The sequence below is a fragment of the Shimia sp. genome (genome assembly GCF_965227725.1).
Lineage (GTDB): Bacteria > Pseudomonadota > Alphaproteobacteria > Rhodobacterales > Rhodobacteraceae > Shimia.
This window is the reverse complement of sequence record NZ_CBDDGH010000006.1, coordinates 535,001-648,512: the sequence shown is the minus strand read 5'-3', so window position 1 is coordinate 648,512 and position 113,512 is coordinate 535,001. Positions and strand designations below refer to the sequence as shown.

The following is a 113,512-nucleotide window of genomic DNA, read 5'->3' as shown; positions in this document are numbered from 1 at the left end:
AAAAATGTTTCGAGCGGCACCTCAGTGGGGCAGGAGGCCCTAAAGCGACTTAGCCTGCTCCCGCAGCGCAAATTTTTGGATTTTGCCGGTCGAGGTCTTCGGCAATTCGCCAAACACAACTTTCTTTGGCGTCTTAAAGCCCGCCAGATGCTCACGGGCAAAGGCGATCACCTCCGCTTCTTCCGCATCCGCGCCTTCCAACAGTTCGACAAAGGCACAGGGCACCTCTCCCCATTTCTCGTCAGGCTTGGCCACCACAGCCGCCAGGCTGACCGAAGGATGATGCATCAGCGTCGCTTCCACTTCGACAGAGCTGATGTTTTCACCGCCGGAGATGATGATGTCCTTGGCGCGATCCGTGATCTGGATGTAGCTGTCCGGGTGCTGCACCGCGATATCGCCAGAGTGGAAATAGCCACCGGCAAAGGCTTCTCGGGTCGCCTCTGGGTTCTTCAGATAGCCCTTCATAACCGCGTTGCCACGGATCATGATCTCGCCATCCGAGACGCTATCCATCTCAATTTGTTCCAGTTTTTCGTTGGTGACAGTCACCTCTTCGATGAAAGGCATCGTCACACCCTGCCGTGCTTTGATCGCAGCGCGCTCTGCTGTGTCCAAACCGTCCCAACGGGTGTCGTCCCACAGGCATTCGGTGACAGGGCCATAAACTTCGGTCAGCCCATAGATCTGGGTCACGTTGAACCCCATGGGCTCAAACTTGGCCAAGATGGCCGGGGCAGGTGGCGCGCCTGCGGTGAAGACTTCGACCACATGATCAAAGCTGCGGCGCTCTTCCTCCGGGGCGTTCACCATCATATTGAGGACAATCGGCGCGCCTCCCATATGGGTCACGCCCTCATCGGCGATGGCATCAAAGATCGGCTTTGCGGCCACGTCGCGACAGCAGATCAGCGTGCCTCCCATCATGGGCATCAGCCATGTGTGGCACCAGCCGTTGCAATGAAACAGCGGCACCACCATCAGATACACAGGGTAGAGCGTCATCTGCCAGCTCAGAACCTGCCCCATCGCATTCAGATAAGCGCCGCGATGGTGGTACACCACGCCCTTCGGCTGCCCTGTGGTGCCGGAGGTGTAGTTCAGCGCGATGCTCTCCCACTCATCCTGCGGCATGATCCAGTCAAACGCCGGATCTCCGGACGCCAGCAGCGCCTCATAGGTCATGTATTTGCCGCTCGCCGGGAAGCCTGCGGCGTCATCTGGCACCTCGACAATCGTTGGGCCATCGCCGCCCATCTCTGCAATGGCGGCCTCTGCAAGCGCCACAAAAGCGCTGTCCACGAGCACAACCTTCGCTTCGCCGTGCCCAAAGATATAGGCCACCGTATGCACATCGAGCCGGATGTTGATGGCATTGAGCACTGCACCGCAGGCAGGCACACCAAAATGCGCCTCAGCGGCTGCGCGAACGTTGGGCAACAGCGTGGCGACTACATCGCCTGAGGCCACACCCAGTTTGGCAAGGCCGGAGGCCAGCCGCGTGCAGCTTTCGTGGTAGTCTTTGTAGGTCAGACGGGTGTCGCCACTCACCATCGCAATGCGGTTGGGAAACACCGTCGCCGCGCGTCTCAGTCCTGAAAGCGGTGTGAGCGGCACAAAATTTGCAGCGCATTTTTCCAAGCCAGTTTCATCGGCCATCCAACCCATCGACGCATCCTCCCTGTCGTCCACCGTTTCAGCGGTGTGTTTTTTGGTCTCCGAATAGAAACCCGTTAACCGCATCTCGATCAAGAAACTTTGGCGTCCGGGCGGCACTGAGTGTGATTCAGCGGAGCGTCAAATTCCGCTTTTGACGCGGCAGATTTGCGGCGCGGCACCATTTCGCCGCCATCGTTCGGACGTGATTTATAATAAGTTTGGAATGAATGATATTTAAGCAACTGAGATTGTTCACTCTTTTTCAACACTGACACAAAACAATCGCATTTGGGGCGCATTGCTTCCTCAGTGGGGGCGTGCAGTGGATTTATGGAAAGCGTTGGGGACTTTACGGTGCCGATGGAACATCCGGTGGGATCAATTCGTGATAAGGCGATCAAGGCCTTGGCTGCGCGCAAACAGGCTGCGGGGATACGGCCCGTTCTGATCACGGCAGGCTGTGGGTTTGTGCAGGGCACGCGGGTGGCCACACCCGGCGGGTGGGCAACGGTCGAAAGCCTGAGCGTGGGTGACGAGGTGCTCACCTTTGACGCCGGATTTCAGCGTATTATGGCGATGTCATCTGATCTGATCCTGTCGCCTGAGCAGCTGACGCCCAACAAGCTGCGGCCTTTGCTGGTGCCCAAGGGCACTTTGGACAACCGTCAGGACATGATCGTGCAGCCGCATCAGGGCGTCTTGATTGAAAGCCCAACTGTGCGCGACAAATGGGGTGATCCTTTTGCGGTTATCCCCGGCGCTGCGCTGGAGATTTTTGAGGGCGTTTCCCGGCTTGAGCCCGCTGATGAGTTGCGAGCCTATCTGCCCGCTTTTGCCGAAGATCAGATGGTGTTTGTCAACGGCGGTGCCCTGTTGTTTTCCCAATCTATCTGGGGTGTGCGGGCGGGTGTGCAGCCCCGCTTTGGCCGCGCGGCCAATTACAACCTGATGCCGGTCTTTGAGGCCAAGGCGCTTTTGCAAAGCGGGTCGGTTCAGGCCGTCTATGGCAACCCGGAAGAGCTGCGCCGCGCCGCGTAATTGCGCCGCACGGCACTTTCTAAATACCGTCTTTCACAACAAAAAAGCGCCCGCCAAAAGGCGAGCGCTTCTTGTCATTTGTCTGCGATGATTACGCAGCCGCTTTTGCTTCCGGGCCAAAGCGACCGTAGAAGGTTTCACCCTTCTCTGCCATTTCACGCAGCAGTGGCGGGCAGGAGAAGCGCTCGCCATACTTCGCGGTCAGCTGATCACAGCGCTCTGCCGCCCAGGCTGCGCCCACGATGTCGAGCCAGCTGAACGGGCCACCGGACCAAGGCATGAAGCCCCAGCCAAGGATCGCGCCCACGTCACCTTCACGGATGTCTTCCAGAACACCCGCTTCCAGAGAGCGCACAGCTTCCAGAACCTGAGGGAACAGCAGGCGGTGCTGCACGTCGATCAGCTCTGGCTGTTCTTCCAGAAGAGGGAACTTCTCGTTGAAGCCTTCCCAGTAATCCAGACGCTTGCCTTTTTCGTCATAGTCAAAGAAGCCAGCCTTCGCCTTACGGCCCAGACGGCCTTCTTCCACCATCCAGAAGGTCACATCGTCAGCGACAGACTTCGGATAGGCATCGCCCATCGCAGCCATGGTGGCCTTGGCGATTTTTGCACCCAGATCCAAAGAGGTTTCATCCACCAGCTGGATCGGACCAACCGGGAAGCCAAGCAGCTGTGCCGCGTGGTCCAGAAGTGGACGGGACACACCTTCGCCAGCCATCATCGTGCCTTCGTTGATGTAAGGGATGATGCAGCGGTTGGCATAGAAGAAGCGCTCGTCGTTCACAACGATCGGGGTCTTCTTGATCTGACGCACATAGTCGAGCGCCTTGGCAACGGCACGTGGGCCGGTTTCTTTGCCTTTGATGATCTCAACCAGCGCCATCCGCTCCACAGGAGAGAAGAAGTGGATGCCGATGAACTGATCTTTGCGCACGGATGCCTCGGCCAGACCGGTGATCGGCAAGGTGGAGGTGTTGGAGGCAAAGATCGCGTCCTCAGGGATGATCGCCTCGACCTTTTTGGTCATCTCGGCTTTTACGCCCACGTCTTCAAAGACCGCTTCGATGATCAGATCCACGTCAGAGAGGGTGTTGAGATCGGTGGTCGCAGTGATCTGCCCCAGCACGGCCTCTTTCTTCTCTGCGGTGATCTTGCCGCGCTTGATGCCCTTGTCGAGGAACGTCTCAGAGTAGGATTTGCCGCGGTCCGCCGCCTCTTGCGAGGTGTCGATCAGCACCACTTCGATGCCGGCCTGCGCCGACACCAGCGCGATGCCCGCACCCATCATGCCTGCACCCAGAACGCCGACTTTCTTGACGGTCTGATCTGCAACGTCAGGACGGTTGGCGCCCTTTTCCAGCGCTTCCTTGTTGATGAACAGGGATTGGATCATCGCAGAGGAAGACGGGTTCATCAGCACGTTTACAAACCAGCGCGCTTCGATCTTCAGGGCGGTGTCAAATGGCACCTGTGCGCCTTCATAGATCGCAGACAGCATGGCTTTGGCGGCCGGGTACACGCCCCAGGTGTTGCCGTTGACCATGGCAGATGCGCCCGCAAAGGTCATGAAGCCTGCTGGGTGATAAGGCTCGCCACTCGGCATTTTGTAGCCTTTGGTGTCCCAAGGCTTCACGATGTCCGCGTCGGTTGCGTTCAGCACCCATTCGGTTGCCGCGGCCACTGGATCGTCCACCACTTCGTGGATGATGCCCGCTGCTTTGGCTTTCTTGGGGTCGACCAGCTTGCCTTGCAGCAAGAAGGGGGAAGCCGCCATTGCGCCCATCATACGGATAAAGCGGGTGGTGCCGCCCATGCCCGGGAAAATGCCAACCATGATTTCCGGCAGACCAATTTTGGCCTTCGGGTTGTCAGCCGCAAAAATGCGGTGTGTGGCCAGCGGGATTTCCAGACCAATGCCAAGCGCGGTGCCGGGCAGGGCGGTTGCAATTGGCTTGCCGCCTTTGTTGGTCTTCGGATCCATACCCGCGCGCTCGATTTTGCGCAGGTATTTGTGGCCGGTCATGGTGAAGTCAAACAGCGCCTGCGCTGGCTCATCGCCGGCGTCCGCACGGATGGTGCCCAGCACGTTCAGGTCCATGCCACCCGCAAAGGTGCTCTTGCCAGAGGTGATCACGGCGCCTTTGATGTCGTCGTTGGACAGCACTTCATCAATCAGCGCGTCCAGCTCACCAAAGGAGTCACGGCGCAGGACGTTCATGGATTTGTCAGCCACGTCCCAGGTGATGATGGCGACACCGTTGTCGCCGACGTTCATTGTGAAATCAGTCATGTCTCTTATCCTGTTGTCGGCGGATTACACGCGTTCGATGATGGTGGCTGCACCCATGCCGGAGGCGATGCAGAGCGTGGCGAGGCCAACTTCTTTGTCCTGACGCTCCAGTTCGTCGAGCAGCGTGCCGATGATGATCGCGCCGGTCGCACCCAGCGGGTGACCCATCGCGATGGAACCGCCGTTTACGTTCACCAGCTCTGGATCCACGTCGAAGGCCTGCTGGAAGCGCAGCACAACGGATGCGAAGGCTTCGTTGACTTCAAACAGGTCGAAGTCGCTGATTTGCATGCCGGAATCCTTCAGGATTTTCTGGGTGGCAGGCACCGGGCCGGTCAGCATGATGGTTGGGTCCAGACCGATTTTTGCGGTCTGTTTGATCACAGCGCGCGGCTTGATGCCGTATTTCTCGCCGAATTCTTTGTTGCCCACCAGAACACCAGCAGCCCCGTCCACGATGCCGGAGCTGTTGCCCGCGTGGTGGATGTGGTTGATCTTGTTCAGGTGCGGGTACTTCATGATCGCGAGCTTATCAAAGCCCGGCATCACTTCGCCTTGCTCTTTGAAGGCTGGCTTCAGGCCGCCGAGGGACTGCATGTCGGTGCCCGGACGCATGTATTCGTCGCGGTCAAGAATGGTCAGCCCGTTGATGTCTTTGACGGCCACGATGGATTTGTCAAAACGGCCTTCATCCCAGGCCTGCGCGGCGCGGCGCTGAGATTCCATCGCCAGCTGGTCCGCCTGCTCACGGGTGAAGCCGTATTCGGTAGCGATGATGTCCGCAGAGATGCCCTGAGGTACAAAGTAGGTGTTCATCGCCACGGATGGATCCACGGCAATCGCAGCACCGTCAGAGCCCATTGGCACGCGGCCCATCATCTCCACACCACCAGCGATATAGGCTTCGCCTGCGCCGCCTTTGATCTGGTTGGCGGCGAGGTTCACAGCTTCCATGCCGGATGCGCAGAAGCGGTTGATCGCCAGACCGGGGATGATCTCATCCAGTTCAGACGCCAGAACCGCGGTACGGGCCAGACAGCCGCCCTGTTCCTTCACCTGGGTCACGTTGCCCCAGATCACATCCTCGACCGCGTGGCCTTCGAGGTTGTTGCGGGATTTCAGGTTGTTGAGCACGGTGGTTGAGAGGGCAACGGAAGTCACCTCATGCAGGCTGCCGTCTTTGCGGCCCTTGCCGCGCGGGGTGCGCACGGCGTCATAGATATAGGCTTCGGTCATTTTGGTCTCCTATGTCAGGCGAAATCAGGCTCGGTCGCTTGGGCGGCCGGGCATCAGGTCGTAGGGATGTTTCCATCCCGGTGTTTCAGAAATATTGGTCAGCCAACGGTCCATATTGGGCCAGTCGGCGCGATCAAACCCGAAGTTCTCCGGGTAAAACAGATAGCCGCAGCAGGTCATGTCGGCATTGGTCAGGCTGTCGCCGACGATCCAGTCGCGTCCCTCAAGATGTGTGTTGAGCACATCATAGGCGCCGGTCAGGCGGCTTTGATTGAAGGCGATCACTTCTTTGGGCTGCTTGTCCGCCGGGATCAGGTGCATCAGGAAACGGGTCACTCCGGCCACAGCGCTGAGCTTGTGGTTGTCCCAGAACTGCCAGCGCAGGATCTCGCGGCGTTCCGTAGCGTTCTGGCCGCCATGTTTGCCTGATTTTTCAGAGATATAGTCCTGTATAACCGCAGATTGCGTGAGCGTGGTGTCTCCATCCACCAGCACAGGCGCTTCGCCCATCTCGTTCACATTGGCGCGGAAGTCCTCGCCGCGTGTTTCTCCTGCGAAGAAGTCGACTTTCACCGGCTCCCAGGCAAGGCCCGATAGCTCTAGCGCCAGCGCGGCCTTGTAGGAATGCCCGGATTCCCCGAAGCAATAGAGTTTGATCGTCATGCCGTCCTCCCCTTGGCATATCGTGAATTGGGGGTTTCACACCCCCAAACCCCCGTGGAGTATTTTGGGCAGAATGAAGGGGAGCGCTTAAGCTGCCTGCGGGGTGGACCCACTACTTCATTCTGCCAAAAATACTCTCGCCGAAGGCCTCCTTCGGCTTGGCTTGATGACGATGCTTGCAGAAGATGCGCTACAGTTGCTCCCATCACCGTTTTCTCGCATCCAAAGTTGCATTGAACTGGCGCAAGCGATGCGCCAGCTGATCGGTGTCTGTGACCGCGTCGAAATTTTCAAACAGAAAGGACAGTGCCTCGCCTTCATCCAATCCCGCTTCTGCCGCAAAGCTCTTGAGCTTGCGGTAGCCATCCTCGGTCATGGCGACCGGGAAGCGGCGGGTCAGGCGAAAACGTTTGGGCATCTGTTCTCCTTGGAGACGCCAGTTACTGAAGCAGCGGGCGGGGAAGACCCCGCCCAACCAGTGCATCAGAAGTTTTCGGCCGCCAGCGCCATGACGGTGTCACCGCCGGACTGGATGCGGGCCAGATGCATACCGGTCGCAGGCAGACGACGTGCCATGTAGTAGCGGCCGGTGGCAAGCTTGGTTTCATAAAACGCTGCGTCGCCTTCGCCCGCAGCCAGCGCCGCATTGGCCGCTTTTGCCATCTGCGCCCACATCAGGCCGAGGCAAACATGACCAAAAAGATGCATGAAGTCATTGGAGCCGGAGAGCGCATCGTTGGGGTTCTTCATGCCCGTTTGCATGAAGTACATGCCAGCGGCCTGAAGATCCTTAGAAGCGGCTTTCAGCGGCTCGATGAAGTCTTTCAGTGCTTCGTCTTCGCCATTTTCCTTGCAGAAGTTTTTGACGATTTCAAAGAAGGCCATCACGTGCTTGCCGCCATCAACAGCCAGTTTGCGGCCCACAAGATCCAGCGCCTGAACACCGTTTGCGCCTTCATAGATCATGGCGATACGGGCATCACGGGTGAACTGGCTCATGCCCCATTCTTCGATGTAGCCGTGACCACCGTAGACCTGCTGTGCCTTGACGGTCATGTCGTAGCCTTCATCGGTCAGGAAGCCTTTGATGACAGGGGTCAGCAGGGAAATCAGGCCATCTGCGTCCTTGTCATTGCTGCGGTGTGCCTGGTCGATCATGGTGGCGCCCCAAAGGATGAACGCGCGCGCGCCTTCCACGAAGGATTTCTGATCCATCAGGGAGCGGCGGATGTCTGGGTGCACGATCAGCGGATCGGCTGGGCCATCCGGGTTTTTCGCGCCGGTCACATCACGGCCCTGCAGACGGTCTTTGGCATAGATCAGAGCGTTCTGATACGCGGCTTCCGCCTGTGCCAGACCCTGCATGCCCACGCCAAGACGCGCTTCGTTCATCATAGTGAACATGGCACGCATGCCTTTGTTCAGGTCCCCAATCAGGTAACCTTCGGCTTCGTCATAGTTCAGCACACAGGTGGAGTTGCCGTGGATGCCCATCTTCTCTTCGATGCTGCCCACGGACACGCCATTGCGCGCGCCGATGTTGCCTTCGTCGTCCACAAGGAACTTTGGCACGATGAAGAGCGACACACCTTTGATGCCTTCAGGGCCACCAGGCACTTTGGCCAGCACGAGGTGCACGATGTTGTCGGCCATGTCGTGATCGCCAGCAGAGATAAAGATCTTCTGACCGGAGATTTTGTAGGTACCGTTGTCCTGTGGTTCCGCCTTGGTGCGCATCAGGCCCAGATCGGTGCCGCAATGTGGCTCGGTCAGGTTCATGGTGCCGGTCCACTCACAGGAGACCATCTTGGGCAGCCATTTGTTCTTCTGCTCATCGGTGCCGTGGGCAAGGATCGCCGCCGCGGCGCCGTGGGTCAGGCCCTGATACATGGTGAAGGCTTGGTTGGAAGCCGAGAACATCTCGCCAACCGCGGTGCCCAGAACATATGGCATGTTCTGCCCACCGTATTCTTCTGGCATATCAAGGCCGGTCCAACCGCCTTCTTTGACCTGCTCAAACGCATCCTTGAAGCCGGTCGGCGTGTAGACAACGCCGTTTTCCAGACGGCAGCCTTCATGGTCGCCCACAACGTTCAGTGGCGCCAGCACTTCGCCGGTCAGTTTGCCTGCTTCTTCCAGTACAGCGCTGGTGAAGTCAGCTTCCAGCTCGTTGTAGCCGGGGATGTCGGAACCGGAGACATTTAAAACGTTGTGAAGAACAAACTGAAGGTCTTTCACGGGTGCGGTATATGTTGGCATTGGGCTCTTCCCTTTGGGTGATCCGATACGGAGGTCTTGGCGGCGCGCTTACTGCGCAGCGTCTTTATGTGTGTCGAGGTCAGCGAGAAATCTCTCGCCCCATTTCAATTGCTCACGCAAATCGTCGATGGCTTCGGTGAGCTCATCACGCTGTTCTTCCATGTCCTGCAGGCGCTGCTGAGCCACTTCATACGTGCGCTGCAGTTGGGTCGCTTGCTGGTCTCCCATGTCATAGAGATCCAGAAGTTGGCGGATCTCCTCGAGGGAAAAACCAAAGCGTTTGCCCCGCAGGATCAGCTTCAGGCGTGCGCGGTCACGTTTGGTGAACAGACGTTTCTGGCCTTCTCGAATTGGGAACAACAGTTCCTTGGCTTCGTAAAAGCGCAGAGTGCGAGGCGTCACGTCAAAGGCGTCACACATCTCGCGGATGGTCATCGTTTCTTCGCTCATAATTGCGTCCTTTCTTGAAGGAAGTTGAGGAACAAAATGGGCTTCGGGAATGGCGATACTATACCACTTGACGTTAACGTAAGTAAGACGTCACGTCATAAATTAAAGTGACGTTAGATCATTTCAGATTTCACGATTTGGTGCGCGCGCGTGGCATCCGATCCGCTCGATTTTGCTCAGGGCGCCGGGTTTTGCGTTGATATTGTGAGCAATTCACATGATCGGCCACACAGGCGATTGAACGCACGTGCCCAAAAATAAAAGGGCCGCGCGAGTTGCGCAGCCCAAATCATCATGCAGCATGGAGGGGCTAGGCGTCGCGCCTTAACCGTTATCTTTCACAAGAAAAGCGGCGGTCTCATCGCGCAGTTCTTTGAGTTCACGCATCGCCTCTTCCAACGCAAGGCGCTGTTCTTCCAGCTCTGCATACTGGCGGTCCGCCATGTCCACAAAAGCCTGCATCTGCGCCGATGTGCCCTCATGTTCGTAGATCAGAAGCCACTGGCGGATGTCTTCCAATTTGATTCCAAATCGACGGCCACGCATGATCAAAGTCATCCGGGCGACCTCTTTGGGGCCGAAGAAGCGGCTGCGACCGGAGCGCTCAGGATGCAGTAGTTCAATATACTCGTAATATCGAAGCGTGCGCGGGGTCACATCGAACTTGGTGCACATTTCTTTGAAAGATAGGCGAGTATCAGTCATTGGCGTGGTCTCCTTGCGACCGCAAACTTAGTTTGCATCTGCAGCGAGAGCAACCGCCCCCTTGCGGCTGATTGAATTTGGCGCTCATAAATAGTCCGATGATTGCGGGAGGCGGAGCATGAACTCACAAAAGGCAAAGATGGCGGAGCATTTCATAAATGCGATTCCCCATTGTAAAGCGCTCAATATGAAGCTCACGGACATCGGAGATGGCAAAGCGTCCATGGAGTTGCCCTATGATTCCAAAATCGTAGGCGATCCTGAAACGGGCGTTTTGCATGGCGGCGCCGTTTCTGCGCTGATGGACACCTGCTGCGGTGCAGCGGCGATGTGTCACCCGTCTTCGCCCTCCGGCACAGCCACCATTGATCTGCGCATCGACTACATGCGCGCCGCAACTCCAGGGCAAACAATCCGCACCACGGCGGAGTGCTACCGCATAACGCGCTCGGTCGCCTTTGTGCGCGCGACCGCGACGGATGACGATACAGACCGCCCGGTGGCCACGGCCACTGGTGCCTTTACAGTGGAGCGTAAATGATGGCACGCACACGACCGGAACCGGTTCAGGTGGTAAAGCAACGCCGTGATGCAGCGCTGAGTGCGCTGGTGCATGGCGTGCCCTATATCAATTTTCTCGGCATCGAATTTGAGCGCCGCGGCGATGAGCTCACCGCGATTTTGCCGTTTGACGACAAGCTGATCGGCAATCCGCTACTGCCGGCGATCCATGGTGGCGTCACAGCGGGGTTTCTTGAAACCACAGCCGTGATTGGGCTGGCGTGGTCGGGCCTCTGGGATGACATCGAAAGCGGGCGGATCACCATGGAAGGCCTCACGGAGGGCCATCTGCCGCGCATGCCAAAAACCATTGATTTCACGGTGGATTATCTTCGTTCTGGTTTGCCACGTGATGCCTATGCGCGGGCGCGGGTGAACAGGTCAGGTCGGCGCTATGCCTCCGTGCATGTCGAAGCCTGGCAGGATCAGCGCGACGTGCTCTTTGCGCAGGCCACGGGGCACTTTCTGATGCCTCAGCGGGATGACTGACAGCGCGCCGTCTGCGGGTGGGGTGGGTGAAATCACCCATCGCCGCATTCTGCACACGGCGCTGCCGATTGTTCTGTCCAATGCCACCGTGCCGATCCTTGGAGCGGTCGACACCGGGGTCGTAGGACAGTTGGGGGAGGCTGCGCCCATCGGTGCGGTCGGGATCGGCGCGATCATTCTGGCGGGTCTCTACTGGATCTTTGGGTTTCTGCGGATGGGCACAACAGGCCTGACCGCCAAGGCGATCGGGGCCGGGCGGCAGGGCGAGGTGGCTGCGATGCTCACCCGCGCCGTGATGATCGGTCTTGCGGGTGGCCTGTTGGTGATTGCTGGGCAGGTCTGGCTGTTCCGCGCCGCGTTCTGGCTTTCTCCGGCTTCGCCGGAGGTTGAGGGGCTTGCCCAGCAATACCTGCAAATCCGCGTCTGGTCGGCGCCGGCCGCGATCGCAATCTACGGGCTGACCGGATGGCTGATCGCGCATGAGCGGACCAAGGCTGTTCTGGCGATCCAGCTCTGGATGAACGGGCTTAATATACTGCTCGATCTGTGGTTCGTGCTGGGGCTTGGCTGGGGTGTTGGCGGCGTGGCCACCGCCACGGTGATCGCCGAGGTCACGGGCGCCATGCTGGCGGTGTGGTTGTGTCGGGATGTGTTCCTCAATCCGGCCTGGAAAGAACGCGCACGCATCTTTGACGCCGCCGCTTTGCGTGAAATGGCCACGGTCAACCGGGACATCCTGCTGCGTTCTTTGCTGCTGCAGGGCATTTTCATGTCCTTTCTCTTTCTAGGGGCGGACTTCGGCGATGTGACCTTGGCGGCCAATCAGGTGCTTTTGCAGTTTCTGGAGATCACGGCCTACGCGCTGGACGGGTTCGCCTTTTCCGTGGAGGCGCTGGTCGGACAGGCCTTCGGGGCAAAAGACCGGCACACCCTGCGCAGAGCCTCTGTGATGTCGAGTCTTTGGGGCGTGGTCTGCGTGATCCTTCTGTCGCTCATGTTTGCGCTCACCGGCGGATGGATCATTGATGTGATGACGACCTCGCCAGAAGTGCGCGCTGAGGCGCGTATCTATCTCCCTTGGATGGCATTGGCACCCACACTTGGGGTGGCGGCTTGGATGCTCGATGGGATCTTCATCGGCGCTACGCAAACCCGTGAAATGCGCAATATGATGTTCATCTCGGCATTGGTGTATCTCGGTGCGGTGCTGGTGCTTTTGCCGGGTTTTGCAAACCATGGGCTGTGGCTTGCGCTGTTGATCAGCTTTGTGGCGCGGGGCGTCACCTTGGGGCTGCGCTATCCCGCGCTTGAGGCCAAAGCGGTCTGAAGTCTCTGATTTCATTGTAACAAAACCGCGACGCGCGTTCGGTTGTTCGGACGCGCCTTGCCGCGTTTTGCATGTGTTTTCGAAACCCCCTTGATCCGCTCGGCGAGTCGACGTAATTATATGAACAAGTGTTCAATAATGGGAGGAGGGGCTCATGTTCACGCACACAATGAATTTTGATCTGGGCGAGGACATCAACGCATTGCGCGAGATGGTGCACCGCTTCGCGCAAGAGCGCATCAAGCCTATGGCTGCCGAGATTGATCAGAAGAACGAATTCCCAAATGAGCTTTGGAAAGAGTTTGGCGAGCTTGGTCTGCTGGGCGTCACCGTGCCGGAGGCCTACGGCGGTGCAGAGATGTCCTATCTGGCCCATGTGATCGTGGTGGAGGAGCTGGCCCGCGCAAGCGCATCGGTGTCGCTGTCCTACGGCGCGCATTCCAACCTCTGCGTCAACCAGATCAAGCTTAACGGCACGGAAGAGCAGAAGCAGAAATATCTGCCGCGCCTGATTTCCGGCGAACATATTGGGGCGCTGGCGATGTCTGAGCCCTCCGCCGGTTCTGATGTGGTGTCCATGAAGCTACGCGCTGAGAAGCGCAATGACCGCTACATCCTGAACGGCAACAAATATTGGATCACCAACGGGCCGGATGCCGACACGCTTGTGGTCTATGCCAAAACCGATCCGGACGCCGGGCCGCGCGGCATCACCGCCTTTCTCATCGAGAAAGAGATGAAGGGGTTCTCCACCAGCCCGCATTTTGACAAGCTTGGCATGCGTGGTTCCAACACCGCTGAGCTGATTTTTGAAGACTGCGAAGTGCCGTTTGAAAATGTGCTGGGCGAAGAGGGCAAAGGCGTTGCGGTCCTGATGTCTGGATTGGATTATGAACGTGTGGTGCTTGCGGGCATCGGCACGGGCATCATGGCGGCCTGTCTGGATGAGGTCATGCCCTACATGGTGGAGCGCAAGCAATTTGGCACCTCTATCGGGAACTTCCAGCTGATGCAGGGCAAGATCGCGGATATGTACACCGCGATGAACTCGGCGCGCGCCTATGTCTATGAGTGCGCGAAAGCCTGTGATCAGGGGCGCATCACCCGTCAGGATGCAGCGGCGTGCTGCCTTTATGCCTCAGAGGTTGCCATGACACAGGCGCATCAGGCTGTGCAGGCCTTTGGCGGCGCAGGGTATCTGTCTGACAATCCGGTGGGGCGCATTTTCCGCGATGCCAAGCTGATGGAAATCGGCGCAGGCACCAGCGAAATCCGCCGTATGCTGATCGGCCGCGAACTCATGACTGCAATGAGCTGATGGTCAGGCGCGCTGCACATCGGGGTCCGCGCAACGCAAAAGGGCGAACAACCGTTCGCCCTTCGCCAAGCTCTATGCGTCGCTCTGCATGGCGGAGCGCGCAGGGTTTAGAAGCGGTGCACGTAGCTTGCGGAGACCACAATCGGGTCGATTTCCGCTTTGCCGATAGCAGTGCCGTTAAGCGTGACATCGGAATCGATGTCGATCCAGCGCACATTGAAACGCACAGCGCCGCGATCAGAAACCGCATAGTCGACACCTGCGTTCAGCGCGAGGCCCCAGCTGTCATCCAGCTCGAGAGTGCCAAGCGCGGACTCTTCTTCAAAGAAGGTCGTGTAGTTGATACCCACGCCGAAGAACGGAGTGAATTTGCTGTTGGTCGGAATGTGGTAATTCACGGACAGGGTGGGTGGCAGCTGCTTAACTTTACCCGCGGTTGCGCCGCTCGCAAGCGTAACGGTGTGAGAGAAAGGCGTCGCCGCCAGCAGCTCAATACCGATATTGTCACGGATGAAGTACTCAGCGGTGAAGACAGGGCGTGTGTTGCTGTCGATGCTGGAGTCAGAAGTCTCGCCGGCCAGCAGGCCGTTGCCGGATTTCGGGTTCACATTGCCAACACCAACGCCCACGGTCCAATCACCTTGGGATTGTGCAAAAGCAGGCGCAGAAAATGCGGCCAGAGCGGCTGTCAGAGCCAGCGTGGAAGTCATACGTTTCATGGAGGATCTCATTTCATAGTCGTTATGAGGGGTTATGTGCGCAATGTGACCGACTCGCCGCACCGCCGCACTGATCTAAATCAAATCCGCGTGAACAGTTGGCGCGGTCTACCTAAGCGACGCCAAAACTGGGGGTCATATGAAGCTGCAATCTAAAGTTATCACGGGATCTGAGGATTTTGCCGCCAACCGCGCGGCCCATCTGGACATGCTCCAGACCGTGCAGTCAGCCGCAGAAAAGGCGCGGATGGGCGGCGGGGAGAAATCCCGTGCCCGTCACGAAAGCCGTGGCAAGTTGCTCCCGCGTCGCCGCGTGGCGGGGCTGCTTGATCCGGGATCGCCCTTTCTGGAAATCGGCGCGACGGCTGCACATGGCATGTATGACGATGCCGCGCCCAGTGCCGGTGTTGTTGCCGGGATCGGACGGGTCCATGGCCAGGAAGTCATGGTGGTCTGCAACGATGCCACGGTGAAGGGCGGCACATACTTCCCGATGTCGGTGAAAAAACACCTGCGCGCTCAGGAAATCGCCGAGCAGAACCATTTGCCCTGCGTCTACCTAGTGGACAGCGGCGGCGCCAACCTGCCTCAGCAGGATGAGGTTTTTCCGGATCGGGATCACTTTGGCCGCATCTTCTTCAATCAGGCCAATATGAGCGCGAAGGGCATTCCCCAGATCGCCGTGGTCATGGGCTCCTGCACCGCAGGCGGAGCCTATGTGCCTGCGATGTCTGATGTGACCATCATCGTGAAAGAGCAGGGGACAATCTTTCTCGCAGGGCCGCCTCTGGTGAAGGCCGCGACCGGCGAAGTGGTCAGCGCCGAAGACCTTGGCGGCGGTGACGTTCACACGCGCCTTTCCGGTGTTGCCGACTATCTGGCAGAGGATGATGCCCACGCGCTGGCGCTGGCGCGTGAGTCCCTGAAACATCTCAATCGCACCAAACCTCAGACCGTGGATTGGGCCAGCCCCGAAGAGCCCGCCTATGACCCGGAGGAGATACTCGGCGTGGTCCCCGGCGGTTTGCGCACGCCTTATGACATTCGCGAGGTGATTGCCCGCGTGGTGGATGGCAGCCGCTTTGATGAGTTCAAGAAACGCTTCGGCGAAACGCTGGTCTGCGGCTTTGCCCATGTCAAAGGCTGCCCTGTGGGCATCATCGCCAACAATGGCGTGCTCTATTCCGAAAGCGCCGCCAAAGGCGCGCATTTTGTAGAGCTCTGCTCCCAACGCCATATTCCCCTGGTCTTCTTGCAAAACATCACGGGCTTTATGGTGGGGCAGAAATACGAAGCCGAAGGCATCGCCCGCCACGGGGCCAAGATGGTGACCGCCGTTGCCACCACCAAAGTGCCAAAAATCACCATGTTGGTGGGCGGCTCCTTTGGCGCTGGCAACTATGGCATGGCGGGCCGGGCCTATTCACCGCGCTTCCTCTGGACGTGGCCCAACTCCCGGATTTCGGTGATGGGAGGTGAGCAGGCCGCAGGTGTGCTGGCGACGGTTAAACGCGACGCAATCGAGCGTCAGGGCGGGGCATGGTCTGCTGAGGAAGAGGCGGCATTCAAGCAGCCTACGCTTGATATGTTCGAAGAGCAAAGCCACCCGCTCTATGCCTCTGCGCGCCTGTGGGACGACGGCATCGTTGATCCGCGCAAGACCCGCGATGTGCTGCATCTGAGCCTGTCCGCCGCGCTGAATGCCCCGATTGAAGACACAAGGTTTGGTGTCTTCCGGATGTGATTGATCCGCAGGGGGCAACCCCTGCGCCCCCGGAAAGTTTCGGGCAAAACGAAGAACAAGGTCGGGAGGCCGAGATGTTTGAAAAAATCCTGATTGCCAACCGTGGTGAAATTGCCTGCCGCGTGATGGAAACAGCCCGCGCCATGGGGGTAAAAACCGTCGCGGTCTATTCGGATGCGGATGCGGGTGCCAAACATGTCGCGCTGGCCGATCAGGCGGTGCACATCGGTGGGGCCGCACCGGCAGAAAGCTATCTGAAAGGGGATGTGATCATCGCCGCCGCACTGGAAACCGGCGCTCAGGGCATTCATCCGGGCTACGGGTTCCTCTCTGAAAATCCCGAGTTCGTGGAGGCTGTCGAGGCGGCGGGTCTGACCTTCATCGGCCCCTCTGCTGAGGCCATCTGCGCCATGGGGCTCAAAGATGCCGCCAAGGCGCTGATGGAGAAGGCCGATGTGCCTGTGGTGCCGGGCTATCACGGCGCAAATCAGGATCCTGCGTTTTTGGCCGAACAGGCAGATGCCATTGGCTATCCGGTTCTGATTAAGGCGGTCGCAGGTGGCGGCGGCAAAGGCATGCGGCTTGTGGAGAAACCTGCCGAATTTGCCGATGCGCTGGCCAGCGCACAGGGCGAAGCCACCACAGCCTTTGGCAACCCCGATGTGCTGATTGAGAAATTTGTCACCAGCCCGCGCCACATCGAAGTGCAGGTTTTTGGCGATGGGACGTCAGCGGTGCATCTGTTTGAGCGGGATTGCTCTTTGCAGCGTCGGCACCAGAAGGTGATCGAAGAAGCGCCCGCACCCGGTATGACCGAAGAGATGCGCGCGGCCATGGGTAAAGCAGCGGTGCGCGCGGCCGAAGCGATTGGCTACAAAGGCGCAGGCACCATCGAGTTCATTGTTGATGGCAGCAATGGTCTGCGGCCCGATGGCTTCTGGTTCATGGAAATGAACACCCGCCTTCAGGTCGAACATCCCGTGACCGAAGCGATCACCGGTGTGGATCTTGTGGAATGGCAATTGCGCGTGGCCTCAGGGGAGCCGCTTCCCAAGTCTCAGGACGCATTGACCATTACCGGGCATTCCTTTGAGGCGCGCATCTATGCAGAAGATGTGCCCAAAGGCTTCTTGCCCGCCACAGGGACGCTTAGCCATCTGGAATTCCCCGCGCAGGCGCGTATCGACAGTGGTGTGCGGGCCGGCGACACGATCAGCCCCTGGTATGATCCGATGATTGCGAAGCTTGTCGTGCACGGCCCGACCCGCGACGTGGCACTGAAACAGCTTGAGCGCGCCCTGCGCTGGACCGATGTCGGCGGCACTGTGACCAATGTGAGCTTTTTGGCTCTGCTGGCGGCGCAGCCTGATTTTGTGGCGGGAGATGTGGACACAGGCCTGATTGATCGCAACATCGACACGCTCGCGCAGCAACCTGTCGCCTGTACCAAGTCCCGCGCCATCGCAGGGCTGACAGCCATGGGCCTGCGCCCGTTGGATGGGGCGGCCCCGGCAAACACCTTGGTGCTGTGGTCCCCGCTCACCCATGTGGTCACGCTCACGCATAATGAGGAGCGTTTTGATGTGGCGGTGCAGGTGAATGACACCGGCGCCTATACTGTGCAGATCGGCGACGTCAGCCACGAGGTTACCTATAAGACCGGCGCTTGGTGGGTCGACGACACCAAAACCCTCGCCCGCACAGCCCGCACCGGCAATGAGCTGACGGTGTTCTGGGGCAATGGCTATCGTTTCACGGTTGTTGACCCGCTGGAGCGTGAAGACGAAGCCGCAGCGGGCGGCAATCTCATCGCGGCACCGATGCCGGGCCTTGTGAAGGCGATTTTTGCCGAGGCAGGACAAACCGTGGCACAGGGTGACCGGCTGGCGATTTTGGAAGCCATGAAAATGGAGCACTCCCTGCTCGCGCCACGCGATGGCATTGTCGCCGACGTGCTTGTGACAGAAGGCGCGCAGGTGGAAGACGGCTCCGCCTTGATCCTGTTGAAAGAAGAGGAGACCGAAGAATGAGCATCAGGCTGCACCACGTTCCGTTCTCCCGGTCCTTCCGTGTCCTCTGGATGTTGGAAGAGCTGGGCCTTGAGGCCGAGATCATCGCCCACAGCATTCGCAAAGGCACCATGCGCGCGCCGGAGGTGAGGGCGATCAGCCCCGCCGCCCGCGCTCCTGCCATAGAGATCGACGGGTTCACCATGATCGAAAGCGGCGCGATCCTTGAGTATCTCGCCGAAACCCACCCTGAGGCGGGTCTTGGCGTGGCCGTCGGCGCTCCCGAACGGGCCAAATACCTCCAGCTCATGCATTTTGCCGAAACCCAGGCGGGTCTGATTGAGCATCTCAACATGCAGCATGTGTTCCTGCGTGACCCGGCGCTGATCTCCCCGACGGTCATCAAGCTCAATACCAAACGTCTGCAGGTCACCATGGCGGCGCTGGAAGGCATGTTGGGCGATCAGGAGTTCCTCCTGCCCACCGGCTTTGGGGCGGCAGATATCATGATGGGCTTCAATCTCTATTCTGCGCCTTATTACGTGGCCCTCTCGGAGTATCGAAAACTTGAGGCCTACCGCGCGCGGCTTGAGGCACGCCTCGCCTATCAGGCGGCCCGGGCCAAAGATGGCGCGCAGGAGTTTTACACACAGGATTTCTACCCCATTCCGGAAGGGGCCTGATCCATGGCGGAATATGTCGAGGTTTTTGAGGTCGGCCCGCGCGACGGTCTGCAAAATGAAAAACGGCAGATCCCCACGGTGGAGAAGATCGCGCTGGTGGACTGCCTGAGCAACGCGGGTTTCAAGCGCATCGAAGTGGCGAGTTTTGTCAGCCCCAAATGGGTGCCGCAGATGGCGGATTCCGCTGCGGTGCTCGGGGGCATCATCCGCAAAGCCGGTGTGCGCTATGCGGCCCTGACCCCCAACATGCGCGGCTTTGAAGGCGCCGTTGCGGCGCGCGCGGATGAGATTGCGATCTTTGGCTCGGCCTCGGAAGGGTTTTCCAAGGCCAACATCAACGCAACCATTGCCGAAAGCCTTGAGCGTTTTGCCCCGGTTGTCGCGGCAGCCAAGGAGGCGCGCATCCCAGTGCGCGGCTACGTCAGCTGCGTCACCGATTGCCCCTATGACGGCCCGACCCCACCGGCAAAGGTGGCGGAAGTGGCCAAACATCTCAACGATGTGGGGTGCTATGAAATCAGCCTTGGCGACACCATTGGGCAGGCCACGCCGGAAAGCATCACAGCCATGTTGCAGGCGGTGCTTGAGGAGGTGCCTGCCGCAAAACTGGCGGGTCACTATCATGACACCGCAGGCCGCGCGCTTCTGAATATCGAGGCGTCGCTTGCGCTTGGTCTGCGTGTGTTTGATGCGGCCGTGGGTGGTTTGGGCGGATGCCCCTACGCACCCGGAGCAGCCGGCAATGTGGCAACCGAGGCAGTCGCAGCGCGGCTTGAAACCCTTGGCTATGAAACCGGCCTTGATCTGGCTGTGGTGTCACAGGCGGCAGAGATGGCGCGCGCCATGCGCATGCCTACTGAATAAGGACTGATCTGAATGCGCTTTGAAACGCTCTTGATTGATGTGGATGCACGCGGGGTCGCTACGCTGACGCTCAACCGCCCGGAAAAACACAATGCCATGTCCGGCACCATGATCACCGAACTCAAACAGGCTGCCGAAGCGCTTGGCGCTGATCCTGCGGTGCGCGTGGTTGTGCTGACCGGGGCGGGCAAATCGTTCTGTGCGGGCGGGGATCTCGGGTGGATGCAGGCGCAGATGGCAGCTGATGCAAAGACCCGCTTTGTCGAGGCCCGCAAACTGGCGGAGGCCCTTCAGGCGCTCAACACCCTGCCAAAACCCTTGATTGGCCGCCTGCAGGGCAACGCCTTTGGCGGGGGTGTTGGCATGGCCAGCGTCTGTGATGTGGCGATTGGCGCTGACAGCTTGACCATGGGGCTGACCGAAACCAGGCTGGGTCTGATCCCGGCAACCATCGGGCCTTATGTGCTGTCGCGCATGGGGGAGGCGATGGCCCGCCGTGTGTTTATGTCGGCGCGCCTTTTCAAGGCACCGGAAGCGGTTGCGCTCGGGCTTCTGGCCAAAGCGGTTCCTACCGATGATCTGGACGCCGCCGTCGAGGCGGAAATTGTCCCGTATCTGTCCTGCGCACCTGAAGCTGTGGCACGCGCAAAGGCGCTGGCGCGCAAACTTGGACCAACGATTGATGACGCGGTGATCGACCACACAATTTCTGAGCTCGTGGCCTGCTGGGAAGGGGCTGAGGCGCAGGAAGGCATCAAAGCGTTTTTCGCCAAAGAAAAACCGGCTTGGGTGCGCTAGGCTGGCATGGGGTGCAGCTCTCGCTGCACGCTGTCTGGTTCTGGGAGACGCAAGCCGATGCGCTGGATCTTACTTTTCGTGCGCACCAATCTGCGCCTGCTCTTTGTGGTGAGCCTTTTGGCCAATCTTGCGCTTGGCGTACTCAACTTTGTGGTTCAGCCGATTTGGCGCGCCGCAGCTGTCACCAGCGCGCTGGCGCTGGCCGAGGTGAAATCTGAGGCCGAAGAAAGGCGCGCTGTCGCCAAGGCCCGATCCAAAGAGAAAGCCAAGGCGCGTCTTCGGCGGGTGGCCGTCGCGGTTCCGGTTGTCGGCTTGGCTGCGGCAACCGCTTTTGAGTATGCGGCATATCAGCGCTGGCAAGCCGAAAACCCGAGCCAAACCTTTGATGATTATGCCGCTACAGTTCTTGCCAGCAGTCAGGAAGTGGCGGGCGAGGTGGCCGGGGAGCTCACCGAAGTCTTTCCGGAATGGGCGACGCCAGATGTAAACGCGCTGATGCAGGCCATGGAGGCCGGGCTGCAAAATCTGCGCCATTTTGCCGAAGCCACCCCCACAGAGGCGCCGGAATAAACGCGTAAGATCAGAGGGTAAAGCGTGCCAGAGCGTCTTGCACCTCGGTCTGAGGCAGTGAACTTGCCGAAGCTGACGAAAACCCTTCGGTATTAACCAATTTTGGAATCAACCCTTTCGGCCACGGTCATTCACGAAGATTCGCGAGGCCACGCTGCAGGCTCTATTCTTTCACAGATGCAGTTTTTTGCCTTAAGCAATTCTTTTTTAATAGGAAACGTGAAATCAACTGACCGTGGGCAGGCCATGCAAATTGTTGACCCAGACATGACGCGGCGGTAAACCCACGGAGAGTATTTAAAGCCATCTGACTGCACCAACTCGGCGTGCATGAAAGGAGCTACCATTGGAAGAGATGCTCAGGGAATATTTCCCCATTCTCGTCTTTATGGCCGTAGCGATCGGCCTCGGTCTTGTTTTCATTCTTGCCGCCGTTGTTTTGGCCGTTCGCAGCCCCGACCCCGAAAAAGTCAGCGCCTATGAATGTGGCTTTAACGCCTTTGATGACGCCCGCATGAAATTCGATGTGCGCTTCTATCTGGTTTCGATCCTTTTCATCATCTTCGATCTGGAAATCGCCTTCCTCTTCCCCTGGGCCGTCGCCTTCAAGGATGTGTCGATGATCGGTTTCTGGTCCATGATGGTGTTCCTGGCCGTATTGACCATTGGGTTCGCCTATGAATGGAAAAAAGGAGCGCTGGAATGGGAGTGATGACCGGTTCGAATACCGCTGGAGTTGACCGCGAGGTGGTCACTCAAGCCATCAACACAGAGCTTCAGGACAAGGGCTTTCTGCTCACCAACGCCGAAGATCTGATCAACTGGGGTCGCACAGGGTCCTTGCACTGGATGACCTTTGGTCTGGCCTGCTGCGCGGTTGAGATGATGCACACCTCCATGCCGCGTTACGATGCAGAGCGCTTTGGCATCGCGCCGCGTGCCTCCCCGCGCCAGTCTGATGTGATGATTGTTGCTGGCACGCTGACCAACAAAATGGCTCCCGCGCTGCGCAAGGTTTATGACCAGATGCCAGAGCCGCGCTATGTGATCTCCATGGGATCCTGCGCAAACGGCGGCGGCTACTACCACTACAGCTACTCTGTTGTGCGCGGCTGTGACCGCATCGTCCCTGTCGACATCTACGTTCCCGGTTGTCCGCCCACCGCAGAAGCGCTGCTCTATGGTCTGCTACAGCTGCAACGCAAAATCCGCCGCACGGGGACCATTGAACGATGAGCGAAGCCCTGAATGAACTTGGCGCCCACATCGAGCTGAAGCGCCCCGATTGTGTCCTGAGCTGGCACGTCGCCTTTGACGAGCTCACCATCGACGTGACACCCACCAACATTGTGGAGTTTGTCGATTTCCTGCGCTCTGACGCCACATGCCGTTTCTCCACACTCGTGGATATCACCGCTGTGGACTATCCCGAGCGCTCCCGCCGCTTTGACGTGGTCTATCACTTCCTGAGCATGTTCCAGAACCAGCGCGTGCGCCTGCGCGTGGCGGCACGTGAAGATGAGACCGTACCGTCGATCACTTCCGTGCATCCCTCGGCCAACTGGTTTGAGCGCGAAGTCTTTGACATGTTCGGCATCATCTTCTCCGAGCACCCGGACCTGCGCCGCCTGCTGACGGATTATGGCTTCCGCGGCCATCCGCTGCGCAAGGATTTCCCGACCACCGGCTACACCGAAGTGCGCTATGACGAAGTGCAAAAGCGCGTGGTCTATGAGCCGGTACAGCTCACACAGGATTACCGCCAATTTGATTTCATGTCGCCATGGGAAGGGGCCAACTACATCCTGCCCGGCGATGAGAAGGAGGGCACCTCATGATGGACGGCTCCAAATTTGATGACGGCAGCGTGGATGCGCTGAGCGGCGAACAGAAGATCCGCAACTTCAACATCAACTTCGGCCCGCAACACCCGGCGGCCCACGGCGTGCTGCGTCTGGTGCTGGAGCTTGACGGCGAAATCGTAGAGCGCTGCGACCCCCACGTGGGTCTGTTACACCGCGGCACCGAAAAGCTGATGGAGAGCCGCACCTACCTGCAAAACCTGCCCTATCTCGACCGCCTCGACTATGTGGCGCCGATGAACCAGGAGCACGCATGGTGTCTGGCGATTGAAAAGCTGACCGCCACCGAAGTGCCGCGTCGCGCCCAGCTCATTCGTGTGCTGTTCTGTGAAATCGGGCGTGTGCTGAACCACTTGATGAACATCACCACACAGGCGATGGATGTGGGCGCGCTGACCCCGCCGCTCTGGGGTTTTGAAGAGCGTGAAAAGCTCATGGTGTTTTATGAGCGTGCCTGCGGTGCGCGTCTGCACGCCAACTACTTCCGCCCCGGCGGTGTGCATCAGGATCTGCCCGACAAGCTGGTGGATGACATCGAGGAATGGGCCATCGAGTTCCCGCAGGTGATCGCGGATATTGACGAGCTGCTGACCGAAAACCGCATTTTCAAACAGCGCAACGTCGACATTGGCGTCGTGACAGAGCAGGACGTGCTTGATTACGGCATGTCCGGTGTGATGGCGCGCTCTGTGGGCATGGCATGGGATCTGCGTCGCGCGCAGCCTTATGAGTGCTACAACGAGTTTGAATTCCAGATCCCGGTTGGCAAAAACGGGGACTGCTATGACCGCTACTTGATGCGCATGGAAGAGATGCGCCAATCGGTCAGCATCATGCGTCAGGCGATTGTGAAACTGCGCGAAGCCACCGGCGATGTGCTGTCGCGCGGCAAACTGACCCCGCCCAAACGCGGTGACATGAAAACCTCGATGGAAAGCCTGATCCACCACTTCAAGCTTTACACCGAAGGCTTCCACGTGCCTGCCGGTGAAGTCTACGCCGCTGTCGAAGCGCCCAAAGGCGAATTTGGCGTCTACATGGTGGCGGATGGCACCAATAAACCCTACCGCGCCAAACTGCGCGCGCCGGGCTATCTGCATCTGCAAGCGATGGATCACATCGCCACCGGCCACCAACTCGCCGATGTCGCCGCCATCATTGGCACCATGGACATCGTGTTCGGGGAGATTGATCGCTAATGCTCCGTCGTTTGTATCACGAACAACCCGAAAGCTTCGCTTTCACCGCTGCCAACCAGACCTGGGCCGAGGCGCAGATCACCAAATATCCGGACGGCCGTCAGGCCTCTGCGGTGATCCCTCTGTTGTGGCGTGCGCAGGAGCAGGAAGGCTGGCTGACCAAACCGGCTATTGAGGCCGTCGCCGATATGCTTGGCATGGCCTATATGCGCGTGCTTGAGGTTGCGTCCTTCTACTTCATGTTCCAGCTTCAGCCGGTGGGCTCTGTCGCCCATATCCAGATTTGCGGCACCACTTCCTGCATGATCTGCGGCGCCGAAGACCTGATCGCGGTTTGCAAAGAGAAGATCGCCGCCAAGCCGCATGAGCTGTCAGCAGACGGCAAGTTTTCCTGGGAAGAGGTCGAATGCCTCGGGGCCTGCACCAACGCGCCTATGGCGCAGATTGGCAAAGACTACTTTGAGGATCTGACCGCCGAAGGCTTTGCCCAGATGCTGGATGACATGGCCGCTGGCAATGTTCCGACCCCGGGTCCGCAAAACGGGCGCTATGCCGCAGAGCCGCTCTCCGGCCTGACCAGCCTGAAGGATTATGACAGCGGCCAGACGCAGTATAACGCCTCTGTGCAGCTTGCCACCGATATTGGCGATTCCATCAAACGCATCGACGGCACCGAAGTGCCCATTCTGACCCCATGGGTGGGCAAAGACGGTGTGGTTGCCGGACGCGCAGCCGAAGGCCAACCGCCCAAACCGGCACCGACGCCCAAGCCCGCCGCCAAACAGGCCGAAGAGGCCAAGAAAGCGGATCAGAAGGCAGAGAAAAAAGCGTCCAAGCCCAAGGCCAAAGCCAAGAAACCGGCTAAGGCGGATGCCGCCGATGATCTCAAACAGCTCAAGGGCGTTGGCCCCGCGCTGGAGAAAAAGCTGCATGATGCGGGCGTGACAACCTTTGCCCAGATCGCGGGCTGGTCCGCTGACGACATCGCCGAGATGGATGACAAACTGTCGTTCAAAGGCCGCATCGACCGCGACGGCTGGGTCGAGCAAGCAAAGCTGCTTGCTGAGGGTGGTGAAACAGAATTCTCCAAAAAGGTCGCCAAAGGCGACGTATACGAGGATTAAGTCATGGCGGCCCAAACCCAGACCCCTTCGGCAAAAGCCGGGCGCAAAGCCGCGCTCGTGATTGCTGGTACAGGTGTGTACTGGATTGTGGCCATTCTGATCGGCAATTCGCTTGAGCTGTCCCAGCGGACACGCGGCCTGCTCGATCTGATTGCTCTGGCGGGGTTTGTCTTCGCCATTGTGATGATCTTCAATATCTGGCGCGCGCGTCAGACAGACGAAAGGTAACGGGATGCTCAAAGATCAGGACCGTATCTTTACGAACCTCTATGGCATGCATGATCGCACGCTCAAAGGCGCGCAGGCGCGTGGCCATTGGGATGGCACCGCCAAGCTGATCCAGCAGGGGCGTGATGCGATCATTGACACCATGAAGGCCTCCGGTTTGCGCGGGCGCGGCGGCGCGGGCTTCCCGACCGGTCTGAAATGGTCCTTTATGCCCAAGGAAAGCGACGGGCGTCCGGCCTATCTGGTGATCAACGCCGATGAATCCGAGCCCGGCACCTGCAAAGACCGCGAAATCATGCGCCACGATCCGCACACGCTGATCGAAGGCGCGCTGATCGCCTCTTTCGCGATGAACGCCCACACCTGCTACATCTATCTGCGCGGCGAATATATTCGCGAGCGCGAGGCCCTGCAGGCCGCGATTGACGAAGCTTATGATGCGGGCCTGCTTGGCAAAAACGCGGCTGGTTCCGGCTGGGATTTTGACGTCTTCCTGCACCATGGCGCTGGTGCCTATATCTGCGGCGAAGAGACCGCGCTGATCGAAAGCCTTGAGGGCAAAAAAGGCATGCCACGCATGAAGCCGCCGTTCCCGGCGGGCGCGGGGCTTTATGGCTGCCCGACCACGGTGAACAACGTGGAATCCATCGCCGTGGTGCCCACCATCCTGCGCCGCGGCGCTGAGTGGTTTGCCGGTTTTGGCCGCCCCAACAACGCGGGCACCAAGCTTTTTGCGATCTCCGGTCACGTGAACAACCCCTGTGTCGTCGAAGAGGCCATGTCGATCTCCTTTGAGGAGCTGGTCGAAAAGCACTGCGGCGGCATTCGCGGCGGGTGGGACAATCTCTTGGCGGTGATCCCGGGCGGCTCTTCCGTGCCTTGTGTGCGCGGTGAAAACATGCGCGACGCAATCATGGATTTTGACTACCTGCGCAACGATCTGGGCTCCGGTCTCGGCACCGCCGCCGTGATCGTGATGGACAAGCAGACCGACATCATCAAAGCGATCTGGCGCCTGTCCAAATTTTACAAACACGAAAGCTGCGGTCAATGCACACCGTGCCGCGAAGGCACCGGCTGGATGATGCGCGTCATGGACCGTCTGGTGCAGGGCAAAGCGGATGTCGAAGAGATCGACATGCTGTGGGATGTGACCAAACAGGTTGAGGGCCACACCATCTGCGCCCTTGGCGACGCGGCTGCATGGCCGATCCAGGGCCTCATCCGCAACTTCCGTGGCGAAATCGAAGACCGCATCAAAGCCAATAAAACCGGCCGCATGGGCGCATTGGCGGCGGAGTAAACGAACAATGGACTTAACTATGAAGACCTCTCTGAAATCACCACGTGCCAAGGTTCTGATGATCCTTGTGGCGGCCACCGCCCTATCTGGCTGTGGCGAGGCGTTTCGGGACAGTTTCCGCAGCAAACGCGACCGCGTGACCTTTGACGGGCACAGCTACAAAGCCAAAGCCAACAAAGTGTCGCGGGATACGCGCGATCATTTCTCTGTCACCGTTGCGCGCGCCAATCAAAGTCTGCTCGGCGCGCGTCAGGCGGGGGAATATGAGGCGTTCAAATACTGCATTGCAGAATACGGAACGACAAACGTGGATTGGCTGGTTGGCCCGGAGGATGACACCATCATTCCGGTGGACGACAAAATCACGCTGGAAGGGTTCTGTCGCCCTTGATCGGATATCAGACATACGCGGGTTGTTATTGCCTAACAGACCCCTCCGCCGCTCTGTGCAGCTTGGCAAAGGATCGCTTTGCCTGTGCAAAAGGAGTGTGCGCATGAAACGTCTGATGTCTGCTGTTGTCTTGGGAAGTCTCGTTCTCGCGGGAGGGGCCTCGGCCAAACCATCGCTGCGGGACGTGAAAGAGATCTACGAGCCGCTTTACTGGGCGCTGGTTGCTTTTGAGATCGCTGATGTCTGTGACAGCCTTGATGGGCGCAAGCTCAAAGGGGCGACCGACGGCTGGGCGCTTGTGCGCAAAGCGCGCCAGCTGGGCTACACCAACGAGGAAATCCAGTCTTTTCTGGACTCTGACGACGAGAAGGCGCGCATGCGTGCCCGTGGCGAAGCCTATTTCAAACACAAGGGCGCCAGCTACGACAATCCGGAAACTTTCTGTGCGTTGGGGCGCGCCGAAATCGAACGAAACAGCCAGATCGGCGTGTATTTGAGGGCGAAGTAAGCCATGTCTGACCTCCGCAAGATCATCATCGACGACACCGAAGTCGAGGTAGAGAGCGCGATGACCCTGATCCAGGCCTGCGAAGTGGCCGGGATTGAAATACCGCGTTTCTGCTACCACGAGCGCCTGTCGATTGCGGGCAACTGTCGGATGTGCCTTGTGGAGGTTGTTGGCGGCCCCCCCAAACCTGCGGCCTCCTGCGCCATGCAGGTGCGCGACCTGCGCCCGGGGCCGGAAGGCCAGCCACCTGTGGTCAAAACCAACTCGCCCATGGTCAAAAAGGCGCGTGAGGGGGTGATGGAGTTCATGCTCATCAACCACCCGCTGGATTGCCCGATCTGCGATCAGGGGGGCGAATGCGACCTTCAGGATCAGGCCATGGCCTACGGCATCAGTGAAAACCGCTTCCGCGAGCCCAAACGCGCGGTGGACGATCTGAACCTCGGCCCGCTTGTGGCCACCACCATGACACGCTGTATTTCCTGCACGCGCTGTGTGCGTTTCACCACCGAGGTCGCGGGCATCACCCAGATGGGTCAGACCGGGCGTGGTGAGGATGCGGAAATCACCAGCTATCTGAACGAAACACTGGACAGCAACCTGCAGGGCAACATCATCGATCTCTGCCCGGTCGGCGCGCTGACCTCCAAGCCCTACAGCTTCACAGCCCGCCCGTGGGAGTTGACCAAGACAGAAACCATCGACGTGATGGACGCGCTTGGCTCCAACATCCGCGTTGACACAAAGGGACGCGAAGTGATGCGCATTCTGCCGCGCAACCATGATGGCGTGAACGAAGAGTGGATTTCCGACAAGACCCGCTTTGTCTGGGACGGCCTGCGCCGCCAGCGTCTCGATCAGCCTTACGTGCGCGTGGATGGCAAGCTGAAGCCCGCCACATGGGGGGAGGCCCTGTCCGCCGCTGCTGCCGCGATGAAGGGCAAAAAGGTGGCTGGTCTCATCGGGGATCTGGTGCCGGTTGAGGCGGCCTTTGCGCTGAAGCAATTGGTGCAGAGTCTGGATGGCAACGTGGAATGCCGCACCGACAACGCGCGCCTGCCCATTGGCAATCGCGGCGCTTATGTGGGCACAGCCACCATCGAAGACATTGAGGATGCCAAGTTCATCCAGCTGATCGGAACCAACCCGCGCGAAGAAGCGCCGGTATTGAATGCCCGCATCCGCAAAGCTTGGCTTAAGGGCGCGCAGGTGGGCTTGATCGGTCCGGCTGTGGATCTGACTTATGAGTATGCCCATATGGGATCTGGTCGCGCCGCACTGGCTGATTTCGCCCAGCATGATTTTGACAAGGTGAAAGACGCGCCGTCGATTGTGATCGTCGGTCAAGGCGCGCTGCGCGAAGCCGATGGTCTCGCTGTGCTGGCCGCCGCGCTTGAGGCCGCAGAGAAATCCAACAGCAAACTGCTGGTCCTGCACAACGCCGCTGCGCGCGTCGGTGCCATGGATGTGGGCGCGGTCACCGAAGGCGGCATGGACGCGGCCATTGATGGCGCGGAGGTGATTTACAATCTGGGCGCAGATGAGGTCGAAATCGACGCTGGTGCCTTTGTGATCTATCAGGGCAGCCACGGGGATCGCGGCGCGCACCGCGCCGATGTGATCCTGCCTGCCGCCGCATACACCGAAGAAAACGGCCTCTTTGTAAACACCGAAGGGCGCCCGCAGCTCGCCATGCGCGCGGGTTTTGCGCCCGGTCAGGCCAAGGAAAACTGGGCCATCCTGCGTGCGCTGAGCGCTGAGGTGGAGGCGACTTTGCCCTATGACTCGCTGGCGCAATTGCGTCAGGCGTTGATCAAGGAAGTTCCGCATCTGGGCAAAATTGATCAGGTGGCAGAGAATGAGGTGGCCGCGATTGACGCGGGGCCCCTTGGCAAGGCGACCTTCCTGCCAGCGGTGAAAGACTTCTATCTGACAAACCCAATTGCCCGCGCCAGCGCGCTGATGGCGGAGCTTTCCGCCACCGCCAAGGCGCGCGGCTCAGAACAGATCGCGGCGGAATAAGCACAGCATGACACGCCTTTCTCTCCATATCACGCTTGCAGCGGCCTGTGTCACAGGGCTTGCGGCCTGTGACCCGCAGTCGGGCACGGATGTGAGCCGTGGGGAGACCGCTTTTGTCCCCGACTATCAGGGGGTGGACACGCGGCTGCTGGAAGGGGATCTGGTGAATTTCCACGTTGCCATGACCGGCGCGCGGGATGCGGATGACGTGCATGATTATGCCGAATGCGCCGCCGCGCAATATACGCTGATCCGTGGCTTTGGCTTTGCCCGTCACGTGCGCACAACAACAGACAATCAGGGCGGACTTTGGAAGGGGGATGCGGTTTACACCATCTCCCCGGCGCTGCCCCGTGGTCTCAAAACGATCGACGCCGAAGTCATCGTCGCGAACTGCGAAGAAAACGGAATACCTACGGTGTGAGGACCCATGACTGATTTCTTTACCACCACATACCTCGGCATCTTCCTCCTGACACTTGGGCAGGTGCTTCTGGTTGTTGTGCCGCTTTTGGTCGCCTTGGCGTTCCTGCTCTATGCGGACCGGAAAATCTGGGCCGCTGTCCAGCTGCGCCGGGGCCCCAACGTGGTGGGCACCTTCGGTCTGCTGCAAAGTTTCGCGGATTTCATCAAATATGCGGTGAAAGAGATCGTCTATCCGGCGGGCGCAGACAAGGCGGTCTTCCTGCTTGCGCCTATGGTCAGCCTTGTGATGGCGCTGATCGCCTGGGCGGTGATCCCTTTCAACGACGGTTGGGTGGTCTCTGACCTCAACGTTGCCATTCTTTACGTCATGGCGATCAGTTCGCTAGAGGTCTACGGCGTCATCATGGGCGGCTGGGCCTCCAACTCCAAATACCCGTTTCTCGGCTCGCTGCGCTCTGCGGCGCAGATGATCTCTTATGAGGTGTCGCTTGGCTTGATCATCATTGGCGTGATCATCACCACCGGCTCCATGAACTTCGGCGACATCGTGAACGCGCAAGACGGCAAATACGGTGCGCTCAGCTGGTATTGGCTGCCGCATTTCCCGATGCTCTTCCTCTTCCTGATCTCGGCCATGGCGGAAACCAACCGCCCGCCGTTTGACCTGCCCGAAGCGGAATCCGAGCTGGTTGCAGGCTATCAGGTGGAATACAGCTCCACGCCGTTCCTGCTGTTCATGATCGGCGAATATGTGGCCATCGTTCTGATGTGCGCCCTCGTGTCTCTGCTGTTTCTCGGCGGCTGGCTCTCCCCGGTGAACTTCCTGCCCGATGGCATCTTCTGGATGTTTGCCAAGATCTGCTTTGTCTTCTTCATCTTCTCGATGGTGAAGGCCATCACCCCGCGCTACCGCTACGACCAGCTGATGCGCATTGGCTGGAAAGTCTTCCTGCCGATGTCTCTGGCTTGGGTTGTTCTGGTGGCGTTCCTTGCAAAATTCGAACTCTTCGGCGGCGCTTACGCCCGCTGGGTGATTGGAGGCTGATATGACGGCAATCGACTACAAACGCGCCGCCGGCTACTTCCTGCTCAAGGATTTCATTGGTGGCTTCAAACTTGGCATGAAGTATTTCTTCAAACCCAAGGCCACCGTGAACTATCCGCACGAGAAAGGCCCGTTGTCTCCTCGTTTCCGTGGCGAGCACGCCCTGCGGCGCTATCCAAACGGCGAAGAGCGCTGCATTGCCTGCAAACTCTGCGAAGCGATCTGCCCGGCACAGGCCATCACCATTGATGCGGAACCACGTGACGACGGTTCCCGCCGCACCACCCGCTATGACATCGACATGACCAAATGCATCTACTGCGGCTTCTGTCAGGAAGCCTGCCCGGTGGATGCCATTGTCGAAGGGCCAAACTTCGAATTTGCCACCGAGACCCGCGAAGAGCTGTTTTATGACAAGGAGAAACTCCTTGAGAACGGTGCCCGCTGGGAAGCGGAAATTGCCCGCAACCTCGAAATTGATGCCCCCTATCGCTGAGTGAGGATCACAGGACCATGAGCGACAGCAAAAACCCGTATCAGGCGATGTTCGCCCAGTATCAGGAGATGGCGAAAGCCTTCAATCCGGCGCTGGAGAGCTTCACGCCCAAAGGGTTTGAGGCGCTCTGGCCCACCATGCCCAAGGACGTGATGGAAATGTTCTTTGGCAACACCATCAATCAGGGCGGGCTGGATGCCAAAACCCGCCTTCTGCTGACGCTGGGGGCGCTCACCATGCTGGGCGCACAGGCGGACGCGCAAATGCGCCTGACGGTCCGCCATCTGGTGGAAGCAGAGGCCACAAAACAAGAAATCGTGGAGACCATCGGCCAGATGTCGATGTTCGCCGGTATTCCCGCCACCACCCGCGCGATGGAAATCGTGCAGGAGGTTCTGGCGGAAAAAGAGGGAAATGACACATGACCATGGCGGCATTAGCTTTCTGGCTGTTTGCGATTTGCGTGATCGCTGGCGGTTTTTTCACCGTCATCAGCCGCAACCCCGTGCATTCGGTGCTTTGGTTGATCCTCGCGTTTCTGAGCTCTGCGGGACTGTTTGTCCTGCTGGGGGCAGAATTTGTCGCGATGCTCCTGATCATCGTCTACGTCGGCGCGGTCGCGGTGCTCTTCCTCTTTGTGGTGATGATGCTGGATGTGGATTTTGCAGAGCTGAAGGCGGGCATGGCCCAATATATGCCGCTGGCGCTGCTCATCGGTGTGATCCTTCTGATGCAGCTTGGCATGGCTTTCGGGGTTTGGCAGTTCGCTGATGAAGCGCAGGCATTGCGCGGTGCGGTTACTCCCACCGATGCGCATAACACCGAGGCACTGGGTCTGATCCTTTATGATCAGTACTTCCTGCTGTTCCAGCTGGCAGGTCTGATCCTGCTTGTGGCCATGATCGGGGCGATTGTGCTGACCCTGCGCCACCGCAAAGACATCAAGCGCCAGAACGTGCTGGAGCAGATGTGGCGGGATCCAGCAGATGCGATGGAATTGAAAGACGTAAAACCGGGGCAGGGGCTTTAAGCCGCGCCAGAAGAGAAAAAGAACCGAGGGACCAAATATGATTGGTTTGGAACATTACCTAGGCGTCGCCGCGACGCTGTTTGTTATCGGCATTTTCGGCCTCTTCCTGAACCGGAAGAACATCATCATCCTTTTGATGTCGATCGAGCTCATCTTGCTGTCAGTCAACATCAACCTGGTCGCTTTCTCGGCCTTTCTGGGGGATCTTGTCGGGCAGGTCTTTGCGCTCTTTGTGATGACCGTCGCCGCAGCTGAGGCCGCCATCGGCTTGGCCATCCTCGTCTCCTTCTTCCGCAACCGTGGCACCATCGCGGTCGAAGACGTCAACGTGATGAAAGGCTAAGCGTTCATGGAAAAGATCATCCTCTTTGCGCCACTGATCGGCAGCCTGATCGCAGGCTTCGGCTGGCGCATGATTGGCGAGAAGGCCGCGCAATATCTCACCACAGGCCTGCTCTTTCTGGCCTGCCTGCTCAGCTGGATTGTCTTCCTCGGGCTAGATGCGGAACACGTCAAACAGATCCACATTCTGGATTTCATTCAATCGGGTCATCTGGACACCGCATGGGCGATCCGCGTTGACCGCCTGACAGCGATCATGCTGATCGTGGTCACCACGGTCTCCGCCCTCGTGCACCTCTATTCCATGGGCTACATGGCGCATGACGAAAACTGGGGGCAGGGCGAGCACTACAAGGCGCGTTTCTTCGCCTATCTGTCTTTCTTCACCTTTACCATGCTCATGCTGGTGACCGCCGACAACCTCCTGCAGATGTTCTTTGGCTGGGAAGGCGTGGGCGTCGCCTCTTATCTGCTCATCGGCTTTTACTACAAAAAACCGTCCGCAAACGCGGCGGCGATCAAAGCCTTTGTGGTCAACCGCGTCGGCGATTTTGGCTTCCTTCTGGGCATCTTCGCGATCTTCTTCCTGACCGAGAGCATCAAGTTTGACGACATCTTCGCCGCGGCACCCGTCCTGGCGGAAACACAGCTTGAGTTCCTGTGGCGCGAGTGGAACGCGGCCAATTTGGTGGCCTTCCTGCTGTTCATCGGCGCGATGGGCAAATCGGCGCAGCTGTTCCTGCACACCTGGCTGCCGGACGCGATGGAAGGCCCGACCCCGGTGTCCGCTCTGATCCACGCCGCCACCATGGTGACCGCCGGTGTGTTCCTGGTGTCGCGCATGTCGCCGCTGATCGAATATGCGGATGAAACCAAAGCCTTCATCGTGTTCCTTGGCGCAGCCACAGCCTTTGTCGCTGCAACCATTGGTCTCGTGCAAAACGACATCAAACGCGTGATTGCCTACTCCACCATGTCCCAGCTGGGCTACATGTTTGTGGCAGCAGGTGTTGGCGTTTACTCCGCAGCCATGTTCCACCTCTTCACCCACGCCTTCTTTAAGGCGATGCTCTTCTTGGGGGCGGGGTCTGTGATCCACGCGATGCACCACGAGCAGGACATGCGCAACTACGGCGGTCTGCGCAAAAAGATCCCTTATACTTACTGGGCCATGATGATTGGCACGCTTGCGATCACCGGCGTCGGCATCCCGCTGACCCACATCGGTTTTGCTGGCTTCCTGTCCAAAGATGCGATCATCGAAAGCGCTTGGGCAGGCACAGCTGGCGGCTTTGCCTTCTGGGCGCTGGTTGTCGCCGCGATGTTCACCAGCTTCTACAGCTGGCGTCTGATCTTCCTCACCTTCTATGGCGAGCCGCGCGGCAACAAGCACACCCATGATCACGCACATGAAAGCCCGATGGTCATGCTGATCCCGCTTGGCGTTCTGTCGCTCGGCGCGATCTTTGCGGGGATGATCTGGTTCGGCTCCTTCTTTGGCGATCATAACACGGTCAACAAATTCTATGGCGTGCCCGCGCATCATGCAGAGCACAGCGAAGGCCATGGGGACGAAGCCGCACACGGCGACGATCACGCAGAAGCCAAAGCCGATGACCATGCGCATGATGACGGTCACGCTGAGAAACATGGCGATGAAGATCACGCGGCGGTGGCGGCGGCGCATCATGGCGAAGCTCCACAAGGCGCGATTTTCACCCATCCAAGCAACCATGTGATGGACGAAGCGCACCATGCGCCCAAATGGGTCAAGGTCAGCCCGTTCATCGCGATGGTGATCGGCTTTGTGATGGCCATGTGGTTCTACATCTGGGATCCATCCATGCCCGCCAAAACCGCAGCAAGCCAGCGTCCGCTCTATCTGTTCCTGCTCAACAAATGGTACTTTGACGAGCTTTACGATGTGATCTTTGTGCGCCCGGCCCGGGCGGTCGGAGCGTTCCTTTGGAAACGCGGCGATGGCGATGTGATTGACGGCGGCATCAACGGTGTGGCCATGGGCATCGTACCTTGGGTGACCAAAATGGCGGGCCGCGCCCAGTCCGGCTACATCTTCACCTACGCTCTGGCCATGGTGATTGGCATCGTGGCTCTGATCACATGGATGACGCTCAGCGGAGGAGCACACTAATGAACGACAGCTTGCTCTCCCTGGTCACGTTCCTGCCGACCTTTGCCGCGCTGATCCTCGTGGTCTTCCTGCGGGGCGAAGACGAAATGGCACAGCGCAATGCCAAACGTGTGGCGCTGTTTGCCACAACGGTCACTTTCTTTATCTCGCTCTTCATTCTGGCTGGGTTTGATCCAAGCAACCCGGGGTTCCAGTTCGTGGAACAGCGCGAATGGATCATGGGCATGACCTACAAGATGGGTGTGGATGGCATCTCCGTGCTCTTTGTCATGCTCACCACCTTCATCATGCCGCTGGTGATCTGGGCGTCCTGGGATGTTCAAACCCGCGTCAAAGAATACATGATTGCCTTCCTGCTTCTGGAAACGCTGATGCTCGGCGTGTTCATGGCGCTGGATCTGGTGCTGTTCTACCTGTTCTTTGAGGCTGGCCTCATCCCGATGTTCCTGATCATCGGGATCTGGGGTGGCAAAAACCGCATCTATGCCTCTTTCAAGTTCTTCCTCTACACCTTCCTCGGCTCGGTGCTGATGCTGGTGGCGATGGTCGGCATGTTTGTTCAGGCAGGCACCACCGACATCCCGACGCTGATGACCCATGAGTTTGCCTCTGAAACCATGAATGTTCTAGGCTTCACCGTGATTGGTGGTGTGCAGACGCTGATGTTCCTGGCCTTCTTTGCCTCTTTCGCGGTGAAGATGCCGATGTGGCCGGTGCACACTTGGTTGCCCGATGCCCACGTGCAGGCGCCCACGGCGGGCTCTGTGGTGCTGGCTTCGATCCTGTTGAAGATGGGTGGCTACGGCTTCCTGCGGTTCAGCCTGCCGATGTTCCCCATCGGCTCTGAGGTCATGACCCCGCTGATCCTCTGGATGTCGGCAATCGCGATTGTCTACACCTCGCTGGTCGCACTGGTGCAGGAAGACATGAAAAAGCTGATCGCCTATTCCTCGGTGGCGCACATGGGCTATGTGACCATGGGCATCTTTGCCGCCAACCAACAGGGCATCGACGGCGCGATCTTCCAGATGCTGAGCCACGGCTTTATCTCCGGCGCGCTCTTCCTCTGTGTCGGGGTGATCTATGACCGCATGCACACCCGCGAGATCGACGCCTACGGCGGTCTGGTGAACCGTATGCCAGCCTATGCGCTGATCTTCATGTTCTTCACCATGGCCAATGTCGGCCTGCCGGGCACCTCCGGCTTTGTCGGGGAATTCCTGACGCTGATGGGTGTGTTCCAGGTCAACACCTGGGTGGCGCTGGTGGCGACAGCCGGTGTGATCTTCTCGGCGGCCTATGCGCTGTGGCTCTACCGCCGCGTGGTCTTTGGCGATCTGATCAAAGAGAGCCTCAAGTCGATCACCGACATGACCCGCCGCGAAAAGATGATCTTTGCACCGCTGGTGGCGATGACCCTCATTCTCGGCGTCTACCCATCGCTGATCACGGACATCATCGGCCCCTCCGTCGAAAATCTGATTTCCAACTATGACACCGCTCTGGCCCATGGCGCTGCCGCCAGCCAGATGGCATCGCACTAAGGAGCGCTTGAGACATGATTCAGGCTGATCTGAATATCATCCTGCCGGAAATCTTCCTGGCGATTTATGCCATGCTCGCGTTGGTGGCGGTGGTCTACACCGGCAAAGACAAGATGGCGGGCATGCTCACCTGGATCACCGCCGGTGTGTTTGTGCTTCTGGCCATGTGGATTGGGGCGTCCGGCGCAGGTGACAATGTCGCCTTCAACGGCATGTTCCATGACGACGCCTTCTCCCGCTTTGCCAAAATTGCCATGCTGCTTTCGGGCGCTGCGGTTCTGGTGATGGGGCAGGATTATATGGCGCGGCGCGGCATGCTGCGCTTTGAATATCCGGTCCTCGTGTCGCTTGCGATGGTGGGGATGATGACCATGGTCTCCGCCGGAGACCTGATCGCGCTCTACATGGGGCTGGAGCTGCAGTCTCTGGCGCTCTACGTGGTGGCGTCCTTCCGTCGTGACAGCGTCAAATCCACCGAGGCGGGCATGAAGTACTTCCTGCTGGGCGCTCTGTCTTCGGGCCTGCTGCTCTATGGCTCCTCCCTTGTCTACGGCTTTGCAGGCACGACGCAGTTCAGCGGCATCATCGACGTGGCTGGCCATGGCGACACCCCGCTTGGTCTGCTCTTTGGCCTGACCTTTGTGGTGGCGGGCCTCGCGTTCAAAGTGTCCGCCGTGCCGTTTCACATGTGGACACCGGACGTCTATGAGGGCGCGCCAACACCGATCACCGCCTTCTTCGCCACCGCACCAAAGCTTGCGGCGATGGGTCTCTTTGCTCGCGTGCTGTTTGATGCCTTTGGCGGCGTGGTTGCGGATTGGCAGCAGATCATCGCGCTTCTGTCGGTGCTGTCGATGTTCCTTGGCGCAGTCGCCGCGATTGGCCAGCGCAACATCAAACGCCTGATGGCCTATTCCTCGATTGCCCACATGGGCTATGCGCTGATGGGGCTTGCCTCCGGCACCGCTTTGGGGATCGAAGCGATGCTGGTCTATATGGCGATCTACGTCACCATGAACATCGGCACCTTTGCCTTTATTCTGTCGATGGAGAAAGACGGCCAGCCGGTGGTCGATATTTCTGCGCTCAACATGTATTCCAAGCGCGCGCCGGGTCGGGCGCTGGCGATGCTGTTCCTGCTGTTCTCGCTGGCGGGCGTGCCGCCTTTCCTCGGCTTCTTCGGCAAACTCTATGTGCTGCGCGCCGCTTTTGATGCGGGTCTTGCATGGCTGGCGGTTGCCGGTGTGATCGCTTCGGTGATCGGGGCGTTCTACTATCTGCGGATTGTCTACTTCATGTACTTCGGCGAAGAGCGTGACGCACTCGACGCGCCACGGTCTCCGGTGCAGCACCTCATGCTGGTGCTGAGCGCGGCCGTGATGCTGCTGGGTGTGGTGAACTTCTTTGGCGTGGATACGGCTGCGCAGGCCGCCGCCGTCGCCCTGCTGCAATAACCCGCTTGCCTTTTTGCATCCGGACGTTGATTGTGACGCGCCCCATGGGGCGCGTCGCCCTTTTTGAAAACGCGCTACGTGAGGGCGCTTTTCGACCTGTAAGAAGATAAAAACACATGAGCAATTGGCCCGAGGGGTATGGCCGCCGCGTTCTGGCGGAAGTCGACAGCACCAACGCAGAAGCCGCGCGCATTGCACCGCAACTGGCCGCGCCTGAGTGGATCCTGGGCCTGCGCCAGACCAAAGGCCGTGGCCGCCGTGGCCGTGCTTGGGTCGATCCGGTTGGCAACTTTGCTGCCACCTTGGTGATGCGCCCGGCGGAAAGCCCCGATCAGGTCGCTCTGCGGTCTTTCGTGGCGGCGCTGGCGCTCTATGATGCCTTTGTCGCGGTGACGGGTCGCAGTGACGGGCTGGCACTCAAATGGCCCAACGACGTGTTGCTGAACGGCGGCAAAGTGGCGGGCATCCTGCTGGAGAGCGCAGGCTTTGCGGGGGGCGCGGTCAGCCACATTGCCATCGGCATCGGCGTGAACCTTGCCCACGCACCCGACACCGGCGCTGTCGAAGCACAGGCCACGCGCCCGGTCTCGCTGCTCTCTGAAACCGGCGCGTCCGTCGATCCGGAAAGCTTCCTTGAAGCGCTGGCCACAGCCTATGCCCGCTGGGAGGCGCAGTTTGCCACCTACGGGTTTGAACCGATCCGCACCGCCTGGCTCACGCGCGCGGCGCGCATTGGCGAAGTCATGACGGCACGTACCACCCGTGAGGAGACCACCGGGACCTTTGAAATGGTGGACAGCGCTGGAAATCTGGTGTTGAAGACCGCGAAGGGCCGCATTGCCATAGCTGCGGCAGATATCTTTTTCTGATCCACGCAACAGGGGGATCTGCGCCATGCTTCTTGCCATCGACTGCGGCAACACCAACACTGTGTTCTCGATCTGGGACGGGGAGAAATTCCTGTGCACCCTGCGCACGTCGACCCATCATGCGCGCACGGCAGACGCTTATTTCACCTGGTACTCAACCCTGATCAACCACTACGGCATCGACGCAGACATCACCGATGTGATCATCTCCTCCACCGTGCCGCGTGTGGTTTGGAACCTGCGTGTGTTTGCCGACCGGTTCTTCAACTGCCGCCCTCTGGTGGTGGGCAAGCCTGAGTGCAAACTGCCGCATCAACCGCGTGTGGATCAGGGCACCCAGCCGGGGCCAGACCGTTTGGCCAATGCGGTGGGCGCCTATGACCGCCACGGCGGTAATGTGGTGGTGGTGGATTTTGGCACCGCCACGAACTTTGACGTGGTCGCCGAAGATGGCGCCTATGTGGGCGGCGTGATTGCCCCCGGCGTGAACCTCAGCCTTGAGGCGCTGCACTCCGGTGCCGCCGCATTGCCGCATGTGGACGTCAGTCAGCCGGAAAAGGTGATCGGCACCAATACGGTTGGCTGTATTCAATCAGGTGTGTTCTGGGGATACACTGGCCTGATCGAAGGCATTATCTCCCGGATCAAAGCGGAATATGGCGCACCGATGAAAGTGGTGGGCACGGGCGGCCTTGCGCCGCTCTTTGAGCAGGGCGACCACCTGTTTGACACCATCGAAGATGATTTGACGATGCACGGGCTGACCGTCATCCACGACTTTAACAAGGAGCAGGGCGCATGAGCGACCGCTTGATCTATCTGCCGCTTGGCGGTTCTGGCGAAATTGGCATGAACGCCTATGTCTATGGCTACGGGCCAGCAGACAATGAGCGTCTTATCCTGGTGGACATTGGCGTTGCGTTTTCCGACATGGAAACCAGCCCCGGTGTGGACCTGATCTTTGCCGACATTCGCTGGCTTGAAGAAAACAAACACCGGCTGGAGGCGATCTTCATCACCCACGGCCATGAAGACCACATCGGCGCGGTCGGGCATTACTGGGAACGCCTCGGCGTGCCGGTCTACGCCCGTACATTCACCGCCAATCTGGCCCGTCACAAGATGGCGGATCGCGGCCAGCCCGAAGAGGTGGTGCGCACGGTCTCTGCCTGGCCCGAAGTGACCGAAGCCGGCCCGTTCAAGGTTGGGTTCCTGCCGGTCAGCCACTCCATCCCGGAAAGCGCCGCTTTGGTGATCGACAGCCCCGCAGGCCGCGTGATCCACTCCGGTGACTTCAAGCTTGATGAAACCCCGCTGGTGGGTGAGCCTTTTGACCCGGCTTTGTGGGCAGAGGTTGCCAAAGACGGCGTCAAAGCGCTGATCTGTGACAGCACCAATGTGTTTTCTCCCCATGCAGGCCGTTCGGAGGCCTCTGTCGGGCCGGAGATCGAAGCACTGGTTGCCAAAGCGCCCAATATGGTGGTCGCCACCACCTTCGCCTCCAACGTGGCCCGCGTGAAAACGCTGGCTGAGGCGGGCGAGCGGGCAGGGCGTTCCATCTGTCTGATGGGCCGTGCTATGCGCCGTATGATCGAAGCCGCGATCCAGACCGGTGTGCTTGACAGCTTCCCCAAGGTGGTCAGCCCCGAAGATGCCGCGAGCATCCCGCGTGAAAACCTGATGCTGCTCGTCACCGGCTCTCAAGGCGAGCGTCGCGCCGCCAGCGCACAGCTGGCCCGTGGCAAATACAATGGCATCAAACTGAAAGAAGGCGATCTCTTCCTCTTCAGCTCCAAGACCATTCCGGGCAACGAAAAAGGTGTGATCCGCATCATCAACCAATTCTCCGAAATGGGTGTGGATGTGGTGGATGACAGCTCCGGCAAGTACCACGTGTCCGGCCACGCCAACCGCCCGGACCTCAAACGCCTGCATGACATCGTGAACCCAACCATGGTGATCCCAAATCACGGCGAACACCGTCACCTGCGCGAACACGCCAAGCTTGCCAACGAAGGCGGCCGCGCTTCTATCGTGGCGGTGAATGGCACCATGCTGGAAATCTCCGGCGACCAGCCCTCAATTGCGGGCTACGTCGAAACCGGGCGCACCTATCTCGATGGCACCGCGCAGATCGGCGCGCTGGACGGCATCGTGCGCGATCGTATCCGCATGGCGCTCAACGGCCATGTGCTTGTGACCGTGCTGCTGGACGAGGATGATGAGCCGCTTGGCGATGCGTGGTGCGAGGTCATGGGCCTGTCAGAAATGGGCCGCTCGCAAGCGCCGCTGGTTGATGTGCTGGAAGAGGACATCACACAGTTTCTGGGCCGCGCCAAAGAGAAAACTCTGGCGGATGATGACAAGCTTGAAGGTGAAATTCGCCGGATCGTGCGCAATTCTGCCCGTGATGAGATCGGCAAAAAGCCCGAAGTTACTGTAGTGGTCAGCCGCCTGAGCTGATCCTACTGAGCTGACCTTACTGGGCTGACCCTCGCGTCAGATCTCAAAACACAGCAATAAAAAAGGGCCCCTCGGGGCCCTTTGTCGTTTCGCGCAGGCTGTGTTTAGCTCGCCGCGTTTTCTGCGTCGCGCCGCTCTTCAAAGCTCAGCGCAATAAAGCTTGGCAGATGGTCGCCCATGCCCACCACGCGGTTGTCATCGCGCCGGTCATGACGGCCACGGCCGCGCCCGCGGTTTGAACGGCCACGTGGCTCTTCCTGCGCAGGCAGTTCCAGCGCCTCTACCACGTTTGGCTTCTCTTCGGCCTTCTTGGACGTCTCTTCCTTCGGCTTGCGCGCTTTGCGCGGTTCCGGCTTAACCGGATTTTCCACGCGCGGGATCTCTTTCTGGATCAGCGCTTCCACCGCTTCAAAGGCTTTTTCGTCCCGCGGATTGCAGATCGTAAATGCCTTGCCTTCACGACCGGCGCGACCTGTCCGGCCAATGCGGTGCACATAGTCTTCGGCGTGACCCGGCACATCAAAGTTGAACACATGGCTCACACTTGGCACATCCAGTCCGCGCGCCGCCACATCAGAGGCCACCAGAATACGCAGCTCGCCATTCCGGAAAGATTCCAGCGTCTTGGTACGTTGCGATTGGTCCAGATCGCCATGGATCGGCGCGGCATCATAGCCGTATTTCTTCAGCGATTTTGCACAGATATCCACATCCGTCTTGCGGTTGCAGAAGATGATCGCATTGCTGCAGGCTTCACCTTCACCGTCGATCAGCGCGCGCAGAACCTTGCGTTTCTCGCTGCCTTCACGATCACGGCGGGAGGCTTTGAACATGACAACGCCCTGCTCAATGGTCTCGCTTGCGGTCGCCTGACGGGCCACTTCCACCCGCTCCGGGTTGGAGAGGAATGTGTTGGTGATCCGCTCAATTTCCGGCGCCATGGTGGCGGAGAAAAACAGGGTCTGGCGGGTGAAGGGTGTGAGGCCAAAAATCCGTTCGATGTCAGGGATAAAGCCCATGTCCAGCATCCGGTCAGCTTCATCCACGACCATGACCTTCACGTCAGACAGGATCAGCTTGCCGCGCTCGAAATGGTCCAGCAGACGACCCGGTGTGGCGATCAGAACATCGACGCCTTTGTCGATGATCGCTTCCTGCTCCTTAAAACTCACCCCGCCAATCAGCAGCGCTTTGGTCAGCTTCAGATATTTGGAATAGGTGTCAAAGTTCTCCGCCACCTGCGCGGCCAGTTCCCGTGTCGGGCAGAGCACAAGGCTGCGCGGCATGCGCGCCCGCGCACGTCCCCGCGCCAGCAGCGATAGCATCGGCAGGGTGAAGCTTGCCGTCTTACCGGTGCCGGTTTGCGCGATGCCAAGAACGTCCCGGCCTTCGAGCGCGGATGGAATCGCCCCCGCTTGAATTGGGGTCGGCGTTTCGTAGCCCGCTTCGCTGATTGCTTTCAGCACCTTAGGGTTCAGGTTCAGGTCAGAAAATTTTGTCATTTGTATCCGTGGTTTACGGACACGACTTGGCCCGTAGCGGCTTTGGGATCAGGCCCGGCTGGCCCCGCAACACATGGCGATATCGATCCTCGGCGCCTTCTATCGCACAGAAGGCTTTAGGTCAATGAAACCAGCGAGTTCCCACCGGTTTGACGTAAAGTGAGAAACATTTGCCTCAAAAATCGGGGAAGTGTTTCCGGCGTTTCGCATCCAGATCCAGCACATGTTCCTGCAAGACCCCACGCTCCCGCAGGCGCTGCGTCAGCTCAGGCGTGGCCAGACAGGCCTCTTCATAAAACCGCTGCAGCCCATCCGGCTCCTCGGAAAGATGGGCAAAAAGCTTATGCAGATTGAGGCCGCCCTCATCTTCCGGAACAGCCGCGCCCAGCTCGTCACGGTAAGACCCCTTTTTGTGGCGATAGGTGAAACTTTTCTGCCAATGATCCCACCCTGTGGTGTGCAGGTGCAGAAGCCTGGTATCGGTCAGCTCCATCTGCCCCGGGTTGCGCACCCCATTTTGCATCACATTGTGGATTTTCACCTTCATATCGCTCTGCTTGGTGCGCATGAAGATTTTGCCAGCCACATGGCTGACAAACCCGCCTTTCAGATAGGGCGCAAAGGTCGGGTAGATTTCCGCCACCAGCCGGCTGCGATCATCTTTGTTGGCGATGAAGCTTTTGAACAGACGTGGTTCCGCGCCTTCCTCCATAGGTGCCAGCGCCTCAGCTGGGCGCACGCGCGCGGTCAGGCAGCTCTCCGGCAGGGCGGCAAGCTGATCCGTGATAGCACGCTCCGGCCACAAAAACTCATCCACATCAATATGCAGCAGCCAATCCAGATCTCGCGCGCGACTATAGGCATGGCGCGCGTTATAGGACTGGCGGTTCTGGTGCATCGGCGGGCGCTTGCCCCGCGCCTTGATCCAGTAGTTCTCGCCGGTGCTCACGGGTGTGATCTTCCGATGCGCCTTCAGCAGCGCCTTGGCCTCTGGGTTTGGGGCGTCGAGATAGATCCAAAGATGGCTCGCCCCCAGCTCCAGATGGTGCGCGGCAAAATTCAGGATGTCTTCGGCAGAGGCTTTGATGGTTGCAACCACACCCCAGGTTGGCTTTTGCGTTGTCATTTCCGTGCCTGTTGCCGCTCTCGTTTTGCCCGCATCTGCGACAGGCGCCGAAACACGCCGCCCGGTTCCGCAATCAGCTCGCCCAGCAAATGCTCAGCCAGCGGCGCAATCACCGGATCGGTCTTGGCCATTTCCCAGATCGGGGCGATCAGGTTGATATCCAACCCGCCATGGACCAGCGAAAACGGCTCCATATCCAGCGGGAGCCGGGTTTTGACCCGTTTGCCAAAGCCATGCTCTTTTTCAGGGGGCAGGCCGCTGAAACTGCGCTCAAACTCATAGAGCTTCATCATGCCAAAGAGCATCTTTAGGGCCTGGCCAACTTCCCGCTGCGCTGGCGTGTCTCCGTGGTCGGCAAAGGTCTGCACCGCGCTCACCTGCCAGCGCAGATTTAGCGCGCCAATCAGGTGCGCATGTTCTTCTGCCCAGATCCGCCGAAACAGCGCGGCGGTTTGCGGCGGCTGCGCGCGTTTGCGCAGGTTGGAAATCAGCTGTGCATTCAGAAAGGCCAGCGCGCTCTGGCCGACAAACTCTTCCGCAATCTGCCGACGTTTGCGCGCCCAGCTTGTTTTGGGATCATCCGGCTGTTTTTGCGTTGCGCTCTCGGGCACAATTTCAGCCTTCAGCGCGGACAGATCCACATCCAGCGGCGGGAGGTCTTCGGGGCCAAAATCAAAGGGGTCGCGCCGCCCCTCATAACGCGCGAGCATATAGGCAAAGCCGCCCGGATAGGTGAGGGTGTCGTCGGTCATGGCGCGATGTTTGCACGGGGGCATCCCCCGTGCAATCTCAGACTGTATCAGACCATCATTTCCTTGGTGGCCGTCAGCGTCACATCCGGATAGTCGCGCGCCACGCGGTCGATATCCCATTGCAAACGCGTCAGAAACACCACGTCGCCATCATGGTCATAGCTGATGTGCTGCTTGTTCATGTCGGCAAATTTCTCAACCGCCTGACGCTCGCCATTGACCCAACGGGCCGAGGTGAACTGGCTCTGTTCAAAGCGCACCGGCAGGCCGTATTCCATCTCGATCCGGCTGGCGAGCACTTCGAACTGAAGCTGGCCAACCACACCGACGATGAAGCCGGACCCGATCATCGGTTTGAACACTTTGGCCGCGCCTTCCTCGGCGAATTGCATCAGCGCCTTTTCAAGGTGCTTTGCCTTCATCGGATCGCCTGCGCGAATGCCCTGCAGCAGTTCCGGCGCAAAGCTTGGAATGCCGGAAACGCGCAGCGCCTCGCCTTCGGTCAGCGTGTCGCCGATCCGCAGTTGCCCGTGGTTGGGAATCCCGATGATATCGCCTGCCCAGGCCTCGTCTGCGAGCTCGCGGTCAGAGGCGAGGAAGAGCACTGGATTGGAAATCGCCATCGGCTTTTTGGTGCGCACATGGGTCAGCTTCATGCCGCGCTTAAAGTGCCCGGAGGCCATACGCACAAAGGCCACACGGTCGCGGTGTTTGGGGTCCATATTGGCCTGAACCTTGAACACAAAGCCCGCGACCTTCTTTTCCTCAGGCGCAATCTCACGCGGCTGCGCGGTCTGCACCTGTGGCTCCGGCCCGTAAGAACCAATGCCATCCATCAGCTCTTTGACCCCAAAAGAGTTGATTGCAGAGCCGAACCAGATCGGGGTCATATGCCCTTCCAGCACCGCCTGCGGATCCAGCTGCGGCAGCAGCTCCTTGGCCATTTCGACCTCTTCCTGCAGCTTCTCCAGCAGATGCGCAGGCACGTGGTCGGCCAGTTTCGGATCGTCCAGCCCGTCAATCTGAATGGTCTCGGCGATCACATTCCGGTCCGCGCGGTCCATCAGCTCCAGACGGTCGTTGAGCATGTCATAACAGCCCAGGAACTCGCGCCCCATGCCAATCGGCCAGCTCGCCGGTGTCACGTCGATCGCGAGGTTTTCCTGAATCTCGTCAATGATATCAAAGGTATCGCGGCTCTCGCGGTCCATCTTGTTACAGAAGGTCAGAATCGGCAGGTCGCGCAGACGGCACACCTCAAAGAGCTTCTGTGTCTGGCTTTCCACACCTTTGGCGCCGTCAATCACCATCACCGCCGCATCCACCGCCGTCAGCGTGCGATAGGTGTCTTCAGAGAAGTCGCTGTGGCCCGGTGTGTCCACCAGATTGAAGCGGAAGTTGCCAAAATCAAAGGACATAGCAGAGGCCGACACGGAAATACCGCGATCCTTTTCCATCTGCATGAAGTCCGAGCGTGTCCGCCGTGCCTCACCTTTGGCACGCACCTGACCCGCCATCTGGATCGCACCACCGTAGAGCAGGAATTTTTCCGTCAGCGTGGTTTTCCCGGCGTCCGGGTGCGAAATGATCGCAAACGTACGCCGGCGCGCAATCTCGGGCGGCAATTCGGGGCGGTTTGTGCTCGTGTCCAACATGGTCGCGCGTATAGGCGCGCGCGCTCATTTTCGCAAGGAAAAGCAGAGGGCAGGGCTGCGCGCAGCCCCGGCCGCGTTACTTGGAAGACGCCCGTTTCAACAGCTCCACCGTGTCCGGACGGTTCAGCAGGCTTTCATGCACTTCCAGATGCCCCACCGGCCCGCCGCGGGTGCTGTTGTTGGCCGCTTTGCGTTGCAGTCGCTCGGTGACCTCTTTGGGCACAGCCGGCCGCGTGCGCGTGTCCATCTGCATGGTTTCGGCCGAAATCCCTTCGGCAAAGATGATCTGATGGGTGTCAAACATCAGCTGGTAGTAATCCACAAAGCCACCTTCGGCGGCATAAACAGTCTCACCGTTCACCAGATGGCGGGCTTTGATCAGCAACTCGCTGCGCCCCACACCGATGTGGTCATGGCGCTGATAGACAAACAAGCGATGGTCCGGGCTCACCCGCAAATCGCCTGCATTGTTGAGCGTGCCTTTGGTGATCACAATCGGGGCAAATTCGCCGCTGGCGCGCTGCACCGAATGGCCGATCCAGCGCAATTCCTGCGGACCGTCATCGCGGGTCAAAACGCGGTCGCCCACTTTCAGGTCCTCGACCTTGCGCTGCTCTCCGGTGGCCATGGTGATATGTGTGCCGCTGGTAAAGCTGACACAGGCCAGCTGCGCGAGCCGTGTCGAGGCCGCGTCGCGGTCGATCCCGACCAGCGCGTAATCGGTTTTGGGTGTCAGAGGCGCAAGCGCTGCGCCATAAATCTGGACCACGCCGCCTGCGTCATCCACTTCAACCAGCACCAGCACTTCGATGGTGTCGCCGCTGGGGGGCATGAATGTGGCCACACAATCCAGAAACACCCGCGCGTCCTGGGTGCCAAGTCCGCGGTCGCTGGCCACAAAATGCTGCCCGTCCGCATCGGTGCGCAACGACAGGCTTTTCACCTGTGCATCCATCGACAGCGCATAGATGTCATCCAGAACAAGCTCTTGGGCAAAAGACAAAGAATCCCCGAGGTTCGCGCCATCTGTGACGTGAAACGCTTCTGCGAGATACACAGGCAGCCGCTGGGACGGCATCGCGGTGTCCTGAACCTGTGAATACATGGTCTACCTTCTCGTTACTTCTCTTATGGGCAGCGCCGGTCCCTAAAATTATCGTTCAATTGTGGCAGCAGAAAGCCGAGCCTTCGGCATATTGCTGGCATCCTTAGAGAATTAGGTATTTCTTAGCCACATTACAAAGGGGAGAATCGCATGGAATTGGGAATCAAAGGTAAACGCGCGCTCGTCTGTGCGTCCTCAAAGGGTCTGGGGCTGGGATGCGCCCGCGCTTTGGCCGCCGAAGGTGTGGATCTGATCATGAACGCACGGGGTGCCGAGGCGCTGGAAGCCTCTGCCGCAGCGATTCGCGAGGAGTTTGGCGTCAAGGTCGAGGCCATCGCCTGTGACGTGACCACGCCGGAGGGGCAGGCCAAGCTCATTGAGGCCGCGCAGGGCGTCGATATTCTGGTCAACAACGCAGGCGGCCCGCCTCCCGGCATGTGGACCGATTGGGACCGCGACGATTTTATCTCCGCGCTGGATGCCAATATGCTCGCGCCCATCGCGCTGATCAAAGCGCTGGTGCCGGGCATGATGGAGCGTGGCTGGGGCCGTGTGGTCAACATCACTTCGGTGTCTGTGAAATCCCCGATTCCGGTGCTGGGTCTGTCCAACGCCGCGCGCGCGGGCCTCACCGGCTATGTGGCGGGCACCGCCCGTCAGGTCGCAGGCACAGGCGTGACCATCAACAACCTGCTGCCCGGCATCCACGCCACCGACCGCGCTGTGGCGCTGGACACTGCCGTGACCCAGCAACAGGGCATCAGCATGGAAGAGGCGCAGGCACAACGCGCCGCCACCATCCCCGCAGGCCGCTATGGCACCGCAGATGAGTTTGGCGCCACCTGCGCCTTCCTCTGCTCCCATCATGCGGGCTTTATCGTGGGTCAAAACGTGCTGCTGGACGGCGGCGCCTTTGCCTCCGCGATGTAAACAGGGGCAATAGATTTGGCGCGGGGTAGTGGTGTGTCTCAGGGGTTTTCACTGAAAGATCATCTGTTTAACGCAGAAAGCATGGCGGATCTGGCGGCAGAATATGCCGCCGGCATCCCCGGTTTTGATGCGAAGGGCTTTCAGGCAGAAACCGTTGCCGGCTTTCCAGAACGTGAGCTCATGGAGCGCATGGACTGGATTGCCGACTGCATCGAAAAACGCCTCGCGCCGGACTTTCCCACCATGGCGGATCAGCTGGAGGCCGCCATGCCCCCCGCGCTTGATCCATCGCTGACCGATGATGATTTCGGGCGCTTCATCCATGCGGTACCGGGCATCCTCGCGGTCCGCCACGGATTGGAAGAGCATCGCGACCGCAGCTTTGATCTGCTGCACGCCGCAACACAGCGGTTCTCCATGGAGTTCTACATCCGCCCTTTCCTGAACCGCTGGACAGAGGAGACCTTCGCCCGTCTCGCGGACTGGGCGCAGGACACAAACTATCACGTGCGCCGTCTGGTCAGCGAAGGCACCCGCCCCAAACTGCCATGGGCCAAAAAGATCGACATTGACCCGCTTGCTCCCCTGCCGCTGCTGGCGCAGCTACACAGCGATCCAACCCGCTATGTGACGCGCTCCGTGGCCAACCACCTCAACGACATTTCCAAGATCGACACAGGGGTGGTGGTGCAGCACCTCGCCGCTTGGCAGGCCGAAGGCACGCAGGCCGCCAAAGAGCTGGATTGGATGACCCGGCACGCCCTGCGCACCGCTGTGAAAGCGGGCCATCCCGATGCGCTTTCGCATCTGGGGTTTGCCGCAGACGCGCCCGTCACCGTGCAAAACCTGAGCGTCGGCGCTGACAGCATTGTGATCGGTGAGGCGCTCAATGTCGCCGTCACGCTCAGCACAGATGCCCAAAGCCCCGTGCCGGTAATTGTCGACTACGTGCTGACGTTCCACCGCCCGGAAGGCAAAACCGGCCAGAAGGTCTTCAAGCTCAAGCAGGGAAAAGTGCCCGCTGGCGGCCATTTGGAACTGGCCAAGAAACACCCGCTCAAAGCCAACGCCTCCACATTCAAGCTGCATCCTGGCCCGCATAAGCTTGCGGTGCAGGTCAACGGCAGGCAGCTTGCCGAAGTGGCATTTGATTTGGTGGACGCAGGGTAATTCCTTTACAGGCTTTCACGTTTTTGTGGGGCGACTGGTGCGAACAGTTGCTGCCTGCTAGGCGGAAAGTCTGACGAACTGGGGAAATTCCATGCAGGCCACCGCCATTATCACGATCTTCGCAGCCATCATTGTGCTCAGCCTTTTTGTCGCGCCGCGCCGCGCGTCGGTCGAAGGCTTCTTTGGTGGCCAATCTGTTTCCGGCAACGCGCCACAGCTCTGGACGCTGGTGTTCTCGCAAGTCACCACTTGGATCTTTGCCCGCTCGCTGATGAACGCTGCGATCCTTGGGTTTTACTACGGCATCGCAGGCACGCTTGCCTATGCGGCCTACTACGGCTCTTTCCTCACCGGCGGCTACATCGTCAACCGCATGCGCACACAAGGGGCGCGCTCGGTGCAGGACTGGCTGACCGATCGCTTCGGCGCGGCAGGCACCACCGCTTATAACGTCGTCATCGCCCTGCGTTTGCTGTCAGAGGTATTTGCAAACCTGCTTGTTGTTGGCCTGATCTTCTCAGCAGCCTTCCCCGAGGTTGCGAGCGCCAGCACCACCGCCATTCTCGTGGTCGGCATTCTGGCTCTGGCTTATTCCGCTTGGGGCGGTCTTTCAGCAGCACTGCGCACTGACGTGGTGCAGATGAGCCTCTTCCTCGTGGTCTTTGGTGCGGCCTTTGTGGCGCTGATCCTGCGCCCCGGCTTTGACCTCGGCGCTGTTCTGACCGCGCCCGGTGTCTCCGGCCCGCACAATGGTTGGGTGCTCCTGGTGGTCGCCGCGCTGCAGGTCTTCTCCTATCCGGTGCATGATCCGGTGATGATGGACCGCGGCTTCCTTGCCGATCGCGACACCACCCGCAAAAGCTTCCTGCACGCCTTCTGGATTTCCACCCTCTGCATCATCGCCTTTGGCTTCTTTGGTATTCAGGCCGCGCTTGAGGGGGCCGCTTACGAAGGCCAGCTGCTCGGCACATGGTCCACAATGCTGCCAACCTGGGTGTTCACGCTGCTTCTGGTGTCTCTGCTGGTGTCAGCGCTTTCCACTCTGGATTCTGCCCTCAGCTCCGCGTCCCGCCTTGTGGTCGAGGAACTGCGGATTGCGCCGCGCACCCTCATGGGCGGTCGTATCGCAATGCTGTTCTTTGCGGTTGCAGGCGGTGCGTTGACCCTTTGGGGCAATCAGACCCTGTTTGATGCGGTGGCAGTATCAGGCACGGCCTCGATGTTCCTCACGCCAGTGCTGGTTGTCGGCTTGCTGAGCAACCGCACGGTGCCGCTCTGGTCCTATCTCGTCAGCTTTGCCGCCGCCATGATCGGCGCCATGGCCTATATGTTCCGCAGCTCAGAGCTGTTTGCAGGCCTGCTTTATGACGGCCACAAATACGAACAGCTCCTGCAAATCTGTCTGATCGTCTTGGTGATCGGTTTTGCCGCTGTGATCCTTGGCAGCCGCAGGGTTGATGCGCGGGTAGGGGGCTGATACATCTGCGCGAAACCCGATGGAAACTCTCGGGGATCGCAAGAGGCCACAGGTGCAGTCGCAGATCGAAACTCCCACACCCCGTCTTGAAATCCGCAACCTACGCCGCCGTTTTGGCAGCCGTCAGGTGGTGGACGACGTCTCCCTGTCCCTGCATTCGGGGCAGGTGACCTGCCTGCTCGGCCCATCCGGCTGCGGCAAATCCACCACCCTGCGCATGATCGCAGGGGTGGACATGCAGGACAGCGGCGAGATCTATGTGGACGGCAATCTGATCTGTGACACGGTCTTCCGCGTCCCGCCGGAGCGCCGCCAGATCGGCCTGATGTTTCAGGACTTTGCCCTCTTTCCGCATCTCTCGGTGGCTGACAACGTCGCCTTTGGCCTGAAAGGCAGCCGCGACGCCAAACGCGCGCGCGTCGAGGAGCTTCTGGCCAAGGTCAATCTCGGCTGGGCGATCGACAAATTCCCGCACATGCTGTCGGGCGGCGAACAACAGCGCATCGCCTTGGCCCGCGCACTCGCCCCGCGTCCGCGCATCATGCTGATGGATGAGCCCTTCTCCGGCCTCGATAACCGACTGCGCGACGGCATCCGCGATGAAACCCTCGCTGTCTTGAAAGAAGAAGACACCGCTGTCCTTCTGGTCACCCATGAGCCGGAAGAAGCCATGCGCATGGCCGATGAAATTGCCCTCATGCGCAATGGCAAAATTGTACAGCAAGGCGCTCCCTACAACATCTACAACGCCCCCGTAGACAAGCAGGCCGTCGCTTTTTTCAGCGACATCAATGTGATCCGCTCCACCAGCAACGGCGCGCTGACGGACACGCCTTTCGGTCAGTTCCTGACCCCCGGTCTGGAAGATGGCGCACCGGTTGAGATCGTGATCCGCCCGCAGCACTTGAAACTGGATTTTGACCGCGCCGGCCGTGGCCCGCTGCCCACGCCCTCAGACGGCGTTGCGGCGCGCGGTGTTGTCACCCGTGCGCGCTTCATGGGCAACGAAAGCCTTGTTGAGTTCAAAATGGATCACGATGCCTCAGATCTGAAAGTCACCGTGCCCAATGTCTTCCTGCCCAAAGAAGGCACGGCGCTCTGGCTCACCATCCGCCGCGACCGCTGCTTCGTGTTCCCGGCGGACTCCTGAACGGCGCGGCCCACTTCATTCTGCCAAAAATACTCCGGGCCAAATACGCTGGGGATGAATTGGCGCAGCCAAGAAGGGGCTGGCCCCTTGTCTAACCCTGCGCCTCAAAGTCCCGCAAACTCTTCCCCGGCTCCTCCACAAACAGGCCGGGCAGGGGCGTGATCTCCGTGATCTGATCCACGCGCAGCTCCGCAAACCCATTGCCGGTTTCATCCCAAACCGCCAGCACCCAAACCCGCCCCCAATAGCTCAGCTTCAAAGGCCGCACATCCTGCGCGCTTTCAGAGGTGCGCACACACAGCTTCTGTTTGCCCCGGATCGCGGTGCGCAACGGCTCCAGATGGCGCAACGCCCGCGCACTCACATCAAAGGGATAGCTCGCAAAACCAAAGCCCTGCGTCACCCCGCCCACCTCTTCTGGCAACATGGCGTCGATCTTGGCGCTCAGGCTTTCCGCCGCCTCCCGCAGCTCCCCCTCCATGCCGGTGCCCACCACCGCAAGCCCGATATGCAGCGCCTCAAGCTCCGCCTCTGTCAGGTTCAGAGGCGGCAGGGTCAGCGCCGCCTGCGCCCGGTATCCTGTGCCACGCGCGCCCTCGATCGCCACGCCACTCCCCATCAGCGTTTTCATATCGCGATAGACCGTGCGCAAAGAGACCCCAAGCGCCGCTGCCAAATCCTCCGCCCGATGCAGCTGCCCATCGCGCAGCATCTCCATCAACGACATCAGCCGGTCAGCACGATTTTCCGAGGTTCCCATGGGATGATTCTCTCAATTTCTGCCTTCAAACAGACAACTGACAGAATAGTGACAAATAGAGCAGGGAAAACCCGCGATTTGACGGGATTTACAGCCGCGCTCGCCTTTTCCGGGGGCGGCTCAAGGGGTAGGTAAAAGGCAGATCACTACATTCGGGGCCAACGCCCCACCAAGAAGGAGAGACATCATGGGTATTGGAAACATCGGTCTGCCCGGCATTCTGCTGATCGCGGTTGTGGTTCTGGTGCTGTTTGGTCGCGGCAAGATCAGCGGTCTGATGGGCGAAGTTGGCAAAGGCATCACCTCGTTCAAGAAAGGCATCAACGAAGGCCAGCAGGAGCTGGAAGAAGACGCCGCAGATGCCGCCAAAGACGTGACCCCATCTGACGACAAAGACAAAGTCTGATCTGAGGCCAATCCAATATGTTTGATTTGGGTTTGCCGGAGCTCCTGGTCATTGGCGTTGTCGCGTTGATCGTGGTCGGGCCCAAGGATCTGCCGGTTCTGTTCCGCTCTGTGGGCCGCTTTGTCGGCAAGGCCAAGGGCATGGCGCGCGAGTTTTCCTCCGCCATGAACCAGGCCGCTGATCAGGCGGGCGTCAAAGACGTCACCGACACCATCAAAGGCGCCACTGACGGGCTCAACAAAGTGTCCAATCCGCTCAAAGCGGCCAGCGATGCCTTTGCGGACAGCGCCAATGAGGTGAAACGCTCCATGAGCTACGAGCCCGGAGCCGAAACCACACGCCTGTCCAAAGAGCGCGCGGAGGCTGCGGAGAAGATCCGTCAGAAATCGGCGGAGATGGCGCAGGCGCGTCTAGACAAGGAAGCTGCCGAGAAGGCCGCCGCTGAGTCCTCTGACGCAGGCGCGTCAGACAGCGGGACCGCGCCCAAAAAGGATGATGCATGAGCAACACTGACGAGATTGACGACAGCTCCGCCCCGCTGATCGAGCATCTGGCGGAGCTGCGCACGCGGCTGATCCGCTCCGTGCTCGCCTTCATCGCGGCGATCAGCTTCTTCTTTGTGCCGATTGGCGGGCAGTTCATTGCCGAACACGTGCTGCATTTCCTTGTGGCACCCATTGTCGACGTGCTGCGGGATCTGGGCGATCCGTCCCCCACGCTGCAGTTCACCTCGCCGCAGGAATATCTGTTCACCCTGTTCCGTATCTCCATGGTCGGCGGCTTTGCTCTGGCCTTTCCAGTGATCGGCTACCAGCTCTGGCGCTTTGTGGCCCCTGGCCTCTACAAAAGCGAACGCGGCGCGTTTCTGCCCTTCATGATCGCCTCGCCTTTCATGTTCCTTCTGGGGGCAACCTTTGCCCAATTGGTCGTGACCCCGCTGGCGATGCAGTTCTTTCTGGGCTTTGCCGATGTGGCGTCCGTCTTTGCCAACCTGATGGCGCCTGCGGTCGAGGATGTGCCCGGCACCGTGGCCGCGGCAGCCCCGCAGGCAGATGAAGGCGTGCAGATCACCTTCTTTGGCAAGGTCAATGAAAGCCTTGATATCACGCTGAAATTCATCATGGCCTTTGGTCTGTGTTTTCAGCTCCCGGTGCTGCTCACCCTGATGGGCAAGGCTGGTCTGGTCAGTGCCGATGGCCTCGCCTCCGTGCGCAAATACGCCATGGTTGGCATCCTTGTGCTGGCCGCACTGGTCACGCCTCCGGATGTGGTGACACAGCTGATCCTCTTCACAGTTGTCTATGGCCTCTATGAGATTTCGATCTTCCTTGTGCGCCGTGTGGACAAACAGCGCATCGCCAAGCTCAAAGAAGAAGGCGTCTATTTTGAGGATGACGAAGAGGCCGAAGACCTCGCCGATATCGACACCAAATAGAGCTCACAATGACCTTTTAGAAACGCGCCCCAATCGGGCGCGTTTTTCCTTTGTGTCATCCCCTTGTTGTTGCGCACATAAAATGGTCTGTAACGACAGCAACACCGGAGGCCCGCCATGGATGACACCACTTTGACCCGCATCGCCGAAGCGCTTGAGCGCCTGTCCCCCGCGCCGCTGGCCGCGCCGGATTTCGCTGCTGCGGATGGGTTTGTCTGGCATGTGGATCCCGACCGGCTGGAACCGGTTCCGGAGATCAACCGCGTGTCGCTCGATCTGCTCGTCGGCATTGACCGCTCCCGCGACACGCTTCTGGAAAACACCCGCCAGTTTGCGCGCGGATTGCCCGCCAATAACGCGCTCTTGTGGGGCGCGCGTGGCATGGGCAAATCCTCCATTGTCAAAGCCGTGCATGCGCAGGTGCTCTCAGAAGGCCACGCGCTCAAAATCGTCGAGCTGCAACGCGAAGACCTGCCCTCTGTTGCGCGGCTTCTGAACCTGCTGCGCGCCAGCTCCGAGCGCTTTCTTCTGTTCTGTGACGACCTCAGCTTCAGCCATGATGACCAGCATTATAAATCGCTCAAAGCGGTGCTGGATGGCGGCATCGAAGGGCGTCCGGACAATGTGGTCTTCTACGCCACCTCCAACCGCCGCCACCTGATGCCGCGCGACATGATCGAAAACGAACGCTCCAGCGCCATCAACCCGTCTGAAGCGGTGGAGGAGAAAGTCTCGCTCTCAGACCGCTTTGGCCTCTGGCTCGGTTTCCACCCCTGTTCGCAGGATGACTACCTCGCGATGATTGATGGCTACTGCGCGGCACATGGCGTGTCCGTTGACCCAGAGCGCCTGCGCGCGGAGGCCATCGAATGGCAAGCCACCCGCGGCGCCCGCTCCGGTCGCGTCGCCTGGCAGTTCTTCCTCGATCTCGCAGGCCGCGAAGGCGTCAAAGTGTAACGCACACGGCGGCCTGTGCCGCCAGCGCTTCTCATTCGCCAAATATCCCGGGTGAAGTCACAACTCCGTTGTGACGAGGGCAGCGCCCTCCCTGCGCGCACCTGTGTAGTGCGTGCCTCGGCGGCACAGGCTAAAAACAGCCCCGCCACCAAGCTCAGTCTCTCGGCGGCTTATTTCAGGTAAGGCGCCGGGTCCACGCTGTCAAAACCATCACGCACCTCAAAATGCACAAAGGCATTTTCTTCGGGCAACTGCGCCATGGGCTGTCCGCGTTTCACATTGGTGCCTTTGGACACTTTCACATCGGCAACGTTGTAATAGACCGTCATCAGGTTGTTGGGGTGGCGCACCACCAGAATGGTCACATCATCCGCATCCGTGGTGATCGCGGCCACTTTGCCGTCTGCGGCCGCCAAGACCGGCGCACCGGCATCCCCCGCGATGTCGATCCCGTTGTTCTTGCCCTTGGCATAGGGGCGGATGATCTTGCCGGACACAGGATAGCCCATCGCGGCCTGCGACGCGCTCTGTTGCGCGCCCAGATCCGGGCTTTCAGGTTTTGGCGCAGCGGCCACTTTGGCAGCGGTTGCATCATCTGGCAGCGGCTTGGACGCGCTTGGCGGTGTCGGTGTGGGGGAGCCTTCCCCCGGCTTGGTGGTTGCCACAGTCGACACCGCAGCCGGAGCTGGTGCAGCGGCACTTGGATCGGCTGGCGGGATCAGCAGGATCTGGTTCTCACGGATGGTGAAGTCGCTGCCCAACCCGTTCCATTCCGCCAGCGAGCGCACGGACACATTGTAAAGACGTGCGATGGTGAAGGCGGTCTCTCCGCGTTTCACCTTATGGCGCACCGGCTCAAGCCCGGTCTGCGCGTTTTCCGATGGGGTCGTGACCGGGGCGGCTGCGGGGGCAAGCGAGCTGGTCTGAACCTCGGTGGTGTTGGCGCTTTCAATCGCCCCGCCAGCCAGCGCGGCAATATCCACGCCGCCCGGAGGCACGATCACGCCGGTGCCCCCTGTGGCGGGTGACGGTTCGGCCACACGATAGGGCAGCACAATCACCTCATCCTGACGTAGCTTCACGTCCGGCGCGATGCCATTGGTGCGGCTGAGTTCTTCGACAGGAATGCCCACACGGGCAGAGACATCCTGCAAGGTGTCGTCCCGCTGGGCCACGGCCACCTGATAATTCGGATAGGAGATCACACCGCGGTTGTCGGGGTTGGGGCGCTTGGAGGTGGCGGTCAGCGCCGCATCCGAGGTGTCCAGCGCACTGCCCGCCGCATCGCCCCGCAGATCATAGTCAAACCCGCCCTCACAGGCGGCCAACACGCTCAGGGCAAGTCCTGCGCTGATAAAGCGGATGCGCTTTGCTTGCGAAAAAACCATCTCGATATCCTCACGTGCGGTCCCTTGCGAAGGGGTCTGATGCCATGACCGCTTTGGTTCTGTTTACTACATTGCTGCCCAGATGGGCGACGCCGCCCCCTTTGCCAAGGGGAAAGCCCTGAAAAATCAATCGTTTTCCCGGGCGACACCTTCCAGCAAAGGCACAAAGCGCACCGCCCGCAGCTCGTCATAGTCAAAGCCGTCTTCAGTGCGCCGCACCCGGATCAAACTCTGAACCGCGTCCGACTGCCCGACAGGCACCACCATGATACCGCCGATCTTGAGCTGCGCCAAGAGGGGGCCCGGCGGGTCCTCTGCTGCAGCGGTGACAATGATGCGATCAAAGGGCGCCTGATCGGGCAGGCCAAAGCTGCCGTCCCCGATCAGGGAGGTGATGTTCACGATGCCCATGGCGTCAAACACGCCGCGCGCCTCATGCACCAGCCGCTTGTGCCGGTCCACGGTGTAAACCCGCCGTGCCAGCTGCGCCAGAATGGCCGCCTGATAGCCCGAGCCGGTGCCCACTTCGAGCACCTTGTCGCGTGATGTGACCTCCAGCGCCTGCGTCATCAGACCGACAACAGAAGGCTGTGAAATGGTCTGCCCGCAGGCAATCGGCAGCGGCGTGTCCTCATAGGCGCGCTCCGCAAACAGTCCGCGCACAAAGGGGCCACGGTCCACGGCCTCCATCGCGCCGAGCACCGCCGGGTCCGTCACCCCGCGCGAGCGCAGCGCAAAGAGGAACTGCATTTTGCGTTCTGCAAGCGCGTCCGGATCCATTATTCGATGTCTTTCAATGCCTTCAGGGCGTCATGCGCGGTCAGATCAGCGCGCATCGGCGTGACAGAGATATAACCGTCCAGATTGATGGCGGCGTCGGTGTTCTCTGCGGTTTTGACCTGCTGATTGCCGCCCTTCGCCCAGAGGAAGCGACGCCCGGAGGGCGAAGTGTGCGGCTCCACAGAGAAACAGGTGTCCTGCCGCAGCCCCTGCGCGACTACGCGCACGCCTTTCACATCCGCTGCCAGCACGGGCGGGAAGTTGATGTTGTAAAACAGGCCATAGGCAGAGCCGTTTGGCACCTCGGTGGCAAGGATCTTGCGCAGCACATCTGCGCCATGCTGGCCAGCGGCCTCAAACGGATCCTCTGCCGTGTAGTTCTGCGGGCCCAAGAATTGGGAGAGCGCAAAGGAGGGGATACCCTGCAGCGCGCCTTCAATGGCCGCGCCCAGCGTGCCGGAATAGAGAGCGTTTTCTGCTGAGTTGTTGCCCCGGTTGACGCCGGAGAGGATCAGATCGGGCTGCGCCTCCTTCATCACATCATGCACACCGGCCAACACGCAGTCCGCCGGGCTGCCCTCGGCGGCAAAGCGGCGCTCGCCCATTTTGGCGATCATGGTGGGGTGGGTGTAGCTGATGCAATGGCCGACACCGGATTGTTCAAAGGCCGGTGCCACACACCAGACTTCGCCCTCTGCTCCGGCGAGCTCATTCGCGATCTTTTCCAAAACGGCCAAGCCGGGCGCGTTGATGCCGTCGTCATTTGTGATGAGAATGCGCATGGTGCCTGCCCCCAAATCTCGCCGCGTCTCAAGGCCGGAACCTTGCTGATTTGCTTCTGTCTAGTGGAGCTGCCACGGCGGAGCAAGCGCCACAGTCAGCCATGCGGCGCAACGGACGGTGACTGGGGAATCACCGTCACACTTAAGTTGTGTGCTTTACGGTGTCGGTTGGTTCAGAGGTTGAGCTCCGCCATCAGCCGCGCGGCTTCATCGCGCGGATGGGCCAGCGTTGCGCGGTCTTCGCCGGGGAAGAAACGGGCACGCGTGCCGGTGGGCATGCCTTTAGGCGCAAGGATCGAAACCTTCGGCCCGATGTTTGCGGTTTCCGCCTGCCAGCTCTTGGCCAGCGCGATCTGCGCACCTTTGGTGGCGCCATAAGAGCCAAAAAACTTCTCGCCCGCACGTGGATCGTCAAAGAATACCGCATGGCCTTCATGGCCCAGAAGCGGGCTCAGGAAGGGGATCAGCCGCCCGACAGCGTCCAGATTGATCGCCACGGATTTCTGCCAATCCTTGGCGTCGATGTGATCTGCGGGCGTGAGCGGCGCACCATGGGCGGCGGTGTGTACCCACAGGTCCACTTTGCCCCAACGGTCATGGATCGAGCGGCACAGTTGCGCCATCGCATCGGCATTGGTGATGTCCATCGGCGCCAGCGTGGCCTGACCACCCTTGGCCTGGATGCGGTCATCCAGCTCTTCCAGCGCGCCTGTGGTGCGGGCCACCGCAACCACGTGATAATCCGGCGCAAGCGCTTCGGCGAAAGCGGCCCCAAGGCCACGGGACGCGCCAGTGATCAGCGCGATCTTGTCGCCCGAAGGCGTGGAGGAAACTGGAGTATCGGTCATGGCCACTGGAATGCGGCCAATGGGCAGTGAGGTCAAGGGGCAAGCGCTGGCGTCAATGTCGCAGCGCTGCCCCTCCGTTGACCGCTATTTGGGCATCGACAGCCGTGTCGCGCCATGCCCGCTGTTGAGCACGATGCTGTGGGCGTCAATCGCCAGCACCTTGCCAGATGGCGTGCGATCCCCAGGTTGCACGCGCAAGGTCCGGCCGCTGCGCGTCATCAATAGAGCGCGCGGCCGTGTTTGTGATCCCATAACGCCAATCAGCGTCAGTCGAGATCGGTTCTTCAAGACACCGCTCTGTGTGGCCTGTTCGGCCACCTGCGAAGGCGTTCTGGAGGTCATGGGCTATCCCGGTGTGTGAGTGGTGGCGGCCTTATAGAGATAGCTCCGCTGACTGCCACCGCTGAATACCGGGATGTTGGTTAACGAAAGCTGAATGCCGCCGAGACTCTGCGATTGGCCCAATAAAATAAGCGGATTTCAGCCAGTCAGGGGAGGGAGAGGTTGGTCTGGGTTGAGGTGTAAATTGCCCCATTCGACCCTGAGGTGAGGCAGCGTTATGGCAAGGCCGCCGAGAGGGGATCGGTCAGAGGTCTGGGCGAATGTCGTTGCCGGTTGCCGCATAAAGATCGAGCAGCGCGTCAAAGGTGATTCCCGCCTTTTGCGCCTCTGCCAGCGGCCCGTCATTGAGGCTGAGCCTTGGCCGCTCCTGCGCCCCACCTGCGATCAGCGCGCCTTCAAGCGGGGTCTCGCTTTCATAGTCGGGGATGTCATTCATCAGCCAGGCCGCACAGCCCTCAAAGCCGGGCGTTTCGCCCGTGGCATCGTCGAGGTAGCGGTAGAAATCCGCATCCGCCAAATGCGCCCAGACCGCAAATTGCACAGCCTCGTCACTGCCCCTGATCGGCAGCGCGAGCATCGCCCGCACAAACCGCAGCCCGTCACAGCGGCAGAGATCGGCGGAGAGCTTGTCTTCGCCAATCTCAAGAATCTCCTGCCCGCTGCCCTGCAAATCGCCATGCGGCCACGGATCCGGATGGTCATAGCCGATGTCGATCAACCCGCCAAAACTGCGCCCGCTCTTGGGGCTGACCCAGTCCGGATCATGCAGGCGACGCCAACGGCTATCCAGGGCAAGCAGGCTCACAGGTCGCTCAGCCCTGAGAGGTGGCCAAAGTCGCCCCGTTCCAGCTTGCGCCCGGTGCCGGAGCCTCTTTGATCTTCTTGCTCACCCGGCTGCTGTTTTCCAGATCGGCGAGATATTCCGCGGTCACGCCGCCGGTGATGTACTCCCCGTCAAAGCAGGAACAGTCAAAGCGCGCGATCTCCGGGTTGCCTTCCTGTGCGGCCCAGATCAGGTCTTCCAGCTTCTGATAGAACAGCGCATCCGCGCCCAGTTCTTCGCGGATTTCCTCAATGCTCATGTCATGGGCGATCAGCTCATGTTTGGTGGGCATGTCGATGCCATAGACATTGGGGTGCGACACGGGCGGGGAGGCCGAGGCGATATAGACTTTCTTCGCGCCCGCTTCGCGGCACATCTGCACAATCTTCTTGATGGTGTTGCCGCGCACGATGGAGTCGTCAATCAACAGGATATTGCGCCCATCCATCTCACGCGGAATGGCGTTGAGCTTGCGGCGCACAGATTTCTGACGCTCTTCCTGACCGGGCATGATGAAGGTCCGGCCCACATAGCGGTTTTTCACCAGCGCTTCGCGATAGCGGATGCCAGTGGCATTGCTGACCTCCAACGCCACAGGGCGCGCGCTGTCCGGCACCGGAATGATCGCGTCGATCTCAAGTTCGCTTTCGGCAATCTGCTTGGCCAATGTCTGCCCCATGCGCAGCTGCGCCTGATAGACGGACACCCCGTCGAGCACGCTGTCCGGACGCGCCAGATAAACATATTCAAAGATGCAGGGCGTCAGCTCGCCCTCAACCGCCTGAAACTCATGCAGGTTGCCATCCATATCCACCAGCAGCGCTTCGCCGGGCTTCACGTCGCGCATTTTCTCAAAGCCATTGATGCCAAAGGCCACGTCTTCGCTGGCAAAGGCATAATCGTCACCTTCGCCATCTGCGGCGCGTTTGGCCACGGACAGCGGGCGGATGCCATGAGGGTCGCGGAACGCCAGCATGCCAACACCTGCAATCAGACAGATCACGGAATAAGCGCCCTGCACCCGCTCCATGGTCATCTTCACACCGGCAAAGATATTGCGGATCGCATCGCCGCTGCCGTTCACTTTGATCGCATCAGCCACTTTGTCCGCCAGCACGTTCAGCAGAATTTCACTGTCGCTGGTGGTGCGCAGATGACGGCTATACTTGCCGGTCACCTTCTCGCGCTGCGCATCGGTGTTGGTGATATTGCCGTTGTGCACGAGATAAATGCCGTAAGGCGCATTCACAAAAAACGGCTGTGCTTCGGCCGCGCTCAGGCTGCCCGCGGTGGGGTAGCGCACATGGCCCATGCCCACACGGCCGGTCAGGGTTTCGGCGTCGCTGGCCTGAAACACGTCTTTGACCAGACCATTGGCCTTGCGTTCGCGGAAAAACCCGCCGGTGTAGGTCACAACACCCGAGGCGTCCTGTCCGCGGTGCTGCAACATCAGCAGCCCGTCATAAATCTCCGCAAAAACATCGTCATTGCGATTGGCGATCCCCAGAATTCCGCACACGTGCAGCGCTCCTATCTTCGGACTAGGCTTGGCTAGATTGGGTGGTTAGGCACCTTCGCGACGCATGTGTTTGGCGCTTTTGGAAGGTCGGTGTCTCTGCACGTTGCGCGCGGAGCGCTTGGGTTCGGGTGCAAGTCCACCCGCCGCAAGAGGCGGCTGTGAATGGGGTATGGTTTCGCCCAATGATCACAGAGGTGGCTCCGAATCCCTGTTTCGTGCTGCGCCTGTCTTAAGCGCTCCGGTAATCTATGTCACGAAAGGATCACATTGGACGGGCCAGAAAGCGCGCCCTGTCGCCGCGTCGTTTTGGTTTTTGATCAAACGGTTAAATTAGTGGCGCAGAAAGGAGGGTAGGGCGGTGGCGAGACCTACTTTGCATCCACACGCAGTTGCCCAATCCGTTTGCGCACCAAGTCGATATGCATGCGTGCGTGATAGGCGGTCTGCCGATAGGCCGGGGGCAGGCGCAGCTGCGAGATCTTGCGATCCACCGAATCCAGTGCCTTGGCGAGCCGCTTGAGATCCTTGGCGCTTGAACTGTCGCTGACTTTGGCCTCGATCTCGCGGATGTGGCTGTAGTGTTTCCAGACCTGCCAGCCGCGAAAATAGGAATAGATCATCGGTGCGATCCGCAGCAGCGGCAACAAAAGGAACAGAATGGGCAGGATCAACAGAAACAGCCGATTGACCTGCGCCGCCATCCAATAGGGCAGCAGATTGTGCCAGGTCGAGGGCCCCGTTTCGATCAATTGGCGTGCCACGTTGTTTTCAGGCATGCCAATGCCTTCGGCCACCGGAAACGCCCCGCGCTCTGACAGGATGTCCCGCCCGGCATGCAGCTCTTTGGCCGCCATGGTCAGCCGGTTCACCAGCGCCGGATGCAATTTCGGATCAATCGCCATCTGCGCCTTTAGGGCCAACACATGCTGTGTTTCCGTGGGCTGCACCGGATCAAGCGCAATCGCACCCACGGGAATATCAACGATATCGGCATACTCCATATGCCGCGCAATCGCCTGCGTGTAAGACAGCGGCAAAAGCGTGATCTCATCAGAGTTAAACGCCTGCGACAGATAGGGCGCCTCAATGCTGCTGACCAGAAAGGCCATGTCGAGCCCTCCCGCCTGCAGGGCAAAAATTGACTGCGCCGCGCCCAGCTCAAGCTCTTTGTTGTCCGCCTCAGGCAGGCCAACGGCCTCTCTGAAATCTGCAAAGGCCGCTGCCGTGCCGGAGCCAAGCGCCCCGCGCGAAATCTGCAGATCCCGCCACAACGCGGGATTTGAGGGCAATTGATGATCGCTGCGCACAAGGAACAGCATCGGCTCATAAAACAGGCCGCCAATCGCCTCGGCCTTGCCCGGAGGCACCGTGATTCCGGCCTGCAAAAACGCGGCATCCACCGCGCCAAGCGTCAACAGCTCCGCATTGTCGACCGAGCCGTTGGTGTAAAGAATCTGCACGTCAATGTCGTCACGCGCCAGAATATCGCGGTAGCGTTCCGCCATCAGCGCATAGGCACCGCCCCGCGCACCCGCCGCCAGCGAGAGCGTTTTGGGCGGCAGCAAGACCGACACCACAAGGGCAATACAAAGCGCGACCGTCAGCGTCGTGAGGGCAATCCAAATGCGCATGAAAGGGCTCAAAATAGCTTGTTTCCCCGCACGGTAGCCGCCGTTTGTCCGCCAAACAAGAGGGCGGCGAACAGGCAGGTGCAACTGTGGAAATCAGGCCGCGCCCCAAGGACGGCCTGCGCGCACCGATCAAACGTCATTGTGCTTTTGCCCCCCGCCGGTTGCCCCGACGCATGAAAAAAGCCCGCCACCAACCGGTGCGGGCTTTCAGCAGGACTGTGTAGAACGATGTGCTGTCTTACGCCTCGCAGACGCCAACCAGCTGTTCGTATTGGGTGGTGATCCAACCCAGCGCTTCCTGTGGGTCGCGGTCGTCAATCTGGCGGGTGATGCGGCTGAACACTTCGGCCGAACGGCTGTCATCCACCATCGCGATAGACTGGCTGGTGATCACGGTCTCATAGACAAAGAAGGCAATCGCAACCAGTAGGATGCCGCGCAGCACACCGAAAATAAAGCCAAGGCCCTGATCCAGCCCACCCAGTGCAGAGCGCTGCACGATGGAGGAGAACAGCGGCGTGAACAGCGAGACCACCACCAGCGACAGCGCAAAAACAGCGGCAAAGGCGGCGATGATCGACAATTCACAGCTGTCGGCCAGATATTCACCCAGAATGGGCACTTCTTTGACCAGCGGCTGGAGAGATCCGGCAAACATGAAGGCCAGCACAGCGGCGGCAACCCACCCGGCGATGGCCATGGTTTCCCGCACAACGCCGCGGCTGTAGGCCAGCAGCGCCGAAATTACGATGATGCCCGCAACGACGGCATCGATGATGGTGAAACCTTCCATGTAGTCCTGTCCCTTATGACCGGCCCTGTGACCGGCCCCGGTTTGCCTTGCGGCGTCTGTTTTTACGTGCGTCCGTCCCCGTCAGCCCGCTCCGAATACTTCGCCCACAAAACTTGCCAAATCTCCAATACGGTTCAGCTTTATGCCGTCAACTGTGTTGGTTTTGCCGCCCTTTGGCGCGATTGCCGATGAGAAACCAAGTTTTTGGGCTTCTTTCAACCTATTTTCCGTCTGACTCACCGCGCGCAGCGCGCCAGACAGGCTGATTTCGCCAAAAACCACTGTATCGGCGGGTAAGGCGCTGTCTTCACGGGCGGAAACCAGTGCGCAGGCCACCGCAAGGTCTGCGGCCGGTTCGCCGATTTTCATGCCGCCTGCCACATTGAGGTACACATCCAGCCCCGCAAAGGGGATGCCGCAGCGCGCTTCCAGCACCGCGAGAATCATCGCAAGCCGCCCGCTGTCCCATCCGACAACCGTGCGGCGGGACTGGCTGTGCGGTGACGGGGCCACCAGCGCCTGCAATTCTGTCAGCACGGGGCGGGTGCCTTCGATCCCGGCAAACACCACGCTTCCCGGTGTCGGCTGGCCGCGATCAGACAGAAACAGCGCGCTTGGATTGCCCACTTCCACCAGCCCGCGGCCGGTCATTTCAAAAACGCCGATCTCATCCGCGGGACCAAAGCGGTTTTTGACGGCGCGCAGAATGCGGAACTGATGGCCGCGCTCGCCCTCAAAATAGAGCACCGTATCGACCATATGTTCCACCACGCGGGGGCCTGCGATTTGCCCCTCTTTGGTGACATGTCCCACCAGAATGATCGCCATGCCTTTGCGTTTGGCAAAGGCTGTCAGCTCATGCGCCGCCGCGCGCACCTGACTGACGGAGCCCGGCGCGCTGCCCACATTGTCGCTCCACATGGTCTGGATGGAATCGATGATGGCAAGCTGCGGCCGTTCGGCCTCCAGCGTGGTCAGGATGTCGCGCAGATTTGTTTCGGCGGCCAAAAGCACGGGGCTTTCCGTCAGCTGCAGCCGTTGCGCCCGCATCCGCACCTGCGCGCTGGCTTCCTCGCCGCTCACGTAGATGGTTTTGACACCTTGGCGCGCAAACCGCGCGGCGGCCTGCAACAGCAAGGTGGATTTGCCGATCCCGGGATCGCCGCCCACCAGCAAGGCGCTTGCCGGCACCAGCCCGCCGCCCAGCACGCGGTCAAGTTCCTTCACGCCGCTGATGGTGCGCGGCGGCGGGGTTTCCTTGGTGGCCAGATCAGACAGCTCGATCCGCCGCCCCTTCGCATTGCCAAGTGCGCTGCCTGCGGGGCCCGCCCCGAAGGGTGCCTCTTCAACGATCGTATTCCATTCGCCGCAGGTCTCACAGCGTCCCGACCATTTGGAGGAGACGGCGCCGCAGGCCGAACATGTGAATTGGGTTTTGCTCTTTGCCATTGTGCCGTTTTGGATCACGACCGCTTGCGGGTCAAATGGCTAATTGTCAGCGACGCCAGAATACAGCCGGTGAACAGATAAAGCCCCCAGCCGGTGTAAACCGTCACATGGCCCGCGCCCTTGGCGATCACGATATAAAGCGCGATCAGAAAAACATCGCCCATCGCCAGCTTCCCCAGAAACTCCAGCGTGGGCAAAGCTTTGCGGCGCAAGAGACCAAACTGAATGAGCGCAATGCCGATGACTTTCAGATAAGGAGCGAAAATCGCCAGAAACGTCACCAGAAGCGCCAGCGCCACATCGGTGCCCCACAAAGATTGCAGCCCGGAGACAATCGAAATCTCGCTGAGACCAAAAATCGGCAGCAGGCCCGCGCGCATCAGCGGTGCAAACCACGCAATCGGAAACAAGAGCAGCAGCGAGAGATTGGCCAGACGCAAAACAGACTTCATAGGAACAGTGCTAGCCTGCACAACCGCGCCGCGCAAGCTGGCCTCACGGGGGAATAGCGTCACTCTCTTCCCTCCTCATTTGCACCCTCAATCCTGCAAAGCTTTTTGCATAAACGACCAGAACGGGCCCATCAGATAAGCACCAAAGGTGGTGCTGCGGCCGGTAAAGACCACTGTCACCGGCATATCGGTGGCCAAAGTGGCCTCATCTCCGAGCGTGGCCAAAAGTGCTGCGTGGTCCTCCGCATCAATCTGCGCAATCCCGTCATAGCCCATCACCGCGCCATCGGCATTGCGGCGGGCTTCCGGTGACAGCGAGGTGATCGTCGCCTGCACGCGCGGGTGGCTGCGCTGCGGGAGCGCCGCCACGGTCAACTGGCCAGACATGCCCACCCGCAGCTGATCAATCACCTGAGGGTGCGCCAGAAAAGACACCTGATGTCGCGCGCTTGGGCGGGCCAGTGTCAAAACCGTTTCCGCACGCGGTATGACCATGGCCGCCGTGTCAAAATAGAGTGCGGCGACAATGCCTGCTTCCGGCGCGTGAATCTGAGCTTGATCTATCTGCGCGCTCAGGCGCAAAATCTGCCGCTTGAGCCGTGGGATCGCTTCTTCGAGTTGCGCAAGCCGATCCAGAAGCTGCTGACGAAACTCGAGTTTCTCGCGCATGACCTGCATCGCGGCCTGAATGGCCTGATTGCGCAAGGAAGACACTTCTGCCCGGTCCCGCTCCAGCGCGGCTTCGAGCTCCAGAATGTCCTCGCCAAGCGCATCCATATCAGCGGCGCGAAAGGCGCCCTCTGCCCTCAGGCTGGCATATCGTTTGTGCCGGGCGAGCATGGAAAGGCGCTGCTCCTCACGCCGCGCCATACTTTGCGAAAGATGGATCATCCGTTCCTCAAGCGCGCCTTCCAAGGTGGCACTCATGTCGGCGCGCAGTTGCATGGCGGTTTGCATATTGCGCATGCGCCGCACCGCCATCTGCGCCGCATCGCTGGTTTGCGCGCCATCGCCCGCGTGCGGCAGCCGGTCTGACAGCGCCGCCCTGATGGTTGCGCGCTCTTCGATCATCGGGGTCAGCGCGGCCTGCAATGCGTCCCGTTCTGCCCGTTCCTGATCCACATCGAGTGTCATCAACACTGCGCCACGGGCCACCTCTTCATGCTGGTCCACATGGATCTGCGCGATTTTTCCCCCAAACGGATGCTGCACATCATAGCTTGGGCGGGCGGCATTCAAATGCCCGGACGCCGGAATAGACGTGGCCAGCGGCGCGAGCGACGCCCAGAGCGCAAACAACAACAGAGCGCCAAATACCACGGCGCAACCAATGCGCAAAGGGCGCGTGACCCGGGTTGGCAGCTCTGTATTGGCCGGGTCGGGGGCGGCGGAGAATGCGGCTGCGTCACTCAATGTTGGGGCACTCCCTGCAAGGTGACGGGGCGTGTGGAAATGGTCGCGCAATAGACCGACTGGCCGTCAATGTTTTGAATGTCAAACCGGTCGCTCATCTGGGAAATCACCGCCAAGGCCGCCTCATCCCCGGGCAGGTCGGCCATCTTTGTGCTGGGCTGGCGCAGCAGCTCGGCGATTTTGCGAATTTTGGCATCTGCCTTGGTGCGCCCCTCCTCAGTCACCGTGATTTCACAGCTCTGGTCAGAGAGGAAACGGAACAGGAAAACCGCCTGCCGTGCGGTGTCCTGCGCGCCGCTGGCCTTGGTGAGGGTGAAGAGCTCTGTTGCAATAAGCTCGGCCCGGTTTGAGAGATCTGCATCTGAGGCCCGTGTGAACTGTGCGCTGACCCAATCGGTGAGATCCTGAAGGCTTGTGTCGCGCAACGGCAGCTCAATGCGCCGTCGCCCGCTGCTCATACGGCCCAGAACCTCGCCACGCGCACCAAAATCCGCCATGCGTCCGTTTTCTAACAGTAAAACGTGATCGGCGAGTCCCATCAGGCCGGATCGGTGCAGCACCATCACCACCGTTGTGCCTTGTTTCTTAAGCCGTGCGAGCACGGCACAAAGCTGCCGCTCGCCTGCGGCATCAAGCAGGGCATTTGGCTCATCCAGAAACAGATATTTTGGCTGGTGATAAATCGCGCGCGCCAGCGCAACGCGTTGTTTTTGTCCGGCGGACAGCAGATAGGGCGCTGCGCCGATATCCGTGTCATAGGATTGCGGGAGGGCAGAGATCAGGCCGTGCACCCCGGCATTTTTGGCCGCCTCCACCACATCTGCGTCTGAGATGTCGGGCGCAAATCCAGCGATGTTTTGTGCCAGAGTGCCGTGAAACAGCTGCGCCTGCTGCGGCAGGTAGCCGATGTGGGCGGTGTGGCTTTCGTTTGGCAGGGTTTTGATTTCTGTTTCATCCAGCCAGACGGTGCCAATGGGGCAGGGTGTTGCGCCGCTCAGCGCCTCAATAAGGGTGGTTTTGCCGCTGCCAGACGGGCCAATGATCACAAGGCAGTGGCCTTTGGGAATTTGAAAGCTGACCCGATCCAGACGGGGCGGGGCGCCACCGCCGCGTGGGGAAATAAGCCCGTCACATCGCAAGGCCCCGGACAGCGAGGGGATCTCTGTTCCGATGTTTTGTGTGGGTGCCGGCAGGTGTAGCAGTTGTTGGTAGGCGGTGCGGAAAGTACGCATGTCGGGCAGGGACGCGATCACCGTTTCAAAGCTGCTGACCGTTTTGGTCAAAATCAGGCTGGCGGCGATCATGCCGCCGGCGCTGAGGGCATCATTGACCACCAGCGCGGCCCCCAGACTGAGGCCAAGCAGCTGCGACAGGCTGCGCACAAAAGCGCTAGCTGCGTTGCTGCTCGCTGATAGCGGGGTCAGCTGATCTTCGATTTGGTTGCGCGCGGCCATGGTGCGCAGAAGTTTGGCGATCAAATTGCGGCTGAGCGCGGCGAGGCCGGGGTGGGCGGCAAGATCCTGCACGTCTTTTTGCGCGGTGGCTTCGCCATCTGCATATTGCGCCAGAAGGGCGGTGCGAGGCGCCATGAGAGCTTTGGAGCCGATGCGCAGCGTGGCCGCGGTGGCGATCAGAGCGCAGGTCAGGGCGACAAACCAGGGGTGAATGATCCACAAGACCGCCAGGAACATGGGCAGCCAGGGCAGGCTTAAGGCTGCGGTCGCCGTCGGGCCGGAAAGGCCGCTTTTTAACTGTGACAGAGCAGCAATCCGATCCTGCTGCTCACGGGGGGGAGAGCCGAGGATCGCGGGCAGGCTGATCCGTTCGCCCCAGCGCGCGGCGCATTGCAAGGTGATGTCGCGCAGACCGTCGACCATAGATTGCAAGAGCAGGGCTGCGGACGCGACCAGCAACAGCAGCGACAGGGTGTGAAGGTTGCCGGTCGGGATCACGCGATCCAGCACCTGCATCATGAAGATCGGGCTGATCAGCACGGCAAGGTTTGAGATCGCGCTCAGGCCGAGGAGCGGGGGCAGCAACCTTTTGAGTTGCGTGAGCGGTGAGGCGTGCATGCTGGCCTCAGAGCAGGAAGTTTGTTTCGTCCAGGTCGTCCGGATCAACAGATTTCAGGATCAAACGGTCATTGCTTTCGCCGCCGGTGAGGGCGGAGAGGTCGATCACCGTGGCCCAGCCCTGATCCTGGATATGGGCCTGCAGATCATCATAGCTGATGCCATAGCTTGAGAGGTCAATGACATCGTGGTCCACCTCAAAGTCGTGGATCATGTCGCGCCCGTCGCCAGCAGAGGCAACAAAAGTGTCCGCATCGCCGTCTTTCCACCAATTGCCGCCCCAGAGGTGGTCATTGCCCGCGCCTCCCGAGATGGTGTCCGCACCGGCGCCGCCAACCAGTTTGTCATCCCCGCCATCACCAGAAAGACTGTCGTCGCCGCTTTGGCCGTGGATATAGTCGCGCCCCGCGCCGCCCTCGGCGGTGTCAGCCCCTTCACCCATGGTGATACTGTCGTTGCCTGCGCCACCGCTTGCAAAGTCATCTCCGGTGCCGGCCATGATGCGGTCGCTGCCCGCATCGCCATGCAAGGCATCGTCATCCGCGCCACCGTGCAGCGTGTCGTCGCCGCCACCGCCGTGCATGGTGTCATTGCCGTCGCCCCCGCGCAGATCGTCATTGCCGCCCTGATCGCTGAGCAGCTGCGGGTTGCGCAGCAGGATCGTGCTGTCAGTATCCACAGGGGCGAATGGATCGGGCGCGCGCGGGTCGACCGCGCCATCGTTACTGCCGGTGCTTTGGGCTTCGGCCATGAATTCGGAATAGGCGGTGCCTGCAGCCCAGTCGACCTCTACGCGGTAGATGCCGCCTTCGGCGGCGGTGCTGCCATCCAGATCATGGTCGCCACGGTTGAGGCCAAAGTAGAGGTTGCCCTCGCCATCCATGAAGACTGCGCCATAGGCGCCTTTGGGCATGCCGGAGCTCATGCCATCGTCATAAAGCGTCGCGGTGATGGGCACCGAGCTGATGGCGGGGCTGCCGCCGTTGGGCACATCAGACACATCGATGCGGTGCACCGCGCCTGGCTCGCCATTGCGGCCCGGGGATTCCACCGCGTAAAATGCGCCGTCCTGCGCGTTATAGGCCACGTCATAGGAGCGCCCGCGAAACAGACCGTCCGGCAGATCGTAGTTGATCGCCTGCGGATTGCCATTGGCATCAAGGGTGTCCACATCAATCTTGGTGACGCGGTTGAGGCTGGATTGGAAGGTCCAGAGGTTCCCCTCGTCATCAAAATCGCCCACATAGTCCGCGACCGGAGTTTCTCCGACTCGGTAGGCGTAGCCTTCTGCATCGACCATCACCAAATCCCGTATGGAGACAGGATTGCCAAGCGCGTCGGTGCCGTTGGCTTTGGCAATGCCGTATATCAGGTCATCTTCGGTGTTGAACCCGATGGCATTGATGCGCAGCCCCGTTGGGTGGCCGGCCAGCTCATATTGCTCGGTTTCCGGGTCAAACACATTGAGCTGCCCGTCGATCATCTGGAAGAGTTTGGATTGCCCGGGGGCGAAGGCCGCAACATGGGTTGTGTCCGCGCCGACGGTGACTTCTTTGAGGTAATAGGGCACGGGGCCATCAAAGATAATCTCGGAATCCGTCTCAGGCGGGGCCACTTCGCGCAGGGTCAACCCGCCGGCCTCACCCGTGCCTGAGACCTCAAAGCTGTGGGTTTCAAACACACCGGAGGTGGTCTCCACCGTGCCGATCACCTCTCCGTTCCAGAGCACCTCAACCTTGCCGCAGGCCGCGCCACCGGCAAGGTTGGCGGCCAATTCAAAGCTGACAGTATATGTTTCGCCAGCCTCGGTTTGAACCGACTGGCTGAGGGCGGTTTCGCCATCTGCCTCGCTGAGAGACCAGCCGCTTTGTGCGGCCATCTGACTGAGCGTGGCGGCACCGCCGCCTGATCCGCTCAGCAGGTTGTTGTTCTGTAAATCGCCGAAAACCAGATCGTGACCCGCCCCGGCATTCACCGTGTCTGCGCCCATTCCGCCGACCGCCACATCGTGGCCGTCCTCCAGATTGAGCAGGTCGTCGCCTGTGCCGCCGTCCACCGTGTCATCCCCGGTGCCTGCGTTCACAGTGTCGTCCCCTGCGCCGGAGGAGAGCAAGTCCTCCCCTCCGTTGCCCAGGACCACGTCGTCGCCGGCGCCGGTTGAAATCACGTCATTGTAGCTGCGGTTGGCGGCATCCCCGTTGGAGACAATGGCGTCAGGGTTATAAACCCAGCGCCCATCGACAAAGATCCACTCATTGCCCACCATATCCCCGGCGGCGAGGTCATTGCCCGCCCCCGATGTGATGGTGTCATCCCCGGCGTGGCCGTTTATCTTGTCCACGCCCGCGCCCGTGGTGAGGGTGTCGTCGCCCGTCGTGCCAATAACCTGATTGACCGGCGTCTGCGGCTCGTTTTCTGGCATACCAATATACCTTTTACCAATACATGCAGAACATTCTGCGAACAGAAAGTTGATAAAAGGTTAAATTATGCCGTGTGCCTTAGGTGAGCTGATCTCCTAAGGCGCGTGCACTCACCGCACCGCCTCAATCGGGCCCTCGGCGCTGCCCGAGATGAACTGGGTCACATAAGGGTCGCCGCTGGCATCCATATCCGCCACGGGGCCGGTCCATTGGATCACCCCGCCATGCAGCATGGCCACATTGTCGGCAATCGCGCGCACAGAGCTCATATCGTGGGTGATGGTCATGGCCGTGGCCCCCATCTCCACCACGATTTCGCGGATCAAGTCATTGATGACGCCCGACATAATCGGGTCCAGCCCGGTGGTCGGCTCATCAAAGAAGATGATGTCAGGTTGCGCTGCAATCGCGCGGGCCAAGCCCACACGTTTTTGCATCCCGCCGGAGAGTTCGGACGGGTAGAGATCCGCCACATCCGGGGTCAGCCCCACTCGGCGCAGCTTTTCGATGGCAATCTCGCGCGCCTCGGCTTTGGGGCGTTTCAGGCTGCCGCGCAGCAGACGGAAGGCCACATTTTGCCAGACAGACATACTGTCAAACAGCGCGCCGCCCTGAAACAACATGCCAAACTGGGCCAGAAACGCATCGCGATCGCCGTGGGTGGTGTCCTTGCCATCCACCATGATCTGGCCGCTGTCCGGGCTCACCAGCCCCAGCACCGACTTCAGCATCACCGATTTCCCGGTGCCGGAGCCGCCGATGATCACCATGGAGCTGCCCTTGGCAATCTCAAGGTTCACCCCGCGCAGCACCTGTTTGGGGCCAAAGCTCTTATGGACGTTGTCAAAGCGGATCATGAGGAGAAAAACAGCCCTGTCAGCACAAAGTTCGCGGCGAGGATCAACACAGCTGCGGCTTGCACCGAGCTTTTGGTGGCCTGGCCCACACCCTGTGCGCCGCGGCCGGAGTTCATCCCGAAGTAACAGCCCATGACCGCAGAGATCACGCCAAAGGCGCAGCCCTTCACAAGGCTTGAGACAATGTCATTCAGATGCAGGAAGTTTGTGGTGTTGCGCACATAATTGGCCGGATTGAAGCCAAGGTTTTCCGTGGCCACCAGGAAGCCGCCATAAATGCCGATCACATCGCCGATGCCCACCAGTACCGGCACCACAATCGCGGCGGCCAGCACACGTGGCGCGGTCAGATATTTCATCGGATGGGTCGACAGCGTCACCAGCGCGTCAATCTGCTCGGTCACCTTCATGGTGGCGATCTCGGCAGCAATCGAGCTTGTCACCCGCGCCGCCACCATCAGGCCCACAAGCACAGGGCCCAGTTCGCGCACCATACCAATGGCCACGATTTGCGGCACCACGCTTTCCACGGAAAACCGCGAAGAGCCGTCATAGATCTGCAATGCCAGCGCGCCGCCGGTGAAGATCGCGGTCATGCCCACCACAGGCAGGCTCAGCCAGCCGATGTTAAACAGCGCATTGAGAAACTCGCGACCATAAAACGGCGGGCGGAAGATATGGCTCAACGCCCCCCAAAGGAACAGCGCCACATCCCCGATGGTGTTGAGGATCGACAGCGTGTTGCGGCCAATCGCATTCAGAGGCTTGAGCAGAACACTCATGACACTTTGTAGCGGCGCTGATAGCGCTGTCCCATGGAGGTCAGGATTTCATAGCCGATGGTGCCCGCCGCATCGGCCAGCGTGTCCACCGACTGGTGCTGGCCCAGCAGCTCCACCTCACGGGGTTCTTCTGACAGGTCGGTCACGTCAATGCCGATCATATCCATCGAAATGCGGCCAATCAGCGGACAGCGCGCCTCCCCGGCAAACACGTCGACCTTTTCGCCCATGGCGCGGATGATGCCATCCGCATAGCCTGCGGCGATGGTCGCCACGCGGCTGTCGCGCTCGGCGATCCAGGTGTTGGAGTAACCCACGCTTTCGCCTGCCGGAACATCGCGCACCTGAATGACAGGGATGCTGAGCGTCGTCACCGGCGTGGCCTCGACAAATGGCATCCCGCCATAGAGCCCCACACCGGGACGGGTCAGATCAAAGTGATAATCAGAACCCAAGAGAATGCCGCCGGTCGCAGCCAGCGAGCGGGGCACATCCAGCCCGTCGGTCATCTCTTTGAACGCGGCAAGCTGGCGCGGGTTCATCGGATGCTCCGGATCATCGGCGCAGGCCAGATGCGACATCAAAAGGGTCGGGCCGCGTTGCAGCACCAATTCGCGCACAGCGTCCCACTCCGGCGCTTCCAGCCCAAGCCGGTTCATGCCTGTGTCCAGCTGCACGCCAAACGGGTGCGCGGGCAGGGCTTCCACATGACGCACGATCTGATCCACCGAGTTCAGCATCGGGGTCAGCCCCAGATCGCTGATCATATCGGTGTCGCCGCGCATATGACCGCTGAAGATATTGATCTCCGGATCCGGTCCCACAGCCTGTCGCAGCGAAGCGCCTTCTTCGGCGGCAGCGACGAAAAAGCGGGTCACACCAGCGCGCATCAAAGCCCGCGCCACGCGGTCCGCGCCCAAACCATATCCATCCGCCTTCACCACGGCGGCGGTCTCCGCGCTTGTGCGCGCATCCAGCGCCCGCCAGTTGTGCAGCAGCGCGTCGAGATCAATTGTCAAAGTTGCAGTAGCCATGAAGGCGTTTGTTGACGCCTCACCGCACAAGGTCAAGGGCTAAGACGTGGCGAATTTTCGGATGCAGGGCTCTGTTTCGCTGTTGCGCAACGTCCGCTGCATAAACGATCTCGGTTTGGCGGCTTTGTGAAAATGACACCTACGCAATACCGTAGGGATACCGACGCGATACCGACGTCCCGTTTTGGCGCTGAGACGCCGTTTACCTTTTGATTCGCACGCGCAAAAAAAGCGGAGGTCAGTACTCCTCCGCCCCTCCCTGCTGCCAGGGCTGCACAAGGTTGCCAAAGCGGGTGAACCGCCCCTCAAAGCTCAGCTCCACCGTGCCAATCGGGCCGTGACGCTGCTTGCCGAGGATCACCTCGGCCTTGGCGTGCAAGCGTTCCATGCGCTCCTGCCAGGCGGCCATCTCATCCAGACGGTCATCAGAGGGCTTTTCACGCTCCACATAGTATTCCTCACGGAACACGAACATCACCACATCGGCGTCCTGCTCGATCGAGCCCGATTCCCGCAAGTCACTGAGCTGAGGGCGTTTATCGTCGCGGCTCTCCACCGTACGCGAGAGCTGGGACAGCGCGATCACCGGGATATTGAGCTCCTTGGCGATGGCTTTCATGCCCATGGAAATCTCCGCGATTTCCTGCACCCGGTTGTCTGCTGTGCCGCGGCAAAGCTGCAGATAGTCGATGATCAAGAGATCAAGACCGTGGGTCCGTTTGAGGCGCCGCGCCCGCGCCGCAAGCTGCGCAATCGGCAGGGCAGGGGTGTCATCAATGAACAGCGGGCAGGCTTCAAGGTCTTTTGCGGCCTGCACAAACCGGCGGAATTCCTCCTCGGTCATGTCCCCCTTACGGATCTGTTCCGAAGGGATCTCAGCCGCCTCAGACAGGATACGCGCCGCCAGCTGTTCTGCTGACATTTCAAGGCTGTAGAAGCCAACTACCCCGCCTTCCACGGCCCCTTCAGAGCCATCGGGTTTGATGCCTTTCTTATAGGCTTTGGCCACGTTAAACGCGACGTTGGTGGCCAGCGAGGTTTTCCCCATCGAGGGACGTCCCGCAAGGATCAGAAGGTCCGATGGGTGCAGGCCCCCGAGCTTCTTATCCAGATCAATCAGACCGGTGGAAATCCCGGCAAGACCACCCTCCCGCTGATAGGCAGCGTTGGCGGTGTTCACCGCTTCTGTGACCGCTTTCAGAAAGCTCACAAATCCGCGTTCTGAGGAGCCTTGCTCCGAGAGTTTGTAGAGCGCCTGTTCGGCCTGAACGATCTGCTCTTTCGGCTCCAGTTTGATGTCGGCTTTCTTTGCTCTGGTGGCAATGTCATTGCCCAGCCCAATCAGCTCGCGCCGCATCGCCAGATCATAGATGATCTGTGCGTAATCCCCTGCCGCAAAAGCAGAAATTGCCGCCCCAGCCAGACGCAGCAGATACGCTGGACCGCCCAGTTCTTTCAGACCTTCGTCGTCTTCCAAAAAAGCCTTCAGCGTCACAGGGGAGGCCAGATTGTTCTTCGCAATCCGCGCTGCAGCCACCTCAAAAATCCGCGCATGCACCGGCTCGTAAAAATGCTCGGAGGTGATGATCGAAGCGACCCGGTCAAAGATGTCGTTGTTGGTCAGAATCGCACCCAGAAGCTGTTGCTCAGCCTCAATGGAATGCGGCATTGGGTCTTCTTCAGGTGCTGCCTCAGCGCCCGGATTGATACTCGAAATTTCGTTCATGATCTTGCCCAACTGCCCCCTAAGCGTCGGTTGTAACAACCGCACTTATGCCGGGCAAACTGTATGTTTCTGTGGAACACCTGTGGATAACTGCTGTCCACCCGATATTGTCAAACGAAGCGCCACCTCGTCAACATATAGGGTCAAAGCAGCGTTCTCACGCCCGCACATCAGGCCGGCGTGAGACAGATTTTGCCGATGCTTTGGCCTTAGCCGTTCTTGCGGGCCTCTTGCCAGGCGCGCGGATCTTTGAGGAAGGTTTCTACCTCGGCCAGCGTCTCTTCAGAGAAGGCACCCTGCGCTTTGGCTTCTGCCAGCACATCCCACCAGGTGCAGAGATAGTGCAGCGCCACCCCATGGTCGCCGAGCGTTTTCTCGGTCTCCGGGAAGATGTCATAGTAGAAGATCACAGCGGTGTTGGCGCAGCTTGCGCCGGTCTCGCGGATCGCATCCACAAAGGACAGCTTGGAGCCGCCATCGGTGGTCAAATCTTCCACCAACAGCACGCGCTCGCCTTCGCTCATCGCACCTTCGATGCGGGCGTTCTTGCCGTAACCCTTTGGTTTCTTGCGCACATAGGTCATTGGCAGCGCCATGCGCTCCGCCACCAGCGCGGCAAAGGGAATGCCTGCGGTTTCGCCGCCTGCGATGTTATCAAACGCCTCAAACCCGGCTTCGCGCATCACGGTGACGGTCATGAAATCCATCAACGTCGCTCGGATGCGCGGGAAGGAGATCAGCTTGCGGCAATCGATATAGCTTGGGGACGGCAGGCCGGAGGCCAGCGTGTAAGGCTCATCAGTGTTGAAGTTCACCGCGCCAATTTCCAGCAGCATACGGGCTGTCAGGCGGGCAATTTCTTCTTTCGGCGGGAAGGCGGTTGGGATCATCTCAATGTCCTTTGGCAGCAGTTATTGGTCGGCGACGTTCCAGAACACGTCAAAGCCAGGATCAAATACAGTGACCGGCCCGTCAGAGCATTCAATTTTCTCTGGGAAAACGGTGGCTTCGGCGCCTTTGGTCAGCGTGATCTTGGCGTCGTTCACAGGCAGCCCATAGAAGCTCGGGCCATTGCGGCTTGCGAATTTTTCCAGAGTCTCAAGCGCGTTTTCTTCTTCAAACACATGCGCCAGAAGCGCCATTGTGTTGGTCGCGGTAAAGCAGCCCGCACAGCCACAGGCGTTTTCTTTCAAATCATCCACATGCGGCGCGCTGTCGGTGCCAAGGAAGAACCGTGCATCACCCGACGTCGCCGCTGCGCGCAGCGCCAGGCGGTGCTCTTCGCGTTTGGCCACAGGCAGGCAGTAGTAGTGCGGTTTGATGCCGCCCACGAGGATGTGGTTGCGGTTGATGATCAGGTGGTGCGTGGTGATTGTTGCGCCCAGATCGGTCGCATTGTCTTGCACATAGGCAACACCGTCCTTGGTTGTGATATGTTCCATCACAACGCGCAGACCCGGTGTGGCTTTGCGGATCGGATCCAGAACGCGGTCGATAAACACCGCCTCGCGATCAAAAATATCAATGTCGTGGTCGGTGACCTCGCCATGCACACAGAGCGGCAAGCCAATCTCGGCCATTTTTTCCAAAGCCGCACGCACGTTTTTGAAGTTGGCCACGCCGCTTGCAGAGTTTGTGGTTGCGCCCGCCGGATAAAGTTTTACGGCTTTGATCAGCCCGCTGGCATGTGCCGCTGCGATATCTTCGGGGTCACTGTCCTCGGTGAGGTAAAGTGTCATCAAAGGGGCGAAGTCCATGCCCTCCGGCAGCGCCGCCATAATGCGGTCTTTATAGGCTGCGGCCTGCGCGCCGGTCACCACAGGTGGCACCAGATTCGGCATGATGATCGCGCGGGCAAAATGGCGAGCGGTTTCAGGCAGAACGGCTTTCAGCATCGCGCCATCGCGCAGATGCAGGTGCCAGTCATCGGGGCGGGCAATCGTCAGGCTTTGGGTCATGCCTGCGCCTTACACAAAAGCAGGTGTGCTGGCTAGCCTTTGATGTGATGGTTTTGGGCGTTTAGCCCGCAAGCCGCCCCTGCTCGGCAGCCCGCGCCAATCCGTTCAGATGCCTCAGGAAGCGCGGCGCTTTCAGGCGGCGTGCCACATTGGCACACAGCAGTGCGCTGACAAACGGCCGCTTTTTCCCGCTCACCGCATCCAGCAGGCGGTTGAGGTAGGGCAAATGCCCCCGCCGCGCCCGATAGAGCTTGTAGAAGGCCCCGCGGCTGAGTGTTCCCGCCCCGGCCTTCACAAGAACCCGATAGAGGATTTGCATCTCCAGCAGATCGTTTTCGATCGCGGTACCGAGAAAGGGCGTTGGGAGGAGGGTGCTGTTGTCGATGGAAAAGAGCGTCGCATGCATCGCATCAAGAGCTTCATGTGGATCATAGATCACAAAGCACCGATCCGCAGAGGCCGCCATCTGAGGGGCAAACCCGTATGGCCCGTCAAACGCCAGCCGCCGCGCCTTTGGGAAACGGTGGTCCCAGCCAGCCAGTCTTGGCGCGAGGGTCGCTTGCGGCTGCACCGCCACAACTTGCGCTTCTGGCGCTGCTGCAGAAAAGGCCGCCGCCGCATAACCGCAGGGGCCTGCCCCATAAAAAACGACCTCGTCAAAGCGCTCAAAAAAGCCGTCAGCCTGAAGTTGGTCAAAATAGGCATACACCGCCGGATCGCGAAACCAGGTGTCGCCATTGCTGAGAATACAAAGATGTGACCAGCCCAGCTCACGCACCAGCTCCCAGCCCAGCGGCTGCCCGGTGTCTGCGCGTGACTGAATACCGTCAATGGTTTCAAAGGTCACCAAGAGGACGGGCTTGTCTTCGATCAGCGTGGCGCAATGTTGTCGGCCCAAAGGTTGGAAATGGCCATGTTTTTCAACCACATCCTTCAGTTGCCGCAGCCAAGCCGCTTTGGACAAGCCGAGCATTGGCGTGTCAAACCCATTGGGTGAATCCTGCATCTCTTTTCCCTTTGGCGCCCGGTTTGTCCGGTTGTGTGGCGTCCATTTTTGGCTCTTGCCGGACAGAATAGGAACCATTTGCGGCAGAAATGTGGAGCGTGTCGGTTTTTCTACAACTTTTGTCCCAGCCCCCTGCGCTTGACCTTCCTGCATGGGCTGTGCAGCCTGACGCGGTGATTTATGATGTGGGATGCAAGGCGGGGACTTATGCAAGCCATTGAAAGTATTGACGCGGTTCAATCCATGCTCGCGGCGGAAGGCTACGTCTGTGGCCGCCCATTGGCAACGGTGGTTTTTCTGGCTCTGCGCCTGGGGCGTCCGATTTTTCTCGAAGGGGAGGCGGGTGTTGGCAAAACCGAAATTGCCAAGGCGCTTTCGGCGGCCCTCAATCGCAATCTGATCCGTCTGCAATGCTACGAAGGATTGGACGCGGCCAGCGCGGTCTATGAGTGGAACTTCGCGGCGCAGATGGTGGCTATTCGGACCGCAGAAGCCAGCGGCGGCGCGGATCGCGCGGCCCTGCAGGAAGAGCTCTTCAGTCAGGACTACCTCGTGGAACGCCCGCTGCTCAAGGCCATGCGGCCTGACCCAGCCGGAGCGCCGGTGCTCCTTATTGATGAGCTGGACCGGACGGACGAGCCTTTTGAAGCCTTTCTGCTGGAAGCATTGAGCGATTTTCAGGTGACGATTCCGGAGCTTGGCACCATCAAAGCGCCAGAGCCCCCCATCGTGATTGTCACCTCCAACCGGACGCGTGAGGTCCACGACGCGCTCAAGCGCCGCTGCCTGTATCATTGGGTGGATTATCCGGACTTTGAGCGCGAGATGTCTATTTTGCAGGCCCGCGCGCCGGAGGCAGCCGCCAGTCTGAGCCGGGAAGTTGTGGCCTTTGTGCAGAAGCTGCGCACCGAAGATCTGTTCAAGAAACCCGGAGTTGCAGAGACCATCGACTGGGCCAAATGTCTGCTGGCGCTCGATGTTTTGACGCTCAGCCCACAGGTGATTGCGGACACGCTCGGCGCGGTACTGAAGTATCAGGACGATATCGCAAAGCTTCAGGGATCAGAGGCCAAGCGGCTTCTGGACGAAGTGCGCGCGTCCTTGGAGCCGGCCTGATGTTTCCTCTTGCCGTAAATATCCCGGGGGGTGCGGGGGGCTGGCCCCCCGTTCGGCGCAATGCCTGAATACCTCCCGCTCGACATTCCGGAAGCCCCCAAGCTGACGCAGAACATCACGTGGTTTGCACGGGCTTTGCGCAAAGCCGGTTTGCCGATTGGTCCGGGGCGGCTGCTGGATGCGATACAGGCTGTTGAGGCGGCAGGTTTCACCAGCAAACAGGATTTCTACTGGACGCTGCATGCGTGTTTTGTGTCACGCCCTGAGCACCGCACCACCTTCGCGCAAGTGTTCCGGCTCTATTGGCGAGACCCGCGATATCTTGAGCACATGATGTCCATGATGCTGCCCGCCGTGCGCGGCGTGCAAGAAGATCGCACAGCCCAGGCAGGGGAGAAACGCGCAGCAGAGGCGCTGCTTGACGGGGCAAATGCTGAGCTGCCGGAGACGGAAACACAGGAGGAAGACGGCACACAGATCGAGATTGACGCCTCCATGACGATGTCATCAGAGGAAAAGCTGCGCGCGCTGGACTTTGAGCAGATGAGCACCGATGAAATTGCCCAGGCCAAACGCATGCTGGCGCGGCTAAAATTGCCTGTGCAGCCCATTCAATCCCGGCGCACCAAAGCCGATCCTCTTGGCTCGGGCGTGGATTGGCGCGCCACCATGCGCAACTCCATGCGACAAGCCGGAGATCTCTCCGAAATCGCAAGAAAGAGCCGCCGCACGCGCTGGCCCAATCTTGTGGTGATCTGCGATATTTCTGGCTCGATGAGTCAATACAGCCGCATGGTGCTGCATTTCCTGCACGCCGTGGCCAATCAAAAGGGCGCGGGATGGGCGCGGGTGCATGGCTTCACTTTCGGCACGCGGCTGACCAACATCACACGCCATCTCGCAACTCGGGACGTGGACGCTGCTTTGGCCGCCGCTGGTGCTGAGGCGCAGGACTGGGAAGGTGGTACGCGGATTGGCGAATGTCTGCACGCCTTTAACCGGGATTGGTCACGTAGGGTGATGGGGCAGGGCGCAGTCGTGCTGCTGATATCGGACGGTCTGGATCGCGGTGCACCGGAGGATCTCAGCAAAGAGATGCAACGCCTGCATCTGTCGGCGCGGCGGCTCATCTGGCTCAACCCTTTGCTGCGGTGGGAAGGATTTGCCGCCAAAGCGCAAGGCATTCGCGCCATGCTGCCCCATGTGGACAGCTTTCGTGCCGGCCATTCAATTGCGTCTATCGAGGCCTTGGCGGAGGCTTTGTCTCGGCCGGATGACATCGGTGAGAAGGCGCGGCTTTTGCAGGGAATTCAATAGGCTGGCGCGCCTTTGTGGGATGGGAGTGACGCCAAGCGGTCTTGTGTTACGCACAGGGCTCCCCCATGTTCAGCCGAGACGAGGGAGATCATCATGAGCCAATCACCTAAAGACGCGCCCGAGCTGGCGCTGGAGTGGCACCGCGCAGGACGGGGTGCAGCGCTGGCAACGGTGGTGGAGACCTGGGGGTCCGCGCCGCGACGTGTCGGCGCGCAGATGGTGGTCTCTGGCGACGGGCAAATTGAAGGCTCTGTTTCAGGCGGCTGTGTCGAAGGTGCGGTGATGGTCGAAGCGATGGACGCGCTCGACAGCGGCAAAGGCACCCTGCTTGAATTTGGCGTGAGTGATGGAGATGCTTTTGCTGTGGGCCTAGCCTGCGGGGGCACCATCAAGGTGTTGGTAGAGCCTGTGGGGGCGGTTTTGAGCGAAGAGGTGCTGGCTGAGCTTGTAGACGCCCGCGCGGCGCGCAAGGCGGTGGCCTATGTGTGTGATGCCGAAACCGGAGGTGGCGTGCTTACCTCGGAAGGTTTTGAAGACCGCTTCCGCATGGACCGATCTGGCGTTGAGGACGACGGGCGTTTTGTTGCCATCCACAATCCCCCTTTGAGAGTGGCTGTGGTTGGTGCGGTCCACATCGCGCAAGCGCTGGTGCCTATGGCACGCATTGCGGGGTTTGATCCGGTGATCGTTGACCCGCGTTCCGCCTTTGGCTCAGAGGCGCGGTTTCCTGGCGAGAAGATCATCGAGGATTGGCCTGATGAAGCGATGGAGCAAATCGGGCTTGATGCACGCACTGCGCTTGTACTGCTGACCCATGACCCGAAGTTGGACGATCCGGCGCTGCACATCGCTCTAAAATCCAAAGCTTTTTATATCGGGGCGCTTGGAAGCACACGCACCCATGCAAAACGGGTGGAGCGTCTGACAGAGGCCGGATTTGAGGAAGCGCAGATTGCGCGTATTCATGGGCCGATTGGCTTGGACATCGGAGCGGCCAGCCCTGCGGAGATTGCGGTCTCGATTATGGGCGAACTTCTCCGCGTGTTGAGGAAAGGCGCATGAAATTCGGTTCTGTTGCCCTCGCAGAGGCGGAAGGTGCGATCCTCGCACACTCCTTGGTGCTGCCTGCATCAGAGACAGCTGGAAAACCCAAACGCATCCCGAAAGGAACCTGCCTGACCGCCGAGGACCTCTCAGCTTTGGCCCGCGCCGGGATGGAAACAGTCACCGTCGCGCGGCTGGAAGAAGGGGACGTGGATGAGGACGCTGCGGCGGCGCAGCTCGCATCGGTACTGCTGGAAGGCAAAGCGCGTGAGGGGTTTCGGGCGACTGGCGCAGGTGCTGGGCGGGTAAACCTCTATGCCAAAGGCTGTGGTTTGGTGCGCATCAATGCCGACATGGTCAACCACATCAATAGCGTTGATCCCATGATCACATTGGCCACCGTGCCGGACCGTCACCGTGTCGATGCAGATGGCATGGTCGCGACAATAAAAATCATCTCCTATGCGGTCCCTCAGGCAGCGCTGGATGCGGTCTGCGCCGTGGTCCAAGACGCTCTCGTGTTGCATCCTCCGGTTTTTTCCTCTGCGACGTTGATCGAAACCACAATTGCGGAAGATGTGCCCTCTGACAAAGGCCGCCGTGCGATGGCTGGACGTGTGGAGCGGATGGGCATGACGCTGTCGCCGCGTGTGCTTGTCGCCCACGAGGTGAATGCGCTGGCCAGCGCGATTGAGCAGGCGACAGGTCAGGTTGTTTTTGTGCTCACGGCCTCGGCAACGTCCGACACATTGGATGTGGCTCCGCAGGCCTTGCGTGAAGCAGGTGGTGTGGTTGAGCGCTTTGGCATGCCGGTTGATCCGGGAAACCTTTTGTTTCTTGGGCGCTTGGGTGAAAAGCCGGTGATCGGTTTGCCTGGTTGCGCCCGATCTCCGGCACTGAATGGCGCGGATTGGGTCTTGGAGCGCGTGGTGTGTGGCGAAGAGGTCAGCCACAGCGACATCGCTGCGATGGGTGTTGGGGGCCTGCTGAAGGAGATTCCCACCCGGCCAATGCCGCGTGAAAAAGGTGTTTAACCGCAGAGGCAGGCTCGGTTTTTTATGCACATACGACCAATGTCTAAACGCATTCTCCCGATCCTTTGAAAAAGCGGGTTCTCAATCGCCAAGGGGGCTGCTTTACTCCTCAGCAATGACAAAGCCACTAATGCGGGAGGAGCCAATGTCACAGGTCACCATGACTGTGAACGGCAAGCAAATGTCCGGAGATGCCGAAGGACGCACTTTGCTCAGTCAATTTTTGAGAGAAACCCTGGGCCTGACAGGCACACACGTCGGATGCGACACAAGCCAATGCGGCGCTTGCATTGTGCATGTGGATGGCGTTGCAGTGAAATCCTGCACCATGCTGGCCATGGAGGCAGACGGGGCAGACGTATCGACCATCGAAGGTCAGGCTGCGGCTGATGGCACGCTAAATGCCTTGCAGCAGGCCTTTCAGGATCATCACGGCCTTCAGTGCGGGTTCTGCACGCCGGGCATGATCATGTCTGCAGCAGACCTGCTCAAAACCAACCCCAAGCCAACCGAGGCAGAGGTGCGCCATCATCTGGAAGGCAATATCTGCCGCTGCACGGGCTACCACAATATCGTCAAGGCGATCATGGCGGCCAGCGGTCAGGACGTGAGCAGCATCGCTGCCGAATAAGACTGTTCGCCGCGCAGGAGGAGGCGCGGACGAACGTGTTTGAGATCACGGACCGGGCGTAGAGAGCCGCAAGATGCGCGCACCACCCCGGTTATTAGGGAGGAAAGACATGCCAAAAGATCATGGCATCGGCGCCAGCCCCAAGCGGCGCGAAGACGTGCGGTTCCTGAGCGGGACCGGCAACTACACAGATGATATCAATGTGAGCGGTCAGGCCTATGTGCACTTCCTGCGCTCCGATGTTGCGCATGGCCGGATTACGTCCATCAACACCGAAGCCGCCGCGGCCATGCCAGGCGTCTTGAAGATTTTCACCGGTGCGGATTTTGAAGGTGTTGGTGGCATTCCCTGTGGCTGGCAGGTGACGGACCGTCACGGCGAGCCGATGCAGGAACCCGCGCACCCGGTGCTGGCGCAAGGCAAAGTGCGTTACGTCGGCGATCAGATCGCCGCTGTGGTTGCCGAAACGCTTGAGCAGGCGCGCGATGCGGCTGAGGCCATTGAAGTCGATCTGGAGGAACTGCCAGCCGTTGTGGACATGAAAGCCGCACTGGCGGACGGGGCCACCAAGGTTCACGACGATCTGACCTCCAATCTTTGCTATGACTGGGGATTTGTTGAGGAAAACAAACCTGCGGTTGATGCGGCCTTTGAGGAGGCAGCGCATGTGACCACATTGGAGTTGCGCAACAACCGGCTTGTTGCCAACCCGATGGAACCACGTGTTGCGATTGGTGATTTCAACCGTGGCACCGGTGACAGCACGCTCTACACCACAAGTCAGAACCCCCATGTGATCCGACTTTTGATGGGTGCCTTTGTGTTGGGCATTCCTGAGCATAAACTGCGCGTGGTTGCGCCAGACGTTGGTGGCGGGTTTGGGACCAAGATCTTCCACTACGCCGAGGAAGCATTCTGCACCTTTGCGGCCAAAGCGCTGAACCGTGCAGTGAAATGGACCTCAACCCGGTCGGAAGCCTTCATTTCCGACGCACATGGCCGTGACCACGTGACCAAGATTGAATTGGCGCTGGATGCGGACAACAACTTCACCGCCATTCGCACCGACACCCACGCCAACATGGGGGCCTACCTCAGCACCTTCGCGCCATCGGTTCCGACTTGGCTGCATGGCACGCTCATGGCGGGGAACTACAAGACGCCTCTGATTTATGTGAACGTCAAAGCAGTCTTCACCAACACCGTGCCTGTTGACGCTTATCGCGGAGCGGGACGCCCGGAAGCGACCTATCAGCTGGAGCGGGTGATCGACAAAGCCGCGCGCGAGCTTGGAGTTGATCCGATTGCGCTGCGCCGCCAGAATTTCATCACGGAGTTCCCCTATGCCACGCCGGTGGCGGTGGAATATGACACGGGTGATTATCACGGTACCATGGATGCGCTTGAAAAGATCGCAGATTTCTCGGGCTTCGAAGCGCGCCGCAAAGAAAGCGAAGCGCGTGGTAAACTGCGTGGCCTTGGTGTGAATTGCTACATTGAGGCATGCGGGATCGCACCGTCCAATCTGGTTGGTCAGCTTGGCGCGCGTGCAGGTCTTTATGAAAGTGCGACGGTACGTGTGAATGCGACCGGTGGTCTGGTTGTCATGACTGGCAGCCACAGCCACGGGCAGGGGCATGAGACCTCTTTCCCTCAGGTGATTGCCGAAATGATTGGCATCGACGAAAGCATGGTCGAAATCGAGCATGGTGACACCGACAAAGCCCCAATGGGAATGGGTACCTATGGGTCGCGTTCGCTTGCGGTTGGTGGCTCCGCGATGGTCCGCGCGACCGAGAAGATCATTGCCAAAACCAAGAAAATCGCCGCACACCTGCTTGAAGCTGCTGAAGCGGACATCGAGCTGAAGGACGGTACATTCTCTGTCGCGGGCACGGACAAATCCGTGGCCTGGGGGGATGTGACACTGGCCGCTTATGTGCCTCATAACTACCCGTTGGAGGACATCGAGCCCGGCTTGGAAGAGACTGCTTTCTATGATCCGGCCAACTTCACATATCCTTCCGGCGCTTATGCCTGCGAGGTCGAAGTGGATCCGGAGACTGGGAAAGTCACCATCGAAGCGTTTTCTGCCGCGGATGACTTTGGCAATGTCGTGAACCCGATGATCGTTGATGGTCAGGTCCACGGCGGCATTGGTCAGGGTATCGGTCAGGCACTGTTGGAAAACGCGGCCTATGATGAAAACGGTCAGCTCTTGAGCGCGTCTTACATGGACTACGCGATGCCGCGTGCCAGTGATGTGCCGTTCTATAGTGTCGACCACTCCAGCCAGACGCCTTGTACGCACAACCCACTGGGCGTGAAAGGCTGTGGCGAGGCCGGTGCAATTGGTTCCCCACCCGCAGTTGTCAACGCTGTGGTTGACGCGCTGCAATCCGGTGGCCACAAAGTTGATCATGTAGATATGCCTGTGTCGCCCTCGCGCGTCTGGGCGGCGTTGAACGCCTAAGGAGGAGACATCATGTATAATTTTGATTTTGAGAAGCCCTCCACAATCGCGGATGCGGTTGCTGCGTTGGGTGCAGAAGAAGCGCAGGCTTTGGGAGGCGGACAGACTTTGATCCCCACCCTAAAACAGCGCTTGGCCAGCCCGAGTAAACTGGTGAGCCTCAAAGGTATCAGTGAAATGCAGGGGGTCTGCATTGCGGATGATGGGGCTGTTTGCATCGGTGGCGCCACTTGTCACTCAGATGTCGCAGGAAGTTCGGATGTTTTTGCCGGCCTTGCGGGCCTTGCAGGTGGCATCGGTGATCCAGCGGTACGTGCGCGCGGCACCATTGGTGGCTCTCTGGCCAACAATGATCCTGCGGCCTGCTATCCGGCGGGTGCCTTGGGCTGCGGTGCGACGATCATGACAAACAGTCGTGAAATCGCCGCAGACGACTACTTTGAAGGAATGTTCACGACTGCGCTTGAGGAAGGCGAGATTGTCACCGAAGTGCGCTTCCCGGTGCCTGAGGTATCCAACTATCAGAAATTCGAGCAACCCGCTTCCCGCTTTGCGCTGGTCGGTGTGTTTGTTGCGAAATTTGCTGATGGGGTCCGTGTTGCCGTGACAGGCGCGTCTGAGGAGGGTGTGTTCCGTTGGACAGAAGCAGAGGCAGCTCTTTCTGCCAACTTCTCAGCCGATGCCATTGCGGATCTTAAACTGGGTTCGGATGGCATGATTGCTGATTTGCATGGCACTTCCGAATATCGCGCGCACCTCGTAGGTGTTTTGACACGACGCGCGGTTGCAGCAGCGGCCTAGAGCGCCTTATAGTTCTAAGAAATAGGAGGGCGGCTGTTAGATCAGCCGCCCTTTGCTTTGGAAAGGCGACAAATGATTCTCGATATTTGGAACAGTTTTCAGCGGCTGCCGCTGTGGGTGCGGATTTGGATGTGCGTGGTCCTAGCGCCAATCAACATGGTCCCGCTTTTCTTTATCGGCTCACATCCATCAGCGATGTGGATCGCTTTGCTCTCTGTCATGGGGATGCTGGTGAACCTGCCGATTCTGATCAGAGAGCGTGGCTTCTCCGCATCCTTGTCCTTTCCGCATTTGATATTCTGGGTGCCGCTTGTTGTGATTTTGCTCACACGCCCGCCGTTTCTGGAAGGAGCAACCGGTGCCTATGCCAGCGTCCTTTCGGTGCTGCTGATCGTAAACATCATTTCTTTGGGTTTTGACTTCAGAGAGGCGATCAAATGGCTGTGCGGTGCGCGCCACATTGCATGAGGCAAAGAAAAAGCCCCGGCCAAAGGCTGGGGCTTGAACGTTTGCTATGACCGTTCGGCTTACTTGGAAATTGGGCCGATCATCATGATCATTTGGCGGCCTTCCATCTTGGGCATGTTTTCCACTTTGCCCAATTCTTTGATGTCTTCAGCCACACGCTCCAGAAGCTCACGGCCGAGATTCTGGTGGGCCATCTCACGGCCGCGGAAGCGCAGGGTGACTTTCACCTTGTCGCCTTTTTCGAGGAACTTGATCACATTGCGCATCTTGACGTCATAGTCATGCGTATCCGTGTTCGGGCGGAACTTCACCTCTTTGACCTCAATGGTCTTCTGCTTTTTGCGCGCCTCGGATTCGCGTTTCTGCTGTTCATATTTGAACTTGCCGAAATCCATGATCTTGCAAACCGGAGGGTTCGCATTTGGGGAGATCTCAACAAGGTCCAGACCAGCTTCTTCGGCCATTGTCATGGCTTTGGCCGGGTGCACGACTCCGACGTTTTCGCCGTCTGCGCCAATCAAGCGGATTTCGGGAGCGCGGATGCGCCCATTGATACGAGGTCCGGTGTCACGCTGTGGCGGTGCGTTATGAGGTCTGCGGGCTATCGTTTTGTTCCTTCGATGGTGAATACCTATGAGTGGCTAATTTATTCGCGCTTGCGCGGCGATACAACCGCCGAATCCGCGACTGTGATGCAAATCCCGCGGCTTTCCCCCTTGAGAAGGAGGGCGGCAATCACGAGATGCATGGCGCAGGGGGCGCACTCGGTTTGGTAGCGCCCCATTTTTGGAGTGTGGTAATGAGAAGCCTTGTCTGGAGCATCTTCGCTTTAAGCACAGCTTTCGGGACATATGTTGTCTGGCAGAATGCTGTCAGCCCTGCAGCGTCGTCATCGGTGTCGAATGCTGCAGAGGTTTCTGAGCAGTCAGTTTCGGACACGGGAGAAAGCGCGCCAAATACTGAAAACATCCAGCCTCAAGAGCGGGCGCTGGAGGCATTGTTCACGCCGGAAGGCTTTGATTTGAAAGCGGTTTGTGCGCTGATCGGTGCAGCGGACATGGGGGATTTGCAAAAGGCGGCGCTTAAAGCAACGCTCGTGGATTCTCTCGAAAACCCTGAGTTTCTCCAACAGACGTTGGAGAATGCCAAAGATGCCTTAGGCTACTGAGTGAAACAAAAAACGCCCCCAATCGGGGGCGTTTTGTTGTGAATTCTCATCTTTAGTCGAGGAAAGCTTTTTCCACCACGTATTGTGCGGGCTTGGAATTTGCACCTTCCTCAAGACCCGCTTCTTCGAAGAGCTCCTTGAGCTCGAGGTTGAAGGCCAAATTGCCGCAGATCATTGCGCGATCGGTTTCCGGGTTCAAAGGCTCGATTCCCAGATCTTCAAATACCTCGCCAGAGCGGATCAGATCGGTGATCCGGCCCATTTTGGGGCTCTCTTCACGGGTGGTGGTTGGGTAATAGCGAATCTTCTTGTGGAAGTCTTCGCCCATCAGCTCTGCGAGCATTTCATCGTTGCGGATGCTTTCGATGAGGTCGCGACCGTAAGTCAGCTCACCAACTTCGCGGCAGGTGTGGGTGATGATGACTTCATCGTAATCTTCATAAGTCTGCGGCTCGCGCAGCAGCGAAGCAAACGGGGCAAAGCCTGTGCCGGTTGCAAAGAACCAGATGCGCTTGCCTGGCAGCAGGGCGTCGTGCACGAGCGTACCAACAGGCTTGGGGCGCAGGATGATTTCATCACCCGGTTTGATGTGCTGCAGCTTGGAGGTCAGCGGGCCGTCTTGCACTTTGATGGAGTAGAACTCCATTTCCTCATCCCACGCTGGGGAGGCGATTGAATAGGCGCGCAGAAGCGGTTTTTGCTTGCCTGTCTTGGGGTCTGGATCGCCCATCAAGCCAATCATGACAAATTCGCCCGAACGGAAACGCAGAGACGCAGGGCGCGTGCAGCGGAATGAGAACAGGCGGTCAGTGTAGTGCTTCACCTCTGTCACAGTTTGCGCGTCAGGAAGGGCGGGCACTTTTACGGATTTTTCTTCGGTCACAGGCGTTTGCTCGGTCATATCAAAACAGGCGGGATTGCCACGCCTCCTCATCTAACATCTCTGGTGGGGTTTTGAAGGTATATCAGTGATGCGGCTTTGACATATCGCAAAGCCGCACCACTTTCTTCGACACGCTTTAGCCGCGCATCCGGGCTTGGTAGTCGTTGGCTTGCCAGTTGGCGCGGAATTTCCATTCCTCTTCTGGCTGGCGGGTGGACAACTCATCAGAGATTTCCACCTCGTCAAAGCCACAGCGGCGCGCCATGGCATATTGATCTGAAATAACGTGGCCTTTTGCGCGCAGGCGGCCATTGTAGCCAGCCAAGCGCAGCTGGCGGGCAATGGTGAAGCCGCGGCCGTCTGCAAAGCTTGGGAAATCCACGCGGATCATCTTCACGCCTGAGAGCTGAGCAATAACAGCTGCCGGGTCGGTATCTGAAGGGACGTCAAGCGCCGCCACATCATTTGCGGCTTCATCCAGCGGCACAAAACCAAGGGTCCAGTCGTCGGCGCCAAAGCCGTTGTCTGTCACGATCACAGTCATGTCTTTTCTCCGGTTCGCACTATTTTGCCATCGACAAAATGAATGCCACATTCTTCTTTGTCCTGACCGCGCCAGCGGCCGGAGCGAGGGTCTTCGCCTTCTGCCACCGGCGAGGTGCAAGGCGCACAGCCGATGGACGGGTAGCCTTTGGCCACAAGTGGGTGACGTGGCAGGCGGTTTTCTTCCATATAGGCACGCACGTCATCCGGTGCCCAATGGGCCAGCGGATTGACTTTGATGCGGCCTGTGAAGTCTTCGATTTCAAAGAACTCAAGCGCGGCACGCGTGCCGGACTGGAAGCGCTTGCGTCCCGTGATCCAGCCATCATAGCCGCGCAGGGCTTTTTGCAGAGGGCGGGTTTTGCGCAATGCACAGCAGGCATCGGTGTCGTGCTGGTGCAATGTGCCATCTGGGTCTTCTGCGGCCAGCGTGGAGTCGCTTGCGCGGATCACCTGAACATTTTCCAGACGCAGCTGCTCTGCCAAGTCCTGCTGGTAGACAAGTGTCTCCGCAAAGAGCATTTCCGTGTCCACGAAGAGCACGGGAATTTTGCGGTCTACAACGGCCGCCATGTGCAGCAGCACAGCGGATTCCGCGCCAAAGGAAGACACCATTGCCAGTTTCCCGGCCTGGGGATCCTTCAAGGCAGCTTCCATCACCGCCGTCGCAGAATGATGGCGGTAGCGCGCGTTCAGCGCATCCACCTTTGCCTGCAGCGGATCCACGCGCTCTGACCCCGGGGCTTTCCCGGTGGTCAGAGGTGAGGTCAGTGGCGTGAGGCCATTATGCTGCATTCGCCTGGGCCTCTGGGTAGAGGTGAGCCTTGAACGGCGCGAGGCCGAGGCGGCGGTACGCTTCCAGGAAGGTCTCTTCCGGGCCTTCGCGCAGCTCCAGATAGCCTTTCACGAGGCGCTCAATTGCAGGCACGATTTCATCGTAAGCAAAGCCGGGGCCAGCGCGCTCACCGATGGAAGCGGTCCAGGTTGCATCGCCGCCAAGAGTGATCTGGTAGTTCTCAACACCAGCGCGGTCGAGACCGAGGATGCCGATGTGGCCCACGTGGTGGTGGCCACAGGCGTTGATGCAGCCTGAGATCTTGATCTGCAGGTGGCCGATGTCGTGCTCAAGCTTCAGCTCTTCAAAGCGGGTTGCGATTTGCTGAGCCACAGGGATCGAACGCGCGGTTGCCAGCGCACAGTAGTCCATGCCGGGGCAAGCGATGATGTCGCTGACAAGACCAATGTTTGCCGTGTGCAGCTCCGCCTCACGAAGTGCCGTGTAGATCGCTGGCAGATCGGATTTGTGCACGTGTGGCAAGATCACGTTCTGCTCGTGGCTGATCCGCAGCTCGTCATGCCCATAGTCACGTGCGATCTGCGCCAGAACACGCATTTGCTCCGCGGTTGCGTCGCCAGGGGTTTTGCCCTGTTTTTTCAGCGAAACCGTAACAATGGTGTAACCCGGCGCGCGGTGCTCGGTCAGGTTTGTGTCGACCCAGCTGCGGAACATTGGATTGGCGTCGTAAGCCGCTTCAAACTCTGCGATCGGCGCGTTGCGGAAGGCAGGTGGTGCAAAATGCGCCTTGATGTCTGCAAACAGGTCCTGATCAACACCGGAGAAGGTTGGACGCACGCTTTCATAGCGCTCCTCAACCTTGGCGCGGAATTCATCTAGGCCGGTTTCATGCACAGTGATCTTGATGCGGGCTTTGTATTTGTTGTCGCGGCGACCAATCTGGTTCCAGACGGAGACGGTTGCCTCGATGTAAGGCAGCAGGTCTTCTCGCGGCAGGAAGTCGTTGAGGACTTTCCCGACCATAGGTGTACGGCCGAGGCCGCCGCCGACCAGCACTTGGTAACCTGTTTCACCAGCGTCGTTTTTCACGATGCGAACAGCCAGATCGTGCGCCTTCAGAACGGCACGATCAGCTTCGCCAGCACTCACGGCGATTTTGAACTTGCGACCCATGAACTGGAACTCAGGGTGATCGGTGGACCACTGACGGATCAGCTCTGCCACCGGGCGTGGATCTTCCAGTTCGTCTGCTGCTGCGCCTGCAAAATGGTCTGCGGTCACGTTGCGGATGGTGTTGCCGGAGGTCTGGATGGCGTGCATGCCAACTTCACCCAAAGCGTCCAGCATATCAGGCACGTCTTTGAGTTTTGGCCAGTTGTACTGGATGTTCTGGCGGGTGGTGAAGTGGCCGTAGCCTTTGTCCCATTTCTCTGCGAGCAGCGCCAGCGTGTCCATCTGCGCGGAGTTCAGGGTGCCATAAGGGATGGCGACGCGCAGCATGTAGGCGTGCAGCTGAAGATAGAGGCCGTTCATCAGGCGCAGAGGCTTGAATTCATCCTCGGTCAGATTGCCGGCGATGCGGCGCTCTACCTGTGCACGGAACTGACGATTGCGCTCGGCCAGGAAGGCTTTGTCAAAGTCGTTGTATTGATACATGGGTGGACCTTTTCGCGTTTGTCTCAGGAGAGGCCGATCAGACGGCCTGACCATCCTGGTTTGCGGCGTCTGCCTGTTTGCCGTGGAAGTAGTTTGATGGGCCGGTGCGGCGGAATTCTTCGCGGAAATGGGTTGGCTCAGGGCCGTTTTCCCCGGCAACCGCATCCGCCAGATAGGCGCCTACGACTTCGCTAACCTGTTGAGAAGCCTCAAGAAGACGCAACTGTGCGTGGGCTTCATCAGTTAGTAACTCTGCTTCGGTCAAATCACGTGACCAATTGTCTTCGGCTGTGAAGTAAATCACGTCGCCTTCCAACAGGGCGTTGGCGGTGATGACTTTGGGTGTGAATGCGCGGGGCATTTGTCCGACTCCGGTGTTTGACTTTGATCCATATATAGGAAATATTCCCCCTCAACCGCCAGATACTGGCGAAAATAGAAACGTGCGTTTCGGTGTCAGCGGGGATCTGCGCCGATGTTCCAAAAACTGAGGGGAAATGGAATGGCGTTGCGCATTGACGACATGGATAAGAAAATTCTTGGGGAGTTGCAACGGGACGCAGCGCAATCTCTCGATGAAATTGCCAAACGTGTGGGATCTTCGAAGACTCCGGTGTGGAACCGGATCAGGAAATTGCGCGAAGGCGGGGTCATTCGCCAGCAAACCGTTCTCCTGGATGCCGAAGCCCTTGGTTTTGATGCTTGTTTCTTTGTTCTGATCCGCACCAGCGAACATGAGGCCGATTGGCAGGCGAAATTCTTGAAAGCTTTGCGGGAGCGGCCAGAGGTGCTGGAAGCGCACCGGTTGGCGGGGGACATAGACTATATCCTTAAAGTGCAGGTGCAGAATGCGCGCGCTTACGACATCTTTTATCAAGCTTTGATCTCAGAGGTGAAGGTCCACAACGTGACCGCCTTGTTATCAATGGAAGAAATCAAATCCACGAGCATGCTACCGCTCTGAGCGGTAAGATTTGGTCGTTTTTTGCAAAGCCGCCTGCAGGCGTGTCTGTATCGCGTCGGTATTGCGGCTGTATCGCGACAGTGCAATTTCGCACCTTTGCACCTTACCGCAACGTTCGATGCTGTAAGATTTAGACTGCAGCCGATCTGACCCGAATTGGACCAGATCGGCCTGCCTTGCGGCGCCTTTAAGGACGCATGAGCAACCAAATCATTGCGCCGATGAAGGCGAAGGTTGAGAGGTTGAGAACTGTGTTGAGCAGATCACCGATCAGCATGATGCGCCTCCTGACGCAGGCCCCGGATCAGACAGACACAGAGCAGCACACAGACAAAGACAAAGGGCAGGGCGCCAATGGCGATCAGCTTTTTGATCGCATCAACGGAACCCGACAGGATCATCGCCGCGCCCAGCAACCCGAGCAGCACGCCCCAGACCAAGCGGACTTTCGGGCTTGGGTCGGGATCGCCGCCGGTCGAGAATGTGCCGAGCACAAAGGCCGCGCTCACCACGCTGGTGACGATGAAGAGGAAGGCCGCCAAAATGGTGGCGATGGTGGTCAATGTTGGCAGGGGCAGGCGCTCCAGCAGGCCAAAGGTGACACGTTCCACATTGGTCTCTGCCATCAGGAGCAGATCACCGCTGCCATGTAATGTGTCAAACAGACCAATGCCGCCAAAAGCGCCAAACCAGATCACCGAAAACACGGTTGGCCCAATCAGCACGCCCAGCACAAACTCGCGAATGGTGCGGCCTTTGGAGATGCGGGCAATAAAGACGCCGACAAATGGCCCCCAAGCGATCCACCAGACCATATAGGTGAGGGTCCAATCCTGAAACCATGTCCCGAGATCGTCGCCAAAGAAGGTGAGCGTTTCAAAGCCACGGGGGATGGCGGCAAAGATGTACTCGCCAAAGCCGTTGAGAATGGAGTTGAGCAAAAATTCCGTGGGGCCGAGAATGACGGTGTAGAGCACCAGAGCGATGGCGATGATCATGGCGGTGTTGGAGAGGCGCGCCATGCCGGTGCCGAGATCCACGAGCAGGGGCGGCAGGTAGGCGGCGACCATCACCACAAAGACGGCGGCCACTAGCCATGTGGCGGCTTTGTCTCCGCCCATCATCACGTCGATGCCGTCGGCCACCTGAAACACACCCATGGCGATGGAGCCGCCCACGCCAATGGCAATGGCAACAATCGCCATGAAATCAGAGAGGCCCCCAACAAGCTTTGCCCATGTTTCATTTGGGAAGAGCGTTTCAATCGGGCCGCTGACCAGCATCGGCGCGCCTTTGCGAAAGGTGAAATAGGCAATTGTGAGCGCAGTGGTCCCGTAAATCGCCCAGGCATGGATGCCCCAGTGGAAATTTGTGGCCAGCAGAGCCTGCTGGGCGGCATAGGGCTGTTCCATGAAACCTTGGGCAAAGGCAAAATGGGTCAGGGGTTCGGCAACGGCCCAGAACAGCAAGCCCACCCCCATGCCGGCTGCAAAGAGCATGGCGATCCAAGAGGGCGTGGAAAACTCCGGCCGATCATCATCGGCTCCGAGGCGGATGTCTCCAAATCTGGAGAAGGCCAGCCAGATACACAGGAGCAACATGCCAGAAACAGAGAGCATGACAAACCAGCCGCGGCTCTCAAAATATTTGGCGACCACTGTGGAAGCCAGACGCACGAGGCTGTCCGGGTCCATGACACCCCAAGCGCCGATCGCTGTGATCAAGGTGCAGGAGGTTGCAAGGGTGAGCTGCGAGCGTGTCACGGTTTGCCCTCCAACATCTCAGGGCAAGCGATGTGTTCTGTCGTGCGGTTGATCCTCATAGCCTGCTCCTAACAAAGCTTACTTTGGTGGTGAAAGTGGCGGTCGGGCGCGCAAGGGAGAAGTGTCTGCGCTTATGCGTCTTCGTTCGTTTGTAGCCAAAAGTCAGGCGGTCTCTCCAATGGCTTCTGGCGCTGTGTCATAGCGAAAAAAGTGAATATGTGAAGTAAAATTTCAAAAGTTAATAAAAGATTAATAAATTAGACAGGTGCCCTAATGTTGTGCAACGCTTGGATCACTGGACTTCGTGCAAAAGGGGTAGACTATGTCTGAGACCAAAAAAATGCTCGATCCGGACCCAAGAGTCTGGGATTTCGAAACGGAATACGAGCTCGGGCAGGACAACATCAGGCCATTCGGACTTGATATACACAATCCTGTATTTCTTATTTCTAGTATATTGATCTGTGCATTTGTGCTGATCTCGCTGGCCAATCAGGAAGCCTCTGCGGCCTTCTTTGGATGGCTCAGGCCGTGGCTGACCAGCACCTTTGATTGGTTTCTTGTTCTTTCTGTGAATGCGATCACGCTGTTTGTGCTGGCGCTTGTTGTGCTGCCGGTGGGCTCTGTGCGGATTGGCGGTAAAGATGCGCGGCCGGATTATTCCTATGCGGGCTGGATCGCGATGATGTTTGCCGCTGGTATCGGGATCGGCCTGCTGTTTTTTGGCGTGCTGGAACCGGTTTACTACAACTTTGCCGAAAGCGGCGGTGCGCGGCCTCTGAATGTGGATATCACCCAGCCGGGCAATGAATATGTCGGCGTTGTGGGCACCATTCACCACTGGGGGCTTGAGGCCTGGGCGGTGTACGCCGCAGTTGGTCTGTCGCTGGCGATTTTCTGTTACAACCTTGATCTGCCGCTGACACTGCGCTCTGCATTTTATCCGATTTTGGGGGATCGCGTCTGGGGCTGGTGGGGCCACACCATTGATATTCTAGCGGTTTTTGCCACGTTGTTTGGCCTGACCACGTCGCTTGGTCTGGGCGCTCAGCAGGTGGCCGCCGGATTGAATGAGGTGTTTGGCATTGAACCTACCAACACGGTTGTGGTGCTGTTGATCATCGGGATCACGGTGATTGCGCTGGGATCGGTTATGCTCGGCATGGATGCCGGGGTGAAGCGCCTGTCAGAGATCAATATGATCATGGCGGTGGCCCTGTTTGTCTTTGTGATTGTGGTCACGGGCGTCGGCACGGCGATTGCGCGGTATTTCTCTGTGATGACGGATTATGTGGCGATGCTTCCGGCGCTCTCAAACCCGTTTGGGCGAGAGGATACGAGCTTCTTCCATGGCTGGACGACGTTCTATTGGGCCTGGTGGATCGCGTGGTCGCCGTTTGTGGGGATGTTCATTGCGCGCATTTCCAAGGGGCGGACGGTGCGTGAGTTTGTGCTCTGTGCCCTGATTGCGCCGACGGCGGTTTGTGCGCTGTGGATGTCCACCTTTGGGGGTGCGGCGATTGACATGCTGAACGCCGGTGGTGCGGAAGGCGTGAAGGCGACCGTGATTGACGCCTATAAGCCAGAGGGTGCGCTGTTTGGCTTCCTCAAGGAGCTGCCGCTTTATTCGGTGGTGGCGCCGATTTCGCTGGTGCTGATCGTGATCTTCTTTGTGACCTCGTCAGACTCCGGCTCGCTGGTGATTGATACGATCACCGCAGGCGGGAAGATGGATGCGCCGGTGGTGCAGCGGGTGTTCTGGTGCACGCTGGAAGGTCTGGTGGCGATTGCGCTTCTGCTGGGCGGCGGGTTGGCCGCGCTGCAGGGGGCGGCGGTGTCCACGGGCATTCCGTTTACGCTGGTGGTGCTGATGATGTGCTACTGCCTGTGGCTGGCACTGAAGGCTGAGCGCGCCAAGATGTAAGATAAGCTGCGGGCGCGTCTTTGGGGACGCGCCCCTAGCGTTTAGGTGCGACGCAGGGCGCTGGCGAGCACGGCGATCATGAGCGCAAGGCCGGCAAGCACTGCAAAAGACACCCGAAGAGATGTGGCATTGGCGATGAACCCGATCAGTGGCGGGCCAAGCAGCATGCCGCCATAACCGAAGGTGGCGGTGGCCGCGAGGGCTTTGCCGGGGGGCACAACGGGGTCGTTGGCGGCGCGGCTGAAGGCCAGCGGGAAGATCAGCGCATAGCCCAGACCCATGAGCACAAAGCCCGTCAGCATGATGGCGGGCACGGGAAAGAGCACGGTGAGCAGCGCGCCGATGGCGGCGACAAAGCCGCTGATGCGGGCGGCGGTGACGGGGGCCACATGGCGGGTGATCTGGTCTCCGGCAAGGCGCATGGCCACCATGGCGACAGAAAACAGCGCATAGCCCATGGCGGCCCAGTTTTCCGGTGCGTTGCCGATGTCGACCAGATAGACCGCGCTCCAATCCGCAATCGCCCCTTCCCCCATGGAGGCGCCAAGGGCCAGAAGGCCCACAAGCACGAGGGGGCCGGTGGGAAGGGAGAACACCGGTGCCGGGTTGCTGCGGTTGGTGGGGGAGGTCCACGGGATCTGACCGATCCAGAGCATAAGGGCTGTCCAAGTGCCTCCGATGGCGATGAAATGCCAGAGCGGCGCAATCTCAAGGCTGATCGCGCCGTAGCCGCTGGCCGCACCCAGCCCGGCACCAAGGCTCCACATGGCGTGATAAGACGACATTTGCGGGCGTTTGGCCCAGCGTTCGACCTCAGCGCCCCAGGCGTTCATGGTGACATCCATCGCGCCGTGCGCGGCTCCGAAGAGAAAGAGCGCCGGGGCGAGAAACCAAATGCTGGGGGAGGCGGCGAGTGCGACGACGCACACCAGATTGGCCGCACCGAGGATGCGGGTCACCGCCGCAGCGCCGTAAGTGTCGGCCAGACGACCGGCGATCGGGAAGGCGCAGATCGCGCCGCCGGCGAGCAAGAGCAGAAGGCCGCCCAGCTCGGCGTGGGACAAATCATGGGCTGTCTTAAAGGCCGGGATGCGCGAGGCCCAGATGCCAAAGAGCCCGCCGTTGAGGGCAAACATCGCGGCGATGGCGCGCCAGGCGCTTTGCCGTGTCAGATCTGCAGGGGCAGGGTTGTGCGACGGCGCGGCGTCTGGTGCGATATGTTCAGAAGTCATCGGAACGTGTCTGGCTTGAGGCCGTATTTGGCAAGTTTGTCATACATGGTTTTGCGCGGCAGCTTGAGGGTCTCGGCCGCTGCGGCGGCGCGGCCTTGGTGTTTACGCAGGGCTTCGGCCAGCAGGGAGCGCTCCACCTGTGCCATCTGCTCGGCAAGACCAAGCGAGGCGCTTTGAGTTTCTTCGCCGGGCAGGCCCAGCACAAAGCGCATGGCAACACTCATCAGCGCGCGGGCATTGCCGGGCCAGTCCTGCGCCATGAGGCCGGAGATCACCTCAGGCGTGACCTCGGGGGCGGTGACGCCCGCTTGTTCGGCGGCCTGAGCGACGTATTGTCGGAACATCACCGGAATGTCCTCGGGGCGTTCAGACAGTGCGGGTATGCGGACCTGCAGCGCGTCCAATCGGTAAAAGAGATCGGCATGCAGGCGCGCCTCTTGCACGGCTTCTGACAGATCCGCAGCACTGCCAAAAATCAGGCGGGGATGATCCTCGGTTTCCAAAAGCGACAGCAGCGCAAACTGGGTCTGCATCGGCATGGCCTGAATTTCATCCAGAAACAGGCTGCCGCCTGCGGCGTCCTCGACCGCCTGTTCAAAGCGCGTGACATCCATGTCGATGGTGGTGTGTTTGCCAAAGGGGCCTTTGCTGAAGGGGGAGCAAAGATGCACCACTTCGGCCACTTTGGAGATGCCCGCGCCGGGCGGGCCGCTGACCAGAACTTCGGCTGGGATGCGCGCAACGGAACGCACCCGACGGCGCAGGGTCTCAGATTGCTCGGAGACACCAAATATCCAGCGCGCGGCAGCGTCGCCGGTTTCAAGCTGGGCCTTCAGACGGCGATTTTCGAGCGCCATGGCCCTGGCTTTTTGTGCGCGGTTGATCACGGCCACAAGCTCTGTTGGTGCGCAGGGTTTTTCCAGAAATCCAAATGCCCCCTGCGTCATGGCTTTGACGGCCATAGGGATGTCGCCCTCGCCTGTGAGCAGGATCACCGGCAGTTCGGCGTCCGCTTCCTTGGCGAAATTCAGAAGATGAAAGCCATCCCGCCCGGGCATGCGCATGTCCGAAAGGATTACGCCGGTAAAGTGCGCGGTGATGTGATCTTTGGCTTCGACAAACGAACCTGCGGCAATCACGGGAAAGTCTTCAAGTTCAAGCGTTTGCGTGAGGGCCTCGCGCACCACCGGATCGTCGTCCACGACGAGGACGGGCGTGGCAGCCTCGGGCAGGGGGGAGGTCATGCGGCGCTCTCCTGTGGCCAGCGTTCCAATTCAACGGTGAAGAGCGCGCCGCCTTCCGGGTGATTGCTGCCCCGGATGTTGCCGCCAAAGCTCTGGACCAATCCGTAGCTGATAGAGAGGCCGAGGCCCATACCCTCAGAAGAGCCAACTTCTTTGGTGGTGTAAAACGGGTCAAAAATCTTGTCGGGCGCGTCAATCCCCGGCCCCGTGTCGCGGATCAGCACACAAAGGCGCGGGGCGGATTGAATGGTGATGTCGATCTGTCGGGTCGCGCGGTTGGCCATGGCGTCAGCCGCATTGGTGATGAGGTTCACAAAGACCTGCCCCAGGCGCACCTCGCCGCCACGCACATATACCGGGGTATTGAGCGCGTCCGGCGACCAGTTGAGGGTGATGTCGTCTTGCAGAAGGCGCGGCTCTGTCAGCTCAACGGCCTGCGTGATGACGGCGGCCAGATCAATGCGGCCTGTCGGCTCGTTTTCATTGCGGGCAAAGGCGCGCAGGTTCTTGATGATGCGGGCCATGCGTGTGGCCATCTGTGAGATGCGCGTGAGGTTCTCGCCCGCTTTGCCGCTGTTGTCCCGTTCCAGAAAGCGGGTGCCGTTTTCGGCAAAGGTCTGGATCGCCATAAGCGGCTGGTTGAGTTCGTGGCTGATGCCCGCACTCATCTGGCCAAGGGCAGAGAGCTTTCCAGCCTGCACGAGGTCGGCCTGCGCCTTTTTGAGCGCGGCTTCGGCTTCTTCGCGCTCGGTGATTTCGCGGCGCAAAGCCTCGTTGGTGGCGCTGAGCGCCTGCGTGCGCAGGGTGACGCGGTTTTCCAGCTCGGCATTGGCCTCTGTCAGAACGCGACGGCGTTCCAGAACCTGCAGGAGGATCAGGCCAAAGATCATAAAGATTGCGGCGATGGTGCCTGCCTGCAGCCCGGCAATGCGGCGGGCAAGGCTGACGTCGACGATGGCTTCGGCCACCATATCAATCACCGGCAGGTCCTGCACGATGTGCAGCCCGCGCGCGGGGATATAAGGCCCCCAGTCCAGTTGCCAGATTTCAAATCCGGCGCGGGTGTAGGATCTGAAGGTCGGGGCGATTCCCTGCGGGGGGATCAGACTTTGCCCATCGGGGGAGCGTTTCCAGAACACCAGTTCGGATCGGTTGGAAATGAAGACCTCATTCAGATCGTCGATAAAGAACACGGTGGGGCCATCGCCGCGCCAGTTGCCTTCGACATCTTCCACATCCACCACCACTGTGAGCACGGCGCTGACCGCGCCATCTGAGGAAAAGCTTGGAACAGAGTAGTAAAAGGCGCGGCGGTCAAAACGCAGGTCGACTTCGTGGTGGGCCCCCAGTGCGCCCTGAAGTGCGCGCCTGAAATAGGGTGTTTCAGACAATGCGTTGGGGGGCGGGGCGGTTTCCTGTGCGGTGGCAAGGATGGTGCCGTCCGCACGGGCATAGATGAGATCCAGCGCGGCGGTTTTGTCTGCCGCCTCCAGCAGGAGGGCGTGGCCGCGTTGGGCTGTGGTGATGGCCGGGTTGTTGGCCAGGGCCAGCAGGGTCGGGTGCTCTGCCATTAGAACCGCAAGCTCTTGATATCGCTTGAGTTGTGCGGTCAAGCGATCAGCGCCCAAAGCCAGATCGGCCTCGCCCCGGCGGGCCAGCTGTTCCAGCGCCTGACCATAGCCATAGCGCCAGACCCCACCGGCCACAGCGAGCACGGTGAGCAGGAAGATCATCAGAATCGCCGCGCGGTGGCGGATCCAAGTACGCATGGGCGTGACCCTAGCGATTTTGCCGAGGGGCTGCGAGTCGTCGTGAATTTGGGCATGTGTCGCGGTGTGCGGGCGGGCCGTGCGCGGCGCATGGGAGAATTTTGACGTGCCCCCTTGCTCTGGAATGAACAATCGTTCAGTCTCTGCGGATCAGCACATGGGGATGACGTAAGGAGCGCGCAGGGGATGCCGATCAAGAACCGCTTTGCAGAGATGCAGGAAGAGATCACCGGCTGGCGCCGGCATTTGCATGCCCATCCGGAGCTGATGTTTGACGTGCAGGAAACGGCGGCCTTTGTGGAGGCGCGGCTGAAGGAATTTGGCGTCGATGAGATCACGCCGGGGATTGGCCGCACCGGTGTGGTGGCGGTGATCAAGGGGCGCACGGACACCAAGGGGCGCGTTGTCGGGCTGCGTGCGGATATGGATGCGTTGCCGATCGAGGAGATCACCGGGCTGGACTATGCCTCCACAGTGCCGGGCAAGATGCATGCCTGCGGCCATGACGGGCATACGGCGATGCTTTTGGGGGCGGCGAAATACCTTGCGGAGACGCGCAATTTTGACGGCACGGCGGTGATGATTTTCCAGCCAGCCGAAGAAGGCGGCGGAGGCGGCAAAGAGATGTGTGATGACGGGATGATGGACCGTTGGAACATTCAGGAGGTCTATGGCATGCACAATGCGCCGGGACTGGCGGTGGGCCAGTTTGCCATCCGGCCCGGTGCGCTGATGGCCTCAGCAGATGAGTTTGAGATTGAGGTGACCGGTAAGGGCGGTCATGCGGCGGAACCTCAGGCGGCGGTGGACACCACATTGGTGGCGGCGCAGATTCTCGTGTCGCTTCAGTCGATTGTGGCGCGCAATGTGAAACCGATCGAGCGGGTGGTGCTGACAGTCGGCACGCTTGAGACCGACAGCAACGCCTCCAATGTGATTGCGCATAAGGTGCGCATGAAGGGCACGGTGCGCACGCTGGACAACGACAACCGCGCTTTGGTGGAGCAGCGTATCCGGGAGGTGGCGACCCATACGGCGCTGGCCTTTGGTGCCACTGCAGAAGTGACCTGGGAGAATGGCTATCCGGTCACCGTGAACCACGAGGCGGAGACCGCCTTTGCGATTGAAGCTGCGCAGGCGGTGGCGGGGGAGGCCAATGTGGACCCGGATGTGGATCCGATCATGCCTGCGGAGGATTTCTCCTTCATGCTGGAGGAGCGCCCGGGGGCTTATATTCACCTTGGCAATGGCGACAGCGCTCAATGTCACCATCCGGCCTATAACTTTGAGGATGAGGCGATCCCCTTTGGCAGCAGCTGGTATGCCGAGATGATTGAACGCCGGATGCCCGTAAAAGACGTATAAAGACCCGATCAGGAATTACACACAGATGCCTATTAAGAACCGTTTTGCCGAGCTGCATGCTGAGATCACCGAATGGCGGCGTGACATTCATGCCCATCCGGAGGTGCTTTATGAAACCCACCGCACGGCAGCGCTTGTGGCGGACAAGCTGCGGGAGTTTGGCTGTGACGAGGTGGTCAGCGGTGTGGGGCGCACCGGCGTGGTGGGCATCATCAAGGGCAAGACCAATGCGTCCGGCAAAGTGATTGGCCTGCGCGCCGATATGGATGCGCTGCCGATGCAGGAGCAGACCGGGCTGGAGTATGCCTCAACCCATGAAGGGGCGATGCATGCCTGCGGACATGACGGCCACACCGCCATGCTGCTGGGCGCTGCCAAGTATCTGAGCGAGACCCGCAACTTTGATGGCGCTGTTGCACTGATCTTTCAGCCCGCCGAAGAAGGCGGCAATGGCGCCTTGGCCATGGTGGAAGACGGTATGATGGACCGTTGGAACATTCAGGAAGTCTACGGCATGCACAACCAGCCGGGCATGGCTGTGGGTGAGTTTGGCGTGCGCAAAGGGCCGCTGCTGGCGGCGGTGGATTTCTTCACCATCCATATCGAGGGCAGAGGCGGCCATGCGGCGCACCCTCAGGACACGGTGGATCCGACATTGATAGGCACGCAGATGCACATGGCGCTGCAATCCATCGTCAGCCGCAATGTCGACCCCGTGGAGCGCGCTGTGGTCTCGGTGACGTCGTTTCAGACCGGATCTGATGTCTACAATGTGATCCCGCACACCGCCACGCTGAAAGGCACGGTGCGCACGTTTGTGCCGCAGACGCAGGACATGGTGCAGGCGCGCATTGAAGAGATCGTGGCGCAGGTGGCTGAGAGCTTTGGCGGCAAAGCCACGCTGGATTATCAACGCATTACGCCTGCGACGATCAATTCAGAAGAGCAGGCGGCCTTCGCCGAAGATGTGGTTACCGCGATCTCCGGCAGCTGCAATCTCGCGGATATCAGCATGGGCGGCGAGGACTTCTCCTATATGTTGCAGGCCCGGCCCGGTGCCTTCATCATGATCGGCAATGGGGACAGCGCGTCTCTGCACCATCCGGAATATAATTTTGACGACGATGCGATCCCTTACGGGAGCAGCTTTCTGTCGGAAGTGATCGAGCGCCGCATGCCAGCGGCCTAAGGCAAGAGTTACAGCGAGGAAACGAGATGCCAACCAAGAACCGTTTTGCAGAGTTGCATGATGAAATCACCGCATGGCGACGTGATCTGCACGAAAACCCTGAAATCCTGTTTGAAACCCACCGCACCAGCGCGCTTGTGGCCGAGAAGCTTGAAGCTTTTGGCTGCGATGAGGTCGTGACAGGGATTGGCCGCACCGGTGTTGTCGGTGTGATCAAAGGCAAGGAAACCGGCTCCGGCAAGGTGATTGGCCTGCGCGCAGATATGGATGCGCTGCCGATCCATGAGCAGACCGGGCTGGAGTATGCCTCCAAGACGCCGGGTGCGATGCACGCTTGCGGCCACGACGGCCACACCGCGATGCTGCTTGGCGCGGCTAAATACCTGAGCGAGACCCGCAACTTTGACGGCACGGTGGTTGTGATCTTTCAGCCAGCCGAAGAAGGCGGCGGCGGCGGCAAAGAAATGTGTGATGACGGTATGATGGACCGCTGGGGCATCCAGGAGGTTTACGGCATGCACAATTGGCCGGGCATGCCGCTTGGCAGCTTTGCGATCCGTCCCGGATCCTTCTTTGCGGCGACTGACCAGTTTGACATCACCTTTGAAGGCAAGGGTGGTCACGCGGCCAAGCCGCAGGAGACGGTGGACACAACCGTGATGGCGGCGCAGGCGGTGGTGGCGCTGCAGACCATCGCAAGCCGCAACGCCAACCCGGTGGAACAGGTTGTGGTGTCTGTCACCAGCTTTGAAACCAGCTCCAAGGCCTTCAACGTGATCCCACAGAAAGTGCAGATCAAAGGCACCGTGCGCACTATGAGCGCGGATATGCGTGATCTTGCGGAACAGCGGATCAAGGCGATTTGTGCAGGTATGGCCGGAACCTTTGGCGGCGCGGCGGATGTGACCTATCACCGTGGCTATCCGGTGATGGTGAACTCCGAAGTGCAGACCGAATTTGCCGCAGAAGTGGCGAAATCCATTTCCGGCCAATGTGAGGAAGCCCCGCTGGTGATGGGCGGCGAAGACTTTGCCTATATGCTGGAAGAGCGCCCCGGTGCCTACATTCTTGTGGGCAACGGCGAAGGGGGCGCGGCGGTGCACCATCCGGAATACAACTTCAATGATGAAGCCATCCCGGCAGGCTGTAGCTGGTGGGCAGAGATCGTTGAGAAGCGGATGCCAGCCGCTTAAGCAAACAGAAGGCCGCGCTGAAGGGCGCGGCCTTTTTGATGTGGCGCTTATCCCAGGCGGGCGCCTGCAAAGCCTTCAAGGGAACTGCAGGTTCTAAGACGCCAGCCGTTGCTCCAAATGCGCCGAAAGCGTGTGCAACAGATGGGTCTTGTTGATCGGTTTTGACAGGAACATATCCATCCCCGCCTCAAGACAGGCCTGTTTGTCGCTGGCAAACGCATTGGCCGTAAGCGCAATAATGGGCGGTTGTTTGATCGGCAGCTCCCGGATGATACGGGTGGCTTGAAGGCCGTCCAGCTCAGGCATCGACATGTCCATCAGCACCAGATCAGGGCTGTCGAGTTTGCAATATTCCACCGCTTCGACGCCGTTTTCGACCTCGATCAGTTCCAGCGGATAATCTGCGAGATATTTGCGGATCAGCAGGCGGTTGGTTTTGTTGTCCTCTGCCAGAAGAATACGGGTGCCGTAGAGATGTTCGGGCGCAAACTTGAGATGCTCAACCTCGTCTCTGTTTCGCCGATGGGGGCCTTGCCCATGATGGTGGCGGAGAAGCAGGCGCCCTGATTGTATTTTTCACACAGGCTGATATCGCCGCCCATCCGACGCGCGAGCATGGTCGAGATGGTGAGGCCAAGGCCGGTGCCGCCAAAGGATCGGGTGATCGCGGCGTCGGCTTGAGAAAAGCGGTCAAAGACATGGCGTGCCTGCTCTGGCGAGATGCCGATGCCGGTGTCGATGACGTCAATGGAGATGCCAAATTCGGTGCCGGGTCTGCGGCTGACGACAACCCGCACACCACCTTCGCTGGTGAATTTCACGGCGTTGCCGATCAGGTTCATCAGGATCTGGCGCAGGCGGCCGTCATCGGCGCGCAGCTTTTGGGGGACACCCTCTTTGTATTCAACCGTCAGGAAGAGGCCCTTTTGCTCGGCTTTGTGGCGCAGCAGATCGGCCACGCTGTCGATACAGCGGTGGAGATCAAAATCAACCTCACAGACGTCGAGTTTGCCGGATTCAAGGCGGGAGAGATCCAGAATGTCATTAATGATCTTAAGCAGCGCGTGGCCGGACTCGCGGATCGTGGTCACATTCTGCTTGTCTTCGCTGGACAGCGGAGATTCAGAGAGCAGTTCGGACATGCCGATGATCGCGTTCATCGGTGTGCGGATTTCGTGGCTCATATTGGCGAGGAATTCGGATTTTGCGCGATCCGCGGTTTCTGCGGCGCGTTTGGCGTCGGCCAGTTCGGCTTCATAGCGCTTGGTCTCTGTGATCTCCCGCTCAATGCCGATGCTCATGACCACCTTGCCGTCTTCATCCAGCACGGGGAAAATATTGGTGTCCACCCAGATGAGTTTGCCGGATTTGGTGCGGTTGAGGATTTCGGTATGAAAGCGCTCGCCGCGCTTCTGGTGCCGTTTGATCGTCTCGACTGTGTAGGGGTCGGTTTCCTTGGCGTTGAGCAACTCGCCCGCGTGGCGGCCTACGGCGTCGTCAAAGGCGTAACCGGTCATCCGCGTGAAGCCGTCGTTCACCCAGATAATTTTGCCGGTTGGATCCGACAGCAGCACGCTGTCGGAGGCGTGTTTGGCGACCAGAGAGAGCCGTTCAAGCTCCTCGTCGCGTTTTTGCAGTTTCACGATCATCGCGCGGCGCTGTTCAGACAGGCGTGCGGCGGCGAGGGTGGAGGAGAGCACCAGTACAAAGGCCACAAGGAAGAAGATACGTTCGCCCCAGATATTGGGAGCGTGCAGTAGCCAGCCGTCTTTGGGGCGGGCGGCGATCTGCCATGTGCCGCTCGGCAGTTGAATGTCCATCAGGATGGGGTCGTCGTTCAGCACCTCGGAATTGCCGAAGAAAAGCTCCCCCTCAGCGCCTTTGCCGTTCTTGCCGATCAGGGCGATATCCAGTGTCAGATCGGGATCGCGCAGGCCGGCGCTCTCATAAAGATGTTCGGCATCGATCACGGCGGCGATCAGACCCCAGAAGCGCCGCTCGCCGTCACGCTCATCCCAGACCGGCAGACGGGCGATCAGCCCCACGCCGCCCTGTACCAGATTGAGGGGGCCGGCGATCGCCATTTCGCCTGTGTCACGCACCTGATAGGCCACCTGACGCCGGGCCTCATTCTCATGGTAGTTCAAGCCGAGGGCGGGGCGGTTGCTTTCCAGGGGATAGACCCGGGTGATCACAAGGTCGGGCGCGGCGGCGATGTTGATGAATTCCACGGTGCCGCCTGTGATGCGGCTCATCAGGGCGCTGTAGCGCTCCTGAGACATGTCCAGGTCATCTGAGAAGGCGGCAACAATGCCGCGCACAAGCTGAATGCGGGCGCCCACTTCGCCTTCGATCTGTGCCCGCAACCGGCTGGTCTCGCTGAACGCCAGAGAGCGCTGTTCCTGCCGCGCAATCGTGTCGTTTTGCTGTTCCGTGTAGATGGCGAAGGAGGAGACGACCAGCACAGCAATAAAAGACGGAATATAGGCGCGTCGAAAAACGAGCGTTAAAATCCTACGCAAATGGGCGGTCAGTTGCATTCGTATTCCGGTCCTTTTGTCCGGCCGCAGGGGGCGCATTGACTCTGCATGAGGCATGTTAAGGGGGATTTAAGATCCATACGCCGCTGAGCGGGGCGGATGTCATCAGGGTTGTGTGACGTTGGATGGCGGAAACTGTGCTCAATCTGGCCTGTCGAGAAAAATTATTGTTTTACAGTATTTTAAGTTTAACGAGACACGCAGCCCTAGCAATATTTATGGGTCCAAGCTTCCGTTGAGGCAAGATAAAGATCTACTTTGCATAGATTTTTCTGAAGAAAACTACGCAGGCACCGGCTGGATCAGGGGAGAGGCCGCCTGCGCGGTGTCTTCCGGTGTGTCGCCGAGACGTGGTGGTACGCGATAGGCGCGCACTCAGTGGGCATGTCTGCAGGACGTGGCAAAAGGGGCCGAGCTGTGTATAGAGAAGCTTGCCGCTGCACTTGGGCGGGCCGCACAAAAAGGGACCTCTTCTTGACGCAAAACCCGCTTGTTCTCGGATGGCAATTGCGCAGCTACCTTGCGCTGCGCCCACTGCTGCAGCCCTTGATGCGTCGCGTGGTCGCCAAGCGCGTGGCAAAGGGCAAAGATGATCCCGCACGCAGTCCGGAAAAACTGGGACAAAGCTCTGTGCCGCGCCCCGAAGGCATAGTGATCTGGCTGCATGCGGTTGGGTTGGGCGAAGTGCTGGCCTTGCGCCCCTTGCTTAAGGAGATGGCGCGGCAGGCACCCAATGTCTCTTTTCTGGTGACGTCAACCGCGCGCAGCTCGGGGCAGGTGATGGGGGCGAACCTTCCGGCCAATGCCATCCACCAGTTTCTGCCGCTGGACGGCCCCCGGTTTGTGGCGGCCTTCCTCGATCACTGGCAACCGGATCTGTCGATCTGGTCGGAGCAAGATCTTTGGCCCGGCGCCATTTGCGACACCGCGCGCCGTGGCATTCCGCTGGCCTATATCAATGCGCGGATCACGGAAGCGGGCCATAAAAGCCGCGCCCGGTTTCGCTCTGCCTTTGGGGATCTGATGCGGCTGTTTGATCTGGTCGCCGGACAGGACGCAGACAGCGTGGCGCGCCTACGCGATCTGGGAGCGCAAGCGCCCCGCCAAATGGGATCGCTCAAACCCGCGGCTGATCCGCTTTTGGTGGATGCGGCGGCCTTGAGCGCTGTGAAAGCCCAGACCGAAGGCCGGACAGTCTGGGTTGCGGCTTCAACACATAAAGAGGATGAGGCGCTGGTGATTGCGGCGCATCAAGACCTTTTGCGCGCTGAGCCCTCCGCACTCCTAATACTGGCCCCGCGTGTGCCTGACCGCCGCGCAGAGATAGGCGATGCACTGGCCAACGCCGGATTGTCTTATGAGCTGCGCAGCACAGGTGCGGCGCCTTCGGCGGAGCATCAGGTCTATATGGCAGACACCTTCGGGGAATTAGGTTTGTGGTACCGTCTGGCAGACATCGCCTTTGTCGGCGGCTCTGCAGGCGATGTGGGCGGGCATAACCCGTGGGAGGCGATCGGGCAGGGATGCGCGGTCTTGCACGGGGCCAATACCAGCAATTTCAGACAAGACTATGCTGATCTGGCGCAGGTGGGCCTTGCTACAGAATGCGCGGGGGCTGATGCGGCCGCACATATTGCCGATGTCCTCGCCAATGTGGACAAGGCCGGAGATGCAGCGCAGGTGCGGCAGAAAGCGGAGGCTTTGGTCGTGCGCGCACGCGAAGGTCTCACGCCTCTTGCCCGCGATTTGCTTGCGCTGCTAAGGGCTGCGCCATGATCCTGACGCTCTTCAATCTGTTTTACCGGCTGCTTTGGGTACCTTTGCTGCCATTTCTGATGATCTACCTCTATATGCGGGGACGCAAAGATCCGCGGTATCTGCGCCATGTCAAAGAGCGCTTCGGCTTTTACGGGCGCGCGCTGCCGCAGGAGGCGATCTGGTTTCATGCGGTGAGCCTTGGTGAAGTGCGCTCTGCCCTTGGTATGATCCGGCTCGCACTGGCGCGTGGTGATAAGGTGATCCTCACCAACTTCACCCCTGCGGGACGCGAAGAGAGTGAACGCCAGTTTGCCAAGGAGATTGCCGAGGGTCGCCTCGCGGTGCTTTGGGTGCCTTTGGACATGCACTGGTGCCTGCATCGGTTTTACCGCGCCTGCCGCCCGCGCTTTGGTCTCACGCTGGAGGTGGAGATCTGGCCAGCGATGATCGCAAGTGCGCGCCGCGCCGGGGTGCCGCTTTATCTGTGTAACTCTCAATATACGTCAGGGGCCTTTGCCAAAGACGGCAAGGGCCTGCGTTTGCGACAACGCGTGATTGCCAGCGTGGCCGGTGCCTTTGTGAAATCAGAGATCCAGCGCGCGCGCTTTGCCTCTGTCGGGGTGCAGAACATCACGGTCACGGGTGAGCTGCGGTTTGATCAGCCGATCCCGCAGGCCTTGCTTGATGCGGCGGCGCAGGTCCGCCCGCAGCTCACCGCGGATGGCCGCCAGGTGATCACCATTGCCTCAGGCGTCGCGGGGGAAGAAGAGATCTTCCGCGACATGATCCTGTCGTTGCGCGCCGCTGCCGCCAAGGACAGCGCCCCGGCGCCGCTCTTTGTCTATGTGCCACGTGCGCCCGAACGCTTTGAGGCGGTTGGCCGGATGCTGCAAGACGCAGGGCTTTCTGTCCGCGCGCGCAGTCAGGTGGCTGAGGCAGGCACAGCGGGGCTGGCTGTATTTGGAGAGGCCTTGGCGGATATGCCCGATGTCCTGCTGGGCGACAGCTTTGGCGAAATGTACTTCTATCTCGGCCTGGCCGATCAGGTCATCGTGGGCGGCGGCTTCACCCCGGCAGGCGCGCATAACATCATTGAGCCGCTGGCAGTTGGCAAACCTCCGATCACAGGCCCGGAAACCTGGCCCATCGAATTCCCCTTTGCGGAGGCCGAAGCGGCCGGTGTGGCCAAAAGCTTTGACACACCGGAAGCGATGGCGGCTGCGCTCTGGCCCCCAAGAGAGGCCCCGCTCAAAGAGGCCGCGATATTCATGGCCGAACACCGTGGTGCCAGTGAGCGTACATTGCAGGCAATGGATCAGGTGTTGATCTCACAGAGCGAAAAGTCTGACTGAACATATAAAGGGGGTGCATGATGCGCCCCTTTTCACGTCTCGGGCAGGGCGAGTCGGCGGGTGTGATGGTTTGCCAAGGCAAAACGGGCGGTTTCAGCTTCGGGAAAGCCCCGTTCTCAGCGTCAAAGGCTGCTGCTCCAATTTTTCCACTTCCCCAAACCCTTTAAAAACAGGGCTTTTGCGAAAAAAACATGCAGCGGGGCAGTTTTTTTCATTTTCCTGTCAAAAAGCGCTTGCGACTCATTCGTACCAGCACTAGAACCCCCTTCACCGGCGGCGCTGAGGCGCACAACGGCGGGACGGACTGGCAGGGAGCGGCGCTCTGGGTTGGGAAGTTCTGGAAATATCGAGCAGTATCAGCGGGTTGCGCTAGGAGGTTTTTCGGCGCGGTCTGGTGGTTTTGTCTCTGGGGTTCTTGTTTGGGCTCCGACGTTATTTGACATTGTGATGACACTGAAGAGATATGAGGGCGGTTTGGTTCTTTCGATGAACAAACACCTGCATATCGGCTCTTAGGCTTCGGCTGATAATAGAGTTTACAACAGCTTCACTGTTTGGTGGCTTTCGGTACCTTTGGTACCTGAGCACATTGAACAGTTTGAGTTCATCCGGGATTAGCCTCCTGGATGAGATGTGCAGAGGTTCGAACGTCAAGGATACGCTGGTAACAGCGTTTCAACTTGAGAGTTTGATCCTGGCTCAGAACGAACGCTGGCGGCAGGCCTAACACATGCAAGTCGAGCGCGCCCTTCGGGGTGAGCGGCGGACGGGTTAGTAACGCGTGGGAACGTACCCTTCTCTAAGGAATAGCCTCTGGAAACGGAGAGTAATACCTTATACGCCCTTCGGGGGAAAGATTTATCGGAGAGGGATCGGCCCGCGTTAGATTAGATAGTTGGTGGGGTAACGGCCTACCAAGTCTACGATCTATAGCTGGTTTTAGAGG

The 113,512-nt window shown here is 59.5% G+C and carries 105 protein-coding genes and 1 rRNA gene (1 of these 106 only partly in view); 58 read left to right on the top strand and 48 right to left on the bottom strand.

Going from position 1 to position 113,512, the window contains the following annotated elements; translation table 11 throughout:
• Positions 1-39 precede the first annotated feature (39 nt).
• On the bottom strand, positions 40-1,668 hold the full coding sequence (locus ACO07T_RS20720) for an AMP-binding protein (protein ID WP_422050967.1): 1,629 nt from the start codon (positions 1,666-1,668) through the stop codon (positions 40-42).
• Between the two features lie 321 nt (positions 1,669-1,989).
• Here ACO07T_RS20720 and ACO07T_RS20715 point away from each other — a divergent pair, with 321 nt between their 5' ends.
• Entirely contained in the window at positions 1,990-2,697 is a 708-nt protein-coding gene (locus ACO07T_RS20715; RefSeq protein ID WP_422050966.1) for a Hint domain-containing protein, read from the top strand.
• Between the two features lie 91 nt (positions 2,698-2,788).
• Here the strand turns inward: ACO07T_RS20715 and ACO07T_RS20710 are convergent, their stop codons facing one another.
• The 7 genes from ACO07T_RS20710 to ACO07T_RS20680 form a co-directional block, all read right to left on the bottom strand.
• Positions 2,789-4,987 carry a 3-hydroxyacyl-CoA dehydrogenase NAD-binding domain-containing protein gene (locus tag ACO07T_RS20710; RefSeq protein WP_422050965.1) on the bottom strand — a complete coding sequence of 733 codons (2,199 nt, stop codon included), beginning with the start codon at positions 4,985-4,987 and terminating at the stop codon, positions 2,789-2,791.
• Between the two features lie 24 nt (positions 4,988-5,011).
• The gene (locus ACO07T_RS20705) at positions 5,012-6,223 is read right to left on the bottom strand and encodes an acetyl-CoA C-acetyltransferase (RefSeq protein WP_209065363.1); all 1,212 of its coding nucleotides are present in this window, start codon (positions 6,221-6,223) and stop codon (positions 5,012-5,014) included.
• A gap of 24 nt (positions 6,224-6,247) precedes the next feature.
• Entirely contained in the window at positions 6,248-6,886 is a 639-nt protein-coding gene (locus tag ACO07T_RS20700; RefSeq protein WP_422050964.1) for a glutathione S-transferase family protein, read from the bottom strand.
• Between the two features lie 205 nt (positions 6,887-7,091).
• Positions 7,092-7,304: a hypothetical protein gene (locus ACO07T_RS20695; RefSeq protein WP_209080043.1), complete on the bottom strand. Its 213-nt coding sequence runs from the start codon at positions 7,302-7,304 to the stop codon at positions 7,092-7,094.
• 65 nt (positions 7,305-7,369) lie between these two features.
• A complete protein-coding gene (locus ACO07T_RS20690; RefSeq protein WP_422050963.1) occupies positions 7,370-9,145 on the bottom strand; it encodes an acyl-CoA dehydrogenase C-terminal domain-containing protein in 1,776 nt (591 codons plus the stop codon).
• A gap of 48 nt (positions 9,146-9,193) precedes the next feature.
• A complete protein-coding gene (locus ACO07T_RS20685) occupies positions 9,194-9,595 on the bottom strand; it encodes a MerR family transcriptional regulator (RefSeq protein ID WP_209065359.1) in 402 nt (133 codons plus the stop codon).
• A 324-nt stretch (positions 9,596-9,919) separates the two neighbouring features.
• Entirely contained in the window at positions 9,920-10,300 is a 381-nt protein-coding gene (locus ACO07T_RS20680) for a MerR family transcriptional regulator (protein WP_209065358.1), read from the bottom strand.
• Positions 10,301-10,418: 118 nt separating this feature from the next.
• Between ACO07T_RS20680 and ACO07T_RS20675 the strand changes: the two genes are divergently transcribed.
• The 4 genes from ACO07T_RS20675 to ACO07T_RS20660 all read left to right on the top strand — a co-directional run bounded on the left by ACO07T_RS20675 (position 10,419) and on the right by ACO07T_RS20660 (position 13,995).
• Positions 10,419-10,841: a PaaI family thioesterase gene (locus ACO07T_RS20675; RefSeq protein ID WP_209065357.1), complete on the top strand. Its 423-nt coding sequence runs from the start codon at positions 10,419-10,421 to the stop codon at positions 10,839-10,841.
• The gene (locus tag ACO07T_RS20670) at positions 10,841-11,350 is read left to right on the top strand and encodes a PaaI family thioesterase (RefSeq protein WP_422050962.1); all 510 of its coding nucleotides are present in this window, start codon (positions 10,841-10,843) and stop codon (positions 11,348-11,350) included. The genes ACO07T_RS20675 and ACO07T_RS20670 overlap by 1 nt, the downstream gene beginning before the upstream one ends.
• Complete coding sequence (locus tag ACO07T_RS20665; protein ID WP_422050961.1) at positions 11,343-12,677, top strand: MATE family efflux transporter; 1,335 nt, start codon at positions 11,343-11,345, stop codon at positions 12,675-12,677. Before ACO07T_RS20670 ends, ACO07T_RS20665 begins: the two co-directional genes overlap by 8 nt.
• A 154-nt stretch (positions 12,678-12,831) precedes the next feature.
• Positions 12,832-13,995, top strand: a complete 1,164-nt coding sequence (locus ACO07T_RS20660; RefSeq protein WP_422050960.1) for an isovaleryl-CoA dehydrogenase — start codon at positions 12,832-12,834, stop codon at positions 13,993-13,995.
• Positions 13,996-14,102: 107 nt separating this feature from the next.
• Here the strand turns inward: ACO07T_RS20660 and ACO07T_RS20655 are convergent, their stop codons facing one another.
• Complete coding sequence (locus ACO07T_RS20655) at positions 14,103-14,714, bottom strand: OmpW/AlkL family protein (protein WP_422050959.1); 612 nt, start codon at positions 14,712-14,714, stop codon at positions 14,103-14,105.
• A 139-nt stretch (positions 14,715-14,853) separates the two neighbouring features.
• Between ACO07T_RS20655 and ACO07T_RS20650 the strand changes: the two genes are divergently transcribed.
• The 28 genes from ACO07T_RS20650 (at position 14,854) to ACO07T_RS20515 (ending at position 41,840) form a co-directional block, all read left to right on the top strand.
• The gene (locus tag ACO07T_RS20650) at positions 14,854-16,458 is read left to right on the top strand and encodes a carboxyl transferase domain-containing protein (protein ID WP_422050958.1); all 1,605 of its coding nucleotides are present in this window, start codon (positions 14,854-14,856) and stop codon (positions 16,456-16,458) included.
• Between the two features lie 74 nt (positions 16,459-16,532).
• Positions 16,533-18,488, top strand: a complete 1,956-nt coding sequence (locus ACO07T_RS20645; RefSeq protein ID WP_422050957.1) for an acetyl/propionyl/methylcrotonyl-CoA carboxylase subunit alpha — start codon at positions 16,533-16,535, stop codon at positions 18,486-18,488.
• Entirely contained in the window at positions 18,485-19,150 is a 666-nt protein-coding gene (locus ACO07T_RS20640; protein ID WP_422050956.1) for a glutathione S-transferase family protein, read from the top strand. Before ACO07T_RS20645 ends, ACO07T_RS20640 begins: the two co-directional genes overlap by 4 nt.
• A gap of 3 nt (positions 19,151-19,153) precedes the next feature.
• On the top strand, positions 19,154-20,014 hold the full coding sequence (locus ACO07T_RS20635; protein WP_422050955.1) for a hydroxymethylglutaryl-CoA lyase: 861 nt from the start codon (positions 19,154-19,156) through the stop codon (positions 20,012-20,014).
• 12 nt (positions 20,015-20,026) lie between these two features.
• Complete coding sequence (locus ACO07T_RS20630) at positions 20,027-20,812, top strand: crotonase/enoyl-CoA hydratase family protein (protein ID WP_422050954.1); 786 nt, start codon at positions 20,027-20,029, stop codon at positions 20,810-20,812.
• A 57-nt stretch (positions 20,813-20,869) separates the two neighbouring features.
• Positions 20,870-21,382, top strand: a complete 513-nt coding sequence (locus ACO07T_RS20625; RefSeq protein ID WP_422050953.1) for a hypothetical protein — start codon at positions 20,870-20,872, stop codon at positions 21,380-21,382.
• Between the two features lie 346 nt (positions 21,383-21,728).
• Positions 21,729-22,094 carry an NADH-quinone oxidoreductase subunit A gene (locus ACO07T_RS20620; protein ID WP_209065345.1) on the top strand — a complete coding sequence of 122 codons (366 nt, stop codon included), beginning with the start codon at positions 21,729-21,731 and terminating at the stop codon, positions 22,092-22,094.
• Positions 22,085-22,618 carry a NuoB/complex I 20 kDa subunit family protein gene (locus ACO07T_RS20615; protein WP_209065344.1) on the top strand — a complete coding sequence of 178 codons (534 nt, stop codon included), beginning with the start codon at positions 22,085-22,087 and terminating at the stop codon, positions 22,616-22,618. Before ACO07T_RS20620 ends, ACO07T_RS20615 begins: the two co-directional genes overlap by 10 nt.
• Complete coding sequence (locus ACO07T_RS20610) at positions 22,615-23,220, top strand: NADH-quinone oxidoreductase subunit C (protein ID WP_422050952.1); 606 nt, start codon at positions 22,615-22,617, stop codon at positions 23,218-23,220. Before ACO07T_RS20615 ends, ACO07T_RS20610 begins: the two co-directional genes overlap by 4 nt.
• Complete coding sequence (locus ACO07T_RS20605) at positions 23,220-24,443, top strand: NADH-quinone oxidoreductase subunit D (RefSeq protein ID WP_422051060.1); 1,224 nt, start codon at positions 23,220-23,222, stop codon at positions 24,441-24,443. The genes ACO07T_RS20610 and ACO07T_RS20605 overlap by 1 nt, the downstream gene beginning before the upstream one ends.
• A complete protein-coding gene (gene nuoE / locus ACO07T_RS20600) occupies positions 24,443-25,567 on the top strand; it encodes an NADH-quinone oxidoreductase subunit NuoE (RefSeq protein WP_422050951.1) in 1,125 nt (374 codons plus the stop codon). Before ACO07T_RS20605 ends, nuoE begins: the two co-directional genes overlap by 1 nt.
• A 3-nt stretch (positions 25,568-25,570) precedes the next feature.
• Entirely contained in the window at positions 25,571-25,795 is a 225-nt protein-coding gene (locus tag ACO07T_RS20595) for a DUF5337 domain-containing protein (protein WP_422050950.1), read from the top strand.
• 4 nt (positions 25,796-25,799) lie between these two features.
• Positions 25,800-27,098, top strand: a complete 1,299-nt coding sequence (gene nuoF, locus ACO07T_RS20590; protein WP_422050949.1) for an NADH-quinone oxidoreductase subunit NuoF — start codon at positions 25,800-25,802, stop codon at positions 27,096-27,098.
• Between the two features lie 19 nt (positions 27,099-27,117).
• A complete protein-coding gene (locus ACO07T_RS20585) occupies positions 27,118-27,489 on the top strand; it encodes a hypothetical protein (protein ID WP_422050948.1) in 372 nt (123 codons plus the stop codon).
• A 103-nt stretch (positions 27,490-27,592) separates the two neighbouring features.
• The gene (locus ACO07T_RS20580) at positions 27,593-27,997 is read left to right on the top strand and encodes a DUF5333 domain-containing protein (RefSeq protein ID WP_209080072.1); all 405 of its coding nucleotides are present in this window, start codon (positions 27,593-27,595) and stop codon (positions 27,995-27,997) included.
• 3 nt (positions 27,998-28,000) lie between these two features.
• On the top strand, positions 28,001-30,019 hold the full coding sequence (gene nuoG / locus ACO07T_RS20575) for an NADH-quinone oxidoreductase subunit NuoG (protein WP_422050947.1): 2,019 nt from the start codon (positions 28,001-28,003) through the stop codon (positions 30,017-30,019).
• Positions 30,020-30,026: 7 nt separating this feature from the next.
• The gene (locus ACO07T_RS20570; protein ID WP_422050946.1) at positions 30,027-30,443 is read left to right on the top strand and encodes a hypothetical protein; all 417 of its coding nucleotides are present in this window, start codon (positions 30,027-30,029) and stop codon (positions 30,441-30,443) included.
• A 6-nt stretch (positions 30,444-30,449) separates the two neighbouring features.
• Complete coding sequence (gene nuoH / locus ACO07T_RS20565) at positions 30,450-31,490, top strand: NADH-quinone oxidoreductase subunit NuoH (protein WP_422050945.1); 1,041 nt, start codon at positions 30,450-30,452, stop codon at positions 31,488-31,490.
• A gap of 1 nt (position 31,491) precedes the next feature.
• Complete coding sequence (gene nuoI, locus ACO07T_RS20560) at positions 31,492-31,986, top strand: NADH-quinone oxidoreductase subunit NuoI (RefSeq protein ID WP_209065332.1); 495 nt, start codon at positions 31,492-31,494, stop codon at positions 31,984-31,986.
• A gap of 17 nt (positions 31,987-32,003) precedes the next feature.
• On the top strand, positions 32,004-32,411 hold the full coding sequence (locus ACO07T_RS20555) for a carboxymuconolactone decarboxylase family protein (RefSeq protein WP_209065331.1): 408 nt from the start codon (positions 32,004-32,006) through the stop codon (positions 32,409-32,411).
• Positions 32,412-32,413: 2 nt separating this feature from the next.
• Positions 32,414-33,016 carry an NADH-quinone oxidoreductase subunit J gene (locus tag ACO07T_RS20550; protein ID WP_209080216.1) on the top strand — a complete coding sequence of 201 codons (603 nt, stop codon included), beginning with the start codon at positions 32,414-32,416 and terminating at the stop codon, positions 33,014-33,016.
• A 37-nt stretch (positions 33,017-33,053) separates the two neighbouring features.
• Positions 33,054-33,359 (top strand): NADH-quinone oxidoreductase subunit NuoK, encoded by a 306-nt coding sequence (gene nuoK / locus ACO07T_RS20545; protein ID WP_209065330.1) that lies wholly within the window; start codon positions 33,054-33,056, stop codon positions 33,357-33,359.
• Positions 33,360-33,365: 6 nt separating this feature from the next.
• Positions 33,366-35,510, top strand: coding sequence for an NADH-quinone oxidoreductase subunit L (nuoL, locus tag ACO07T_RS20540; RefSeq protein WP_422050944.1), 2,145 nt, complete (start codon positions 33,366-33,368; stop codon positions 35,508-35,510).
• The gene (locus ACO07T_RS20535) at positions 35,480-37,054 is read left to right on the top strand and encodes an NADH-quinone oxidoreductase subunit M (RefSeq protein ID WP_422050943.1); all 1,575 of its coding nucleotides are present in this window, start codon (positions 35,480-35,482) and stop codon (positions 37,052-37,054) included. Before nuoL ends, ACO07T_RS20535 begins: the two co-directional genes overlap by 31 nt.
• Before the next feature lie 14 nt (positions 37,055-37,068).
• Entirely contained in the window at positions 37,069-38,508 is a 1,440-nt protein-coding gene (gene nuoN, locus ACO07T_RS20530) for an NADH-quinone oxidoreductase subunit NuoN (protein ID WP_422050942.1), read from the top strand.
• 116 nt (positions 38,509-38,624) lie between these two features.
• Positions 38,625-39,377 (top strand): biotin--[acetyl-CoA-carboxylase] ligase, encoded by a 753-nt coding sequence (locus tag ACO07T_RS20525; protein ID WP_422050941.1) that lies wholly within the window; start codon positions 38,625-38,627, stop codon positions 39,375-39,377.
• A 25-nt stretch (positions 39,378-39,402) separates the two neighbouring features.
• The gene (locus tag ACO07T_RS20520) at positions 39,403-40,179 is read left to right on the top strand and encodes a type III pantothenate kinase (RefSeq protein ID WP_209080084.1); all 777 of its coding nucleotides are present in this window, start codon (positions 39,403-39,405) and stop codon (positions 40,177-40,179) included.
• Complete coding sequence (locus ACO07T_RS20515) at positions 40,176-41,840, top strand: ribonuclease J (RefSeq protein WP_422050940.1); 1,665 nt, start codon at positions 40,176-40,178, stop codon at positions 41,838-41,840. The genes ACO07T_RS20520 and ACO07T_RS20515 overlap by 4 nt, the downstream gene beginning before the upstream one ends.
• A 104-nt stretch (positions 41,841-41,944) precedes the next feature.
• On the opposite strand, the gene ACO07T_RS20510 is transcribed toward ACO07T_RS20515, so the two are convergent.
• The 5 genes from ACO07T_RS20510 to ACO07T_RS20490 form a co-directional block, all read right to left on the bottom strand.
• The gene (locus tag ACO07T_RS20510) at positions 41,945-43,342 is read right to left on the bottom strand and encodes a DEAD/DEAH box helicase (RefSeq protein ID WP_422050939.1); all 1,398 of its coding nucleotides are present in this window, start codon (positions 43,340-43,342) and stop codon (positions 41,945-41,947) included.
• A 175-nt stretch (positions 43,343-43,517) separates the two neighbouring features.
• Entirely contained in the window at positions 43,518-44,468 is a 951-nt protein-coding gene (locus ACO07T_RS20505) for a glycosyltransferase family 2 protein (RefSeq protein ID WP_422050938.1), read from the bottom strand.
• Complete coding sequence (locus ACO07T_RS20500; protein ID WP_422050937.1) at positions 44,465-45,220, bottom strand: hypothetical protein; 756 nt, start codon at positions 45,218-45,220, stop codon at positions 44,465-44,467. The genes ACO07T_RS20505 and ACO07T_RS20500 overlap by 4 nt, the downstream gene beginning before the upstream one ends.
• A 47-nt stretch (positions 45,221-45,267) precedes the next feature.
• The gene (locus ACO07T_RS20495; RefSeq protein ID WP_209065320.1) at positions 45,268-46,875 is read right to left on the bottom strand and encodes a peptide chain release factor 3; all 1,608 of its coding nucleotides are present in this window, start codon (positions 46,873-46,875) and stop codon (positions 45,268-45,270) included.
• A gap of 76 nt (positions 46,876-46,951) precedes the next feature.
• Complete coding sequence (locus ACO07T_RS20490) at positions 46,952-47,980, bottom strand: Hint domain-containing protein (RefSeq protein WP_422050936.1); 1,029 nt, start codon at positions 47,978-47,980, stop codon at positions 46,952-46,954.
• Between the two features lie 150 nt (positions 47,981-48,130).
• On the opposite strand from ACO07T_RS20490, the gene ACO07T_RS20485 reads away from it, so the two are divergent.
• The 4 genes from ACO07T_RS20485 to ACO07T_RS20470 all read left to right on the top strand — a co-directional run bounded on the left by ACO07T_RS20485 (position 48,131) and on the right by ACO07T_RS20470 (position 52,707).
• The gene (locus tag ACO07T_RS20485; RefSeq protein ID WP_209080095.1) at positions 48,131-48,910 is read left to right on the top strand and encodes an SDR family oxidoreductase; all 780 of its coding nucleotides are present in this window, start codon (positions 48,131-48,133) and stop codon (positions 48,908-48,910) included.
• A 15-nt stretch (positions 48,911-48,925) separates the two neighbouring features.
• Positions 48,926-50,080 (top strand): hypothetical protein, encoded by a 1,155-nt coding sequence (locus ACO07T_RS20480; protein ID WP_422050935.1) that lies wholly within the window; start codon positions 48,926-48,928, stop codon positions 50,078-50,080.
• Positions 50,081-50,171: 91 nt separating this feature from the next.
• Entirely contained in the window at positions 50,172-51,557 is a 1,386-nt protein-coding gene (locus ACO07T_RS20475) for a sodium:proline symporter (RefSeq protein ID WP_422050934.1), read from the top strand.
• A 52-nt stretch (positions 51,558-51,609) separates the two neighbouring features.
• Complete coding sequence (locus ACO07T_RS20470; RefSeq protein ID WP_422050933.1) at positions 51,610-52,707, top strand: ABC transporter ATP-binding protein; 1,098 nt, start codon at positions 51,610-51,612, stop codon at positions 52,705-52,707.
• A 91-nt stretch (positions 52,708-52,798) separates the two neighbouring features.
• On the opposite strand, the gene ACO07T_RS20465 is transcribed toward ACO07T_RS20470, so the two are convergent.
• Positions 52,799-53,467, bottom strand: a complete 669-nt coding sequence (locus ACO07T_RS20465; protein ID WP_422050932.1) for a helix-turn-helix transcriptional regulator — start codon at positions 53,465-53,467, stop codon at positions 52,799-52,801.
• A gap of 187 nt (positions 53,468-53,654) precedes the next feature.
• Here ACO07T_RS20465 and ACO07T_RS20460 point away from each other — a divergent pair, with 187 nt between their 5' ends.
• The 4 genes from ACO07T_RS20460 to ACO07T_RS20445 all read left to right on the top strand — a co-directional run bounded on the left by ACO07T_RS20460 (position 53,655) and on the right by ACO07T_RS20445 (position 56,265).
• Positions 53,655-53,873 (top strand): twin-arginine translocase TatA/TatE family subunit, encoded by a 219-nt coding sequence (locus ACO07T_RS20460; protein WP_209065315.1) that lies wholly within the window; start codon positions 53,655-53,657, stop codon positions 53,871-53,873.
• Positions 53,874-53,890: 17 nt separating this feature from the next.
• Complete coding sequence (tatB, locus tag ACO07T_RS20455; protein ID WP_422050931.1) at positions 53,891-54,376, top strand: Sec-independent protein translocase protein TatB; 486 nt, start codon at positions 53,891-53,893, stop codon at positions 54,374-54,376.
• Positions 54,373-55,308: a twin-arginine translocase subunit TatC gene (gene tatC / locus ACO07T_RS20450; protein WP_422050930.1), complete on the top strand. Its 936-nt coding sequence runs from the start codon at positions 54,373-54,375 to the stop codon at positions 55,306-55,308. The genes tatB and tatC overlap by 4 nt, the downstream gene beginning before the upstream one ends.
• 117 nt (positions 55,309-55,425) lie before the next feature.
• Positions 55,426-56,265 (top strand): ATP-binding protein, encoded by an 840-nt coding sequence (locus ACO07T_RS20445; RefSeq protein WP_422050929.1) that lies wholly within the window; start codon positions 55,426-55,428, stop codon positions 56,263-56,265.
• Positions 56,266-56,435: 170 nt separating this feature from the next.
• On the opposite strand, the gene ACO07T_RS20440 is transcribed toward ACO07T_RS20445, so the two are convergent.
• The 21 genes from ACO07T_RS20440 to ACO07T_RS20340 all read right to left on the bottom strand — a co-directional run bounded on the left by ACO07T_RS20440 (position 56,436) and on the right by ACO07T_RS20340 (position 80,343).
• A complete protein-coding gene (locus ACO07T_RS20440) occupies positions 56,436-57,653 on the bottom strand; it encodes a LysM peptidoglycan-binding domain-containing protein (RefSeq protein ID WP_422050928.1) in 1,218 nt (405 codons plus the stop codon).
• Positions 57,654-57,779: 126 nt separating this feature from the next.
• Positions 57,780-58,433 (bottom strand): protein-L-isoaspartate(D-aspartate) O-methyltransferase, encoded by a 654-nt coding sequence (locus ACO07T_RS20435; RefSeq protein WP_209065310.1) that lies wholly within the window; start codon positions 58,431-58,433, stop codon positions 57,780-57,782.
• Entirely contained in the window at positions 58,433-59,215 is a 783-nt protein-coding gene (surE, locus tag ACO07T_RS20430; RefSeq protein ID WP_422050927.1) for a 5'/3'-nucleotidase SurE, read from the bottom strand. Before surE ends, ACO07T_RS20435 begins: the two co-directional genes overlap by 1 nt.
• 173 nt (positions 59,216-59,388) lie before the next feature.
• Positions 59,389-60,063 (bottom strand): SDR family NAD(P)-dependent oxidoreductase, encoded by a 675-nt coding sequence (locus tag ACO07T_RS20425; RefSeq protein ID WP_422051059.1) that lies wholly within the window; start codon positions 60,061-60,063, stop codon positions 59,389-59,391.
• Between the two features lie 84 nt (positions 60,064-60,147).
• Positions 60,148-60,405: a hypothetical protein gene (locus tag ACO07T_RS20420; protein WP_209065308.1), complete on the bottom strand. Its 258-nt coding sequence runs from the start codon at positions 60,403-60,405 to the stop codon at positions 60,148-60,150.
• A 244-nt stretch (positions 60,406-60,649) separates the two neighbouring features.
• Positions 60,650-61,210: a DUF2199 domain-containing protein gene (locus ACO07T_RS20415; RefSeq protein WP_422050926.1), complete on the bottom strand. Its 561-nt coding sequence runs from the start codon at positions 61,208-61,210 to the stop codon at positions 60,650-60,652.
• 7 nt (positions 61,211-61,217) lie between these two features.
• On the bottom strand, positions 61,218-62,747 hold the full coding sequence (gene purF / locus ACO07T_RS20410) for an amidophosphoribosyltransferase (RefSeq protein WP_422050925.1): 1,530 nt from the start codon (positions 62,745-62,747) through the stop codon (positions 61,218-61,220).
• A 368-nt stretch (positions 62,748-63,115) separates the two neighbouring features.
• Positions 63,116-64,378 carry a TAXI family TRAP transporter solute-binding subunit gene (locus tag ACO07T_RS20405; protein ID WP_422050924.1) on the bottom strand — a complete coding sequence of 421 codons (1,263 nt, stop codon included), beginning with the start codon at positions 64,376-64,378 and terminating at the stop codon, positions 63,116-63,118.
• A gap of 238 nt (positions 64,379-64,616) precedes the next feature.
• A complete protein-coding gene (locus tag ACO07T_RS20400; protein WP_209065304.1) occupies positions 64,617-65,171 on the bottom strand; it encodes a CvpA family protein in 555 nt (184 codons plus the stop codon).
• Positions 65,172-65,252: 81 nt separating this feature from the next.
• On the bottom strand, positions 65,253-66,620 hold the full coding sequence (gene radA / locus ACO07T_RS20395) for a DNA repair protein RadA (RefSeq protein ID WP_209065303.1): 1,368 nt from the start codon (positions 66,618-66,620) through the stop codon (positions 65,253-65,255).
• Between the two features lie 14 nt (positions 66,621-66,634).
• Positions 66,635-67,072 (bottom strand): paraquat-inducible protein A, encoded by a 438-nt coding sequence (locus ACO07T_RS20390; RefSeq protein ID WP_422051058.1) that lies wholly within the window; start codon positions 67,070-67,072, stop codon positions 66,635-66,637.
• Between the two features lie 87 nt (positions 67,073-67,159).
• The gene (locus ACO07T_RS20385; RefSeq protein ID WP_422050923.1) at positions 67,160-68,485 is read right to left on the bottom strand and encodes an HlyD family efflux transporter periplasmic adaptor subunit; all 1,326 of its coding nucleotides are present in this window, start codon (positions 68,483-68,485) and stop codon (positions 67,160-67,162) included.
• On the bottom strand, positions 68,482-70,557 hold the full coding sequence (locus tag ACO07T_RS20380) for an ATP-binding cassette domain-containing protein (protein ID WP_422050922.1): 2,076 nt from the start codon (positions 70,555-70,557) through the stop codon (positions 68,482-68,484). Before ACO07T_RS20380 ends, ACO07T_RS20385 begins: the two co-directional genes overlap by 4 nt.
• A gap of 7 nt (positions 70,558-70,564) precedes the next feature.
• Entirely contained in the window at positions 70,565-72,979 is a 2,415-nt protein-coding gene (locus tag ACO07T_RS20375; protein WP_422050921.1) for a calcium-binding protein, read from the bottom strand.
• A gap of 111 nt (positions 72,980-73,090) precedes the next feature.
• The gene (locus ACO07T_RS20370) at positions 73,091-73,837 is read right to left on the bottom strand and encodes an ABC transporter ATP-binding protein (RefSeq protein ID WP_209065299.1); all 747 of its coding nucleotides are present in this window, start codon (positions 73,835-73,837) and stop codon (positions 73,091-73,093) included.
• On the bottom strand, positions 73,834-74,619 hold the full coding sequence (locus tag ACO07T_RS20365) for an MlaE family ABC transporter permease (RefSeq protein ID WP_209065298.1): 786 nt from the start codon (positions 74,617-74,619) through the stop codon (positions 73,834-73,836). The genes ACO07T_RS20370 and ACO07T_RS20365 overlap by 4 nt, the downstream gene beginning before the upstream one ends.
• Positions 74,616-75,653 carry an alanine racemase gene (gene alr / locus ACO07T_RS20360; RefSeq protein ID WP_209065297.1) on the bottom strand — a complete coding sequence of 346 codons (1,038 nt, stop codon included), beginning with the start codon at positions 75,651-75,653 and terminating at the stop codon, positions 74,616-74,618. The genes ACO07T_RS20365 and alr overlap by 4 nt, the downstream gene beginning before the upstream one ends.
• A gap of 238 nt (positions 75,654-75,891) precedes the next feature.
• Positions 75,892-77,379, bottom strand: a complete 1,488-nt coding sequence (locus ACO07T_RS20355; RefSeq protein ID WP_209065296.1) for a replicative DNA helicase — start codon at positions 77,377-77,379, stop codon at positions 75,892-75,894.
• Between the two features lie 209 nt (positions 77,380-77,588).
• Positions 77,589-78,269 (bottom strand): orotate phosphoribosyltransferase, encoded by a 681-nt coding sequence (locus ACO07T_RS20350; protein ID WP_422050920.1) that lies wholly within the window; start codon positions 78,267-78,269, stop codon positions 77,589-77,591.
• 21 nt (positions 78,270-78,290) lie between these two features.
• Positions 78,291-79,337: a dihydroorotase gene (gene pyrC / locus ACO07T_RS20345; protein WP_422050919.1), complete on the bottom strand. Its 1,047-nt coding sequence runs from the start codon at positions 79,335-79,337 to the stop codon at positions 78,291-78,293.
• 61 nt (positions 79,338-79,398) lie between these two features.
• Positions 79,399-80,343, bottom strand: coding sequence for a phosphoadenosine phosphosulfate reductase (locus ACO07T_RS20340; RefSeq protein ID WP_422050918.1), 945 nt, complete (start codon positions 80,341-80,343; stop codon positions 79,399-79,401).
• A gap of 207 nt (positions 80,344-80,550) precedes the next feature.
• Here ACO07T_RS20340 and ACO07T_RS20335 point away from each other — a divergent pair, with 207 nt between their 5' ends.
• The 8 genes from ACO07T_RS20335 to ACO07T_RS20300 all read left to right on the top strand — a co-directional run bounded on the left by ACO07T_RS20335 (position 80,551) and on the right by ACO07T_RS20300 (position 89,227).
• The gene (locus ACO07T_RS20335; RefSeq protein WP_422050917.1) at positions 80,551-81,459 is read left to right on the top strand and encodes an AAA family ATPase; all 909 of its coding nucleotides are present in this window, start codon (positions 80,551-80,553) and stop codon (positions 81,457-81,459) included.
• Positions 81,460-81,519: 60 nt separating this feature from the next.
• Positions 81,520-82,776 carry a vWA domain-containing protein gene (locus ACO07T_RS20330; RefSeq protein WP_422050916.1) on the top strand — a complete coding sequence of 419 codons (1,257 nt, stop codon included), beginning with the start codon at positions 81,520-81,522 and terminating at the stop codon, positions 82,774-82,776.
• 93 nt (positions 82,777-82,869) lie between these two features.
• Positions 82,870-83,838 carry an XdhC family protein gene (locus ACO07T_RS20325; protein WP_422050915.1) on the top strand — a complete coding sequence of 323 codons (969 nt, stop codon included), beginning with the start codon at positions 82,870-82,872 and terminating at the stop codon, positions 83,836-83,838.
• On the top strand, positions 83,835-84,854 hold the full coding sequence (locus ACO07T_RS20320; protein WP_422050914.1) for a molybdopterin-binding protein: 1,020 nt from the start codon (positions 83,835-83,837) through the stop codon (positions 84,852-84,854). The genes ACO07T_RS20325 and ACO07T_RS20320 overlap by 4 nt, the downstream gene beginning before the upstream one ends.
• Positions 84,855-84,999: 145 nt before the next feature.
• Positions 85,000-85,485, top strand: coding sequence for a (2Fe-2S)-binding protein (locus tag ACO07T_RS20315; protein WP_422050913.1), 486 nt, complete (start codon positions 85,000-85,002; stop codon positions 85,483-85,485).
• A 109-nt stretch (positions 85,486-85,594) separates the two neighbouring features.
• Complete coding sequence (locus tag ACO07T_RS20310) at positions 85,595-87,958, top strand: xanthine dehydrogenase family protein molybdopterin-binding subunit (RefSeq protein ID WP_422050912.1); 2,364 nt, start codon at positions 85,595-85,597, stop codon at positions 87,956-87,958.
• A gap of 12 nt (positions 87,959-87,970) precedes the next feature.
• A complete protein-coding gene (locus tag ACO07T_RS20305) occupies positions 87,971-88,759 on the top strand; it encodes an FAD binding domain-containing protein (protein WP_422050911.1) in 789 nt (262 codons plus the stop codon).
• 72 nt (positions 88,760-88,831) lie between these two features.
• Positions 88,832-89,227, top strand: coding sequence for a hypothetical protein (locus ACO07T_RS20300; RefSeq protein ID WP_422050910.1), 396 nt, complete (start codon positions 88,832-88,834; stop codon positions 89,225-89,227).
• A 59-nt stretch (positions 89,228-89,286) separates the two neighbouring features.
• Here ACO07T_RS20300 and infC read toward each other — a convergent pair whose 3' ends face one another.
• Entirely contained in the window at positions 89,287-89,832 is a 546-nt protein-coding gene (infC, locus tag ACO07T_RS20295) for a translation initiation factor IF-3 (protein WP_209065422.1), read from the bottom strand.
• Between the two features lie 194 nt (positions 89,833-90,026).
• Between infC and ACO07T_RS20290 the strand changes: the two genes are divergently transcribed.
• Positions 90,027-90,395, top strand: coding sequence for a hypothetical protein (locus tag ACO07T_RS20290; RefSeq protein WP_422050909.1), 369 nt, complete (start codon positions 90,027-90,029; stop codon positions 90,393-90,395).
• A gap of 52 nt (positions 90,396-90,447) precedes the next feature.
• Here the strand turns inward: ACO07T_RS20290 and ACO07T_RS20285 are convergent, their stop codons facing one another.
• The 5 genes from ACO07T_RS20285 to ACO07T_RS20265 all read right to left on the bottom strand — a co-directional run bounded on the left by ACO07T_RS20285 (position 90,448) and on the right by ACO07T_RS20265 (position 94,634).
• Positions 90,448-91,296, bottom strand: coding sequence for a ferredoxin--NADP reductase (locus tag ACO07T_RS20285; protein WP_209065421.1), 849 nt, complete (start codon positions 91,294-91,296; stop codon positions 90,448-90,450).
• 118 nt (positions 91,297-91,414) lie between these two features.
• Positions 91,415-91,822 (bottom strand): DUF934 domain-containing protein, encoded by a 408-nt coding sequence (locus tag ACO07T_RS20280; protein WP_422050908.1) that lies wholly within the window; start codon positions 91,820-91,822, stop codon positions 91,415-91,417.
• Positions 91,819-92,616, bottom strand: coding sequence for a phosphoadenylyl-sulfate reductase (locus ACO07T_RS20275; protein WP_422050907.1), 798 nt, complete (start codon positions 92,614-92,616; stop codon positions 91,819-91,821). The genes ACO07T_RS20280 and ACO07T_RS20275 overlap by 4 nt, the downstream gene beginning before the upstream one ends.
• On the bottom strand, positions 92,606-94,273 hold the full coding sequence (locus tag ACO07T_RS20270; protein ID WP_422050906.1) for a nitrite/sulfite reductase: 1,668 nt from the start codon (positions 94,271-94,273) through the stop codon (positions 92,606-92,608). The genes ACO07T_RS20275 and ACO07T_RS20270 overlap by 11 nt, the downstream gene beginning before the upstream one ends.
• A gap of 37 nt (positions 94,274-94,310) precedes the next feature.
• Positions 94,311-94,634 (bottom strand): DUF2849 domain-containing protein, encoded by a 324-nt coding sequence (locus ACO07T_RS20265; protein WP_209088976.1) that lies wholly within the window; start codon positions 94,632-94,634, stop codon positions 94,311-94,313.
• Positions 94,635-94,775: 141 nt separating this feature from the next.
• Here ACO07T_RS20265 and ACO07T_RS20260 point away from each other — a divergent pair, with 141 nt between their 5' ends.
• Positions 94,776-95,237: an Lrp/AsnC family transcriptional regulator gene (locus ACO07T_RS20260; RefSeq protein WP_209065420.1), complete on the top strand. Its 462-nt coding sequence runs from the start codon at positions 94,776-94,778 to the stop codon at positions 95,235-95,237.
• Between the two features lie 263 nt (positions 95,238-95,500).
• Here ACO07T_RS20260 and ACO07T_RS20255 read toward each other — a convergent pair whose 3' ends face one another.
• Complete coding sequence (locus tag ACO07T_RS20255) at positions 95,501-97,000, bottom strand: BCCT family transporter (RefSeq protein ID WP_422050905.1); 1,500 nt, start codon at positions 96,998-97,000, stop codon at positions 95,501-95,503.
• A gap of 322 nt (positions 97,001-97,322) precedes the next feature.
• Between ACO07T_RS20255 and ACO07T_RS20250 the strand changes: the two genes are divergently transcribed.
• Complete coding sequence (locus ACO07T_RS20250; RefSeq protein ID WP_422050904.1) at positions 97,323-98,924, top strand: BCCT family transporter; 1,602 nt, start codon at positions 97,323-97,325, stop codon at positions 98,922-98,924.
• Between the two features lie 41 nt (positions 98,925-98,965).
• Here the strand turns inward: ACO07T_RS20250 and ACO07T_RS20245 are convergent, their stop codons facing one another.
• The 3 genes from ACO07T_RS20245 to ACO07T_RS20235 are packed head-to-tail and all read right to left on the bottom strand — an operon-like array spanning position 98,966 to position 103,169.
• Positions 98,966-100,156, bottom strand: a complete 1,191-nt coding sequence (locus ACO07T_RS20245) for an MFS transporter (RefSeq protein WP_422050903.1) — start codon at positions 100,154-100,156, stop codon at positions 98,966-98,968.
• Entirely contained in the window at positions 100,153-101,400 is a 1,248-nt protein-coding gene (locus ACO07T_RS20240; protein ID WP_422050902.1) for a sigma-54-dependent transcriptional regulator, read from the bottom strand. The genes ACO07T_RS20245 and ACO07T_RS20240 overlap by 4 nt, the downstream gene beginning before the upstream one ends.
• On the bottom strand, positions 101,397-103,169 hold the full coding sequence (locus ACO07T_RS20235) for an ATP-binding protein (RefSeq protein WP_422050901.1): 1,773 nt from the start codon (positions 103,167-103,169) through the stop codon (positions 101,397-101,399). The genes ACO07T_RS20240 and ACO07T_RS20235 overlap by 4 nt, the downstream gene beginning before the upstream one ends.
• A gap of 186 nt (positions 103,170-103,355) precedes the next feature.
• Here ACO07T_RS20235 and ACO07T_RS20230 point away from each other — a divergent pair, with 186 nt between their 5' ends.
• The 3 genes from ACO07T_RS20230 to ACO07T_RS20220 are packed head-to-tail and all read left to right on the top strand — an operon-like array spanning position 103,356 to position 106,916.
• Positions 103,356-104,534, top strand: a complete 1,179-nt coding sequence (locus ACO07T_RS20230) for a M20 aminoacylase family protein (RefSeq protein ID WP_422050900.1) — start codon at positions 103,356-103,358, stop codon at positions 104,532-104,534.
• Between the two features lie 25 nt (positions 104,535-104,559).
• The gene (locus ACO07T_RS20225) at positions 104,560-105,723 is read left to right on the top strand and encodes a M20 aminoacylase family protein (RefSeq protein WP_422050899.1); all 1,164 of its coding nucleotides are present in this window, start codon (positions 104,560-104,562) and stop codon (positions 105,721-105,723) included.
• 26 nt (positions 105,724-105,749) lie between these two features.
• Positions 105,750-106,916: a M20 aminoacylase family protein gene (locus ACO07T_RS20220; RefSeq protein WP_422050898.1), complete on the top strand. Its 1,167-nt coding sequence runs from the start codon at positions 105,750-105,752 to the stop codon at positions 106,914-106,916.
• Positions 106,917-107,009: 93 nt separating this feature from the next.
• On the opposite strand, the gene ACO07T_RS20215 is transcribed toward ACO07T_RS20220, so the two are convergent.
• On the bottom strand, positions 107,010-107,336 hold the full coding sequence (locus ACO07T_RS20215; RefSeq protein WP_422051057.1) for a response regulator: 327 nt from the start codon (positions 107,334-107,336) through the stop codon (positions 107,010-107,012).
• On the bottom strand, positions 107,336-109,456 hold the full coding sequence (locus tag ACO07T_RS20210; protein ID WP_422050897.1) for an ATP-binding protein: 2,121 nt from the start codon (positions 109,454-109,456) through the stop codon (positions 107,336-107,338). Before ACO07T_RS20210 ends, ACO07T_RS20215 begins: the two co-directional genes overlap by 1 nt.
• A gap of 474 nt (positions 109,457-109,930) precedes the next feature.
• Between ACO07T_RS20210 and ACO07T_RS20205 the strand changes: the two genes are divergently transcribed.
• From ACO07T_RS20205 to ACO07T_RS20195, 3 genes are all read left to right on the top strand, one after another.
• On the top strand, positions 109,931-111,232 hold the full coding sequence (locus ACO07T_RS20205) for a 3-deoxy-D-manno-octulosonic acid transferase (protein ID WP_422050896.1): 1,302 nt from the start codon (positions 109,931-109,933) through the stop codon (positions 111,230-111,232).
• Entirely contained in the window at positions 111,229-112,566 is a 1,338-nt protein-coding gene (locus ACO07T_RS20200) for a 3-deoxy-D-manno-octulosonic acid transferase (protein WP_422050895.1), read from the top strand. The genes ACO07T_RS20205 and ACO07T_RS20200 overlap by 4 nt, the downstream gene beginning before the upstream one ends.
• Positions 112,567-113,242: 676 nt before the next feature.
• Positions 113,243-113,512, top strand: a 16S ribosomal RNA gene (locus ACO07T_RS20195); it runs 1,190 nt beyond the window's last position.

What these genes read in the sequence shown, in the direction of transcription:
- ACO07T_RS20325 (WP_422050915.1), top strand. Translation starts at nt 82,870, where the DNA reads ATGAGCCAATCACCTAAAGACGCGCCCGAGCTGGCGCTGGAGTGGCAC.
- ACO07T_RS20485 (WP_209080095.1), top strand. Translation starts at nt 48,131, where the DNA reads ATGGAATTGGGAATCAAAGGTAAACGCGCGCTCGTCTGTGCGTCCTCA.
- ACO07T_RS20320 (WP_422050914.1), top strand. Translation starts at nt 83,835, where the DNA reads ATGAAATTCGGTTCTGTTGCCCTCGCAGAGGCGGAAGGTGCGATCCTC.
- ACO07T_RS20555 (WP_209065331.1), top strand. Translation starts at nt 32,004, where the DNA reads ATGAGCGACAGCAAAAACCCGTATCAGGCGATGTTCGCCCAGTATCAG.
- nuoI (WP_209065332.1), top strand. Translation starts at nt 31,492, where the DNA reads ATGACGGCAATCGACTACAAACGCGCCGCCGGCTACTTCCTGCTCAAG.
- ACO07T_RS20235 (WP_422050901.1), bottom strand. Translation starts at nt 103,169, where the DNA reads ATGCGTACTTGGATCCGCCACCGCGCGGCGATTCTGATGATCTTCCTG.
- ACO07T_RS20525 (WP_422050941.1), top strand. Translation starts at nt 38,625, where the DNA reads ATGAGCAATTGGCCCGAGGGGTATGGCCGCCGCGTTCTGGCGGAAGTC.
- ACO07T_RS20465 (WP_422050932.1), bottom strand. Translation starts at nt 53,467, where the DNA reads ATGGGAACCTCGGAAAATCGTGCTGACCGGCTGATGTCGTTGATGGAG.
- ACO07T_RS20680 (WP_209065358.1), bottom strand. Translation starts at nt 10,300, where the DNA reads ATGACTGATACTCGCCTATCTTTCAAAGAAATGTGCACCAAGTTCGAT.
- ACO07T_RS20655 (WP_422050959.1), bottom strand. Translation starts at nt 14,714, where the DNA reads ATGAAACGTATGACTTCCACGCTGGCTCTGACAGCCGCTCTGGCCGCA.
- pyrC (WP_422050919.1), bottom strand. Translation starts at nt 79,337, where the DNA reads ATGACCCAAAGCCTGACGATTGCCCGCCCCGATGACTGGCACCTGCAT.
- tatC (WP_422050930.1), top strand. Translation starts at nt 54,373, where the DNA reads ATGAGCAACACTGACGAGATTGACGACAGCTCCGCCCCGCTGATCGAG.
- ACO07T_RS20420 (WP_209065308.1), bottom strand. Translation starts at nt 60,405, where the DNA reads ATGACCTCCAGAACGCCTTCGCAGGTGGCCGAACAGGCCACACAGAGC.
- ACO07T_RS20490 (WP_422050936.1), bottom strand. Translation starts at nt 47,980, where the DNA reads ATGTATTCACAGGTTCAGGACACCGCGATGCCGTCCCAGCGGCTGCCT.
- ACO07T_RS20645 (WP_422050957.1), top strand. Translation starts at nt 16,533, where the DNA reads ATGTTTGAAAAAATCCTGATTGCCAACCGTGGTGAAATTGCCTGCCGC.
- ACO07T_RS20330 (WP_422050916.1), top strand. Translation starts at nt 81,520, where the DNA reads ATGCCTGAATACCTCCCGCTCGACATTCCGGAAGCCCCCAAGCTGACG.
- alr (WP_209065297.1), bottom strand. Translation starts at nt 75,653, where the DNA reads ATGGCTACTGCAACTTTGACAATTGATCTCGACGCGCTGCTGCACAAC.
- ACO07T_RS20695 (WP_209080043.1), bottom strand. Translation starts at nt 7,304, where the DNA reads ATGCCCAAACGTTTTCGCCTGACCCGCCGCTTCCCGGTCGCCATGACC.
- ACO07T_RS20240 (WP_422050902.1), bottom strand. Translation starts at nt 101,400, where the DNA reads ATGACCTCCCCCCTGCCCGAGGCTGCCACGCCCGTCCTCGTCGTGGAC.
- ACO07T_RS20390 (WP_422051058.1), bottom strand. Translation starts at nt 67,072, where the DNA reads ATGAAGTCTGTTTTGCGTCTGGCCAATCTCTCGCTGCTGCTCTTGTTT.
- ACO07T_RS20535 (WP_422050943.1), top strand. Translation starts at nt 35,480, where the DNA reads ATGGATGACGCTCAGCGGAGGAGCACACTAATGAACGACAGCTTGCTC.
- ACO07T_RS20285 (WP_209065421.1), bottom strand. Translation starts at nt 91,296, where the DNA reads ATGACCGAGCAAACGCCTGTGACCGAAGAAAAATCCGTAAAAGTGCCC.
- ACO07T_RS20425 (WP_422051059.1), bottom strand. Translation starts at nt 60,063, where the DNA reads ATGACCGATACTCCAGTTTCCTCCACGCCTTCGGGCGACAAGATCGCG.
- ACO07T_RS20570 (WP_422050946.1), top strand. Translation starts at nt 30,027, where the DNA reads ATGACACGCCTTTCTCTCCATATCACGCTTGCAGCGGCCTGTGTCACA.
- ACO07T_RS20605 (WP_422051060.1), top strand. Translation starts at nt 23,220, where the DNA reads ATGGACGGCTCCAAATTTGATGACGGCAGCGTGGATGCGCTGAGCGGC.
- ACO07T_RS20675 (WP_209065357.1), top strand. Translation starts at nt 10,419, where the DNA reads ATGAACTCACAAAAGGCAAAGATGGCGGAGCATTTCATAAATGCGATT.
- ACO07T_RS20720 (WP_422050967.1), bottom strand. Translation starts at nt 1,668, where the DNA reads ATGGGTTGGATGGCCGATGAAACTGGCTTGGAAAAATGCGCTGCAAAT.
- ACO07T_RS20365 (WP_209065298.1), bottom strand. Translation starts at nt 74,619, where the DNA reads ATGAGTGTTCTGCTCAAGCCTCTGAATGCGATTGGCCGCAACACGCTG.
- ACO07T_RS20510 (WP_422050939.1), bottom strand. Translation starts at nt 43,342, where the DNA reads ATGACAAAATTTTCTGACCTGAACCTGAACCCTAAGGTGCTGAAAGCA.
- nuoG (WP_422050947.1), top strand. Translation starts at nt 28,001, where the DNA reads ATGTCTGACCTCCGCAAGATCATCATCGACGACACCGAAGTCGAGGTA.
- nuoN (WP_422050942.1), top strand. Translation starts at nt 37,069, where the DNA reads ATGATTCAGGCTGATCTGAATATCATCCTGCCGGAAATCTTCCTGGCG.
- ACO07T_RS20445 (WP_422050929.1), top strand. Translation starts at nt 55,426, where the DNA reads ATGGATGACACCACTTTGACCCGCATCGCCGAAGCGCTTGAGCGCCTG.
- ACO07T_RS20310 (WP_422050912.1), top strand. Translation starts at nt 85,595, where the DNA reads ATGCCAAAAGATCATGGCATCGGCGCCAGCCCCAAGCGGCGCGAAGAC.
- ACO07T_RS20520 (WP_209080084.1), top strand. Translation starts at nt 39,403, where the DNA reads ATGCTTCTTGCCATCGACTGCGGCAACACCAACACTGTGTTCTCGATC.
- ACO07T_RS20335 (WP_422050917.1), top strand. Translation starts at nt 80,551, where the DNA reads ATGCAAGCCATTGAAAGTATTGACGCGGTTCAATCCATGCTCGCGGCG.
- ACO07T_RS20270 (WP_422050906.1), bottom strand. Translation starts at nt 94,273, where the DNA reads ATGTATCAATACAACGACTTTGACAAAGCCTTCCTGGCCGAGCGCAAT.
- ACO07T_RS20685 (WP_209065359.1), bottom strand. Translation starts at nt 9,595, where the DNA reads ATGAGCGAAGAAACGATGACCATCCGCGAGATGTGTGACGCCTTTGAC.
- ACO07T_RS20355 (WP_209065296.1), bottom strand. Translation starts at nt 77,379, where the DNA reads ATGAACGAAATTTCGAGTATCAATCCGGGCGCTGAGGCAGCACCTGAA.
- ACO07T_RS20495 (WP_209065320.1), bottom strand. Translation starts at nt 46,875, where the DNA reads ATGTTGGACACGAGCACAAACCGCCCCGAATTGCCGCCCGAGATTGCG.
- ACO07T_RS20220 (WP_422050898.1), top strand. Translation starts at nt 105,750, where the DNA reads ATGCCAACCAAGAACCGTTTTGCAGAGTTGCATGATGAAATCACCGCA.
- ACO07T_RS20265 (WP_209088976.1), bottom strand. Translation starts at nt 94,634, where the DNA reads ATGCCCCGCGCATTCACACCCAAAGTCATCACCGCCAACGCCCTGTTG.
- surE (WP_422050927.1), bottom strand. Translation starts at nt 59,215, where the DNA reads ATGCGCATTCTCATCACAAATGACGACGGCATCAACGCGCCCGGCTTG.
- ACO07T_RS20650 (WP_422050958.1), top strand. Translation starts at nt 14,854, where the DNA reads ATGAAGCTGCAATCTAAAGTTATCACGGGATCTGAGGATTTTGCCGCC.
- ACO07T_RS20375 (WP_422050921.1), bottom strand. Translation starts at nt 72,979, where the DNA reads ATGCCAGAAAACGAGCCGCAGACGCCGGTCAATCAGGTTATTGGCACG.
- ACO07T_RS20640 (WP_422050956.1), top strand. Translation starts at nt 18,485, where the DNA reads ATGAGCATCAGGCTGCACCACGTTCCGTTCTCCCGGTCCTTCCGTGTC.
- nuoL (WP_422050944.1), top strand. Translation starts at nt 33,366, where the DNA reads ATGGAAAAGATCATCCTCTTTGCGCCACTGATCGGCAGCCTGATCGCA.
- ACO07T_RS20625 (WP_422050953.1), top strand. Translation starts at nt 20,870, where the DNA reads ATGCGCTGGATCTTACTTTTCGTGCGCACCAATCTGCGCCTGCTCTTT.
- ACO07T_RS20585 (WP_422050948.1), top strand. Translation starts at nt 27,118, where the DNA reads ATGAAGACCTCTCTGAAATCACCACGTGCCAAGGTTCTGATGATCCTT.
- ACO07T_RS20515 (WP_422050940.1), top strand. Translation starts at nt 40,176, where the DNA reads ATGAGCGACCGCTTGATCTATCTGCCGCTTGGCGGTTCTGGCGAAATT.
- ACO07T_RS20380 (WP_422050922.1), bottom strand. Translation starts at nt 70,557, where the DNA reads ATGCACGCCTCACCGCTCACGCAACTCAAAAGGTTGCTGCCCCCGCTC.
- ACO07T_RS20300 (WP_422050910.1), top strand. Translation starts at nt 88,832, where the DNA reads ATGATTCTCGATATTTGGAACAGTTTTCAGCGGCTGCCGCTGTGGGTG.
- ACO07T_RS20705 (WP_209065363.1), bottom strand. Translation starts at nt 6,223, where the DNA reads ATGACCGAAGCCTATATCTATGACGCCGTGCGCACCCCGCGCGGCAAG.
- ACO07T_RS20315 (WP_422050913.1), top strand. Translation starts at nt 85,000, where the DNA reads ATGTCACAGGTCACCATGACTGTGAACGGCAAGCAAATGTCCGGAGAT.
- ACO07T_RS20635 (WP_422050955.1), top strand. Translation starts at nt 19,154, where the DNA reads ATGGCGGAATATGTCGAGGTTTTTGAGGTCGGCCCGCGCGACGGTCTG.
- ACO07T_RS20275 (WP_422050907.1), bottom strand. Translation starts at nt 92,616, where the DNA reads ATGCAGCATAATGGCCTCACGCCACTGACCTCACCTCTGACCACCGGG.
- ACO07T_RS20350 (WP_422050920.1), bottom strand. Translation starts at nt 78,269, where the DNA reads ATGATCCCAACCGCCTTCCCGCCGAAAGAAGAAATTGCCCGCCTGACA.
- ACO07T_RS20475 (WP_422050934.1), top strand. Translation starts at nt 50,172, where the DNA reads ATGCAGGCCACCGCCATTATCACGATCTTCGCAGCCATCATTGTGCTC.
- nuoK (WP_209065330.1), top strand. Translation starts at nt 33,054, where the DNA reads ATGATTGGTTTGGAACATTACCTAGGCGTCGCCGCGACGCTGTTTGTT.
- ACO07T_RS20435 (WP_209065310.1), bottom strand. Translation starts at nt 58,433, where the DNA reads ATGGATCCGGACGCGCTTGCAGAACGCAAAATGCAGTTCCTCTTTGCG.
- ACO07T_RS20670 (WP_422050962.1), top strand. Translation starts at nt 10,841, where the DNA reads ATGGCACGCACACGACCGGAACCGGTTCAGGTGGTAAAGCAACGCCGT.
- ACO07T_RS20660 (WP_422050960.1), top strand. Translation starts at nt 12,832, where the DNA reads ATGTTCACGCACACAATGAATTTTGATCTGGGCGAGGACATCAACGCA.
- ACO07T_RS20710 (WP_422050965.1), bottom strand. Translation starts at nt 4,987, where the DNA reads ATGACTGATTTCACAATGAACGTCGGCGACAACGGTGTCGCCATCATC.
- ACO07T_RS20400 (WP_209065304.1), bottom strand. Translation starts at nt 65,171, where the DNA reads ATGGAAGGTTTCACCATCATCGATGCCGTCGTTGCGGGCATCATCGTA.
- ACO07T_RS20550 (WP_209080216.1), top strand. Translation starts at nt 32,414, where the DNA reads ATGGCGGCATTAGCTTTCTGGCTGTTTGCGATTTGCGTGATCGCTGGC.
- ACO07T_RS20440 (WP_422050928.1), bottom strand. Translation starts at nt 57,653, where the DNA reads ATGGTTTTTTCGCAAGCAAAGCGCATCCGCTTTATCAGCGCAGGACTT.
- ACO07T_RS20225 (WP_422050899.1), top strand. Translation starts at nt 104,560, where the DNA reads ATGCCTATTAAGAACCGTTTTGCCGAGCTGCATGCTGAGATCACCGAA.
- ACO07T_RS20260 (WP_209065420.1), top strand. Translation starts at nt 94,776, where the DNA reads ATGGCGTTGCGCATTGACGACATGGATAAGAAAATTCTTGGGGAGTTG.
- ACO07T_RS20610 (WP_422050952.1), top strand. Translation starts at nt 22,615, where the DNA reads ATGAGCGAAGCCCTGAATGAACTTGGCGCCCACATCGAGCTGAAGCGC.
- ACO07T_RS20405 (WP_422050924.1), bottom strand. Translation starts at nt 64,378, where the DNA reads ATGCGCATTTGGATTGCCCTCACGACGCTGACGGTCGCGCTTTGTATT.
- ACO07T_RS20305 (WP_422050911.1), top strand. Translation starts at nt 87,971, where the DNA reads ATGTATAATTTTGATTTTGAGAAGCCCTCCACAATCGCGGATGCGGTT.
- tatB (WP_422050931.1), top strand. Translation starts at nt 53,891, where the DNA reads ATGTTTGATTTGGGTTTGCCGGAGCTCCTGGTCATTGGCGTTGTCGCG.
- nuoE (WP_422050951.1), top strand. Translation starts at nt 24,443, where the DNA reads ATGCTCCGTCGTTTGTATCACGAACAACCCGAAAGCTTCGCTTTCACC.
- ACO07T_RS20715 (WP_422050966.1), top strand. Translation starts at nt 1,990, where the DNA reads ATGGAAAGCGTTGGGGACTTTACGGTGCCGATGGAACATCCGGTGGGA.
- ACO07T_RS20210 (WP_422050897.1), bottom strand. Translation starts at nt 109,456, where the DNA reads ATGCAACTGACCGCCCATTTGCGTAGGATTTTAACGCTCGTTTTTCGA.
- ACO07T_RS20460 (WP_209065315.1), top strand. Translation starts at nt 53,655, where the DNA reads ATGGGTATTGGAAACATCGGTCTGCCCGGCATTCTGCTGATCGCGGTT.
- ACO07T_RS20500 (WP_422050937.1), bottom strand. Translation starts at nt 45,220, where the DNA reads ATGACCGACGACACCCTCACCTATCCGGGCGGCTTTGCCTATATGCTC.
- ACO07T_RS20700 (WP_422050964.1), bottom strand. Translation starts at nt 6,886, where the DNA reads ATGACGATCAAACTCTATTGCTTCGGGGAATCCGGGCATTCCTACAAG.
- nuoF (WP_422050949.1), top strand. Translation starts at nt 25,800, where the DNA reads ATGCTCAAAGATCAGGACCGTATCTTTACGAACCTCTATGGCATGCAT.
- ACO07T_RS20370 (WP_209065299.1), bottom strand. Translation starts at nt 73,837, where the DNA reads ATGATCCGCTTTGACAACGTCCATAAGAGCTTTGGCCCCAAACAGGTG.
- ACO07T_RS20580 (WP_209080072.1), top strand. Translation starts at nt 27,593, where the DNA reads ATGAAACGTCTGATGTCTGCTGTTGTCTTGGGAAGTCTCGTTCTCGCG.
- ACO07T_RS20615 (WP_209065344.1), top strand. Translation starts at nt 22,085, where the DNA reads ATGGGAGTGATGACCGGTTCGAATACCGCTGGAGTTGACCGCGAGGTG.
- nuoH (WP_422050945.1), top strand. Translation starts at nt 30,450, where the DNA reads ATGACTGATTTCTTTACCACCACATACCTCGGCATCTTCCTCCTGACA.
- ACO07T_RS20340 (WP_422050918.1), bottom strand. Translation starts at nt 80,343, where the DNA reads ATGCAGGATTCACCCAATGGGTTTGACACGCCAATGCTCGGCTTGTCC.
- ACO07T_RS20505 (WP_422050938.1), bottom strand. Translation starts at nt 44,468, where the DNA reads ATGACAACGCAAAAGCCAACCTGGGGTGTGGTTGCAACCATCAAAGCC.
- ACO07T_RS20595 (WP_422050950.1), top strand. Translation starts at nt 25,571, where the DNA reads ATGGCGGCCCAAACCCAGACCCCTTCGGCAAAAGCCGGGCGCAAAGCC.
- ACO07T_RS20290 (WP_422050909.1), top strand. Translation starts at nt 90,027, where the DNA reads ATGAGAAGCCTTGTCTGGAGCATCTTCGCTTTAAGCACAGCTTTCGGG.
- ACO07T_RS20630 (WP_422050954.1), top strand. Translation starts at nt 20,027, where the DNA reads ATGCGCTTTGAAACGCTCTTGATTGATGTGGATGCACGCGGGGTCGCT.
- ACO07T_RS20200 (WP_422050895.1), top strand. Translation starts at nt 111,229, where the DNA reads ATGATCCTGACGCTCTTCAATCTGTTTTACCGGCTGCTTTGGGTACCT.
- ACO07T_RS20245 (WP_422050903.1), bottom strand. Translation starts at nt 100,156, where the DNA reads ATGACTTCTGAACATATCGCACCAGACGCCGCGCCGTCGCACAACCCT.
- ACO07T_RS20250 (WP_422050904.1), top strand. Translation starts at nt 97,323, where the DNA reads ATGTCTGAGACCAAAAAAATGCTCGATCCGGACCCAAGAGTCTGGGAT.
- ACO07T_RS20280 (WP_422050908.1), bottom strand. Translation starts at nt 91,822, where the DNA reads ATGACTGTGATCGTGACAGACAACGGCTTTGGCGCCGACGACTGGACC.
- ACO07T_RS20665 (WP_422050961.1), top strand. Translation starts at nt 11,343, where the DNA reads ATGACTGACAGCGCGCCGTCTGCGGGTGGGGTGGGTGAAATCACCCAT.
- ACO07T_RS20690 (WP_422050963.1), bottom strand. Translation starts at nt 9,145, where the DNA reads ATGCCAACATATACCGCACCCGTGAAAGACCTTCAGTTTGTTCTTCAC.
- ACO07T_RS20230 (WP_422050900.1), top strand. Translation starts at nt 103,356, where the DNA reads ATGCCGATCAAGAACCGCTTTGCAGAGATGCAGGAAGAGATCACCGGC.
- radA (WP_209065303.1), bottom strand. Translation starts at nt 66,620, where the DNA reads ATGGCAAAGAGCAAAACCCAATTCACATGTTCGGCCTGCGGCGCCGTC.